This is a genomic window from Streptomyces sp. NPDC007025 (assembly GCF_042869455.1).
Classification (GTDB): Bacteria; Actinomycetota; Actinomycetes; order Streptomycetales; family Streptomycetaceae; genus Streptomyces.
The window spans coordinates 1-115,343 of sequence record NZ_JBIAFT010000010.1; the positions used below are offsets into that span (position 1 = coordinate 1).

A 115,343-nucleotide genomic window follows, 5' to 3' on the forward strand; every position below is an offset into this window, starting at 1 on the left:
CCAGTACCGACCCCGGCTCATCGACGGCTGCCTCGCCGAGACCGGTCTCGCCATCAGCCCCTGACCGGAGGCGACACCACGAGTTCAACCTCAGTGATCACCGGCGTCGAACGCAACCTGCTCATTGAGACCTGTGAGCACGACGCGTTCCACCTGGAACTGCGGGACGACTATTCGGTGCCCGACGAGGACGGACCGTTCGAGAGCTGGCTCCGCGACGAGCCGGTGGACTACGCGTTCATGAAGCCGTGGACGCAGATGGTCAAGCGGCTGACGGGCGAGGGGAAGGTCGTTCGACGCGTCCGCATCGTCTCCCACCCCCACACGCCGTACATCCGGTGGGAGCACCGCACCACTCCCCGCAACCTGGAGGCCGGCGAGGACATCCGCTGGCTCCCCCGTCACACCGTTCCCGACGATCTGGTCTTCCCGTTCGGCGGGAAGGACTGGTGGCTCATGGACGACCGCCTCCTGACGGTGGGACACACCATGGCCGGACGGGTGACGGGACACGAGATCATCGACGGCCCCAAGTGCATCGCTGAGGCCGTCGCGCTCCGCGATGCCCTGTGGTCCCTCGCCATCCCGCACAGCGAGTACCGGCCTTGACATCCATGATGCGGGCCGACGGTGGCCGAGCCGACGACAAGGGCCGCCATCCCGGGCAGGGACGGCGGCCCTCACATCTGTCCTGACGTCACGTCAGAGAATCAACCGGCCGGTGCACACCCGGTGCACAAGAGCCCGGAAATCAGCCGGAACCAATGAGAAACAGAAAGCACTGTTCCCGCAGGCCGCAGCAGATTTCCAGGGCCCCGGCCCAGATAGGCCCGACCCCGCTCCTCAGAGGTCGAAGTACAGCTCGAACTCGTGCGGGTGGGGGCGGAGCTGCATGGGGGCGATCTCGTTGGTGCGCTTGTAGTCGATCCAGGTCTCGATCAGGTCGGCGGTGAAGACGCCGCCGGCCTGGAGGTACTCGTTGTCGGCCTCCAGGGCGTCCAGGACGGCCGGGAGCGAGGTGGGGACCTGGGCGACGTCGGCGTGCTCTTCGGGGGCGAGCTCGTAGAGGTCCTTGTCGATCGGCTCGGCGGGCTCGATCTTGTTCTTGATGCCGTCCAGGCCGGCCAGCATCAGCGCGGAGAAGGCCAGGTACGGGTTGGACGAGGGGTCCGGGGCGCGGAACTCGACGCGCTTGGCCTTGGGGTTGGAGCCGGTGATCGGGATCCGCATCGCGGCCGAGCGGTTGCGCTGCGAGTAGACGAGGTTGACCGGGGCCTCGAAGCCGGGGACCAGGCGGTGGTAGGAGTTCACCGTCGGGTTGGTGAAGGCCAGCAGTGAGGGGGCGTGGCGCAGGATGCCGCCGATGTAGTAGCGGGCGGTGTCCGAGAGGCCCGCGTAGCCCTGCTCGTCGTAGAAGAGGGGGTTGCCGCCCGACCACAGGGACTGGTGGACGTGCATGCCGGAGCCGTTGTCGCCGAAGATCGGCTTGGGCATGAAGGTGGCGGTCTTGCCGTTGCGCCAGGCGGTGTTCTTGACGATGTACTTGAACAGCATCAGGTCGTCGGCCGCGGCCAGCAGCGTGTTGAACTTGTAGTTGATCTCCGCCTGGCCCGCGGTGCCCACCTCGTGGTGCTGGCGCTCGACCTGGAGTCCGGCGCGGGTCAGCTCGAGGGAGATCTCGGCACGGAGGTCGGCGAAGTGGTCGACGGGCGGGGCCGGGAAGTAGCCGCCCTTGTAGCGGACCTTGTAGCCGCGGTTGCCGCCGTCCTCAAGGGCGCCGGTGTTCCAGGCTCCCGCCTCGGAGTCGATCTCGTAGAAGGAGCGGTTCGCGGTGGTCTCGAAGCGGGCGCTGTCGAACACGTAGAACTCCGCCTCCGGGCCGAAGAACGCCGTGTCGGCGATCCCGGAGGAGGCGAGGTACGCCTCGGCCTTCTTGGCCACGTTCCGCGGGTCACGGCTGTACTGCTCGCCGGTGATCGGGTCGTGGATGAAGAAGTTGATGTTGAGGTGCTTCTCGGAGCGGAACGGGTCCAGCCGCGCGGTGGACAGGTCCGGCACCAGCGCCATGTCGGACTCGTGGATGGCCTGGAATCCGCGGATCGAGGAGCCGTCGAACATCAGGCTCTCGGCCGGGTCGAAGGACTCCGCGGGAACGGCGAAGTGCTGCATGACGCCGGGCAGGTCGCAGAAACGGACGTCGATGAATTTGACGTCGTTGTCCGCGATGTACTTCTTGGCCTCGTCGGCGTTCTGGAACATCCATCCTCCTAGTCCCGCCGCGTCGGGACGGGCTTGCTCCGGCTCCGGGTGCGGGCACGAGGGCTCCGCACGCCTGGTGGCCGACATTAGGCAGGGGCCATTTCTCCAGCATGACTCAACTGTTTCGCTGATGTTAACCACCAGCCGGGGCCGGTACCGGTTAACCGTGCGGAGTACGACTGTTACGGTCGGTTTGCGCGGGTCTTGCGAACCGTTTGCCCGGGGAGGAGCCCGGGGAGGCGTTCGACGCCAGATGGTGGGCTCGCGGAGCCGGCCCCTCGGGGGATCCGGGGCGCGGGCACCGGCGGAGATGTACACCGTACGGTGATCATCGTACGGCGTACGAGCTGTCGCCGCCCGCCCGGGACCGTCGCCCCCTCCGGTCGCCCGGGTTCGTCGCCCAGTCCCCCGTTCACCCAGCGGGCCGGTCGCCGGACGGGGCCGGTCCGCGGGGAAGGCGGCGCGATACCGTTGCCGGGTGGACAACAGGGAAGCAATCGGGTCATGGCTGTCCGGACCGCGGGCCGCCGCGGAGGAGATGGGCGCCGATTTCGGCTACCGCGGCAAGCAGCTCGGGCTCCCCGCCGAGGGCCCCGGCTCGATCGCGCCGGTCGGCCGGAGGATCGGTGCGCTCTTCATCGACTGGGCGCTCTCGGCCCTCATCGCGTTCGGGCTGCTCGCGGGACGCCGCCTGGAGGCCACCAACAACTGGACGCTCGTCGTCTTCCTCGTCATGAGCCTGCTGACCGTCGGCACGGTCGGCGCCACCCCCGGGAAGCGGCTGCTGGGGCTGCGTGTGGTCGCGCTGGACGGACTGGAGAGGCTGCCGGTGTGGCGAACTGCGGTACGTACGGTGCTGCTCGGCCTCGCCGTGCCGGCGCTCGTCTGGGACCGCGACAACCGCGGACTGCACGACCGCCTCTCGGGCTCGGTCCAGGTGCGGGCCTGAACCGTTCGCGGCCGTCCCCGCACCGGGCATGAGGACCGCGGGCCCGTCCCCGCGCCGGGCATGAGGACCGCGCGCGCCTCCCCGCGCCCGGCATGAGGATCGCGACACTCCTCGTCTCCTCGTAGCACCGGGCATGAGGAGGGGGCAGGGGGCGGAGCCCCTCTTCGGAGCCCCGCCCCCTGCCGCTGCCTCTTGGCTGCCGCCCCCGTGCGATCGCGCGGAACGCCGCTAGCGGCCCTGCGGGCCCTTGGGGAGCTTCATGCCCTTGGGCATCGGACCCTTCGGGATGGGCATGTTGCTCATGAGGTCGCCGAGCGCACGGAGGCGGTCGTTGATCTGGGTGACCTCGGAGCCCTGGAGCGTGCGGGGCAGCTTCATGATCCTGACCCGGAGCTTCTTCAGCTCGACCTGGCCCTCGTCGTTGCCGACGACGAGAGTGTGGACCGGTACGTCGCCGACGACGCGGCTCATCTTCTTCTTCTCGGACGCCAGCAGGCCGCGCAGCCGGTTCGGGTTGCCCTCGCCGACCAGGACGATGCCCGCCTTGCCGACCGCCCGGTGTACCACGTCCTGGCTGCGGTTCATCGCCACGGCCGGGGTGACCTGCCAGCCGCGGCCGATGTTCTCCAGTACGGCGGCCGCCGCTCCCGGCTGGCCCTCCATCTGTCCGAACGCGGCCCGCTCAGCGCGGCGCCCGAAGATGATCGCGCAGGCCAGCAGGCCCAGCAGCACGCCGACGATCCCCAGGTAGACCGGGTGACCGATCAGAAAGCCGACCGCGAGGAGTACACCGAAGGTGACAAGCCCCACGCCGGCCAGGATCCAACCGATCTTCCGGTCCACGCGCCGGGTCATCTTGTACGTCTGGGCGATCTGCTTGAGCCGCCCAGGATTCTCGGTGTTGTCCTTCCTCGCCATGCGGGGCAGTTTACGTGGCAGCGCGGGCGGGGTGCTGCGCGGCCGGGGCTACCGGGCCCGGCGACCGGGACCGGCCCGGTCGGAGCCCGGACGGGAGGCTCGGTTCACCCCCGGACAGGCCCCGGACAGGCCCGGGGACGGCCGGATGCCGCGGGGCGAACCCGCGGACCATGCCCGCCGGCGCGGACCCGCGGGCCGGGACGGTGGTGGACCCGCGAGGGTCAGCCCCGGGACGTCAGCAGTGCCCGGCGGTCCGAGGCCGCCTCCAGCACGGTCTCCGCCTCGTGCCGGGCCCGGGCCCGGCGGCGGTCCTCCAGGACCGCTGTCCATGCGTTGCGCCGGGCGACGCGCTGCCCGTTGCCGAAGAAAAGGTGTTCCAGACCTTCCAGTGCCCACAGGGTGGTCCGCACTGTCGTCCCCTCCGTCACATCCGTCTGAACCGGGCGCCTCGCACGGCCGTACGGGCCGTGTGTGCGCGGTACGTGGTTTCAGCGTTACGCATTGGTGTTACCAGGCGATGACCGGAGGGTCAAAGTCCACGAAAGCCTGTGCGGCGAAGCTCACGTTGATGAAGCCCGAATTCCGCTTCGCCGCACGGGTCGAGCCGCCCGGATCCGGCCACCCGGGGTCGCTCATGGGCGAGGCCCCGCCCATGAGCGACCGGAGCGGTCCCGGAGGCCGCTCAGGCGGCCGACGTCGTTCCGGCGCGCCGGGCCTCGACCGCCTGCTGGTACAGGCGTCCGGCGCGGTAGGAGGAGCGGACCAGCGGTCCGGACATGACGCCCGCGTACCCGATGGCGTCGGCCTCGTCCTTCAGCTCGACGAACTCCTGCGGCTTGACCCAGCGCTCGACGGGGTGGTGGCGCGGGGAGGGACGCAGGTACTGGGTGATGGTGATCAGCTCGGTACCGGCCTCGTGCAGGTCCCGCAGGGCCTCGCTGATCTCCTCGCGGGTCTCGCCCAGGCCCAGGATCAGGTTGGACTTGACGACCAGCCCGGCCTCGCGGGCGCGGGTGAGGACCTCCAGAGACCGCTCGTAGCGGAAGCCGGGGCGGATGCGCTTGAAGATCCGCGGCACCGTCTCGACGTTGTGCGCCAGCACCTCGGGACGGGAGGAGAAGACCTCGGCCAGCTGGTCGGGTTCGGCGTTGAAGTCGGGGATCAGCAGCTCGACACCGGTGTCGGGCATCATGCCGTGGATCTGGCGCACGGTCTCGGCGTAGAGCCAGGCGCCGCCGTCGTCGAGGTCGTCGCGGGCCACGCCGGTGATCGTCGCGTACCGGAGCTCCATGGTGCGGACCGACTCGGCGACCCGGCGGGGCTCGTCCCGGTCGAGTTCGGCGGGCTTGCCGGTGTCGATCTGGCAGAAGTCGCAGCGGCGGGTGCACTGCTCGCCACCGATCAGGAAGGTCGCCTCGCGGTCCTCCCAGCACTCGAAGATGTTGGGACAGCCCGCCTCCTGGCAGACCGTGTGCAGCCCCTCGCTCTTGACCAGGCTCTGGAGGGCGTTGTACTCGGGGCCCATTTTCGCCCGGGTCTTGATCCACTCGGGCTTGCGCTCGATGGGGGTCTGGCTGTTGCGGACCTCCAGGCGGAGCATCTTGCGACCGTCGGGTGCGACAGCGGACACGTCCGGCTCCCTACGTACTTTCGATTCAGCGGCGGCTCTCAGCCTACGCCTGCGGTTCACTGCTTGCGCACGGGCCGGAGCCCGGGAAATCTCATCGGCCCGCACGCGGGCCGGCCGGTGGACGCGGCCCGGACCCCGAGCGGGCTCAGACCGCCCGGGGCATCGGTGTGGCGGACTCCAGCACCTCGCGCAGGTGCTTCTCCATGAGGGGAAGCACCTCGGCGACCGGGACATTCCTGCCCAGCTCCTGGGAGAGCGAGGAGACGCCCGCGTCGCGGATGCCGCAGGGGACGATCCGGTCGAAACCGGTCGTGTCCGGGTCGCAGTTCAGGGCAAAGCCGTGCATGGTCACGCCCTTGGCGACGCGGATGCCGATCTGTGCCAGCTTCCGGTCCTCGCCCCGCTGGCCCGCGTTGGAGGGGGCGTACTCGGGGCCCATCAGGCGCGGGTCGTAGTCCTCCGGAACCGGCGGCCGGCCGTCCTGGCCGAGCCGCGGATCGAAGTCCAGGGCCAGGCCGGAGGCGGCGGACGGACCGGCGGCCCGGCCGAGGTCCTCGCCCAGGACCCACACGCCGCTGCGGCCCTCCACCCGCGTGGTCTCCAGGCCGAGCTCGGCGCAGGCGCGGATCATGGCCTCCTCGAGGCGGCGCACGTGCGCGACGACGTCGACGGGGCGCGGCAGCTTCAGGATCGGGTAGCCGACCAGCTGCCCGGGGCCGTGCCAGGTGATCTTGCCACCGCGGTCGACGTCCACGACCGGGGTGCCGTCGAGCGGGCGCTCGCTGTCCTCGGTACGCCGTCCGGCCGTGTAGACCGGGGGATGCTCGAGCATCAGGCAGGTGTCGGGCACCTCGTCGGCGAAGCGCGCGGCGTGCACCCGCTTCTGCTCCTGCCAGGCGTCCAGGTAGTCGACGGCGTTCTCGCCGAATCCGAGGTGGACGAAGCGCAGTTCGCCGTCCGCCGGACCCGTCGGCCGGGAGTCTCCCATGCCTTCTCTCCTTCGTAAGCCCGCTGCGCGCACCCGGGGTGGCGGGCTGCTCCACACGCGCGCCCCCCGCCACTCTACGGCCGCCGCGGACCGTCCCCGCAGGTGGTCGCCTACTCACACGTACGGATGAATGCACGACGAAGGAGGCGAACGCCGTACGGGGGGCCGTTACATTCGCGCCGTTCCAGCAGGGCGCCCCGGCGTCTGATCCAAGCCGTGAGGGCAGGAGACCGCATACCTGATGACGATGGAACGACCTGGGGAAACCGTGGCCGACGCGGCACCGTCCTCCCAGCAGCGCATCCCCAACCGCCAGCTCGCCGCCCTGATCGCGGAAGCCGGCTTCTCCAACGCGGGCCTGGCCAGGCGGGTGGACCAGCTCGGCCTCGAACACGGCCTCGACCTGCGCTACGACAAGACATCGGTGACCCGGTGGCTGCGCGGCCAGCAGCCCAGGGGCACCACGCCCGCGCTGATCGCCGAGGTCTTCACCCGGCGCCTGGGGCGGCGGCTGACGGCGCAGGATCTCGGACTCGACGCCTGTGCGCCCGTGTACGCCGGGCTGGAGTTCGCGGCGTCCCCCGCCGAGGCGGTGGACATCGTCAGCGGGCTGTGGCGCAAGGACTCCGGCAGCCACGCCGAGCTGCGCAAGATCGCGTTCACCCCGGCAGGGCTCGTGGTGCCGAGCCGGGACTGGCTGATCGGCCGCGCCGACGAGCGGGTGGCCCGCGGGCCGGAGCCGGAGAGCCCGGGCGGTCCCGGCGGGCCGCCGGGACCGGGCGGCGGCGGTGCCGGCGGCGGCTCGGCGGGCCCTGCCGCGGCCGGGATCGGCGCGTCCGGGGTCGGCGCCGCCCTGGGCGCGTCCCGCGGGCAGGGCTCCGGGCACGGTGCGGGCTCCGGGCACGGGCTCGGCGCCGCGGCTGCCAGGCCGGGCGGCGCGGGTCCCGGTGGCGGGCTGCGGGTTCCGGCCCAGACCCGGGTCGGCGGCGGCATCGGGATGGCGAGCAGAGCGCCGTCGCTGGCGGCGGCCCGGCTGGAACGGGTGGAGCGCGGTCCGGGTCAGCGGGTCTCGGGAGGCGACGTGGCGGCGCTGCGCTCGGTGTGCGAACTCTTCCGGGCCCTGGACCACGCCTACGGCGGCGGGCACGCGCGGCAGGCGCTGGTGCGGTATCTGGAGCACGAGGCGGAGCCGATGCTGCGCGGCGTCTACGGCGAACAGCTCGGCAGACGGCTCTTCGCCGCCGCGGCCGACCTGACCCGGCTGGCGGGCTGGACCTCCTACGACATCGCCGCGCACGGGCTGGCTCAGCGCTACTTCGTGCAGGCGCTGCGCCTGACGCAGGCCGCGGGCGACCGCGCCTTCGGCAGCTATGTGCTGGTGACGATGAGCAGGCAGGCCGTCTATCTGGGGCACGGGCGGGAGGCGGTGCAGCTGGCCCGGGTGGCGCAGCAGGGCGTGGGGACCTCGGTGCCGCCGGTGGTCCAGGCGCTGCTGCACGCGGCCGAGGCGCGCGGGCACGGGGTGCTGGGCGAGGTGCGGGCCTGCACGGCGTCGCTGGCCCGCGCCGAGCGGGCACTGGAGGCGGCCCGGCCGAGCGAGGACGTGCCCGGCTGGGCGCGGTTCTTCGACGAGGCGCAGCTCGCCGACGAGCTCGGGCACTGCCACCGGGATCTGCAGCAGTACCGCGCCGCGGCGCAGCACGCGGAGCGGTCGCTCCAGTTGCGCGGCGCCGGGTTCGCCCGCAGCCGGCTGTTCTGCCGGGTGGTGCTGGCCTCGGCGCGGCTGGGCCTGGGCGAGATCGAGCAGGCGTGCGGGCTGGCCGCCGAGGCCGCGCACCAGGCCGCGGAGATGCGGTCGGTGCGGGCGCACGAGTACGTACGGGACTTCGAGCGGCGGCTGGAGCCCTACCGGGACGCGGCGGCGGTACGGCAGTACCGGGAGAAGGTCTCAGCGATGGTGTGAGGCCCGGAGCCGGAGCGCGGCCGCCACGGGGAGGACGGCGGCCGTCAGGGCGGCGAGGACGCCGAAGGTCGCGGGCAGGCTGAGGGAGAAGGCCTGGGCCACGGCGCCGGTCAGCAGTGCGCCGGCGCCGTAGGCCGAGTCGAAGGTCATGTTCCAGGCGGCGCTGATCGCTGCGTGGCGCTCGGGTCCGGTCCGGTGGAACATCGCCACGAGCGTGTCGTTCTGCAGCGCGCCCATGCCCAGCCCGAAGACGAGGGCCGCCGCCACCGCCGCGACCGTGCCTGCCGCGGCGCCGCCGCCCTCCGGCGCCGCGGGGCCACCCCCGACGACGGCGAACGCCGCTGTCGCCAGCGCGCACAGGGCCGCGCAGGGTGCCATGAAGCGCCCGGTGCCGCCGCGCCGGTCGCTCCACTCCCCCGCGGCCCAGCGGCCGATGGTCAGCGCGGCGGAGAGCGTGAGCAGCGCGGCCGGCGCCGCCTGGGGCGCGAGTGCGAGCGGGAGGAAGGACATCAGGCTGCCCAGCGCGCACACGGACGCCAGCAGCAGCAGAACGGGCGCCGCCAGCAGGCGTACGGGCAGCCCGCGCAGCGGGCCCGGTCCGCTCCGGGTGCCCGGCGCCGTATCGGTAGGGGACGTCGCGGTGCGGGCGCTCCGGGCCTCCGGTACGGAGGTGCCCGCCTCCGCGGTGCCCGGTCCGGCGGTGCGTGCCCGGCGGCGGCCGCGGGAGGGGCCGTGGCCGGCGAGGACCGCGGCGCCGAGCGGAGCACCGAGCGTCCCCAGTGCGGCGGAGACCGCGAAGACCGGGACGAAGCCGAACTCCGCCACCGCCCACACCGCCGCGGGGACCAGCGTCGCGGCCGGGAGCCCCACGGCGACGCCGTACCAGCCCAGCGCCCTGCCGCGCTGGCCCGGGCCGGCCAGGCGGGCGGCGAGTGCGCTGCCCGCGACGGTGACCAGGCCGAAACCCGTCCCGCGGAGAGCCGAGACCGCCACCGTCCACGGGAGTGCCGAGGTGAGCGGGTACCCCAGGCAGGGCAGGCCGATCAGCAGCGCGCCCCCGCCCAGCACCCAGGACGCCGGTATGCGGCGCAGGATGCGGCCGGTGGTGAGCTGCGTCGCCACCGTCGTCGCCATGTGCACGGCAGTCGTCGCACCCGCTCCACCGTGTCCGCTTCCGCCGTGCTCGGCCCACAGCGGGACGATCGAGAGCATCGGGGTGGCGCTGCCGAAGACGGCGAAGGTGGCGGCGAGCAGGAGGAGGAAGTCGCGGCTCGCCAGCCCGGGCGCGGCGGCGCCCCCGGACGCGGCGGACGTCCCGGACGCGGGACCGGACGGGGCTCCGGCTGCGACCGCGGCCGCAGCGGAGCGGCGGTCGGGGGAACTCGGCCGCGTCCGGTGGGGGCGGCGGGAGGGGAGAGTGCTCATGAACGAGTTGTAGAACGCCGGTACTCATCGAGTCCAACGAACGTTCCCGATCAGATGCATCGGCATTGCCGATGCGTGGAGTTAGCCTCGACAGCCATGGAGCTGAAGCATCTGGAGACCTTCCTGGTCGTGGCCCGCCACCTCCACTTCACCCGCGCGGCCAGGGAGTTGGGGTATGTGCAGTCCAGCGTCACGGCACATGTCAAGTCACTGGAGACGGAGTTGGGGGTGGCGCTGTTCGAGCGCCCGGGGCGGCGGGTGGCGCTGACCGAATCGGGCCGGGAGCTGTGCGAGCATGCGCGGGTGCTCCTCGGCCGGGCCGAGCAGGCACGGGACGCCGTACGCGGCGCGGGCGAGGATCCGGACCGGATGCGGGGCACGCTGCGGATGGCGGCGCCGGAGAGTCTGTGCGCGCACCATCTGCCGCCGGTGCTGCGCGCCATGCGCACCCGCTTCCCCCGGCTGCATCTGGCCTTCCGGCCCGCGGGACGCGGTCCCCTGCTGGACGCGCTGGCCGAGGGGACGATCGACGCGGGGTTCCTCCAGGAGGAGGCGGTCACCGCGCCCGGGGTGGTGGCCGAGCGGATGCGGCGCGAGCCCCTCCGGCTGGTGGCCCGGCCGGAGCATCCGCTGGCCGGGAAGCGGCGGGTCGCGACGGAGGAGCTGGCCGGGGAGACGGTACTGCTGCTGGAGCCGGGATGTGTGCAGCGGGTGGTGATGGAGCGCGAACTGAGCCGGGCGGGGCTGTGCCCGCCCACGGTCGAGTTCTTCAGCCTGGAGGCGCTGCGGCGCTGCGCGGCGGCGGGACTGGGAGTGGGGGCCGCGCCGGCCTCCTCGGTGGACGGGGAGATCGCCCGCGGCGAACTGGCCGCCCTGGCCTGGGAGCACCGGCCGGTGCTGGACGTCTTCTTCGTCCGGCATGCCACCCGCTCGGTGCCGCGGGCCGTCCGGGAGCTGGCGGCGCTGGCCCGCGAACTGTGGTCCGGCCCGGAGCCGGCGGCCTGAACGCCGGCTCCGGACACGGGCCCGCGTCCGGACCCGGAACCGGCCGGGAGTCGCCGGGCTCGGACCGGTCCGGGAGGCGGCGCGGCCGGCGGACCACCAGGCGCGCGCCCCGGAACCGGGGCGGGAGCAGCGCCGGGCTCAGGCCCGGTGCACCGGGCGGCAGGGGATCTCCAGGGTGACCATGGTGGGGCCGCCGGGCGGGCTGCTGACGGCCACGATGCCGTCGAAGGGGCCCAGCCGGCGCTCGATTCCGGTGATCCCCGACCCCTTCGAGGCGTCGGCGCCGCCCTGTCCGTCGTCGGTGACGGACATCCGCAGCATGCCGCCCGCTTCGTAGGAGTAGTGGATGTCCAGCCAGATGCGGTCGGCCTGCGCATGCTTGACCGCGTTGGTGAGGACCTCGCTGACCGCGAAGTACGCCGCCGACTCGACCGGTTCGGCGAACCGGCCGGGCAGCTCGATGTCGGTCACGACCGGTACCTGCGTCCGCAGCGCGAGGGCTTCGGCCGCGTCGCCCAGCCCCCGCTCGGCGAGCACCGGCGGGTGGATGCCGCGCACCAGGTCGCGCAGTTCGGTCAGCGCCTCCGCCGAGGAGGCCCGGGCCTGGCCGAGGAGCTGCTTGGCCTTTCCGGGGTCCTGCTCGACGAGCGCCTCGATGGTGCCCAGGCTCATGCCCATGGCGACCAGCCGGGCCTGCGCGCCGTCGTGCAGGTCCCGCTCGATGCGGCGCAGTTCGGCCGCCGAGGTGTCCACCGCGTCGTGCCGCGTCTCGTACAGCTGCTCGACGCGCCGGGACAGCCGGGCGCCGCGGGTGGGGGCCAGCAGTCCACCGGCCAGCCGGAAGTGCGCGGTGATCAGGTGCGGGTTGACGTAGCGGGCCAGCACCAGCAGGGCGCTGCCGAGGACCGCGCACAGCGCCGCGTCGCCGAAGGTGTCCAGGTGGATGAAGCCGTACCAGTAGTCGCCCGCGACGGCCCGCCACACGCCCGCGAACATCACCCAGCCCTCCAGGCCGTAGCCGATCAGTGCGGTCGGCAGCAGGGCGAGGACGAAGCCGGCGACGGCGTCGGTGAACAGCCAGCACAGGTCCCGCCAGGTGGCGGGGTCCTTGAGCATCAGTACGCAGCGCTCGACGTGCCCGGCGAGGCCGTGCGGGCCGGGCGGCAGCGGCCGGTAGGGGCCGGCGATGTCCAGGCCCGCCCATTCCCCGGCGAGCGCCCGGCGCTGGTCGGCGTGCACGCGCACGACGTGCAGGAGCCACGGGGTGCTGGCCGCTCCGATGCCGAGCAGCGTCAGCACCAGCGACACCAGCGTCATCACGAACAGGGCCAGCGAGACGCCGAGGGAGAGTGCCATCAGGACGAGGCCGCGCCCGGCAGCCAGCAGCGCCGCGCCCGTCGGGCCGCCCGCCCGCCTTCCCCGGGGTGCGGCTCCGGGCCGCCCCTCGTCCGGACGCCCCGCCGCCGCCCGGGCCTCGACCGCCCCGCTCATGTCCACCGTCCGACTCCGGTCACCGCTGGTCCCCGCCTTCCTCGCACGTCCCTCAAGCCTCTTACGTCTCGTCCGCCGGTACCCGCCGCCCACGGAGCGGGCCCGGTGCCGGCGTCCTGGCACGGCTCCAGTCTGCGTCGCCGCGGGCCCGCCGGCACGGGCCCGGGCCGCCTTCCCGGGGGTGCACCTAGCACCACCACCGGGGTCTCCTTCCGGCTCCGCGGTACGGGGGCTCGGCGGCTGTGGGCGGCCGCCCGGCGTTCCTAGCGTCGTTCCTGCCCGGCGCGGACAGGTTCGGCGGCCGCTTCGGGGCCCATCGGCGCAGCATCGACGAGACGGGGAGCACCCATGCGCAGAGCGACCACACCCAGCAGCCCTCCGGGAGGTGCCGCCCGGCCGGTCCCACGGGGAGCGGCCGCGCGGCTTGCGGACTGGAGCGTCCGGCACCGCAGATCGGCGGTGATCGGCTGGCTGCTCTTCGTCGTCCTCGCCACCGCGCTGGGCGGGATGGCCGGGCTGACCGAACCGACCGACAGCGAGCAGTCCGTGCGGGACTCGGCACGGGCGACCGCCATCCTGGAGGACGCCGGGATCGACGAGCCGCCGGCCGAGTCGGTGATGGTCACCAGCCCGGACAAGGGCGGATGGCGGGCGGCCGCTGACGAGGTCGCCCGCGCCGTCCGCGCGACCGGTGAGGTCGCGCACGTCCGCGAGCCGGTACCGGCCGCCGACGACCGCGCGGGCCTGATCGGCTTCCGGATGCGGGACGAGACGGACGGCGCCGACGAGGAGCCGATCGACAAGGTGCTCGGCGCCGTGGACCGGGTCCGCGACGCGCACCGCGGCGACGGCGTCGAGATCCGGCAGTACGGCGAGGCCAGCGCCATGAAGTGGCTGAACGGAATCCTGGGCGACGACTTCGCCAAGGCCGAGTGGACGGCCGTCCCGCTGGCCCTGGGCATCCTGCTGGTGGCCTTCGGGGCGCTGGTGGCCGCGCTGCTGCCGGTGGCGCTCGCGCTGACGGCGTTCCTCGCCGCGAACGGCATCCTGGCGCTGCTCTCCGGCGCGCTGCACATCGACGAGACGACCAACTCGGTGATGCTGCTGATGGGCCTCGCGGTCGGGGTCGACTACTGCCTCTTCTACCTGCGGCGGGAACGGGACGAGCGGGCCGCAGGGCGGGATCCGGAAACCGCGCTGCGGATCGCCGCCGCCACCAGCGGCCGTGCCGTGCTGGTGTCGGGCCTGACGGTGATGGTGGCGATGGCGGGCATGTTCTTCTCCGGGCTGCTGTTGTTCAAGGGCTTCGCCGTGGCCACGATCCTGGTCGTCTGCATCGCGATGCTGGGCTCCGTGACGATCCTGCCCGCGCTGCTGTCCTGGCTGGGCGACCGCGTCGAGAAGGGCAAGGTCCCCTTCCTGGGCGGCCGCAAGCGGGAGCGGGCGGCCGGGCGGCGCAGGCCGGCGGGCCGGATCTCCGGTGCGCTGCTGCGCCCGGTGCTGGCGGCCCCGGGGGTGTGCGCGGTGCTCGCCGCCATGGCGATGCTGGCGCTGGCGGCCCCGGCACTGGGGATGAGGACCGAGCAGCTTCCGCTGGACAAGCAGATGCCGAAGGACGCCGGGCTGCGGATCGACGCGGAGAAGATCGGCGAGCGGTTCCCCGGCGGCCCGGCTCCGGCCCGGGTCGTCCTCAAGGCCGACGACGTGGACGCGCCGAGGACCCGCGCGGCACTGGCGGAGTTCACCCGCACGGTCCGCGGCGACAGCGGACACTTCGGACGCGGCGTGGAGACGGCGGTGCACGCCGGGCAGGACGTCGCCGTCATCGACGTCCCGCTGGCGGGCGACGGCACCGACGCGACGTCGCTGGCCGCGCTGAAGGTGCTGCGCGAGCGGATCGTCCCGGACACGCTGGGCCCGGTCGCCGCCGACGGGCAGGTCTACACGGCCGGGGAGCTGGCCGGATCGGAGGACTTCAAGGACCAGTTGAAGGAGGGCATCGTGCCGGTGCTGGTCTTCATCACCACCGTCACGTTCCTGCTGATGCTGGTCTGCTTCCGCTCGGTGCCCGTCGCGCTCGCCTCGATCGTCCTCAACCTGCTGTCGGTGGGCGCCGCCTACGGCGTGATGACGGCGGTCTTCCAGCACGGCTGGGGGGCCTCGCTGTTCGGCACCGAGGCGGTGGGTGCCATCGAGTCGTGGATGCCGCTGTTCGTGCTGGTCGTCCTCTTCGGCCTGTCGATGGACTACCACGTCTTCGTGGTCTCCCGGATCCGCGAGGCCAGGGACCGGGGCATGAGCACCCGCGACGCCATCGGCGACGGGATCCGGGCCACGGCCTCGGCGGTGACCGGTGCCGCGCTCATCATGGTCGCGGTCTTCGCGGTCTTCGCGACGCTGTCGATGCAGGACATGAAGCAGATGGGCGTCGGGCTCTCGGTGGCCGTGCTGCTGGACGCGACCGTCGTGCGGATGGTGCTGCTGCCGGCGGTGCTGATGCTGCTGGGCGAGCGCAGCTGGTATCTGCCGCGCGCGCTGCGCGGGCTGCCGCACCTGGCGCACGGGGACGGCGGGAGCGAGGGGACCGTCGGGCCCGACGGGTTCGACGTCGACGACGGGTTCGGCCGTCAGGCGACCGGCGCGGCCGCGTCCGCCGCACCGCAGGAGGCCTGGGGAGCCGGGCCCGGCGGGCACCCCGGGCGCCGCTCCGGCGAGCGGCCCCCCGAGCGCATCGGGTAGCCGGCCCGGCCCGGCCGGACGGCGGCGCTCCGCGGATCTCCGCGGGGCGCCGCCGCCGCGCTCAGCGTGCCGCGTGCCGGGGCTGGGGCACCGCGTCGCCCGACGGGGCGTCGCCGCGCCCGTAGTGGTGGGTGGTGAACATGTACACCAACCCGGCGGCGACGACCACTCCGCCGCTGAGCAGCACGATGTAGTTGGAGTACCAGGGCTCCTCGGGAGTGCGGGCCCAGCAGATGTTGACGATGGCGAAGATGCCGTAGGCCAGCGCCGCGCCGTTGACCAGCAGGCCCCAGCGGCCGAGGGTGAACTCGCCGGTGGCGCGCCAGCCCTTCAGCCGGGCCCGCAGCGCCGCGAGGACGACCATCTGGAACGAGCCGTAGATGCCGAGGATCGCGAACGACACGATCTTGGTGAGGGCGTTCTCGGAGACCAGCGAGCCGAAGGCGATCAGTCCGGGGATGACGGCGGCCACCAGCAGCGCCACCTCGGGTACGGCCCGCTTGTGCGAGAAGCGCCGCAGCAGCTTGTGGCCGACGACCATCCGGTCGCGGGCGTAGGAGTAGATGAGGCGGCCCGCTGCCGCTTGCAGACTGATGGTGCAGGAGAGGAAGGAGATGAGGACGACGGCCATCACCAGCCGCGCCCCGGCCTCTCCCATGGCGTCGAAGAGGACGTTGACCACCGGGTCGGAGTCCTCGCCGGAGATCACCGCGCCGTAGTCGGTGACGGACAACAGCAGCGAGCCACAGGTGAAGGTGGCCGCGGCGCCGCCGACGTAGATGGTGCGGCGCATCGCCTTGGGGATGACCAGGCCCGGGTGGGCGACCTCCTCGGCGGTGTCGCCGCACGCCTCGAACCCGTAGTACTGGTAGAAGCCGATGATGGCGGCGGCCAGGAAGACCGGCGCGTAGGAGCCGTCGCCCTGGGTGCCGTAGGTGTCGAAGATGACGCCGAGGCCGTGTTCGCGGTGGGTGACCAGCAGATAGACGCCGACGATGAGCGCGCCGACCAACTCGGCGCTGAAGCCGATCAGCGCCGCCAGCGACAGCGCCTTGGTGCCCGCGTAGTTGATGAGCGCGGCGACGACGATGAGGACGACGGTGCAGATCACCGTGTTGTGCACGCTGGCGCCGAAGCCGAACAGGATCGCGATGTAGGGGCCGGCGCCGTAGGCCACACTGGTGATCGTCACCAGCAGCGCCCACATGTAGACCCAGCCGGTCATCCACGCCCAGCGCATCCCCCACAGCCGCCGCGCCCACGGGTAGACGCCGCCCGCGATGGGGAACTGGGCGACGATCTCGCCGAAGACCAGTGACACCAGGAACTGTCCGCAGCCGGCCAGCAGGAACGCCCAGATCATCGGCGGCCCGCCCTCGGCGAGGGCCGAGCCGAAGAGGGTGTAGGTGCTCACCACGGGCGAGAGGTAGGTGAAGCCGAGGGCGAAGTTCGCCCACGGTCCCATCTCCTTGCGGAACTCCGAGCCGGGTGCGCCGTTCCCGCCCGCGGCGGCGGCCTCGGACTGCGGTGCTCCGCCCATCAGCGCTCGCCCCCCTCGGGCTGCGGGCCGGGCCGCCCGGTGATCAGGTCGGCGGCGCGTTCGGCGACCAGCAGCACCGTCACCATGGGGTTGATGCTGGGCATGCTGGGGAAGACCGAGGCGTCGACCACGCGTACCCCTTCCTGGCCGCGCAGCCGCAGCAGCGGGTCGACGACGGCCGTCGGGTCGTCGGCCGCGCCCATCCGGCAGGTACCGGCCGGGTGGTAGACGGTGTGGGCGACCCGCCGCCCGTACTCCGACAGCTCCGCGTCCGAGGTCACGCCGGGTCCGGGCGCGATCTCGCGCTTGAGCCAGTCGCGCAGCGGTGCGGTGTTCGCCACCTCGCGGGCCAGCCGCAGCCCGTCGACGACGGTCCGCTCGTCGTAGCCCTCGGGGTCGGTGAAGTAGCGGAAGTCCAGCGCCGGGTGGGCCGCCGGGTCGGCGCTGCGCAGCCAGAGCCTGCCGACGGAGCGGGCCCGGGGCACGTTCGGCGTCATGCACACCCCGTGCGGAGGGGTGGGGTAGCCGAGGCGTTCGGTGTTGACGGTGAAGGGCACCTGGTAGAAGTGCCACATCAGGTCGGGGCGGGGCTGGGCGGTGTCGCGGCGGACGAACAGCCCGGCGTCGGAGTCCATCGCCGAGTTCGGCGGCAGCGGTTGGTGCGTCTCCCAGACGATCACCGATTCGGGGTGGTCGAGCAGGTTCTCGCCCACCCCCGGCAGGTCGGCACGCACGCGGATGCCGAGCGCGGCCAGCTCGTCGGCGGGGCCGATCCCGGAGAGCAGCAGCAGCCGCGGGGTGTCCACGGCCCCCGCGCACAGCAGCAGCTCCCGCTCGGCGCGGACCGTGCCGGTGGTGCCGTCGGCGTACCGCACCCGCACCCGGGTGAGCCGCCCCGCCTCGTCGGGCTCCAGGCGGTAGGCCCAGGTCCGCAGCTTCAGCGTGAGGTTGGGCCGCTTGTCCATGACCGGGTGGAGGTAGGCGACGGACGCGGAGGAGCGGGTGTTGGTGGCCGGGTCGTAGGCGAGCGAGAAGAATCCGGCGCCGTCCGCGAAGGGGCGGCGGTTGAAGTCCTCGACGACGGGCACGTGCAGCGCCTCGGCGGCAGCGGTCACGAAGTCCCGCGCGATCGGATTGCGGTCCTTCTCGCCGACGGGGACGATGGTGTTCCGCAGCCGTCTGCGGTAGGGCAGCACGGTCATCGGGTCCCACCCCGCACACCCCATCCCCACCCACTCGTCCAGGTCCTGGGGGAAGGGCAGGAAGCTGATCAGCGTGTTGTGCGAGGAGCAGCCGCCCAGCACCTTGGCGCGGGAGTGGACGATGTGCGAGTTCCCGCGCGGCTGTTCGGTGGTGGTGTAGCCGTAGTCGTACTCCGACTCCAGCAGGTTGATCCAGTTGCGCAGCCGCAGCACCCGCTCGTCGCCGACGTCGCTGGGGCCGCCCTCGATGACGCACACCCGGCAGTCCGGGTCCTCGCTCAGCCGGGCCGCCAGCACGGAGCCCGCGGTGCCGCCGCCGACGATGACGTAGTCGTAGCCGTGCTCGCCCGTGTCCTGGCCGTTCTGGTCCGTCGCGTTCATGCCGGTCCTCTTCTCCCCGTCGTGTTCCGCAGCTTCGTCAGCCCTTGAACCAGCCGGAGGGGGCCGGTGAGAGGTTCTGGTAGATGTGCTTGGCCTCCTGGTACTCGCGCAACCCGGTCGGGCCCAGTTCACGGCCGATGCCCGAGCGGCCGAAGCCGCCCCACTCGGCCTGCGGCACATAGGGGTGGAAGTCGTTGATCCAGACCGTGCCGTGCCGCAGCCGGTTGGCCACCCGCTGGGCGCGGCTCGCGTCGCTCGTCCACACCCCGCCGGCCAGCCCGTAGCGGGTGTCGTTGGCCAGTTCCACCGCCTCGTCCTCGGTGCGGAACCGCTCGACGGTGACGACCGGGCCGAACACCTCCTCCTGGACGATGCGCATCGAGCGGTCGCAGTCGGCGTAGACAGTCGGCAGCAGGAAGTAGCCGTCGGCCAGTTCGGGATCGTCGGGCCGCCGCCCGCCGGTGACCAGCCGGGCGCCCTCCTCGCGGGCGATCTCCAGGTAGCGTTCCACCTTCGCGCGGTGCTCCGCGGAACTGAGCGGGCCCGACTCGGTCATCGGCTCCAGGCCGCTGCCCAGCCGGATGGCGCTCGCCCGTGCGCCCAGGGCCGCCACGAACTCGTCGTGGATGTCCTCCTGCACCAGCAGCCGCGACCCGGCCGAGCAGACCTGCCCCGAGTGCAGGAAGGCGGCGTTCAGCGCGTAGTCGACGGCGGCGGCGAAGTCCGCGTCGGCGAACACCACGTTGGGGTTCTTGCCGCCGAGTTCCAGCGCCAGGTTCTTCACCCCGGGCGCGACACTCTCCATGATCTTCCGTCCGGTCGCCAGCCCGCCGGTGAAGGAGACCAGGTCCACCTCGGCATGGGTGGTCATGGCGGCGCCGACCGTCGTACCGGAGCCCAGCACCAGGTTGGCGACCCCGGGCGGCGCCCCGGCCTCCGCGATCAGCCGGATCATGGCGAGGGTGGACAGCGGTGTCGTCTCGCTGGGCTTGAGCACGAAGGTGTTGCCCGCGGCCAGCGCGGGGGCGACCTTCCAGGACGCCTGGAGCAGCGGATAGTTCCACGGCGCGATCAGGGCGCAGACGCCGACCGGCTGGTGCACGACACGGCTGAGCACGTCGGGCCCGGCGTCGACCACGCGGCCGCCGTCCTTGCCGGCCAGTTCCGCGAAGTAGCGGAAGGCGCCCGCCACGTCCTCGATGTCGACCCGGGCCTCGGTGAGGGTCTTGCCGGTGTCGAGGGTCTCGGTGCGGGCGATCTCCTCCTGGTCGCGCAGCAGCAGTTCGTACACCCGGTAGAGCACGTCGGCGCGGACCCGGGTGGGCGCCGCGGACCAGTCGGCCCGCTCGAAGGCGCGCTTGGCGGCGCGTACGGCCAGGTCGACGTCCGTGGCGTCGGCCTCGTCGACGGTGGCGAGCACGGAGGCGTCGAACGGATTGATCACATCCCGGCGCCCGCCCGCGGTGGCCTGCCGCCACTCCCCGTCGATGAACAGCTCCGCCATCGCCCGTCTCCCTCGCTCGCACCCGACCGGCGTCACGATCGCGTCGCGCGGCACCGCTGGCTACGGGACGCACCGGGCGGCGACGCCTCCGCGGCGATAATCGGCACCGATGGGGCAATCCGCGCCGCTCGCGAGCCGCCTGCGCGGCGGGCGGGCGCGGCGTGCGGTGCCGTCGGGTGCGGCGCTCCCGGACCGTCTCCGCGCCGGTCCGCGCCGGTCCTGGGCGGTCCTGGGCGGTCCTGGGCGGTGCGCGGGACGCCGCGGGGCGCACCCCCGTACGCTGCTCGGTATGAAGTTCGGACTGCTGGGCACCGGTCCCTGGGCGGAACGCACGCACGGACCCGCGCTCGCCGCGCACGAGGAAGTGGAACTGGTCGGCGTCTGGGGGCGCCGCGCCGAGCCGGCCCGGGCCCTGGCCGAGCGCCTCGCGACCCGGCCGTTCGAGGACGTGGACGCGCTGTTCGGGGCGTGCGACGCGGTGGCGGTGGCCCTGCCGCCGGACGTGCAGGCACCGCTGGCGCGCCGCGCGGCCGACGCGGGCTGCCATCTGCTGCTCGACAAGCCCGTCGCCACCGCGCCCGAGGGGGCGCGCGGCGTCGCCGAGGCGGTGGAGCGGGCCGGGGTGGGGTGCGTCGTCTTCTTCACGCTGCACTTCAGCGAACCGACCGGCGGCTGGCTGCGCGAGCAGGCGACGCGCGGGGCCGCCGTACCGCCGTCGGCCTCCGGCGCCGGGGACCGGTCACCCGCCGGGAACGGATGGCTGGTCGGGCGCGCCGACTGGCTCTCCCCCGTCTTCGGCGGCGCCGACTCGCCGTACACCGCCTCCCCTTGGCGGCGCGAGAAGGGCGCGCTGTGGGACGTGGGGCCGCACGCCCTGTCCGTGCTGCTGCCGCTGCTGGGACCGGTCGCCGAGGTGACGGCGGCACCCGGCGGTTTCGGCGACACCGTGCACCTCGCCCTGCGGCACGACTCCGGGGCCTCGAGCACCTGCACGCTGAGCCACTCGGTGCCGCCCGCCGCCGCCGGTGTCACGGCCGAGGTGCGGGGCGCCGCGGGCGTGGCGGAGTTGCCCGTACGTGAGGAGGACCCGGCCGCCGCCTTCGGCCGCGCCGTGGACGCCCTGCTGCGGGAGGCCCGCACCGGCGAGGCGCACCTGTGCGGGGCACGCTTCGCCGAGACGATCACCGCGCTGCTGTACTCGGCTCAGCGGCAGTTGCCGACCCGGTGAGCCCGGTCGGCTGCCGGCCCGTCCGGTCCGGCAGCAGCGCGAGGGCGAACGCGCCCAGCAGCAGAGCCGCTGCCACCACGGGTACATAGCGGACACCGGCCGCGCCGATCACGGCTCCGCCGAGGGCCCCGGCCACGCCCGTGCCCAGATAGAGGCCGGAGATGTTCAGCGCCAGCGCCGTCATCCCTGCCTCCGGTCCGGCTGCCGCCAGGACGCTGCCCTGCACCGGCGGGTTGAGGCCCCAGGCGAAGACCGCCCAGCAGCCCACCACCAGGGCGAGCACGGCCGCGCCGGCCCCGCCCGCGAAGGCCGCCACCGCCGCGGCCCCGAGGGTCAGCGCGTGCCCGCCGAGTACCAGGAGCAGCCCGCGGCGGGGTCCCCAGGCGTCCGCGGCCCGGCCCGCGAGCAGCGCCCCGGCGAGCCCCGCCGCACCGACGAGCAGCAGCAGGAGGGACAGCAGCCCGTAGGAGCCGGTGGCGACCTCGGCCGTGTAGCTGCCCAGGTAGGTGTAGAACATCAGTCCGCCGCTCGCGGCGAGGAACGTCACGGCGACCACCCGCAGCACCGCCGCCTGCCGCAGCGGCGCGAGCCGGCGGCGCAGCGGGGCGGGTGCCGCGCCCGGCACGGCCGGTGCCGTGGCCAGTAGGCCGAGGGCAGCGACGGCCCCCACGGCGGCGATCAGCCAGAAGGTGGCCCGCCAGCCGAATGCGCCGCCGAGCCAGGAGCCGACGGGGACGCCGGTGAACAGCGCCGTCGTCATACCGGCGGTGACGTAGCCGAGGTAGCGGCCCTGCGCGCCCGGGGGCGCCCCGGCGGCAGCGGTGGCGAACGCGGCCGCGGTGACGACGGCGGCGCACAGTGCGGCGGCCACCCGGGCCGCCAGCAGCCACCAGTAGCCCGGCGCGAGCGCCGCCGCGACGTTGGCGGCGACGAAGAGGGCGAGCCCGGTCGCCGTCACCGTACGGCGCGCGAAACGCTCGCACAGCACGGCCAGCGTGGGGGCGCCGAGCGCGTAGACGACGGCGAAGACGGTCACCAGCTGACCGGCCGCCGGGACGCCGACGTCCAGGTCGTCGGCGATCCGGGGAAGGAGTCCGGCGATGATGAACTCGTCGGTGGCGGTGGCCACCAGGGTGAGGAAGAGGATGTGCAGCCAGCTCGGCAGCCGGCCGACGGCCGCGGTCGGGATACTCATGCGGCGCACGGTAGGTGGTGACACCGGTGTCACCTGCAAGCCGGAGACGCCGCTCAGGGACGGAGGCCCGGGACGGTCGGCCCGGGACGTGGCCGCGGGGCAGGGCACCCGTCCGGGCGGGGACCGGGTCCCGCGCCCGGACGGCCGGTGGTCAGGCGTCGGGCTTCCGGACGGCACCGCGGCGGAGGAGTTCGGCCAGGGCTGTACCGGGCTCGTCGGCGCGGAGCTGGGCGATCCGCTGCACCAGCCGGGCCCGGTACCGGTCGAGTTCGGCCGCCTGCTCCTCCAGCGCGGCGAGTCGCCGCTCGTACATCTCCAGCGTCTCCGCAGGGCTGGACCGGCAGGTGAGGAACGCCTCGGTCTTCATGTCCAGGCAGGGCGCCACCTGGCGGATGTCCTCGGTGCCGAGGCCCGCGGCGAGCAGTTCCCGCACGTTGCGCACCCGGTTGACCGCACTGTCCTCGTAGGTCCGCCAGCCCCTGGCCGAGCGCCGGGAGGCGAGCAGTCCCTGCTGCTCGTAGTAGCGCAGGGAGCGCTTGCTCACGCCGGTCCGCTCGGCCAGTTCCCCGATCAGCATGGAAGTCGCCATGCCCGGTCCAACGCGGCGGCCGCCCGGGCGCTTCCCGCCTGGCGGCGCGCCCTGCGCCGGGTCACCGGGACCGGGGGCGGCGGGCCGTCAGGACGGTGGCGGACAGTTCGGGGTCGGTGGTGACGGCGGCCTCCAGTCCGGCGTCGGCCAGGATGCGGGCGGCCGCGGCGGCCTGCCGGGAGCTGGTCTCGGTGAGCAGGGTGCCGCCCGGGGCGAGCCAGTCGGGGGCTGCCGCGGCGACCCGCCGCAGCAGGGCCAGGCCGTCGGGTCCGCCGTCCAGTGCGGGCCGCGGTTCGTGGTCGCGGGCCTCGGGCGGCAGGAGGGGTATGTCGGCGGTGGGGACGTAGGGCACGTTGGCCGTCAGCACGTCGATCCGGCCGCGCAGCCGGTCGGGCAGCGCGGCGAACAGGTCGCCCCGGTGGACGTGCCGGCCGGGTACCGGGAGGTTGCGCCGGGCGCACCGTACGGCGGCGGGGTCGAGGTCGGCGGCGTGCAGTTCGCCGCGTCCGCCGAGGGCGGCGAGCAGTGCCGCACCGACGGCGCCCGTGCCGCAGCACAGGTCCACCAGGACGGGGTCGCCCGTGCGGGGCGCGTCGGCGGCGGCGCGCCGCACCAGGAACTCGGTGCGGCGGCGGGGGACGAAGACACCCGGGTCGACGGTGATCCGCAGGCCCGCGAACTCGGCCCAGCCCAGGACGTGTTCGAGGGGGTGTCCGGCGATCCGGCGGGCGGTCATCTCGGCCAGTGCGGCCGCGTCGCGGGCGGTCTCGGACAGCAGTCGTGCCTCGTCCTCGGCGAAGACGCAGCCGGCGGCGCGCAGCCGCCGGGTGAGTTCGGCCCGCGGGGTGGCGTGGTGCATGGAAGCCCTTCCAGTGCTGGAGCGCTCCCGTCGCCCGCGGCGGTCTCCGCTAGCTGGTGCGGGGCCGTCCGCCGGGAGGCGAGAGCGCGTGGTCTGCCGGAGCGGAAATGCCTCTCACCTCCCTCTGTCACCGCGTCGAACATCCGTTGCCGGTCCGCCGCACTTTATCCCGAGGGGCGGGTGGGTGCATCCGTGGGGCCGCGCCGGTGGGGCGGTGGCGGGTCCGCCGGGCGGAGTGCCGGCCCGGGGAGCGCACACACCGGTCCGGGGGAGACCTCGGGGGGGGCGGCACCAACGCCCCATGGACAACGCTGAGTTGAGCGGATGGGATGGGCTCCTCCACCAGCGGGCGGCGGGCGCCGGCCGGTGGTCCGGCGCCCAGACGAACAGGAGAAGAGGACATGCTCATCACAACCAGCAAGCACGCTCCGGGAAGCCGTCCGGACCGGCGCACCCTCCCCGGCGCCGGCAGGGCAGCCCGCACATTGTGCGCCTCCGTGCTCGGGCTGGGCCTGGCGATGGCGGGTACGACCGCGCACGCGGCCCAGGACGCGAGCGGCGGCGACGGCTCCGGGTCCGGCGCGACGATCATCGGCGGCGGGGAGTCGACCGAGGAGTACTCCTTCGCCGTCTCCCTGCAGAAGCAGCGCGGCGACGACCCCGACGGCCACTACTGCGGCGGGACGCTGGTCGCGGCCGACTGGGTGCTGACAGCGGCGCACTGCGTCACCACGACGGACGGGGCGAACGACCCGGAGGCGTACCACGTGCGGGTCGGCTCCCTGGACCGCACCGCCGGCGGTGCGGTGGCCGGGGTGGCGGAGTTCGTCGTGCACCCGGGCTACACGGCGTACGAGGACGAGGGGAGCGCCCACGACCTGGCGCTGGTCAAGCTCTCCTCCGCGGTCTCGAAGAAGCCGGCACCGCTGGCGGCCCGCACCCCCGCCGCCGGGGACACCGTCAAGGCGACCGGCTGGGGCTACACGAAGGCGACCGGCAACGACCCCTCGCAACTGCCCGTCGAGCTCCGCGAGGTCGATCTGCCGGTGCTCGCCCCCGACACGCCGGAGTGCGTCTCCGGAGCGGCGGACGGGGACGCCTGGGGCATCCGGGAGGGGGACTTCTGCACGGGCAACCCGGACGGCGCTGCCGGTACCTGCGGAGGCGACTCGGGCGCGGCGGCGCTGACGCGGGCGCACGGACGCTGGGTGCTGGCCGGTGTCACCAGCCGGGCCGTGGGTGACTGCGGGACGACGCCCGACATCTACCCGAGCGTCGCCGAGCACCGCGACTGGATACACGACATCGTGGGCTGATCCGCGGCGTCGCGTCCGCGCGGAGGGGCCGGCCGTGCCCGGACTCCTGGCACCGCCCACCACGTCTCCGATGCCCCGCGGGGAGGGGCGGCCCGGTAGATTCGGAGCGCCCTGCGGCCATCCGGCCCAACCCGTCGTGTATTTGGAGTTCTCCGTGCGTGTCGTGATCGCCGAAGACCTGTTCCTGCTCCGGGACGGGCTCGTACGGATGCTGGAGGCGTTCGACTTCGAGATCGCCGCGGCGGTGGACAACGGGCCGGAGCTGAGCCGGGCGCTGCGGGAGAAGGAGCCGGACGTCGCGGTGGTGGACGTCCGGCTGCCGCCCTCCTTCAGCGACGAGGGGTTGCAGTGCGCGCTGGAGGCCCGCCGCAGACGGCCGGGGCTCCCGGTGCTGGTGCTCTCGCAGCACGTCGAGCAGTTGTACGCGCGCGAGCTGCTGGCGGACGGCAACGGCGGAGTGGGCTATCTGCTCAAGGACCGGGTGTTCGACGCGGACCAGTTCGTGGACGCCGTCCGCCGGGTCTCCGAGGGCGGTACCGCGATGGATCCGCAGGTCATCCAGCAACTGCTGTCGCGGCGTGCACAGGACGCGCCGCTGGGGAACCTGACGGCGCGGGAGAAGGAGGTGATGGAGCTGATGGCGCAGGGCAGGTCGAACGCGGCCATCGCGGGGCAGCTCTTCGTCACCGAGCGGGCGGTCGCGAAACACACCTCCAACATCTTCGGAAAGCTGGGGCTGCCGCCCTCGGACGACGACAACAGGCGGGTACTCGCCGTGCTCGCCTACCTCGACCGGGGCTGACCGCTTCGTTACCGTGCCTCCCCGTACGTGTCTTTGGTCACATACGGCAGGACATCCGCCACTGGAGGCGCCCCCCATGTACGAGCCGATCAATGAGCGTGAAAGATACGACAATAACTCTCAAGTACGTCATACCGGTACGCACTCCGTGCCCCCCGCCCGCCCGGCACCCGGCAGACGCGCCGTCCTGGGCACCACCGGAGCGCTCGGCGCGGGTCTCGCACTGGGCAGCGGGTATGTCCCCGCCATGGCAGCGGACCGGACCGGCACGCCCCGCGAAGCGTCCCCCACCGACGCCGCGCAGGCGGCGCTGCGGCGGCTGCTCCCCCGGCACGCCGACCAGATCACGCTCCAGCAGATCGGCGGCCCGGAGCGCTTCAAGGTCACCGGCGGCGCAGGCCGGATCCGGGTGGCCGGCACCGGGCCGGTGGCCCTGCTCACCGGCGTGCACTGGTACCTCAAGTACAGCTGCGACGCGCACCTCTCCTGGGCGGGCAGCCGGCTCGACCTCCCCGAAACCCTGCCCGCGCCCCGCGCGCAGCACGCCCGGCGGGCCACGGTGGACAACCGCTTCGCGCTCAACGACACCCACGACGGCTACACAGCGCCCTATGCCGACTGGGCGCACTGGGAGCGGTTCCTGGACGTCCTGGCACTGCACGGCTTCAACGAGGTCCTGGTCACCGCGGGCCAGGAGGCCGTCTACCACCGGATGCTCCAGGACTTCGGCTACAGCGACCGGGAGGCGCGCTCCTGGATCCCGGCGCCCACCCACCAGCCGTGGTGGCTGCTGCAGAACATGGCCGAGTACGGCGGCCCGATCAGCACCGAGCTGCTGGAGCGGCGCACCGCCCTGGGCAAGCGCATCGTGGACCGGATGCGCGAGCTGGGCATGAAGCCCGTGCTGCCCGGCTACTTCGGCACCGTCCCCGGCGACTTCGCCAAGCGCAACAAGGGCGGCCGCACCGTCCCGCAGGGCAAGTGGGCCGGGCTGGACCGGCCGCCGTGGCTGGACCCGCGCACGGCGGTCTTCCGCAAGGTGGCGGCCGCCTTCTACCGCCACCAGAAGGAACTGTTCGGCGACGTCGGCCACTTCAAGATGGACCTGCTGCACGAGGGCGGCGACCCCGGCGACGTACCGGTGCCGCAGGCGGCGCGGGCCGTGGAGAAGGCACTGCACACCGCACGGCCGGGCGCCACCTGGGTGATTCTGGGCTGGCAGGAGAACCCGCGCCGCGACCTGCTCGACGGACTCGCCGCCAAGGACAGCATGCTGATCGTCGACGGCCTCTCCGACCTGGACCGGGTCACCGACCGGGAGAAGGACTGGGGCGGGGTGCCGTACGCGTTCGGCACCATCCCCAACTTCGGCGGGCGCACCACCATGGGTGCCAAGACCCACATGTGGACCGAGCGCTTCACCGCCTGGCGCGACAAGCCGGGCAGCAAGCTGGCCGGCACCTGCTACATGCCCGAGGCCACCCACCGCGACGCGGCGGCACTGGAGCTGTTCGGCGAGCTGGCCTGGCGGCAGGAGGCCGTGGACCGGGGCGGCTGGTTCGACGACTGGGCGAGGATCCGGTACGGCGGCACGGACGGCAAGGCCAAGGAGGCCATGACGGCGCTGCGCGAGACGGCCTACCGGATCAGCAGCAAGGACGGGCGGCCGCACGACAGCATCTTCGCCGCCCGCCCCAGCCTCTCGGCCCGCTCCGGCGCCTACTACGCCACCCACACCCCCGCCTTCGACCTGCCCGCCTTCGACGCCGCGTTCGACGCGCTGCTGGGCGTCGACAAAGCGCTGCGGGACAGCGACGCCTACCGCTACGACCTCACCGACATCGGCCGCCAGGCGCTGGCCAACCGGTCCTGGTCGCTGATCGGGCAGCTCCAGGACGCCTACAAGCGCAAGGACGCGGCCACCTTCAAGAAGCTGGCGGCGCTGTGGCTGAAGCTGATGGAGCTGGCCGACGACATGTCCGGCGGCCACCGGGCGTTCCTGCTGGGCCCCTGGCTGACGGCGGCCCGCGGCTCCGCCGCCTCCGCGCAGGAGCGGGCGGCCCTGGAGCGCACGGCCCGGGTGCTGGTCACCACCTGGGCGGACCGCCCGACGGCGGACGGCGGCCATCTGGCCAACTACGCCAACCGCGACTGGCAGGGCCTGCTCCGGGACTTCCACCTCCCGCAGTGGCGGGCCTACCTCGACGAGGTGCAGGACGCGCTCGACCAGGGGCGCGCGCCGAAGAAGTTCGACTGGTACGCCCGCGAGGAGCCCTGGACCCGGAAGACCGACGAGTACCCCACCAGACCGCTCACCGATCCGTACGCCACCGCCGTCCGGGTACGCGACGTGCTGGCCAAGGCCCCCTACCAGGGCTCGCTGAAGGTCGCCGCCGAGCCGCGCGCGGTGGCGCCGGGCGAGGTGAGCACCGTGCGCGCCGTCTTCCGGAACGAGAACGGGCTGAGCCCCACCGGCGCCGTCGATCTCGGGCTGCGCGGGCTGGACGGCGCCCGGGCGCAGGACCCGACCTCGCACCGGGCCGTCAGTCCGGGCGGTACGGCCACCGTGCGCTGGCGCTTCACCGCGCCCGCCGGACGGCAGACCGAGCCGCTGGAACCGCTGGAGTACACGGTCGAGGCGGAGAACGGCCCGGCCGGCCAGGAGCGGGTCACCCTCGGCCGGGCCGGCCGTATCTACCGCGCGGGCCCGCTACCCGGCGGGGTGCGGACGGCCACGACCAACGAGGCCGTCTTCGGGCACCTGGGCGGGCGCTGGGCGGTCGACGGCGGCGGGGCCGACCTGTGGCGGTCCACCGCCGAGTTCGGCACCGTCTACCGTCCGCAGGCGCTGCGCGACGGCGGCACCGTGACACTGAAGGTCGTCTCCCAGGAGGACAGCGGCCCGTGGGCACGGGCGGGCATCGTGGTCCGCAACAGCCTCGCCGAGCCGGACGGGGCGGGCTTCGTGAACCTGGCGGTGACCCCGGCCCACGGCGTCGTGCTGTCCCACGACAGCGACGGCGACGGCACCCTGGACAGCTACCGGGCCGTCTCCGGTGTCAAGGCCCCGGTACTGCTGCGGATCTCCCGGTCCGGCACCTCCTACAAGGGAGAGTTCTCGACCGACGGCGGGAAGAGGTGGCGTACCGTCTCAACCGTCGAGGTCCCCGGCGCGTCCGCCAGACAGGACGCCGGGCTGTTCATGTCCGCGACCAACGGCGGCAGCGGTGACCGCGCGCTGGTGGAGTTCGCGGACTGGCGGACCGGGTAGCACGGCGCGGACGGGCGGAGAACGGGTGGAGGACGCGGAGACGTGACGGAGGACAGGCCGCGGGCCGCGGTGCAGTCGCACGAGCTGATGCTGGCGCTCGTGAGAGGGCCCGCGCTCGCGGTCGTCACCCTCCCGCTCTCCATCCTGCTGTTCACCCTCTCCCTCGTCTCGATCGTGCTGCTGCCGATCGGGGTGGGCGTCGTGACCACGCCGCCCGTCCAGCAGGCCGTCCGCTGGTACGCCAACCAGCGGCGTCGGCTGGTGCACGCGTGGGCCGGGCTGGAGGTGCCCGAGCCGTACCGGCCCTGGCCGCGGGACCTGCGCAGCGGTGTCGTGGGGCAGGTCGAGCGGTGCATCCTGCTGCTCAAGGACCCGGCCACCTGGCGCGACATGGCGTGGCTGTCCGCCGACCTGACGGCCGGTTTCGTCACCGCGCTGCTGCCGCCGCTGCTGCCGCTCAACCTCCAGCTCACCAAGGGGATGCTGGAACCCACGCGGGAGATGCTGCTGTCCCGGCGGGTGACGGAGCTGTACGAGACGCGGCACGACGCGGTGGACACCTCGGCGGCCGAACTGCGCCGCATCGAGCGGGACCTGCACGACGGCGCACAGGCCCGGCTGGTCGCCATGGGCATGAGCCTGGGCACCATCGAGGCGCTCGTCGAGCGGGACCCGGCCCGCGCCAAGCAGATGATCGCGCAGGCGCGGGAGAACTCCGCCGAGGCACTGACCGAACTGCGCGACCTGGTGCGGGGCATCCACCCCCCGGTGCTCGCCGAACGGGGGCTGCCCGACGCGCTGCGGGCGCTGGCGCTGCGGATGCCGGTACCCGTCGAGGAGGACATCGAGCTCCCGGGCCGGTTCGAGGAACCCCTGGAGTCGGCGGTCTACTTCGCCGTCAGCGAGCTGCTCACCAACGCCGCCAAGCATTCCCGGGCCGCGAAGGTGTGGCTGGACGTGCTGTACGTCGGCGCTCCGGACGGCTCGGCGATCCGGGTGACGGTGACCGACGACGGCCGGGGCGGCGCCTCGCTCGGCTCCGGCTCCGGCTTGCAGGGCGTCCAGCGCCGGCTCGCCCAGTTCGACGGCGTACTGGCGCTGAGCAGCCCGCCCGGCGGCCCCACGATGATCACCCTGGAAGTACCGGCCGTCCACGCGGCCGAGTGAGGTGACCCCCGGACCGGACACCTCGTTCTGTGGGTGTGAGTGAGCGGACCGCGACGCTGGACGTCGAGCAGGCCGAACTCGCCCTCGTGGAGCACTACGGGAGGCTGGTCCGGCTCGCCTACTGCGTACTGGAGGACGGCCCCCGCCGCGCTCCCGCCGCGCACGCGGTGACCTGCGGGGCGCTGCCCCGGCGGTGCACGTCCACGGCGGCGCTTCCCCGCCCGCGGGCGGCGGACGAGGACCCGGTCTATGTGTGGCTGCGGCTGCGGGTGCTCCGCGCGGCGCTGGCCCGGCCGCGGGGCCCGTGGCTGCCGCGCTCCCTCCCCCGCGGCGGGGCCCCGGCCCGTGCCGCGTACGCGCTGCGGCACCTGGAGCGGATGGCCGACCCGGACATCCGGCGACTGCTGCGTGCCGCCCATGTCCGGGACCCGGACGCGGCGCTGGCCGGGGCCCGGGCGGCGGCCTCCGCACCACCGGCGGCCGGCCCCGCGGCCCCGGAGGCGCACGCGGCGGATCCGTCGGACACAGCGACGGACCTGCCGCAGGTGCCGGTCCCGCCGCAGGTGCCGGACTCGCCCGGTGGTCCCGGCGCATCCGCGCCCGCCGCCGGGCCGGGCCGGGAGCCGTGCCCCCTGTGCGGGGGCGGGGACGGGGTCCGGCACGCCCTCGACACGGTGCGGCGGCGCCGACGGCGGCGGCGGTCCGGGGCCGCGGCGCTCGCGGCGCTGGTGTGCTGCGGGCTGCTCGGGGTGCCGGGCGACACCTGGGGGCCGGACGCCGCCGCCCGGCCGCCGCTGGTGCGCGGCTCCGACGCGGAGCACGCCCTGGATCCGAGTGCGCTGGTGCGCGCGCGGGCCGGTTCCTGGCGGCGGGCCTCCCGGACGGACTTCGGGGCCTGGCCGGCGCGTGGTGCGCTCACCCGCGACGAATCGTTGCTGCGTCGGGCGCTGGTCACCTGGGCGCAGCCGCGGGCCGACGTACGGGTCCAAGCCGCGCCCGGCACCCCGAAGGGCCCGCCGCCCGGTCCGCCGCAACTGCTGTACGCGGGGCGGCTGGCGGGGACCGCCGTGGTGCTGCTGTACGACGGGCTGCGGGTGGCCCGGTACACCGAGCCGCTGGACCCGGACGACGGCTCGGCCGCCGCCGAGGACGGGGTCTCGCTGGAGCTGGCCCGCACGGCGGGTGCGGGGACGGCGGAGTCCGGGGCCCTGGTCGTGACCCGGCGCGGCGGCGAGGTGCGGTATCTGACGGCGCCGTGGATCACCCGCGCGGCCCGGGTGGACCTCCTGGACCCGGCGGACGAGGCGGGCCGGACGCTCGCCCGCGGCGCGGACGGGGTGACCGGACCGGTGCCGTTGCCGGTCACCCTGCCGCGGCACTGCGAGAGCTGGCCGGGGCTGGCGCTGCGGGGCAGCCCGGGGGCGGCGCGGCGCCCGCAGCTCTACACGGATCTGGGCGAGTTGGCCCCGGCACGGCTGACCGACGGGGCCGAGCGGGCGCCCGCGACCGGCGCCGCGGCCCGCAGGCGGCTGGCACGTACGGCATGCCACCTCCCGGCGGTGCTGGACCGGGGGGTCAGGGCCGTCAACTCCTGGCAGTTCGCGCGGCAGCGGCTGCCGGACGGGGACGGCGAGGCGGCGTGGGTGTGCACCAGGGCCGCCACCTGGCGGGGGGCCGGGGCCCGGGTGATGACGCAGTTCCAGCCGCCGGCGGGCGGCCCCGGCCGCCCCGGGGCGGTGACCTCCCGGCTGGAGGACAGCCGGGTGTGCGGGCCGCATGCGCGCGCGGTGCTCACGGGACTGCTGTGGCGATCGACCGAGGGCCGCTGGTATGTGCTGGCCGCCGGGGACGAGGACGTCATCCGGCTGCGGGCACGCGGTGAGGGCCTGTCGGGCGGACCGGCGGAGGCCGTGGACAACACCCTGGCGGTGCGCGCCGGGCGGGAGGCGTCGGTCCGGCTCTCGGCGACGCGCCGGAACGGTACCGACCCGACCGCACCACCCGCCCCCGTCGACCCGCCGGACTGACCCGGGACCTGCCCCAGCGATCCGGTTCGGACGGGGGAACCACGGCGTAGCGGCCGGTCGGCGGACGGCGCGGCGGTTCGCGGGCGGAACCGCCGCACCCCCGCGGGCGGCCACGCATCAGCACCTCGCCAGCATGCGCACCACGGAGGGCACGGAGCCGAAGCCGAGGCGGGCCGCCGTCGACCGGCCGGCCACCCTCGCGCCGGGCCGCCGAGCCCGCAAACCGGCCTCACGCGTCCCGGCGGCGGATCACCACCGCGGCCAGCAGCAGCGCACCCAGCGCCCACACCAGCAGGGCCAGTAGTCCGCCGGGGCGTTCCAGGGTGCCGTTGCCGCCCAGCAGCCAGGCTTCGGAGGCGCTGCCCGGCAGCAGGTCGATCACGGTCTCGGCGCCGGGCACCGGATCCAGCGCCACCGGGAGCAGGAACAACAGTGCGAACAGCGCCGTGATCGTGCCCGCCGACCGGCGCACCACCACGGCCAGCCCCAGCGTGAGCATGCCCAGCAGCGCGGCGTGCACCGCGACGGCCAGCAGTTGACCGGCCGTCCCGGTGGCGTCGAACGTGCTGCGGTCCAGGGCCAGTGCGCCGCAGACCGCGCCCAGCAGCGCGCACGCCAGCCCGGCGGCGAAGACCGCCGCGCCCAGGGTGAGCGCCTTGGCGGTCAGCAGCCGGATACGGTCGGGCACGCACAGCAGGGCCGTCGCCGCACCTCCGGTGGCCTGCTCGCCGGTCACCGCCAGCATGGCGAGCGAGGCCAGCACGAGGCAGGTGCCGTTGAGTTCGGCCACCACGGCCGGGTCGCCGGGCGAGGCACCCGGATCGTGGGTGAGCACCCCCGTGGCGGAGGCGACCAGCCCGGTCAGGGTGAGCGCGCCCAGCAGCAGGTACCAGGTCGAGCGCAGGGACACCAACTTGGTCCACTCGGCGGCCACCGCCCACCGCAGGGCGGTACGGCGCCGGACCGTGCGGGCGACCGGTTCCGTGCCGGCGGCGCTCACCGGGCCACCTCCGCTTCCCCGGTGGCGGCCCGCTCCGGGCCGGCCGCGCCGGTCTGCGCGTACTCCACACTGTCCGACGTCAGCCGCAGGTACGCCTCCTCCAGCGACGCCTCCTCCGCGCGCAGTTCGTGCAGCCGGACGTGCGCCCGGTGGGCGAGGTCGCCCACGTGCTCGACCGACGTTCCGCCGACGGCCAGCGCATCCGGACCGGTCCAGTCCACCTCGGCGCCCGCCGCCACGAGCCGGCCGGCCAGCAGCCGCAGCCCGCCGGGCTCGGGTCCCCGCACCCGCACGGTGCCGCGGGTACCGGCGGCGACCACCTCCGCGACGGTCCCGTCGGCCAGCAGCCGGCCCCGGCCGATCACCACCACCCGGTCGGCGGTCAGCTCCAGTTCGCTCATCAGATGGCTGGAGAGGAAGACGGTGCGGCCCTCGTCGGCGAGGGAGCGCAGGAAGGTGCGCACCCAGCGCACCCCGTCCGGGTCCAGTCCGTTGACCGGCTCGTCCAGCAGCAGCACCGCCGGATCGCCGAGCAGCGCGGCGGCGATGCCCAGGCGCTGGGACATGCCCAGTGAGAAGGACCCGGCCCGCTTGTCCGCCACGTCGGCCAGACCGACCGCCTCCAGCACCTCGGGCACCCGGCGGGCGGGGATGCCGTTGCTGCGGGCCATCGCCAGCAGGTGCCGGTGCGCGGTGCGGCGGGGATGCGCCCCACGGGCGTCGAGCAGCGCGCCGACGGTGCGCAGCGGGCGGTCGAGACCGGCGTAGGGCCGGCCCTGGACCAGGGCGCTGCCGGAGGTGGGCCGGTCCAGTCCGGTGATCATGCGCATGGTGGTGGACTTGCCGGCGCCGTTGGGGCCCAGGAAGCCGGTGACCTTGCCGGGCGCCACGTCGAGCGTCAGCTGGTCGACGGCGGTCTTCTCGCCGTATCTCTTGGTGAGTCCGCGCAGTGTGAGCATGCCGGGGACGCTATGCGGCGCCGGGAGCGGGGACAGTGCACGCGGGTCAACGGCATCCCTGCACTTTCGTCGGGGTCCGCGGCCACGGCGCACGGGGTTAGCGTGAGAACCGCACCATGGGTGGCCACGGGCGAGAACGGGGAAGACACCATGATCCGGGTACTGCTGGCGGACGACGAGGCGATGATCCGGGCCGGGGTCCGGGCGATCCTCGCGTCGGCCGGGGACATCGAGGTGGTCGCCGAGGCCGCCGACGGGCGCGAGGCGATCGCGCTGGCCCAGCGGCACCGTCCGCACGTGTGCCTGCTCGACATCCGGATGCCGCACCTGGACGGTCTGCGGGCCGCGGCCGAACTGCGCCGCACTTGCCCGCAGAGCGCGGTGATGATGCTGACCACCTTCAACGAGGAGGAGTACATCGCCACCGCACTCGGCTCCGGTGCCGCCGGGTTCGCGCTCAAGTCGGGCGACCCCGGCGAACTGCTGGCCGGGGTGCGCGCGGTGCACGGCGGAGGCGCCTACCTCTCCCCCACCGTGGCCCGGCACGTGATCACGCAGCTGGCGGGCGGGCGGCTGGGCCGCCGGGCCGAGGCGCGGGCCCGCACCGCGGCGCTGACGCCGCGCGAGCGCGAGGTACTGGGCTTGGTCGGCGCGGGCCTGTCCAACGCCGAGATCGCCGACCGGCTGCATGTGGTGGAGGGCACGGTGAAGACCTACGTCAGCCAGGTCCTCGCCCGCCTGGAGCTGAGGAACCGCGTCCAGATCGCGGTCCTGGCCCACGAGGCGAGCCTGGTGCCGGACGGTACGGGCGACGGCGCGGAGGGCTGAGCCCGGTCTCGACGCGGCTCCGGCCGGCCGGGGCCGGGCGGGTCAGCGGCCTTCGCGGGCCGAGCGGAAGCCGGGGTGCACGCCGGGGGCGAGCCCTTGCTGTTCGGCGACGCGCTGCAGCAGTCCGGTGAGCTGTCGGCGCTGCGCGTCCGAGAGCCCCTCGGTCAACTGTCTCTCGTGTTGGGCTCCCAGCTTCCGCAGTTCGCCCAGCAGTTGTTCACCGCGATCGGTCAAGTGAACCGCGTACAGGCGGCGGTCCGCGGGATTTCTGCGCCGCTCGATGAGGCCGCGCTGCTCCAGTTCGTCGGCGAACGCGACGAATCTGCTCGGCGGCATCCCCAGGTCGTCGGCCAACTCGCGCTGACTGCGGCCGGGGGAGCCGGCCAGCAGCCGGAGCAGTCCGCTCTGCGGCGGAGTCAGGTCGAGCGCCGCGATCCGCTCGGCGAACAGCTTGGCTGCGTGCGAACCGAGTTGGGCCAGCAGGAACGCGGCGCCGACCGGCGGCGCGTCCGGGCGCTCACCCTCATGAGTCATTGCCATACGGACATCATAGCGGCTTGACAATCGTTTCGACATGTAATCATTATCGAATGCATCGACCATCTGGTCGGCCAACGGGAGGAGCACCCATGTCCACGTCCACTCCGGCCGCCGCCGCACCGGCCCCCGAGCACGGCACCGCGTCCGGCCCCGAACCCGGCCGCCACCCGCACGGCGGACCTCCCCTGCTGGCACCCGTACTCGCCTTCGTCGCGCTGACCATCGGCTACGTCGTCGCCAACAGCTCCACCCCGCGCCCCGACGCCGAAGGCCGGAAGGTGCTCGAACACGCACGGGACAGCAGCACCGCCATGGAGGTCGGCTCCCTGCTGCTGCTCGCCTCCGCGGTGCCGCTGGCGCTGCTGGCAGCTCTCGTCCACCGCCGGCTGCGGGCGCTCGGCGTCACCACTCCCGGCCCGACCATCGCCCTGGCCGGCGGGATCCTGGGGGCCGCAGCACTCAGCGGCAGCGCGCTGTTCGGCCAGGCCGTCAGCCGGCTGCCCATGGACGCCGATCCGGCGCTGGCCCGCGCGCTGGCCGACCTGTCGTTCCTGTCCGGCGGCGTCGTCTACACGGTGATGTTCGCCCTGCTCCTCGCGGGCGTCTCGGTGACGGGCCTGCTGAGCGGACTGCTGGGCCGGACGCCGGCCTGGGCCGGCCTGGTGCTGGCCGGGGCGGGAATGCTCTCGCTGCTGTCGCTGGTGGCCGACCCGTTCGCCTTCCTGCTGCCGGTCGTACGCTTCGGCGGGCTGGTGTGGCTGGTGTGCGTCGCGCTCCTGCTGCCCCGCACCCGGCCCGCGCCCCGCCGATGAGCCACCGGCCGCGGCCGCGACGGGTGCCGCACCCCGCGAGGTGCGGCACCTCCGGCGCACCGGTCAGCCGCGGGGCGCGTGCGCCGTCGAGCCCCGGACCACCAGCTCCGGCTGGAAGACGAACTCCGTGTCCGCCATCGGGCTGCCGCCCATCGGCTCCAGCAGCGCGTGCACGGCGGCGTTGGCCATCGCCCGGACCGGCTGGCGGACGGTGGTCAACGGCGGATCGGTGAAGGCGTTGAACTCCGAGTCGTCGTAGCCGACCACCGACACCTCCCCCGGTACCGCCAGCCCCCGCTGCCGCGCGGCCCGTACGGCGCCCAGGGCCATCGGGTCGCTGCCGCACACGATGCCCGTACAGCCCGCGTCCAGCAGCGCCCCGGCCGCCGCGTGTCCACCCTCGACCGTGAAGAGGGTGTGCCGGATCGACGGCTCGGCCCCGCAGCGCTCCATGGCGCGGGTGAACCCGGCCACCTTGCGCCGGGTGGGGACGAACCGCTCCGGGCCGACGGCCAGCCCGATGCGCTCGTGGCCCAGTTGGCGCAGATGCTCGACGGCCATCGCCGCGGCCGCCTCGTCGTCCGGGGAGACGAACGGCGCGCTGATCTCGTCGTTGTACCCGTTGATCAGTACGAACGGCACCCCGCGGGACGCCAGTCGGGCATAGCGGGAAGGGTCGGCCGTCAGGTCGGCGTGCAGCCCGGAGAGGAAGATGATCCCGGAGACGTCCCGCTCCACGAGCTGACCGACCAACTCGTCCTCGGTGGCGCCACCCAGCATCCGGGTCCCGAGCACCGGCGTGAACCCGTACCCGGACAGGGACTGCTCGATGACCTGGGCGAACGCGGGGAAGATCGGATTGGTCAGCTCCGGGATGACCAGCCCCACCAGCCCGGCGCTGCGCTGCCGGGCCCGCGCCGGGCGCTCGTAGCCGAGCACGTCGACGGCGGCCAGCACCCGCTGCCGGGTGGCCGCGGCCACCCCCGGTCTGCCGTTCAGCACCCGGCTGGCGGTGGCCTCGCTGACCTCGGCCTGCACGGCGATGTCGGCCAGCCGCGCGGTGAGCGCCGTGGTCATCGCCCGGCCCACCAGGCGGTCGTGTCACCGGGCAGTACGGTCCTGCCGGACTCCGCCGCGGGCAGCGGACCGCTGGCCAGGAGGAGTGCGCCGGTGCGGAAGTCCAGCGCCACCGGCTCGGTGCCGGTGTTGGCCGCGCACACGAACCCGCCACGGCGGAAGGCCAGCACCCTCTCGGGCGCGGTGAGCCACTCCAGCGGTTCGCCGTCGCCCAGCTCGGGGCGCTCGCGGCGCAGCCGCAGCGCGGTCCGGTACAGCTCCAGGGTGGAGTCCGGGTCGCCGGTCTGCGCCGCGACGGACCACGCGCCCCACTCGGGCGGCTGCGGCAGCCAACTGCTGCCGCCACCGAAGCCGAAGGAAGTGCCGCCGTCCGCGGTCCGCTCCACGGCCCAGGGCAGCGGGACGCGGCACCCGTCGCGGAGGCCGTCCTGCCCGTTGTCCCGGAAGAACGAGGGATCCTGGCGTGCCTCCTCGGGCAGTTCCGCCACCTCCGGGAGGCCCAGTTCCTCGCCCTGGTAGACGTAGGCGGAGCCGGGCAGCGCCAGCATCAGCAGCGAGGCGGCGCGGGCACGGGACTCACCGCCGCCGAGCCGGGTCCGGTGGCGGACCACGTCGTGGTTGGACAGCACCCAGGTGGCGGGAGCGCCCACGGCGCCGAGCGAGGTGAGGGACGCGTCGACGACTTCGCGGAGGGCCGGCGCGTCCCAGTCGGTGCCCAGGTAGTGGAAGTTGAACGCCTGGTGCAGCTCGTCCGCGCGGACGTACAGCGCGGTGCGCTCGGCGCTGGGCGCCCACGCCTCGGCGACGCCGATGCGCTCCCCGGGGTACTCGTCCAGCACCTGCCGCCAGGAGCGGTAGATGTCGTGCACCCCGTCCTGGTCGAAGAACGGCAGCTCGGCGGTGCCCAGCAGGCGGAGCTGCTCGCCGCTGCCCATGTCGGGCAGTCCGGCCGCCTTGACCAGGCCGTGGGCCACATCGACCCGGAAGCCGTCCACGCCCAGGTCCAGCCAGAACCGCAGCACGGAGCGGAACTCGTCGCGGACCGCGGGATGCTCCCAGTTGAAGTCGGGCTGCTCCGGTGCGAACAGGTGCAGATACCACAGTCCCGGCTCGTCCGGCACCCGGCTCCAGGCGGGGCCGCCGAACACCGACTCCCAGTCGTTGGGCGGCAGCTCGCCCCGCTCCCCGCGGCCCGCACGGAAGTGGTAGCGCTCGCGGGCCGCCGGATCGCCCGCCAGCGCGCGGACGAACCACTCGTGCCGATCGGAGGAATGGTTGGGGACGATGTCGATGATGACGCGCAGCCCGAGCGCGTGCGCGTCCCGGATGAGCGCGTCCGCGTCGTGCAGCGTGCCGAACATCGGGTCGATGGCACGGTAGTCGGCGACGTCGTACCCCGCGTCGGCCTGCGGTGAGGCGTAGAAGGGGCTGAGCCAGACGGCGTCCACGCCGAGCGCGGCCAGGTGCGGCAGCCGCTGCCGCACACCGGGCAGATCGCCCATGCCGTCGCCGTCGCCGTCGGCGAACGAGCGCGGATACACCTGGTAGATCACCGCGTCCCGCCACCAGCCGGACGCGCCGGACCGCGCCGAGGAGGCGGCGTCCGGACGCGCGGCCCGGACGCGCGGGTCCACGGCGCCGTCGGCCTGCGGTGCGCTGCTGTGCTGAGTCATGTCGTCCCTGAGGGGTTGGTGGTCCCGCCGCGGTGGTCGACGGGATACGGATCGGGGCTCGCCACGAGGGCGTGGGCCTAGGTCTTCGTGGCGCCGGCCGTCAGGCCGCCGACCAGATGGCGCTGCGCGAAGCCGAAGACCACGGCGGCCGGTACGGCGATGACCACGGCCGCCGCCGTCATGGCGCCCCAGTCGGCGCCGTACCGGTTGACGAAGGTCTGCAGGCCGCCCGCCAGGGTCAGGTTCTCCTCGCCGGTCATGAAGGCCGTCGCGTAGGCGACCTCCGCCCACGCGGTCACGAAGGTGTAGAAGCCGGTGACGGCGATCCCGGGCTTGGCCAGCGGCAGGATCAGCCGCCAGAACGTACCGAACGGGTTGAGTCCGTCGACCCGGCCCGACTCGTCGATGTCGACGGGGATGGTGTCGAAGAACCCCTTCATCATCCATGCGCAGAACGGCACGGCGATCGTCAGATAGGTGATGATCAGCCCCAGCGGCTGGTTGAGCAGGCCCAGCTTCGCCATCGTGTTGTAGAGCGGAACGATCAGCACGGCCATCGGGAACATCTGGGTGATCAGCAGCACCCACATCAGGGGCCGCATCCCGGGGAAGCGGAACCGGCTGAGCGCGTACCCGGTGGTGGCCGCGATGAGCACGCCGACCACCGTGGTGCCGACCACGACGATCAGCGAGTTCCCGAACCAGGTGAGGAAGTGCGTGTCGGCGATGACATGCCGGTAGTTGGTGAAGGTGAAGTCCTTCACCAGAGCCGTGGTGAAGGACTCGCTCTCCGGTTTGAAGGAGGTCACCAGCAGCCACAGCGGCGGGAACAGGGCGCACACCGTGCCCAGCAGCAGGCCCGCGTGCAGTCCGGCGGAGGCGAGCGGGGTCCTCTTCGTCGTTCTCATGGTGGTCACCACGCCTCTCCCTGGCGGCGCAGCGCCCGCCGGTAGACGACCGTGAACAGGGACAGCAACAGCAGGATGAGCACGCCCCAGGCCGCCGACGTGGCGAAGTCGCGCGGACTGTTGACGAACGAGAGCCGGAAGGCATAAGTCACCAGGATCTCCGTCGAGTCCTCGGGCCCGCCCCGGGTCAGCAGGAAGATCACCGGGAACATGTTGAACGTCCAGATGGTGCTGAGCAGGACCACCGTGCTGCTGACCGAGCGCACCCCCGGCAGCGTGATGCTGCGGAACCGCTGCCAGGGACCGGCGCCGTCCATCTCGGCCGCTTCGTACAACTCGCCCGGTATCGCCTGCAGCGCGCCCAGCATCGCGACGATCATGAACGGTACGCCCAGCCACACGTTCACGGCGATGACCGACACCTTGGCCCACACGGGGTCCCCCAGCCAGGGGACACCGTCGATGCCGCCGCCGGAGAGGACCTTGTTGAGCAGCCCGTGCTTCTCGTTGAACAGCATCTTCCAGGCGAAGACCGAGACGAACGCCGGAATGCCCCACGGCACGATCATCGCGACCCGGTAGAAGGAGCGCCCGCGCACCCTGCGGTTCAGCATGACCGCCAGCGTCAGCCCCAGCGTGAACGTGACGCCGACGCACCCGGTGGTCCACAGCACCGTCCAGCCCAGCCGGTCCCAGAAGACGCCGTCCGAGAGGATCGCCCGGTAGTTGTCCAGACCGGTGAACTCATAGGTGGCCGGGATGTGGTTGACACCGATCGTGCGCTCGACGTTCGCCTCGTCGGCGTCGGTGAGCGACAGGTAGACGCCGCGGCCGAGGGGGTACCCGACGATCAGCCCGATCACCAGGACCACCGGGGCCACCATCGTCCAGGCGTACCAGTGCCGCGCCGCCCAGCTTCTGACCTTCCTCATCCGACCTTTCCATTTCCTCGGCCACCCCTTCGCGGGGTGCGACTCCCTTAGCGGGGGGGGCGTCTTCGCGGATCCAGTTGCCCTCCGCAGGGGGCCTTGCTTTGTGGGGGCACGCCCCCTGGCTCCTTCGGCTGTCCCCTTCGCGGGGGGCGTTGCGTTGAGAGGGCACGCCCCCTGGCTCCTTCGGCTGCCGCCGAGAGGTCGTGTCGGGGGGCGCTGCCCCCCAACGGCCCCCCGCTAAGGGGGCTCCGCCCCCTTAGAAACCCCCAGGCACCCAGACTTCTCCCTCCCTTTCCCCTGTCCGGCGGCCGCCGGGGAACCTTCGTGTGCGGGAGCGCTCTTGGGCTGTGACGGACAGCATCCGGACACTTCTGGCAGACAACGGACCAGGACACTGCCCCGGAGCAAGGTCCGTAAGGGATCACATGGGTGCGGCTGGGGGGTCTAGGGGGCGAAGCCCCCGACAACGACCCGGCGAACAACCGGGTGGGGGCACCCCCAGGGGGCCGCGCCCCCGCGAAGGGGGCACCCGGCGCGGGCTAGTGGTAGCCCTTCAGGAGTTTGCGGAACTTGGCGCCGATCCCGTCCGCGGCCGCCGCAGGCGACTTGCCCCCGGCAAGGACCCCGTCGACACCGACCCGAATCGGCTCGAAGAGCGAGTTCCCCTCGGCGATCCAGGGCCGCTGGACGGCCTTCGCAACGGCGGGGCGGAAGAACTCGACCATCTCGTTCTTCTTGACGGCGTCCTTCTCGTACACGGACTTGCGGGTCGGCAGGAGCGACAGCTCCTGGGTGGTGCGGGCCTGCACCTCCGCACTGCTCATGTACTTGGCGAACTCCTGCGCGGCACGCATGTTCTTCGTCCCGGCGTACACGGACAGGTTCCAGCCGCCCTGCGGGGAGCCCTGGGCCTTGCTGCCGGCGGGGACGGGGGCCACACCGAGGTTGTCGTCCTTGTCCCCGTTCGTGAACTCCTTGCCCTCGCGGGCGAGCGCGATGTCCCAGGGGCCGTCGATGATCATGGCGACATCGCCGTCCTGGAACGCTTTGATGCCGTTCTCCTGGCCGTCGCTGGAGTCGGTGACGGCCGCTTTGGAGTCGACGAGGTCCTTCATGGTGGCGAGGGCCCGCACGCCGGGCTCGTCGTCGACGGTGACCTTCTTGTTCTTGGCATCGATCAGGTCGCCGCCCTCGCCGTAGAGGTAGGGGAGGAACCAGTAGGGGTCGTCGCCGCGCAGGTACAGCGCGGTGGCGCCGGTCTTGTCCTTGATCTTCGCGGCGTTCTTCTTCAGTTCGGCGAAGGAGGTGGGCACCTCGACACCAGCCTTCTTCAGCAGCCGCTTGTTGTAGAAGAGTCCGAGCGTGTCGGTGACCTGCGGTACGGCGTAGGTCTTGCCTTCGAAGCGGGTGGAGCCGGCGGCCGTCTCCAGGTAGTCGGAGGCGTTGTCGAGTGCGGGGGTGCCGTCCAGCGGGGCGAGGTAGCCGAGGTTGGCGAAGTCGGCGACCCAGGCGACTTCGGTGCGCATCACATCGGGTGCGCCGGAGTTGCCGCCGGCGGCGTTCTTGAACTTCTGGTTGGCGTCACCGAAGTTGACGTGCACGTACTTGACGTCGACTTTCGGGTGCTTCTTCTCGAAGTCCTCGGCGATCTTCTTGTAGGTCGCCTTCTCCCCGTCGTTCGAGGTGTCCCAGTAGGTGACGGTTCCCTCGATCTTCCCGTCGGCGCCGCTTCGGGCGTCGTCCGAGTCACTGCCGCAAGCCGTTGCCGCAAGTGCCAGCCCCGCTATCAGCGCGGTGGCGCCTATGCCACGCCGCATGTCCGATCCCTCCGCAAGGTGAAAGAGGCGCACGCCCGGGCTTCTGCCGGTATGTGGCGGCGCCCGGCTGCGGAGGAACGTAACAGCGCTGACACCCGGAAGAAAGACCTTGCCGCAATTTTCTGCAAGATACAGAGCAACGGCTTCGCCGACATAACTCCGGGCCCCTGTCCGCGTTGTCACCTCTGACACTGGCTTGCAGCGCTTCGCGAGCCGCGCCGGTCCCGAGCCCGACGGGGAGGACTTGTGACCCAGCACGCCACCACCCGCGCCACCGTCCCCACGCCCGCGGGCCGTCCGCCGCGGTCCGCCCCGGGCTGGTGGCGGGCCTCGGCGACAGCACCATGGAGCGGCTCCCGGCTCCGGCGGGGAGGCCGGGGCACCCGCGGACCAGATGCGCATTCCGGCCAATTCCTGCACCTGGTGGGCAGCGTGATGCGTGGCCGGTAAGGTCCAGTCCTGTGACCGCGCGGCTGGCTGACATCGCAGTACAAGCGGGGGTCAGCGAAGCCACGGTCAGCCGGGTGCTGAACGGCAAGCCGGGCGTGGCCGCGACCACCCGCGAATCCGTGCTGGCCGCGCTCGACGTGCTGGGGTACGAGCGCCCGGTCAAGCTGCGCCGCCGCAGCGAGGGCCTGGTGGGGCTGATCACGCCCGAGTTGGAGAACCCGATATTCCCGGCCTTCGCGCAGGTCATCGCGCAGGGCCTCACCCGGCAGGGCTACACCCCGGTGCTCGCCACCCAGACCCCCGGGGGCTCCACGGAGGACGAGCTGACGGAGATGCTGGTGGACCGGGGCGTCGCCGGGATCATCTTCGTCTCCGGACTGCACGCCGACACCACGGCCGACACCGGCCGGTACGAGCGGCTGCACGGCCAGGGCGTTCCGTTCGTCCTCGTCAACGGCTTCTCCGAGGGGGTGCGGGCACCGTTCGTCTCCCCCGACGACCGGGCCGCAATGCGGCTGGCCGTCACCCATCTGGTCTCGCTCGGCCACGAGCGGATCGGCCTCGCCCTGGGCCCCGAGCGCTTCGTGCCCGTCCAGCGTAAGATCGAGGGTTTCACCCGGACCGTGCGGGAGCACTTCGGGACCGACGGCGGCGATCCCGCCGAGCTCGTCCAGCACTCCCTGTACACCCTGGAGGGCGGGCAGGCCGCCGCCGCCGCGCTGCTGGAGCGGGGCTGCACCGCCGTGGTGTGCGCCAGCGACATGATGGCGCTGGGCGCGATCCGCGCGGCCCGGCAGCGGGGGCTGGCGGTGCCCGGCGACGTCTCGGTCATCGGTTTCGACGACTCCCCGCTCATCGCCTTCACCGATCCGCCGCTCACCACGATCCGGCAGCCGGTCACCGCGATGGGGCAAGCCGCCGTACGGACTCTGCTGGAGGAGATCGGCGGCACCCCGGCGCCGCACAGCGAGTTCGTCTTCCTGCCCGAGCTGGTGGTGCGCGGCTCCACCGCGTCCCGTAGGAGGAGCGGCCCGGCGGCCTCCGCCGAGCGGACGATGGCGGGAGTCCAAGACCCGACCGCAGGATGATCGGCCCCTGCCCCCCGTCTGGCAGACTGTCGGTCTATGGGGGCACCGACCACGAGGACCGAAGACAGCAGCCGGCAGGACTCCACGGAAGCCCCGGCGGAGCAGAGTGCTGCGCGCACCGAAACGGATGCGGCGCAGGCCCCGGCGGGACAGGACACCTCCGCCGATGTCGGCTCCGCAGGGCGTGGGCTGCTGGCGCGGTGGCGTTCGCCCCGGCACCCCCGGCTGTGGTTCGAGATCGTCCTGATCGCGGTCAGTTACTGGACGTACTCGCTGATCCGCAACGCGGTCCCCGAGCAGCGCGCCGAGGCGCTGCACAACGCCGACTGGATCTGGCGGACCGAGCACACCCTCGGTATCGCCGTCGAGCAGTCGATCAACCACGCGATCGGCGGGGTGACCTGGCTGATCGTCTCGATGAACTACTACTACGCCACGCTGCACTTCATCGTGACGATCGGCGTGCTGGTGTGGCTGTACCGGGCGCATCCGGGGCGGTACGCGGCCACCCGGCTGGTGCTCTTCGCGACGACCGGCAGCGCGCTGCTGGGCTACTACCTCTTCCCCCTGGCGCCGCCCCGGTTGATGGCCGGCGGGCACTTCATCGACACCGTGCAGGTGCACCAGACGTGGGGGTCGATGGCGTCGGGGAACCTGGCGCAGATGTCCAACCAGTACGCGGCCATGCCGTCGATGCACATAGGGTGGTCCGTCTGGTGCGGCCTCACCATCGCGATGCTGGCGCGCCCGCTGTGGGGGAAGGTCCTGGGGGTGCTGTACCCGGTGGTGACGCTCACCGTCATCGTGAGCACCGCCAACCATTTCTGGCTCGACGCCGTCGGGGGGCTGCTGTGCCTCGCCCTCGGCTACGGCCTCGCCTGCGCCTGGTACGGCCGGCTGCCCTACCGGCTGCCGCGGCTGGCCGCAGCCCCGGTGTGAGCGGACCCCCGCCGCGCGGCGGGGGCCGTCCCGGGGAAGAGCCTGCCCGCCGGTGCGCGGCGCCGCTTCACTCCGCGTCGTAGAAGAGGCGGTCCACGACGGCGCGGGCCCGCCTGGTGACCCGGCGGTAGTCGTCGAGCATCTCGCCGACGTGCCCCGGCTCGTAGCCGAGGTAGCGGCCGACGGCCCCCAGTTCCCGGGACTCTGAGGGGAAGGTGTCCCCCGGCCGGCCCCGCACCAGCATCACCGCGTTGCGCACCCGCGAAGCGAGCACCCACGCCTCGTCCAGCACCTCGGCGTCGTCGGAGTCGATCAGTCCAGCCTCCCGGGCGGCGGCGAGCGCGACCCGGGTGCGGGTGGTCCGCAGCGCGGGCAGCTCGGCGGCGTGCCGCAACTGGGTCAGCTGCACCGTCCACTCGACGTCGGTCAGTCCGCCGCGGCCCAGCTTGGCGTGGGTCGTCGGGTCCGCGCCGCGCGGCAACCGCTCGCCCTCCATCCGGGCCTTGAGCCGCCGGATCTCCCGCTCGGCGTCCTCGCCAGGGCCGCCCCGCGGATAGCGCAGCGGGTCGATCAGTTCGATGAACCGCTCCCCCAGGCCCGCGTCGCCCGCGACGAACTCGGCCCGCAGCAGCGCCTGGCTCTCCCACACCACGGACCAGCGGTCGTAGTAGGCCGCGTAGGAGCTCAGCGACCGCGCCAGCGCCCCGGACTTGCCCTCGGGGCGCAGATCGGCGTCTATCAGCAGCGGCGGATCGGACGTGGGGAGCTGCAACAGCCGCCGCATCTCGGTGGCGACGGCGAAGGCCGCCTTGCCCGCCTCGTGCTCGCTGACCCCGTCCCGGGGCTCGTGCACGAACAGGACGTCCGCGTCCGAGCCGTAGCCCATCTCGTGGCCGCCGAACCGGCCGACACCGATGACGGCGAACCGGGTGGGCAGCTCGTCGCCCCACTGCTGGCGGACGGCAGCCCGCAGGGCTCCGGCGAGGGTGGCGGCGTTGAGGTCGGTGAGCGCGTCGCCCACCCGGTCCAGGGCCTCGGCGGGCTCCTGCTGGGCGACGTCCTCGGTACCGTACGCGCCGATCAGGTCTCCGGCGGCGGTACGGAACAGCTCCCGGCGCCGCACCCCGCGCGCCGCTGCGACGGCCGCCTCGGCGCCCTCCGCGCGGCCGACGGCGGCCAGCGTCTCCTGGGTGAGCGCGACCCGCGACCGGGGGCGCAGCCCGTGCTCGTCGCCGAGCAGGGCGACCGCCTCGGGTGCGCGCAGCAGCAGGTCGGGCGCGAACCGGCCGGCGGACAGGACGCGGGCGAGGTTCTCGGCGGCGGCCCCCTCGTCGCGCAGCAGCCGCAGGTACCAGGGCGACTTGCCCAGCGCGTCGGAGACCTTGCGGAAGCCGAGGAGCCCGGCGTCCGGGTCGGAGGAGTCGGCGAACCAGCCCAGCAGCACCGGGAGCAGGGTGCGCTGGATGGCGGCCTTGCGGGTGACGCCGGAGGCCAGCGCCTCCAGATGGCGCAGCGCGGCGGCCGGGTCGGCGTAGCCGAGGGCTTCCAGCCGCTGTCGGGCCGCCTGCGGCGAGAGGCGTTCGTGTCCGGCCTCCAGCTGCGCCACGGCGTCCAGCAGCGGCCGGTAGAACAGCTTCTCGTGGAGCCGGCGGACCGCGGCGGCGTGCCGCCGCCAGGCCTTGTGGAGTTCGGTGACCGGCTCGCTGCGGTAGCCCAGCGAGCGGCCGAGGCGCCGCTGGTCGGCCTCCGACTCGGGCATCAGGTGGGTGCGGCGCAGTTGGTGGAGCTGGATGCGGTGCTCCATGGTGCGCAGGAACCGGTAGGCCGCGTCCAGTGCGGCGGCGTCCTGGCGGCCCACGTAGCCGCCCGCGGCCAGCGCGTCGAGCGCCTCCAGCGTGGTGGGGCTGCGCAGCGAGGTGTCGCTGCGGCCGTGCACCAGTTGCAGGAGCTGGACGGCGAACTCGACGTCCCGCAGTCCGCCGGGCCCCAGCTTCAGTTCCCGGTCGAGCTGGGCGGCGGGGATGCTGGCGACCACCCGGCGGCGCATCTGCTGGACGTCGGTGACGAAGTTGTCCCGTTCGGCAGCCTGCCAGACCATCGGGGTGACGGCGTCCACGTACTCGTAGCCGAGCTGCGCGTCGCCCGCCATCGGCCGGGCCTTGAGCAGCGCCTGGAACTCCCAGGTCTTGGCCCAGCGCTGGTAGTAGGCCAGATGGCTGCTGAGGGTGCGGACGAGGGGGCCGTTGCGGCCCTCGGGACGCAGGTTGGCGTCGACCGGCCAGATGGTTCCCTCGCCGGTGGTGTCCGAGCAGATCCGCATCATGTGGGCGGCCAGCCGGGTGGCGGCCTTGAGCGCCCGCTCGCCGTCCTGGGCGGCGTCCGCGCCCCGCCCGCCGGTGGCGCCGCCGGGCGGTTCGGCGACGAAGATGACGTCGACGTCGGAGACGTAGTTGAGTTCGTGCCCGCCCGCCTTGCCCATGGCCACGACCGCCAGCCGACAGGCGGCCGCGTCCTCGGGCGCCGCCGCCTCGGCGAGCGCGAGCGCCCGGCGCAGGGTGGCGGTGGCCAGGTCGGCGAGCTCGGCTGCGGTCTGCGCGACATCGCTGGTGCCGCACACGTCGCGCGCGGCGATCGACAGCAGTGCCCGGCGGTAGGCGACCCGCAGCGCGTCCGGTCCGTCGACGTGCCCCAGCGCCGTCTCGAACTCCGCGATGCCCGGGTTGAGGTCCGCCGACTCGTAGGTGACCAGCGCCTCCCAGTCGTGCGGGTGGGCGGCCAGGTGGTCGCCCAGGGCGTCGGAGGAGCCGAGGACGCCGAGCAGCCGGTCGCGCAGCGGCTTGGCGCGCAGCAGGGTGTCCAGCAGCGGCTGCGCGTCCTTGTCGACGGCCTCCAGCGCCTCGATGAGGCGGACGAGGCCGACGAGCGCGAGGTCCGGGTCGGCGGTGGCGCCGAGCGCGTCCAGGAAGAGCGCGTCGTCGCGGACCGTGGCCAGGGTGGGGGCTTCGAGCAGCCGGGTGGCGGACTCCGGGTCCGTGAAGCCGTGCCGCAGCAGCCGTCCGTACCGGCTTCCCCGGCGCCCCTCTGGTGTCACGCTCACTCCCTGCCGTCCTCTCCCAGCCCCTCCCCGGCCCTCGGCCGGGGGTACCCGCCCTCGCTGCGCGCTCCCGCGGAGGGCGCAGCGGGCGCTCCCGCGCGGGACGTCCTCCCGGCCGCGGCGCGAGCCGCCCCTCCGGTCGCCGCGCGAACCGCCCTCCCCGCGGCCGCGCCGAGCGCTGTCCGCGGCGTTTGGAGCACTCCGGGCCCGGCGCCGCGACCGGTCCCGCGGGCCGGTCGCCTCACAGCACGGGAAGGGATTTGCGCAGCTCGAAGGCGGTGACCTCGCTACGGTACTCCTCCCACTCCTGCTTCTTGTTCCGCAGGAAGAAGTCGAAAACATGCTCACCGAGCGTCTGCGCGACCAGTTCGCTGCGCTCCATCAGGCTGATCGCCTCGCCGAGGTTCTGCGGCAGCGGTTCGATGCCCATGGCGCGCCGTTCCGCGTCCGAGAGCGCCCACACGTCGTCGTCGGCGCCCGCGGGGAGCTCGTACCCCTCCTCGATGCCCTTCAGGCCGGCGGCGAGCAGTACGGCGTAGGCGAGGTAGGGGTTGGCGCCCGAGTCGAGGGAGCGCATCTCGATCCGCGTCGAGCCGGTCTTGCCGGGCTTGTACATCGGGACGCGGACCAGCGCGGAGCGGTTGTTGTGGCCCCAGCAGATGTAGGAGGGGGACTCGCCGCCCTCGCCCGCGGTGCGGTTGGCTCCGCCCCAGATGCGCTTGTAGGAGTTGACCCACTGGTTGGTGACGACGGAGATCTCACCCGCGTGCGTGAGCAGCCCGGCGATGAAGGAGCGGCCCACCTTGGAGAGCTGGTACTCGGCGCCGGACTCGTAGAACGCGTTCCGGTCGCCTTCGAACAGCGACAGGTGGGTGTGCATGCCGGAGCCGGGGTACTCCGAGAACGGCTTGGGCATGAACGTGGCCTGGACGCCCTGTTCGAGGGCGACCTGCTTCATGACGAGGCGGAACGTCATGATGTTGTCGGCGGTGGAGAGCGCGTCGGCGTAGCGCAGGTCGATCTCCTGCTGGCCGGGGGCGCCCTCGTGGTGGGAGAACTCGACGGAGATGCCCATCGACTCCAGCATGGTGATGGCCTGGCGGCGGAAGTCCATGCCGACGTTCTGCGGGGTGTGGTCGAAGTACCCGGAGGAGTCCGCGGGGACGGGGCGGGTGCCGTCCACCGGCTTGTTCTTGAGCAGGTAGAACTCGATCTCCGGGTGGGTGTAGAAGGTGAACCCGAGGTCCGACGCCTTGGCCAGCGCGCGCTTGAGCACGTAGCGCGGGTCGGCGTAGGAGGGGGAGCCGTCCGGCATGAGGATGTCGCAGAACATCCGCGCGGTACCGGGAGCCTCGGCCCGCCACGGCAGTATCTGGAAGGTGCCGGGGTCGGGCTTGGCGATCATGTCGGACTCGTAGACGCGGGCGAACCCCTCGATGGCCGAGCCGTCGAAGCCGATCCCCTCATCGAATGCCTGTTCGAGTTCGGCGGGGGCCACCGCGACCGATTTCAGGAAGCCGAGGACGTCGGTGAACCAGAGTCGGACGAACCGGATGTCGCGCTCCTCCAGAGTGCGGAGGACGAATTCCTGCTGCTTGTCCATGAGCCTATCCTTGCAGGTCGGAGAGGTTCGCTCAGATCCCCCGGCGCACGGGGCCGTCTCAGCATTCCACCACGGGGTTTCCACGGGGTTGCACGCCCCGATCCGATCGTTTCACAGCGGGTGCCGACGAGCACCGCGCACCCGCCCGGGCACACAGCGCGACCGGCCACCGGGGCACCCGAGGCGCGGGCCTGCGGGATCGGTCGGCGGGAATTTCCGGGCACCCGTATGCATTGAGGCGGGCAGAGATAGTTCAATGGTCAACCACTTCAGCCCGCACCCCGGGCACAGCAGCAGCCCACAGTCATACGGAGGACGGCGAGCACCATGACGGCCACCCCCATCCAGTTCGGGATCTTCACCGTCGGCGACGTGACGCCCGACCCCACCACCGGGCGGACGCCGACCGAGCACGAGCGGATCAAGGCGATGCTGGCCATCGCCCTCAAGGCCGAGGAGGTGGGGCTCGACGTCTTCGCCACGGGCGAGCACCACAACCCGCCGTTCGTGCCCTCCTCGCCGACGACCATGCTCGGCTACCTGGCGGCCCGCACCGAGCGGCTGATCCTCTCCACCTCCACCACGCTGATCACCACCAACGACCCGGTGAAGATCGCCGAGGACTTCGCGATGCTCCAGCACCTCGCCGAGGGCCGCGCGGACGTGATGATGGGCCGCGGCAACACCGGCCCCGTCTACCCCTGGTTCGGCCAGGACATCCGGCAGGGCATCCCACTGGCGATCGAGAACTACGCGCTGCTGCGCAAACTGTGGACCGAGGACGTGGTCGACTGGCAGGGGCGCTTCCGCACCCCGCTGCAGGGCTTCACCTCCACCCCGCGCCCGCTGGACGGCGTGCCCCCGTTCGTCTGGCACGGCTCCATCCGCAGCCCGGAGATCGCCGAGCAGGCCGCCTATTACGGCGACGGCTTCTTCGCCAACAACATCTTCTGGCCCAACGAGCACTTCAAACGCCTCATCGGCCTCTACCGCGACCGCTTCGAGCACTACGGCCACGGCACCCGCGAGCAGGCCCTGGTCGGCCTGGGCGGCCAGGTGTTCATGCGGCACAGGTCCCAGGACGCGGTGCGCGAGTTCCGCCCCTACTTCGACAACGCCCCCGTCTACGGACACGGCCCCAGCCTGGAGGAGTTCACCGACCAGACGCCGCTGACCGTCGGCAGCCCGCAGGAGGTCGTCGAGAAGACGCTGACCTTCCGCGAGTCCTTCGGCGACTACCAGCGCCAGCTCTTCCTGATGGACCACGCGGGCCTGCCCCTGAAGACCGTGCTGGAGCAGTTGGACATGCTCGGCGAGGAGGTCGTGCCGGTGCTGCGGAAGGAGATGGCCGCCCGGCGCCCGGCGGGCACCGCCGACGCACCGACCCACGCGGCCCGGGTCGCCGCGGAGCGCTCCGCGCAGGCCGCCGAGCAGGCAGCAGGACAGCAGAACGAGAAGGGAGCCGCCGTATGACGTCCACCGACAGCACGCGGGCGGTCCGGCTGGCTGTCGTCTCCGCCGGGCTGAGCGAGCCCTCCGCCACCCGGCTGCTGGCCGACCGGCTGGCCGAGGCGACGCGGGTCGCGCTGCGCACCGACGCCGACGTGGACACCGATGTGGACGTCGAGGTCACGACGGTCGAACTGCGGGACGTGGCGACGGAGATCGCGCACAACTTCACCACCGGCTTCGCCGGCGGGTCGCTGCGCGAGGCGATCGGGAAGGTGACGGAGGCGGACGGGCTGATCGCCGTCACCCCCGTCTTCTCCGCGTCCTACAGCGGGCTGTTCAAGTCGTTCTTCGACGTCCTGGAGAAGGACGCGCTCGCCGGCAAGCCGGTACTGCTGGGCGCCACCGGCGGCACCCCGCGCCACTCGCTGGTCCTGGAGCACGCCATGCGGCCGCTGTTCAGCTATCTTCGGGCGGTGGCCGTGCCGACGGCCGTGTACGCGGCGACCGACGACTGGGCCGCCCCCGACGACGGCGTCACCCCCTCGCTCCCCCGCCGCATCGCCCGCGCGGGCGGCGAACTGGCGGGCCTGATCGCCCCCCGCGCCACCGCCCGGGACACCTCTCCGGAAGAACCGGACGTGGTGCCGTTCGAGCAGCAGTTGGCCGCGCTGCGGGTCGAGGACTGAGGGCGGCCCCCCCCCGGCCCGTGCGGGCCGGGGAGATCCCGGGCCGGGGAGGTCCTGTCCCTTGAGCGGTCCCCGGTGATTCCGTCGCTCCCGGCGCGGGCCGGGGAGGCCGCCTCATCGCCCGCGGGGGGGTGGCGGGGCGGCGGGCCCGACCTCCCAGTTGAGTTCGCCGCAAGGCGCCGAGCCGGTAAGTCCCCCAGCTCACCATCCGTGACATGCTGTGATGCGGGCATCGTAACCCCGCGTCGGCGGAGCGGATCGAACGCGTGCATCGCGCTGAGCGTCAGCGGGGAGGAACAGGGGCAGTCGGCCAGGGCCGGAGCAGCCGGAGCAGGAGGAATGCGGATCGCTCCTCTCGCCCCGCCCGTTCGAATCCTCCTCGGCAGAGCCCTATCTCACCCGCGTGTGCGGCCACGCTCGGAGTACCCGGTGGAGCGGAGCGGGACAACTCCTGGCCTGGGGGGCCGGAACCGCCGCATTGGGCGGCGCCGTACACATCCACCGTCGGAGACGTCGCGGGGGCGGACCGGCCGCGGAGTCCCGGCAGATTCGGAGCAGTTGAAGCATTCGCCGCCGACGCCGGGGCAGCCGGGTCAGGCTCCCGGCCCGCCACGTGGCGCGCTGGTCGCCAAACCCCGCACGAACGCCCGCCAAGCGGCCGGCGGGAACGACAGCGCCCCGCGCTCGACGGCCTTACTGTCCCGCACCGGAACCACGCCGACGCCGGACACGAGACCCGGCGCCCACTCGACGCAGTTGCCGCCTTGCTGGTCGCTGTAGCTGCTCCTGATCCACTGCGTTCCGCTCATGCTCGTCCCTTATGTCGCTGATGAAGGCCGCTGATTCTCGGGGACTCAACGAACTAGCCCGAAGGTGATCGTAGAGTTCGACAGCGTCGGCAACAGTCTCCGGACCGTCATGCCGACGCCCACCTCCCGGCCCCTCGACGAAGACGCTGGTCGGGCCGCTGGGAACGTCCAACAGGATGAAGGGGGTTCCGATCGCTGCCTCCGTTGCCGAGTACGGCAGGACTTGAACGGTGAGGGACTGGTGCCGTCGAGTCTGATCCAGAAGGTACTTCATCTGGTGGGACATCACCTGGGCCGAGCCAATCCGAGCGCGCAGGCAGGACTCATGGAGAACCACCCAGACGCGGGGTGGGTTTGGCTTCTCCAGCACTTCGCGGCGTCGGAGTCGGCTCGACGCCTTCGCGTCGATGTCCCGCACAGGGATGTTGGGGCGACCGCCGCTCAGGGCGAGACGTGCGTACGCCTCGGTCTGGAGCAGACCCATGATGAAGATGGTGGAGAAGTCGCGGATGGCGGTCGCTTCGCGCTCCGCATCGATGTACGGAGCGAACCACGCCGGGTACTCCCCTTCGATCACGCGCCGCAACTGTCCGACGAACAGATCCCCCGTGCCGAATGTGCGGTCGCACGCCTCGGCGAACTTCAGGGAAGGCATGAACTCGCCCGACTCCACGCGGCTTACATAACTCTGGGTGTAGCCGGTGGCGGAGGCGAACGCCGTCTGGGAGACACGGCGGGCTCGTCTGACGCGGCGGACGTCCTCACCAAGACTCGGCGGAATACTCATCCCCGCCGGCCACTTGCGCGTCCCACCCATGCCGACCTGCCCTTACGTTCCCCAGTACAAGTCCGTTGCCGAGCAACCTCATGAGAAGAGGTGCTCATAACGCACCATCCTAGCCGTTTGCGTGTTGTTCTCAGCACAGAACGTGACCAGCGGACGGCAGGGCAGGCACCATGGAGCGAAGCGAACCCCCCGGCGGCCACCGGGAAGAGGACTCCCCGCAGGAGGAGGCGCGGCCCTGCGAGGACTGCGCCTGGTTCCGCACGATGATCAACCGGGCGGCGGGGGATCCGTTGCCGCGGGCGGATCTGGAGGCGCTCTTCGGCGCGCATCTGCGCCGCAAGCACACACCGGCGGCGTCCGGCGCCGGCCGGCACCTGCGGAGCGTGTGACATGTGGGCGGTCGGCGAGGTGGCGCAGGACCGGAAGAGCGGGAAGACCGGCGAGATCATCCAGGCGACGGGGCCCGCACCGGTCATCTACCGGCTGATGCTGCACGAGGGCACCCCGCCCATCGTCGTCTACCGGTACGGCGACCAGTTGCGGCGCGTGCCGGCCTCCGCGCGTCAGCCGGAGGAACGAACGTTTCCTCCCCCCGCTCCGTCCTCGTCCTGAGCGAGGCCGTCCGGGCCTCGGCGGCCCCGTGCGCCACCGCGCGTCATACCCGAGAGGGACACCGCGGGTGCGCTCCGCGGAGGGACGTGTGTGCGGGGGCGGGATTCCTAGCCTCGGCCGGGCACCCGGTCCCCGCACGGAAGGCCCCCGGTCATGGCGATGCGTACTCCTCTCGCGACGCAGGGCACCCGCGTCCCGTTCGCCCGCCGCATCGGCGCCGCCACGCCGCCCGGGCGCGACCGGGGGGCCGACGCGCTGCGCGCGCTCGCGGTCTGCGGAGTGGTGTGCGGGCACTGGCTGGTGACGGCGCTGGTGTCCGAGGGAGGCGGTCTGCACGGGGCGAGCCCGCTGACGTATCTGCCCGGACTCGTCCCGGCGTCCTGGCTGTTCCAGACGCTGGCGGTGTTCTTTTTGGTGGGCGGCTGGGCGGCGCACAGGGGGTGGGTCGCGGCGCGGGAGCGGGGCGTCGGATACCGGGCGTGGCTGCGGGCGCGGCTGCTGCGGCTCGCGCGGCCGGTGGCTGCGCTGCTGTGCGTGTGGACACTCGCGACGGGACTGCTGCTCGCGTGCGGCACCGACGCGGGGACGGTACGGACGGTGCTGAAGCTCGTCGTCTCCCCGCTGTGGTTCCTCCTGGTGTACGCGGCGCTGACGGCGGCCACGCCGCTGGTGGCCTCTCTGCATCCGCTGTGGCCGTTCGCCGTCGTGCTGCATGTGGACCTGCTGCGGCTGACGCCGGGCGGACCGCAGTGGCTGGGGTGGGTGAATCTGGGTGCGGGCTGGCTGGTGCCGTTCTGCCTGGGGGCGGCCTGGTCGCGCGGGATGCCGCGGGAGCGGCGGGCGGGATGGGCACTGTTGCTGGGCGGGTCCGCAGCCACCGGTCTGCTCGTCGTGGCGGGGGGCTATCCGGCGGCCATGATCGGGGTGCCGGGCGCGGCGCTGTCGAATCTGAACCCGCCGACGCTGGCGGCCGTCACCTTCGGGCTCGCCCAGTGCGGCGGTGCGCTGCTGCTGCACGGGCCGTTGCGGCGCTGGTGTGCACGGCCGCGCGTATGGGCGGCTGTGGCGCTGGTCAATCTGTCCGCGATGACGGTCTTTTTGTGGCACCAGAGCGCGCTGCTGGCGGTCGCCCTGGCCGGTCTGCGGGCGGGCGCGCCGCTGCCTGGACTGCATACCGCGCCCGACGGGTTCGACTGGGTGCTCGCCCGACTGCTGTGGCTGCCGGTGTTCGCGGCGGTGCTGTCGGCCTGCTGGGCCGTCTTCCACCGGTACGAGCGAGGGCGGCGGCCCGGAGGCCCGAGCAGGGTGGTGGCCGCGTGCTCACCGGCCGGTTCGGCGACGGTGGGGCGTGTCTAGGGTGACGGTGATGACGGGGGTGAGGCGATGAGAGACGGATCGCGGGGTCGGGGGAAGGGCGTGCGGAACCTGCCCCGCGCGCTGCGCGAGGACCTGTTCGACTGGGACGGCGCCCCGCGACGGCGGACGGGGGCGGGTGGCGGGAGCGCGGGCGGCGCCGGGCACGTGAGCGGCTGGCTGATCTGGCGGCCGATCGTCGTCCTCGCCACGTCGATGGCCGCCTTGGTCATCGCCATCTTCCACATCAACATGCTCACCGGCGGCCCCTTCCGGGTCTTCGGCGCTGCGGACGCGGTGCTGTTCGGGGGTGCGCAGGCGGCCGCGCTGGTGCTGGCCGTCTTCCGGCCGGTGATGGCCTGGTGGGTGGTGACCGTCACCATGGCGGTCATCGCACTGGCCGCCGGTGCGCCGCCCCCGTATCTGCGGCAGTCCCCGTGGACGGTGCCGGAAGTGGTCTGCCAGGCGGGGGTGCTGCTGCTGCTCGCGCTGCGCAGGCGTCCCCGGGCGGCGCTGGGGGCACTGCTGCTGACGGTGCTGAGCGGTGTGCTGTGCGCCCTGGCCGACGGGCAGTTGCTGGGCCCGCCCGCGATCCGCGACTTCCCCGTGGACGTCCTCGTCCTGACGCTGGCCGTGGTGGTCGGCAGCGCCCTGCACGGCCGCCAGGCAGCGCGCACCGAACTGGTCGTCCAGGAGGAGCGGACCGCCGAGGAGCGCACCCGGCGCACCCTGCTGGAGGAGCGCAACCGCATCGCCCGTGAGCTGCACGACGTGGTCGCCCACCACATGTCCGTCATCTCCATCCAGGCGCAGGCCGCGCCGCATCTGACGGAGAACCCCTCCGAGGAGCTGCGGGAGTCGCTGGCCGGGATCCGGCAGAACGCCGTGGAGGCGCTGGCCGAACTGCGCCGGGTGCTGGGCGTCCTGCGCGCCGAGGACGCGCTCACCGACCGGCACGCGCCGCAGCCCACGCTGGAGCGGTTGCCGGAGCTGGTCGCCAACGTCCGGGCCGCCGGACTCACGGTGACCACGCGGATCAGCGGCGAGCCCTGTCCGCTGCCTCCCGGCATGGAGGTGTCGGTCTACCGCATCGTGCAGGAGGCGCTCAGCAATGTGCTGCGGCACGCGCCGGGGGCCGAGGCGGAGGTGGAGATCGGCTACCGCCCCGCGGAGGTGACCGTGCGGGTGGTCGACGGCGGGCCGGCGCCGGGCAGGACCGCACCGGCCGCAGCCGCTCCGGCCGCGCCCGGTGCGGGTCACGGGTTGCCGGGAATGCGCGAACGGGCCGCGATGCTGGGCGGCACGCTGCGGGCCGGTGCGACGCCGGACGGCGGCTGGCGGGTGGTGGCGGCGCTACCCCTGCCCTCCCCCGCCGGTGCCGCACCGAGCACCGGGAGTGCCCGGCCCACGGACATCACCCGGACCGCCAAAACCACCGGGGACGCCGGAACCATCCGTACCGCCGAGACCGCCGAGGACCCTTCGTGACCACGATCCGTGTACTGCTGGCCGACGACCAGAAGATGGTCCGCCAGGGCTTCACCGTGCTGCTGGACGCGGAGCCGGACATCACCGTGACCGGTCAGGCGGTCGACGGACTGGAGGCGGTGGAGCGCACCGCCGAACTGGCGCCCGACGTCGTGCTGATGGACGTGCGGATGCCGCGGCTGGGCGGCATCGAGGCGACGCGCCGCATCATCGAGGCGCGCAGCGGCGGCGCCGCGGATCCGAAGGTCCTGGTGCTGACCACGTTCGACCTGGACGAGTACGTCTTCGAGGCGCTGCGCGCCGGGGCCTCCGGGTTCCTGCTCAAGGACGCCTCGGCCGCCGAACTCGCCGACGCGGTCCGGGTGGTGGCCCGGGGGGAGGCGCTGCTCGCGCCGAACCTGACCAAACTGCTGATCGAGAAGTTCGCCGGGATGCCGGACGGGCCGGGCGGGGCCCGGCTCAAGGAGCGGGTCGCCGATCTCACCGAGCGCGAGACGGAGGTGCTCGCGCTCGTCGCGCGCGGGCTGTCGAACCTGGAGATCGCCGGAGAGCTGGTGGTCGCCGAGCAGACGGTCAAGACCCATGTGAGCCGCATCCTGGTGAAACTGGGGCTGCGGGACCGCACGCAGGCCGCGGTCTTCGCCTACGAGACGGGACTGGTGCGGCCGGGCCGCCTTTGAGGCGCCCCGCGGCATGCGACCGCGGCCCGGTGTGTGGGGCACCGGGCCGCGGAAGGTGGGGGGTGTGCCGGGTGTCGTCGTCACCCGGCCGTGTTGCGGGGTGTCACTCGACGATGTTCAGCAGCAGGTCGGGCGAGCCCTGCCCCGGGTTGCCGACGACATCCGCGGAGGCGCCGTCGGTCAGCGCCTTGGAGACGGCATCGGGGGTGGCGTCCTTGTGGCCCGAGAGGTAGACCGCCGCAGCGCCCGCGACGTGCGGGGAGGCCATCGAGGTGCCGGAGATGGTGTCGGTGGCGTCGTCGCCGGTGTTCCAGGCTCCGGTGATGTCGACACCGGGTGCGTACAGGTCGAGCGCGTCGCCGTAGTTGGAGAAGCTCGCCTGCGCGTCCTTGTCGTCGGTCGCCCCGACGGTGAGGGCTTCCTCCACCCGGGCGGGAGAGCTGTTCCCGGCGTCCGAGGACTCGTTGCCGGCCGCCACGGCGAAGGTGACGCCCGCCTTGATGGAGTTCCGCACGGCCGTGTCCAGCGCCTCGTCCGCGCCGCCGCCGAGCGACATGTTGGCCACCGAGGGCGACTCGGCGTTCTTGGTGACCCAGTCGATACCGGCCACGACCTGCTCGGTGGTGCCGGAGCCCTGGTCGTCCAGCACCCGGACGGCCACCACGTCGGCCTTCTTCGCCACGCCATGGGCCTCGCCCGCCACGGTGCTGGCGACGTGCGTGCCGTGGCCGTTGCCGTCCGAGGCGTCGTCGTCGCCGTCGACCGCGTCGAAGCCGCTGGTGGCGCGGCCGCCGAAGTCCTTGTGGGTGGTGCGGACGCCGGTGTCGATGATGTAGGCGGTCACGCCTTCGCCCGCGCTGTCCGGGTAGACGTACGTGTCGTCCAGGTTCAGTTCGGGGGTGTCGATGCGGTCCAGACCCCAGGAGGGCGGGTTGGCCTGCTCGCCGGTGACGGTGTGCTTCTGGTTGGCGTAGACCTTGTCCACCGCCGGGTCGGCGGCCAGCTCCGCGGCCTCGCTCGCCGACATCTTCGCGGAGTAGCCGTTGAGGGCCTTGGTGAAGGTCCTGCGGACCTTGCCGCCGTGCTCGGAGATGACCGAACGGCCCTTCGCGGCAGCCGCTGTGGTGCGCACGGCCGACTTCTTCATGGTGACGATGTAGCTGCCCTTGACGGCCTGCGCCGAGTGCGCGCCGAGGACGGTGCCGTGCGCCGGGGCCACGGGGGACGCGTTCGCGGGGAGCGCTGTGACGGTGCCGACGGCTGCCGCGGCCACCGCGGCCGAGATGCCGAGGGCGACTTTCCTGCGCGTCACTGCCATGGGGAGGGTTCCTCCTCGTGTGGGGGGTGCGCATGTGGGGTGCGCGATCGGCACGCTAGAGGCATGGTCACGAGCAGGACAAGGGTTCGATGTGTCGCCCGACCGACGAGCAATTGCCCAACAGACGTTCATACTCGGCGATTCGGGCGCGGCTCGGATGCCCCGGACTGCGGAAGCCAGCCGAGGCTCGCGGCGCGCATCCCGAGTTGGAACCGGGTGGTCGCGCCCAGCCGTTCCATCAGCCCGTGCAGTCGGCGCTGGAAGGTGCGGTAGCTGATGCCGAGTTGCCGGGCCATCACCTGGTCGGTCATGCCGGTGGCCAGCAGGGCCAGCAGCTTGGCCTCCTGCGCGGTGGGGCCGTCCGGGGCTCCGGGGCTGCGGCCCGCGAGGTACTCCGAGATCGGCAGCGCCCGCCCCCACAGCACCTCGAAGAAGTCGCACAACACCTCCAGCAGTCCGGAGGGGTGCACGACGACGCTGCTGGCCAGCTCGTTCGGCGCGGCGCGCAGCGGGATCAGCGCCATGCAGTCGTCGGCGATCAGCATCTTCGTCGGGGTGTCGGCCATCACCCGGGCGTCCTCGCCCAGTTCGGCCGCGGCGCCGATGTCCGTGTCGAACCGGTGGGAGGTGGCGAGCCCGTCGGTGTCGTAGATGACCCGGTAGTTGACGCCGCGCCGGAGCATCTGGGCCTGCACCGGCATCATGCCGGTCTTCGGGTCGAGCCGGTCGGGGTCGCTGTTGGCGTAGGGCGGCCGGTCGATGCCCCGGATCTCGGCGCGCGCACTGCGCTGGAGTTGGTCGACCTGGCGGATCACGGCGGCCCGCCCCGTGACGATCTCCACCAGTTCCAGGGGGTCACGGCCCGCCGCCTGGGCACGGAACCGGGCGGCCAGGTGCTGGATGTGCCGCCGCGTACGATGGATCTCCTCCTCGCGGGCGAGCAGCAGCGACTCGAAGGCGATCTCCGGCGCCACCGGCAGATAGCGCTCGGCGCCTCTGCTGCCCCGGTCCGCGGGGAAGCGCCCCACCAGGTTGAGTCTCTCCAGCGCGGCGAGCGCGGCCCGCACCCGCGCGGCTCCCACTCCCGCCGCTGCCCGCAACTCGCTGACCGTCACGGCGCCGTCCACCAGTGCCTCGTAGACCTGCTGCTGGACGGGGTCGAGATCAAGAGCCTCCAACATGCTGGGCATCCTGTGTGTGGTGGCGAGTTCACGTCAATGACCGAACGCCGCCACCACCGCGTCATATATGCAGGAACCCTGCGAATTCCGGCGCGGGGCACCGACGCATACCCCCTGCGGGCATCCGGCTAGGGTGGCCGCATGCGACCCATGCCGACCGGCGAGCGCGCGCCCCGCGCCCGCGGCATGTGGTGCGGGCGCCTGCTGCTGCTCGCCGCCCTGCTGTCGGGACTCGTCGGCATGCACACCCTCGGACACCCCGCCGCCGGGCCACCGGAGGCGGCGCAGACCGCCGCGCACCTGACCGCCCCCGCGGTCCACAGCGGGAGTGCGGAAGGGGCCCGGGCCGGGGAGGGAACGGCCTCCCCGGCGCACTCGGCGCAGCCGCCCCGCCCCCAGCGCGGCGCCGCGAACACGGCGGCCCCGCACGGGGATTCCACGCCCTCGGAGCCGGGCCACGGAAGCGGACACGGGATAGGAACCGACCCGCTCTCCGTCTGCCTGGCCGTACTGGGCGCATGGACGGCCGCCGCGCTGCCGGGCTCCGCCGTCACCGTCCTGACACCACACGGCACGGACGGACGGGAGCCCTGCCACGCGCGGATACGACGCGCACTGCGTCCCCTGCCGCCGCCGGGCACCTCGTCGAGACTCGCGCGCCTGTCGGTCCTGCGGACCTGAGCGGGCCCGCACACACACCGCACCGCACCGCGGGCGGCCACCGGCCGTCCCCGGGGTGCGGTGTGCGTGCGCCCGTGCCCAACGCTCGACACCACACCACGCGAGGTATGCGCATGCGTTCCCTTCCCACCCGCCGGACCGTTCTGGGCGCCGCCGTCCTGGCCGCCACCGGACTGACCGCCGGCTGCGCCGACCGCGGCCGCCCGGACAGCGCCGACGCCGAGGGCACCGGCGGCCACGTCCGGCCCGACGGCCCCGAGGTCCGGGCCGCCGAGGCCCGGCGCCCGCACGGCCGCACCCACCGGGTGCGGCTCACCGCGACCCGTGCCCGGCTCGCGCTGGGCTCCGGCGTCACCGTCCCCACCTGGGCCTACGGCGACCGGATCCCCGGCCAGGAGGTCCGCGCCACCGCGGGCGGCACCCTGGAACTCACCCTCGCCAACCACCTCCCGGCGGCCACCTCGGTGCACTGGCACGGGCTGGCCCTGCGCAACGACATGGACGGCGTCCCCGGGCTCACCCAGCGGGAGATCCGGCCGGGCGCGGACTTCACCTACCGGTTCGCCGTCCCCCACCCCGGCACCTACTGGTTCCACCCGCACTCCGGCCTGCAACGGGAACGCGGACTGTACGCACCGCTGATCGTCGAGGACCCGAGGGAGCCGCTGCGCTACGACAAGGAGTGGGTGGTCGTCCTGGACGACTGGCTGGACGGCGTGGACGGCGCCACCCCCGAGACCGTCCTGGCCGCACTGCGCCGCGGCATGGAACACGGCGGCGGAGCGGACGGAGGCGACGGAGCCGGAACCGGCGGACACGGCAGCGGGGACACACCCGGCATGCACGGCACTCCGGGCACCGGCAGCCCGGTGCTGGGCGGCGACGCGGGCGACGTGGGCTACCCGCACCACCTGGTCAACGGCCGCACCCGGACGGACCCGGAGACCTGCCGCGCGAAGCCGGGTGACCGCATCCGCATCCGCCTGATCAACGCGGGCGGCGACACCGCGTATCGGGTCGCGCTGGGCGGGCACCGGATGACCGTGACCCACACCGACGGCTACCCCGTCGAGCACACCGCCACCGACGCGCTGCTGCTCGGCATGGGCGAGCGCTACGACGTCCTGGTCACCGCGGGAGACGGGGTCTTCCCCCTCACCGCGCTGGCCGAGGGCAAGCGGGGGACGGCCCGCGCGCTGCTGCGCACCGCGCCGGGTGCCGCGCCTCCGGCTGCGGCCCGCCCCCGGGAGCTGTCCGGCGCCCCGCTGACCGCGGGGAGGCTGACGGCGGCGGACGCGGTCCGGCTCGCCCCCCGCAAGCCGGACCGGACGGTCACCCTGCGACTGACGGGCTCCATGGCGCGGTACGACTGGGGCATCGGCGGCCGGCAGTACGACCCGCGGCGGCGGCACCCCGTGACGGCGGGCGAGCGGGTGCGGCTGCGCTTCGTGAACACGACCGGCATGTGGCACCCGATGCATCTGCACGGCCACACCTTCGCGCTCCCGGACGACGGCCCCCGCAAGGACACCGCGATCGTGCTGCCGGGCAGGACGCTGGAGGTGGACTTCGACGCCGACAACCCGGGCCTGTGGCTGGTGCACTGCCACAACGTCCACCACAGCGGGTCGGGGATGATGACGGTGCTCGGCTACCGCGGGTAGCCACCCGGTGCGGTCTCCGTGCGCACGGCGCGCCGGAGGCCCGGGCGCCGCGGAGGCGGGTCCCGGATGCGTTCCCGGGCCCGCCCCGGGGCCGGCCCGGGACCCGCACCGGGTGGATGCCCCGAGCCATAGCGTCAGCCCGACGATTACACTCGGGTGCGTGGCTCAACTACGTCTCGCCCTGAATCAGATCGACTCCACCGTCGGCGACCTGGAGGGGAATGCCGCCGCGGTCCTCCGCTGGACCCGGCACTCCGTCGAACGGGGCGCCCACCTGGTCGCGTTCCCGGAGATGATGCTGACCGGCTACCCGGTCGAGGACCTGGCGCTGCGCAGGTCGTTCGTGGAGGCGAGCCGCACCACCGTGCGGGAGCTCGCCCGGCGGCTGGCCGACGAGGGGCTCGGCGAGGTGCCGGTCGTCGTCGGCTATCTGGACCGCTGCGCGCAGGCCCGGCCGCACTACGGCCAGCCCGCGGGTGCTCCGCAGAACGCGGCCGCCGTGCTGCACCGGGGCGAGGTCGTGCTGACCTTCGCCAAGCACCACCTGCCGAACTACGGGGTCTTCGACGAGTTCCGGTACTTCGTGCCGGGCGACACCATGCCGGTCCTCCGGGTGCACGGCGTCGATGTCGCGCTCGCCATCTGCGAGGACCTGTGGCAGGAGGGCGGCCGGGTCCCGGCGGCGCGCAGCGCGGGGGCCGGGCTGCTGCTGTCGATCAACGCCTCGCCCTACGAGCGGGACAAGGACGACACCCGGCTGGAGCTGGTGCGCAAGCGGGCGCAGGAGGCGGGCTGCACCACCGCCTATCTCGCGGAGGTCGGCGGCCAGGACGAACTGGTCTTCGACGGCGACTCGATCGTCGTGGCCGCGGACGGCCAGGTGCTGGCGCGGGCACCCCAGTTCGAGGAGCGGTGCGTCGTCCTGGACCTGGAGCTGCCGGCGGCCGCCCCGACCCCGCCGTCGGGCGAGGTGGACGACGGCCTGCGCATCGACCACCGCGTCGTCTCCGCCGAACCGCTGCCCGCCTACCCGCCGGAGGCCGTCGGCAGCGAGGCACCGCGGCTGGCCGACGACGAGGAGATCTACACCGCGCTGGTGGTCGGACTGCGCGCCTACGTGGTCAAGAACGGTTTCAGCTCGGTGCTGATCGGGCTCTCGGGCGGCATCGACTCGGCACTGACGGCCGCGATCGCCTGCGACGCGGTCGGAGCCGAGCAGGTGTACGGCGTCTCGATGCCCTCGCGCTACTCCTCCGGGCACTCCAGGGAGGACGCGGCGGAGCTCGCGGAGCGCACCGGGCTGCACTTCCGCACGGTCGAGATCGAGCCGATGTTCGCGGCCTACATGGACTCGCTGGGCCTCACCGGGCTCGCCGAGGAGAACCTCCAGGCGCGGCTGCGCGGCACGACGCTGATGGCTCTCTCCAACCAGGAGGGCCCCATCGTGCTGGCGCCGGGGAACAAGTCGGAGCTGGCGGTGGGCTATTCGACGCTGTACGGGGACGCGGTGGGCGCCTACGGTCCGATCAAGGACGTCTACAAGACGAACGTGTTCCGCCTCGCGACGTGGCGCAACCGGGCGGCCGAGGAGCGCGGCGACACCCCGCCCATCCCGGAGCGCTCGATCACCAAACCACCCAGTGCCGAGCTGGCGCCCGGGCAGGTGGACAGCGACTCGCTGCCCGACTACGACGTGCTCGACCGCGTCCTGAAGCGCTACGTCGACGGCGACCAGGGTGCCGAGGCCATCATCGCGGCGGGCTTCGACGCGGAGACGGTGACCCGTGTGCTGCGGATGACGGACCGGGCCGAGTACAAGCGCCGGCAGTACCCGCCGGGCACGAAGATCTCTCCCAAGGGCTTCGGCAAGGACCGCCGGCTGCCGATCACCAACCGGTGGCGGGAGGGCTGACGGCCCGCCGGAGCAGCCGCCGGCCGCGGGTGGCCGGCGGCATCCCGTCCCCTCGGCCCCGCCGGGCGCGCGGGGTCCGGGACGGGTGGCCTAGCCGCCGGAGGGGACCTCCACCGGGGCTTCCTGCGCACGGGCGACCACGCGCGAGTCGCCGCGGTCCAGTACGCCCGCCGTGACGGCGATGGCGAGTCCCGTCAGTGCGAGCACGGCGCCGACCAGGGTGGGGGACGTCCAGCCCCAGCCCGCGGCGATGACGACACCGCCGAGCCAGGCGCCGCCCGCGTTGGCCAGGTTGAACGCCGAGTGGTTCGAGGCGGAGGCGATCGTGGGCGCGTGCGAGGCCGCCCGCATCACCAGCATCTGGACCGGCGTGGTGATCAGGAAGCCGACCGCGCCCAGCAGCCCGACCAGCAGCAGCGCCGCCCACTTCACCGGCGCCGCGAAGTGGAAGGCCACCATCAGCAGGGCCATCAGCCCGAGGGCCGCGTACAGGGTGCGGCGCGGCGCACGGTCGGTCAGCGGCCCGGCGATCAGAGTGCCCAGCGTCATACCGATGCCGAACAGCGCCAGCACCCAGGTGACCGACGTCTCGGCGAGTCCGGTGACCTCCGTCATCATCGAGGCGAGGTAGCTGTAGACGGCGAAGACGCCGCCGAAGCCGAAGACGGCGGTCAGCAGTCCCAGGACGACCTGGCGGTTGCCCAGGGCGCGCAGCTCGTGGCGTACGCCGCCCTGGTGCTCCAGCGGCATCCGGGGCACGAGCAGCGCGAGGGCCGTCATGGCGAGCAGCCCGATCAGGGTGACGACCACGAAGGTGGCGCGCCAGCCGAGTTGCTGGCCGAGCGCGGTGCCGCCGGGTACGCCGACGATGTTGGCGACGGTCAGGCCCAGGAACATGGTGGCCACGGCGCGGGCGGCCCGGCCCTCCCGGACGAGCCGGGCCGCGACCACCGCGCCGACGCCGAAGAAGGCGCCGTGCGGCAGCCCCGCCAGCAGCCGCCCGGCCAGCAGGGTGCCGAAGCCGGGGGCGAGCGCCGAGGCGAGGTTGCCGAGGGTGAACAGGCCCATGAGCAGCAGCAGCATCAGCTTGCGCGGCACGCGGGCGCCGACGGCGGTCAGCAGCGGGGCGCCCAGGACGACGCCGAGGGCGTAGGCGGACACCAGGTATCCGGCGGTCGGTACGGAGGTGCCGAGATCGTCGGCGACGTTCGGCAGCAGGCCCATCATCACGAACTCTGTGGTGCCGATACCGAAGGCGCCCACGGCGAGTGCGAGCAGAGCCACAGGCATGCGGGGAGAACCTTTCGAAGCGTGCGGGCCCCGGCCGGGTGCGGGATCGCGCGCCGGGCACCGGGGAGTACCCGTGCCGGGCGGCAGGGCGGCCCGGCACGGGGGATGTGCGGTGTGCAGAAGTATGCGGGGGGGTGAGAGGAGGAGCGGGCAGTGGTCGGAGGCGGCACTGCCCCCTATGTATTGCTCCGCAACAAAGTCTCGCAGCCAGATGTTCCGCGGTGCAAAACGAGCTTGCCGCCGCGGCCGCCGGAGCGGCCCCGGCCGGTTCAGTCCGCCAGGTCGATCTTCGCCGCGATCGGCAGATGGTCGCTGTCCGTCGCCGGGAGCGTCCAGGCCGAGACGGGGTCGGCTCCCTTGAGCATGATCTGGTCGATCCGGGCCATCGGGAAGGAGGCGGGCCAGCTGAACCCGAAGCCGTCCCCCGCGGCGCCCTGCGCGGAGCGCATCTGGGAGGTGATGGGCGCGAGCGCGCGGTCGTTCATGGTGCCGTTGAGATCGCCGAGCAGGAGGACCTTGTCCGCCGGATCGTGCGCGATCGCCTCGCCCAGCGCCTCGGCGCTGCCGTCCCGCTGCCCGGCGGTGAAGCCGGAGCGGAACTGCACCCGCACCGAGGGCAGATGCGCGGCGTAGACGGCGACCTCGCCCTTCGGGGTGCGCACCGTGGCGCGCATCGCGCGCGGCCAGCCCATCTTGATGTCGACGGTCCTGACCCCGGAGAGCGGGTACTTGCTCCAGATCCCGACCGTGCCCGCGAGCTTGTGGTACGGGTGCGTGCGGTCGAGGGCCGACCGGTAGGTGCCGGCCTGCGACGCGGAGACCTCCTGCAGCGCGATGACGTCGGCACCGGAGTCGACCAGCGCCTCGGCGGTGCCCCGGGGGTCGGGGTTGCCGGCGTTGACGTTGTGGGTGACGACGGTCAGATCGCCGGCGGCGCCACCGGTCTTGTCGCTGAAGAGGCCGCCGAACAGGTTCACCCACATCAGTGCGGGCACCAGCAGCGCGACCAGCGCGGTGGCCGAGCGCCGCAGCACGGCCGCGACCAGCAGCACCACGATCAGCAAGCCGCCCCACGGCAGGAACGTCTCCCACAGCGAACCCAGGTTGCCGACCGCGTTGGGCACCTCGGCGTGCAGGAAGAACGCCAGCCCCAGGAGCAGCGCGACCGCCGCGAGGACCAGGCCGCGCCGCCAGGCCCCCGGACCCCACCGCCCCGGGGCGCTGCCCCGCGGCAGCCGGCCGGACCAGCGGGACCACCGTCCCCGCCGCTCGTCGCCGCCCTCGCGGTACGTGGCCTCCGACGTGTACGCGCGCGCCATCCGCCGTCCTCACTTGCCTGTGCTGGTGCTCGATGAACGATAGGCGATAACCGTTTTCATCCAGTCGGACCCCGCGGTCCCACCGTCGCTTCCGCCCCGATTCCGGTTTCCGGAGTCGAGAGGAGGACGAGGCGCGGAGCGCCGGGAGTTCCGGCAGGTCGGGACCGGACCGCGACTGTGACACAACCCGGACACCGGGCGGCGGCAGCCGGTCCGCCCCGGCGCGCCCTCGAGCCGGTCACAGCCCGGCCGCGGCGGCGTCCGGGCCGTTCGCGACGCCGCCCGGCGGTGCCGCCCGTACGCCCCCGGCACCGGGACCGCGGCCGTCGCCGGTCATGATCCGCTTCCGGACGGGGCCCCTACCGGACCGCGGAGGGGCGTGCCAGCATGGACCTGGATCCGGAGACGCCGTTGGGGCGCTTCGAGACGACAACAGGAGTCAATGCCATGCCGCAGACGCTCTACGGGGGCACCCGTAATCGCCGTGTGACCGTGCGCGACCTCGCACTCGCCAAAGAGCGGGGCGAGAAGTGGCCCATGCTCACCGCCTACGACGCGATGACCGCCTCCGTCTTCGACGAGGCCGGTATCCCCGTCGTCCTGGTCGGCGATTCGATGGGCAATTGCCACCTCGGCTACGAGACGACCGTGCCGGTCACCATGGACGAGATGACGATGCTGACGGCCGCGGTGGTGCGGGGCACCAGCCGCGGCCTGATCGTCGCCGACCTGCCGTTCGGCTCGTACCAGGAGGGGGAGGTGCAGGCGCTGCGCAGCGCCACCCGGCTGGTCAAGGAAGCCGGCGCGCAGGCCGTCAAGATCGAGGGCGGGGAGCGCTCGGCCGACCGGATCGGCCTGCTGGCGCGCTCCGGCATCCCCGTGATGGCACACATAGGGCTCACCCCGCAGTCCGTGCACGCCATGGGCTACCGGGTGCAGGGGCGCGGCGAGGAGGCGGCTGCGCAGCTCATGCGGGACGCCAAGGCCGTGCAGGAGGCCGGAGCCTTCGCGCTCGTCCTGGAGATGGTGCCCGCACCGGTCGCCGCCGAGGTGACCCGGGCCCTGCAGATCCCGACGATCGGCATCGGCGCCGGGAGCGAGTGCGACGCGCAGGTTCTGGTGTGGACCGACATGGCGGGCCTCACGCCCGGCAAGCTGCCGCGCTTCGTGAAGCAGTACGCCGCGCTGCGCTCGGTGCTGGGCGACGCGGCCCGCGCGTTCGCCGAGGACGTCACCACCGGTGCCTTCCCGGCCGCGGAACACTCCTACGAGTGAGCCGGGCCGGCGCCGCCGCGCACGCGGGCGCCCGGTGACGGGGGTGCGCAGCGCAGCGGTCCGCCGGTGACGGCGACAGCCCGCCGACAGCGCTTCGAGGTGCTGTCGGTGGGCTGTCGGTCGTTTGTCAGTGGCGGCTGTCATATTGGCCGCATGACGCGAGAGAAGACGACGAACGCGGTCGAGGTCCGCGGGCTGGTCAAACACTTCGGGGAGACGAAGGCGGTCGACGGCATCGACCTCGACGTGCGCGAAGGCACCGTGATGGGTGTGCTGGGCCCCAACGGCGCGGGCAAGACGACGCTCGTCCGGATGCTCTCCACCCTGCTGCAGCCCGACGGGGGCACGGCGAAGGTCGCCGGGTACGACGTGGTGCGCCAGCCCCGCGAGCTGCGCCGCACGATAGGTCTGACCGGCCAGTACGCCTCGGTGGACGAGAAGCTGTCGGGCTGGGAGAACCTGTACATGATCGGGCGGCTGCTCGACCTGTCCCGCTCCCAGTCCCGCGAGCGCGCGGACGAACTGCTGGAGCGGTTCTCCCTGACCGAGGCGGCCCGGCGCCCCGTGATGAAGTACAGCGGCGGTATGCGCCGTCGGCTCGACCTGGCGGCCTCCATGATCGGCCGCCCCAAGGTCCTCTACCTGGACGAGCCCACCACCGGTCTCGACCCCCGTACCCGCAACGAGGTGTGGGACGAGGTCAAGAACATCGTGGCCGACGGCAACACCGTCCTGCTCACCACCCAGTACATGGAGGAGGCGGAGCAGCTCGCCGAGGAGCTGACCGTCATCGACCGCGGCCGGATCATCGCCGAGGGCCGGGTGCCCGAGCTGAAGGCGAAGGTCGGCGGCCGCACCCTGGAGGTCCGCCCGGCGGACCCCGGCGAGTTGCAGCGGATGGTCGGCGCGCTGGCCCAGGCCGGGCTGGACGGGCTGGCGGGCGCCACCGCCGACGAGGCGTCGGGCGTGGTCAGCGTCCCGATCGTCAGCGACGAGCAGCTCACGGCCGTGATCGCGCTGTTGGGCGAGCGCGGCTTCGCACTCGCCGACATCGCCACCCATCTGCCCAGCCTGGACGAGGTGTTCCTCGCCCTCACCGGCCAGAAGGCCACCCATCAGGACGACGACAACGAGCTCGAGGAGGTCGCGGCGTGAGTACCGCCACCGTCAAAGCGCCCCAATCCGGGGACTCCCCGACCGGGTCCGGGACGGGCAGGGGCTCCGCGCCCGAGAAGCCCGGCACGGTGGAGGGCCGGATCGGGCTGCAGGCCAATCTGCGGCACATCGGCGCACTCGTGCGGCGCAACGCCCTGCAGATCAAGCAGGACCCCGAGTCGATGATGGACGCGCTGCTGATGCCCGTCATCTTCACGCTGCTGTTCGTCTACGTCTTCGGCGGGGCCATCGGCGGGGACGGCGCCAGCGGCGACCGGGACCAGTACGTGCAGTATCTGATCCCCGGCATGATGGGCATGATGGGCATGTCCATCGCCATGGCGGTCGGCACGGGCATCAACGAGGACTTCCGGAAGGGCGTGATGGACCGCTTCCGGTCCATGCCGATCGCCCGCTCCTCGGTGCTCATAGCCAAGTCGGTCGTCGAGATCGGCCGCATGCTGGTCGCCGTGACGGTCCTGCTGACCGTGGGCTTCCTGAACGGCTTCGAGATCAACGGCCACTGGCTGGGGATGCTGGCCGCCATCGGGCTGACCGCGCTGTTCGGCGCCTCGCTGCTGTGGATCTTCATCCTGCTGGGTCTGACGATGAACACGGCACAGGCCGTGCAGGGCGTCTCGTTCCTGGTGCTGATGCCGCTCCAGTTCGGTTCCTCGGTCTTCGTGCCGCCCGGCACCATGCCCAGCTGGCTCAAGGCGTTCACCGATGTCAATCCGCTCACCCACCTCGCCGACGCGGCGCGCGGGCTGATGCTCGGCCAGGGCGAGGTCGCCGGCCCGGTGATGTGGACGGTGATCTGGTCGGTGGGGCTGACGGCCGTCACGGCGCCGATCGCCATCACGAAGTTCCGCAAGAAGACCTGACGGTGCCCGGTACCGCGGCCGGCCCTGCCGGAGCGGTTCCGGCCGGCGGCTCCGCTGCCGGACAGAACCGGGCGCCGACCGGTCCCGGGCGCGCGGCGCCCGGGACGGCGGCGCTCCGGTTCAGGCGTCGCGCACCAGGTCGACGGCTTCCGCCAGGGTGAGGCCGGCGCCGGAGCTGTACGCCCGTGCGTACGCTCCTCCTCCGGGCAGCGCTTCCCGCACGGCCGCTTCGGCGGCCTTCCGCGACTCCCGCTCGACGGGGTGCGGGAAGTGCCCCTCCGGCAGTTTCGAGAGGCCGTCGTAGGCCCCGACCAGGCGCCCGCCCTCGGCGCCCCGGCCGAGCAGCGCCAGGGCTCGTGCGGCGGTCAGGAACTGACTCAGCGTCAGGTGCGGGGCGATGGCCTCCGCCACCACCTCGCGGGTCTTGAGGATCGACTCCTGGACGATGGCCAGCGCCTCGTCGCCGTGACCGTCCTCGACATACGTCCAGGCCAGCACACCCTCGATCATCCCCGCGAAGAGCTGTGGGATCCGCTCGGCGAACTGGTCGACCAGCGGGATCAGCAGCGCCCGCGCCGATGCGGTCCGGCCCAGCCGGGTGAGATGGACGGCCCACTGCACGGCCGCGAAGTTGGGGCCTTCGCCGCCCATGTGCTCCGACTCCTCGGTGGCCTCCTCCATCAGCCGCTCGCCCTCGGCGACCTGCGCCGGGTCGCCCAGCTCCACCAGCACCGATCCCAGCCGGGACTTGAGCTGCGGCACCTGGCTGTGGGCGCCGAGCTGGTCGGCCCGTTCGATGGCGTGCCGGCAGTCCTCGGCGGCCCGCGCGAACTCCCCCCGGGCGGTGAGCGCCTCGGCACGGCCCGAGAGCGCCTCGGCCTCCCCCCAGGCGTCCCCGACCCGGCGGAAGATCTCCAGGCTCTCCGCCGCGTCCGCGGTCGACCGGTCCCAGCTCTCGGGGTGGTCGCTGGTGAGTTTGGCGCGGAGTTGGAGGGCGAAGGCCAGCTCCCACTCGTAGCCCAGTTCACGGCAGCCCGCCACGAAGGCGTCGGACAGCTCCGCGAGCTTGCCCACCTCACCGATCATCATCCAGGCGAAGAACCACATGCAGCCCGGGATGCGGCACACCTGCGGCATTCCCGGCGAGTAGACCCGGGTGATGGTGCGCAGCTCCGCCTGCCGCTGCGGGCTCGCCAGCTCCCGCACGCCCTCCTCCGCGTCCGCCAGCACCATCAGCCGCGCCCCGCGCCGGGCCTCCCACAGCTGCTCCTCGCTCATGGGCGGCGGCTTCGCGGTGCACGGCTCGTACAGCGGCGGCGCGGGGCGGGCCTGGTCGGCGAACGGGTCGGGGCCGAGGGCCAGCGCGGCGTCCCCCCATTGGCGCGCGTCGCCGCGGTGGCCGCGCAACTGCCAGAACCAGCTCATGGACAGGATCATGCACAGCGCCTCGTGCTCGTCCCGTGCGGCGACGGCCCGGCGCAGTGCGGCGCGGATGTTGTCGTGCTCGCGCTCCAGCCGGTCCAGCCAGGTGACCTGCTCGGGCCCGCGCAGCAGCGGGTCGGCGCAGCGGGCCAGTTCGCGGTAGACGGCCAGATGGCGGCGCTCGGCGTGGTCCCGTTCGCCCGGCACCGCGTCCAGCTTCTCGGCGGCGTATTCGGCGACGGTCTCCAGCAACCGGTAGCGCATCCCGGCCGCGTCGTCGGGGGCCGCCACCACCAGCGACTTGTCGACAAGGGAACTCAACAGCGCGGCGATGTCCTCGTCCGTCCGCTCGGCCAGGTCCGCGCACACCTCCTCGACCTGCTCCAGCCGGCAGCCGCCCACGAAGACCGACAGCCGCCGCAGCACGTCCCGCTCCGCCGCGTCCAGCAGCTCCCACGACCAGTCGACCACCGCACGCAGCGTCTGCTGACGCGGCAGCACCGTCCGACTGCCGCTGTTGAGCAGCCGGAACCGCTGGTCGAGACGGCGGGCGAGCTGCTCGGGGGCGAGCGAGCGCAGCCGGGCCGCCGCCAGCTCGATGGCCAGCGGCAACCCGTCCAGCCGGCGGCAGATCTCCGCACACGCCTCCGGATCGTCCTCGACCCGGAACCCGGGACGCGCGGAGGCGCCCCGTTCGGCCAGCAGCCGCAGCGCCACCGGGTCCGGCAGCGGCTCGACCGGACGGACGAACTCTCCCGGCACACCGAGCGGTTCGCGGCTGGTGGCCAGCACGGTGACTCCCGGGCACTCCACCAGCAGCCGCTCCACCACTCGCGCCGCCGCCCCGACGAGATGCTCGCAGTTGTCCAGCACCAGCAGCATCCGGCGGGCCGCGCAGCGTTCGGACAGCTGGGCCAGCGGATCTCCCGCCGTCGGGTCGGAGGCCGCCCGCAACCCCTCGGCGGTGGTGCCGGTCAGCAGCGTCTCGCGCCCGCCGAGCGCGGTGAGCACGGCCTCCGCCGTCGCCCCCTGGTCCTCCGGATCGCGTACGGCGGCGAGTTCGGCCACCCACACACCGTCCGCCCACTCCTCGCCGCGCTCCGCGCGGGCCCGCGCCGCCGCCTCCAGCGACAGCCGTGTCTTGCCCGCTCCGCCGGGCCCGGTCAGCGTCACCAGCCGCGCCGCACCCAGTTCCCGGGACAGCGCCTCGATCTCACCGTCCCGGCCGACGAACGAGGTGAGACCGCCCCGCAGATTCCCCGGCACCCGCCGGGACGGCCGTCCCACTGCGGGCTCCACGGAGTGCTCCGGGGCGGCCGCCGGAGGATCCTCGGCCAGCAGGCGGGCGTGCAGTCCACGCAGTTCGGCGCCCGGATCGGTGCCGAGCCGGTCGGCGAGCCGGGCGCGCACCGCCTCGTAGGCGGCCAGCGCCTCGGCGGTACGGCCCGCGTCGCGCAGCGCGCGCAGCAGCACCGCCTGCAGCGGCTCGTCGATCGGGTGCTCGGCGGCCAGCTGCCGTACCGAGGGCAGCACTTCCTCGGCCCGGCCGAGGGCGAGCGCCGCCTCGGCCCGGTGCCGGCGGGCCCCCAGCGCACGGTCGGCGGCGCGGACACCGGCGGCCCCTCCCCCGTCGGGCAGGTCGGTCAGCGCGGGGCCGCGCCACAGGGCGAGGGCGTCGTCCAGGAGGTCGAGGGCCTTGGCCGGGTCGTCGTCCGCGAGCGCGGCGGCCCCCTCGGAGGCCAGCCGCTCGAAGCGGTACAGGTCGATGTCGTCGCGGTCGGCCACCAACCGGTAGCCGCCTTCCCCCGAGCCCACCGCCTCCCGGCCCAGGGACCTGCGCAGCCGTCCGACGAGCGCCTGGAGCGCCGCCGTCTCGTCGGCCGGCGGGTCCTCGTCCTCCCCCCACACCGATGCGGCGAGTTCACCGGAGCGCACCGTGCGGCCCCCCGCGAGGGCGAGCGCGGTCAGCAGAGCGCGCAGCCGCGCTCCCCCGATCGGCACGGCGGTGCCGTCCTGGCGGAGGGCCTGGGTGGTTCCCAGAACGCGATAGAGGTAGCGCACCCTCACATACTGCCATCGGCCGTGCGGCACCCGGTGGGCAGACGGCCGGCGCGGGCCGCTCGTGCGCCGGTGGCGGGGACCGGGAGGGGCGGATTCCGGGGGTGCCGAGGGCCGCGCACCGGAGGGGAAGCGGTCACGGGAGGGCGCCGGAGAGCCGGAGGCGGTTGCCGGAGAGCCGGGTGGGGCGCGCACGGGATCGAGGCGCGGGCCGCCGCGTCGTGCGCGGGCCACCGGACGCCGAACGGGCCGGGAGCACGGTGGAGTCCGTGCGCCCGGCCCGGGGCGTGCCCCGCCGGTCAGGCGCGGCGGCAGTCCTTACCGCGCACCCACCTGGGGGTGTTGGCGTAGCCGGAGCCGCCGTGCCTGCTCACGCAGAGCACCTTGTGGTGGCCGTGCCGCGTCTTGATGGTGAACGGACCGCGGATGTCGCCGCGGCGCGGGGCGTTGATCGCGTGGCACCGGCCGCTGCCGACCGCGGCGTGGTGGTGGTCGCGGTGGTCCCACTCCAGCCGGTCGCAGACGTAGCCGCGCTTGTGGTGGTGACCGCCGTCAGGCCCGTCACCGGCGACCGCCGCCACCGGGGCCATGCCCACCAGCGCGGTCGCCATCGCCGCCACCACGGTCAGGGCCCGTGCGCGGCGGGTTGTTGCCGACTTCCTCATCTGGCTGTCCTTTCCTCTTCCCGTGTCTGCTCCGCCTCTGTCGGCGGGACGTCGGGAGATGTGCACTCGCACCGGTTCAGAACAGCAGGCATCGCGGCTTCTGGCCCGGAATCCTCCGTAACGTCACTCTTTGAGCGAGTCCACACCACCCTGTCGGTGGCATTGGCAGCGCGCGGGTGAGGGAACGGCGCTCGCCGCCTCACGCAGGACGCGCAGCGCCACCCTGACCGCCGGGCGACGCAGCAGCCCGTCGCGGGTGACCGCGAACAACCGGCGGGTGGGCGTGGGCTCCAGGGGGCGCAGCACCACCCCGTCGGGCAGCGGACCCCGCCCCAGCCGGGGCAGCAGGGCGATGCCCAGCCCCGCGGCGACCAAGGCGACCTGGGTCTGGAACTCGGCCACGTAGTAGGCGACATCCGGCTCCTGGCCCGCGGTGCGCAGCGTCGTGTGCAGCCAGTCGTGGCAGAGGGTGCCCGGCGGCTGGCACACCCAGCGCCGGCCGGCCAGGTCCGCCGTCTCCAGGATGTCCAACGCGGCCAGCGGATGCCCGGCCGGCACCAGCACTTCGCAGGTGTCCACGCCCAGCGGAACGCTGCGCACCCCCTCCGGTGCGGGCATCGGGGTGATGTCCCAGTCGTGGGCCAGGGCCAGATCGATCTCACCTCTGGCCACCAGCCCCACCGACAGATGCGGATCGACCTCCGACATCCGCAGGTCCAGTTGCGGGTGGTCGGCGGCGAGTTCGGCCAGCACGCGGGGCATCAGCCCGCGGGCGCCGCTGGGAAAGGCGGCGAGCCGCAGCTGGCCCGCGGGGTGCCCCTTGCGCTGCTCCAGCGCGACCTCGGCCTGTTCGACGAGGCCGAGCACCTCCTCCGCGGTCCGCACCAGCATCAGCGCGTCGTCGGTGAGGGCGATCCCGCGCCCCGCCCGCTCCAGCAGCGCGGTGCCGGTCTCCCGTTCCAGCTTGGCGACCTGCTGGGAGACGGCGGACGGGGTGTAGCCGAGTGCCTGCGCGGCCTTGCCCACCGAACCGTGCAGGTGGACCGCGTGCAGCGCTCGCAGTCTGGACAGGTCGAGCACGTCTCTGCGCCCCTCTCCGGATTCCGTGCCCGCACGGCGGGCACGACGGTCCAGCGGCACGGACGATTCAGTATTGCTGAATCCAACCATGAAGAAGCCTGTGCTGGTACTGAACGGTCCGGCCCGCGACGATCGGAGCATGCGTCTGCGTCCCCTCCACTGCGCCCTCGCCGTCCTCGTCACCGGCGTCTGGGGTGTCAATTTCGTCGTCATCGACGTCGGGCTGCGGCACTTCCCGCCGCTGCTCTTCTCCGCGCTGCGCTTCCTGGTCGCCGCGCTCCCCGCCGTCTTCCTCGTCCGCCGCCCCGGCGTCGCGCTGCGCTGGATCGTCGCCGTCGGGCTGGCCCTGGGGGTGGCGAAATTCGGGCTGCTGTTCATCGGGATGCGCGCCGGGATGCCCGCGGGACTCTCCTCGCTCGTCCTCCAGGTGCAGGCGGTCTTCACCGCCGTCTTCGCCGCCGCATTCCTGCACGAACGACTCGGCCGGGTACGGCTGGCGGGGATGGCGGTGGCGCTGGCCGGGATCGCGGTGGCCGGCGCGGGACAGGGCTCGACCGGCCCGCTGGGCGGCTTCCTCCTGGTCGTCGCGGCGGCCGCGGCCTGGGGCGTGTCCAACGTGCTGACCCGGAAGGCGGCACCCCCGGACGCGCTCTCGTGGATGGTGTGGGTGAGTCTCGTCCCGCCGCTGCCGCTGGCAGTGCTCTCCCTCCTCTTCGAAGGCCCCGCCGCCGACCTCGCGGCGCTGCGCTCCCTCGACCCGGGCGGACTCGGCGCGGTGTGCTTCGTCGCCTGGGCCGCGACCCTCTTCGGCTTCGCCGCCTGGGGGTTCCTGCTGCGGCACTACGACGCCTCGGCCGTGGCACCCTTCTCGCTGCTGGTGCCGGTCTTCGGTATGACCTCGGCAGCGGTGCTGCTGGGCGAGCGCATCACCGCGCCGGACGCCCTGGCCGCCGCGCTGCTGATCGGCGGCGTCACAATGGTGTCCCTGGCAGGGCGGCGCGGCGGACGGGTGGTGGCGGCCGGGGCACGCGGGGCGGCGACGGCGGAGGAACCCCCGGCAGCGTCCTCCGCGACCTCCCGCGCAACGTCCCCCGCAGCGCCCGGAGCAGCGCCGAAGTCCGCCGCGGGGGCGCCGTAGCACTGCTCCGGGGCCGCCGCGGAGCGCGGGGACCGAGCCGGACCCGGCGGCGGCAGGACACACGGGGTGCAGAGCGTCCGATACGGGTCGATGCCCCGTTCCCCGCGCACCAACGGCCGGTGTCGGGCGCGGGGTTCGCGGGGCCCGGCCACTGCGGGTACGGTCTGGCCCCATGACCAGCACCGCCACCCACCCGGACCATCACCGGATCAGTCCGGTCTTCCTCGGGCTCGTCGCGATCATGGCGGTCTCCGGCTGGGCCGTCTGGTCCGGCTGGGCCGAGGTGACGGGCGTCGCCGTGTTCTTCTTCGTCGTCTCCGGGTGGATCATCTCGCTGTGCCTGCACGAGTACGCGCACGCGCGGTCGGCGCTGCGGGCCGGAGACGTGTCCGTGGGGGCGAAGGGATATCTGACGCTCAACCCGCTGCACTACACGCACGCCATGCTCAGCATCGTGCTGCCGGTGCTCTTCGTCGTCCTCGGCGGCATCGGCCTGCCCGGCGGTGCGGTCTACATCGAACGCGGCCGGATCAGGGGCCGCTGGAAGCACAGCCTGATCTCGGCGGCCGGACCGCTGACGAACGCGCTGTTCGCGGCCGTGCTCACGGCACCGTTCTGGCTCGGCGCCATGCACGACGTCCCCGTCACCTTCCGCTGCGCGCTGGCCTTCCTCGCACTGCTCCAGGTGACCGCGGCGCTGCTGAACCTGCTGCCCGTACCGGGGCTCGACGGCTTCGGCGTCCTGGAACCCTGGCTGTCGCCCCGCGCCCGGCAGCAGGCCGAGCCCCTCACCCCGTTCGGGCTGCTGATCGTCTTCGGGTGCCTGTGGATTCCGCAGGTCAACGAGGTCTTCTGGGACTTCGTCGACACCCTGCTGCGGGGTATGGACGTCTCCGAACCGGAGACCTACCTGGGGCTGGAGTACTTCCGCTTCTGGGAGGGCGAACCCCAGAACGTGCTCGTGCCCTGAGCGAGCCGCCTCAGATGTCCTGGCGCTCCGCGGCTCGCGCCGTCCGGCGGTGGTAGTACCAGGCCATGTTCGAGGTCAGGCCCGCCAGCAGTACCCAGACGACACCGAGCCAGCTCCCGTTGGCGAAGGAGACCACGGCCGCGACGACGGCCAGGGCGCAGATGAGGGTCGCGTAGCGGGCGAGGCCCTTGGGGATGCGGCGGGCGGGGGCTGGCATGGCTCGGTCTCCAACGAGGGGTGCGGTGGTGCGCTGCGTACGCACGGATGTGCGCACCCGACATTGTCCCTCACCCCTCCCGGCGGGCGGCGCGGCGCCCGTACAGGACGTCGGCGACGGCCACCACCAGCGCGGCCGCGACGAAGCACACGGCGGTGAGCAGACCGTAGTCCAGTGCGGTCGCCCAGTTGCGGCTGCCGGCCAGCCGGGCGAAGAAGACCGCGCCCACCGCGGCGATCCCGGCGGCCGAACCGATCCGCTGCCCGGTCTGGATCACCCCTCCCGCCGCCCCGCCCTGCGCGACGGGCACCGAGCGCAGGGCCAGCGTCTGGTTCGGGGAGATGACCAGCCCGGAGCCGAGCCCCGCCCACAGCATCGGCCCGGTCAGCGCCCAGCCCACCCCGCTGCTCTGCACCTCGTGCACCGCGAGCGCCGCGCCCGCGAGACCGGTCAGGACCAGACCCAGCCCGACGGCGATCAGCGGACGGCCCACGCGGGTGATGAACCGGCCGCCGATCGCCGACGAGATCGCCGAGCCGACGGCGAAGGGCGTCAGCGTGAGCCCGGCCTGCAACGCGGTGTAGCCCATGCCGTTCTGCAGAAAGAGGGTGAAGATGAAGAAGATCGTGGTGAACCCGGCGAAGTAGACCAGCCCCAGCAGGGCGCCCAGCGAGTACGAGCGGTCCCGGAAGAGCCGCAGGTCCACCAGGGGCTCCCGGCCCCGCCGCTGGTAGACCCGCTCCCACCCAACGAACGCGCAGATCAGCAGCGCGCCGACGGGAACCAGCAGCCACTTGCCCTGGCCCTGCCACTGCCGCTCCTCCACCAGGGGCAGCATCAGCGCGAGCACCCCCGAGCCCAGCAGCGCCACACCGACCGGGTCGAGGCTGTGCCGGTGCCCGGTGTCGCGCTCGGCACAGGCGTGCGGCACCAGCCGCAGCGCGAGCAGGAACGCGACGATGCCGATGGGCAGGTTCACGAAGAAGACCCAGCGCCAGCCTTCCGCCGCGCCGAAGATCTGGATGAGCAGCCCGCCCAGCAGCGGTCCGACGGCGGTGGACAGGCCGATCGTGGAGCCGAGCAGACCGAACGCCTTGCCGCGCTCGGCACCCCGGAAGAGCTGCTGGATCATTCCGGAGATCTGCGGCATCAGCAGCCCGCCGCCCACGCCCTGCACCGCGCGTGACCCCACCAGCCAGCCGGCTCCCTGGGCGAAGCCGCAGGCCATGGAAGCGGCGGTGAACAGGACCAGCCCGCCGAGGAAGGCGGTGCGCCGGCCCAGCGCGTCCCCGACCCGGCCGGCGGGGACGAGGACGAGCCCGAAGGTGAGGGCGTATCCGGAGACGACCCAGGAGAGGGCGGACTGCGAGGCGGCCAGCCCCTTCTCGATCGCGGGCAGTGCGACGTTCACGATGGAGACGTCCAGCAGGGACATGAAGCCGACGATCAGGCACACCGACAGCGCCTTCCAGCGCCGCGGATCCGGCGTGTACGGCTCCTCGTCCGCCGTCGTCCCGGCCCGCCCGGAGGCGGGTTCGGGCTGCTGTGCCATCGCTGCCTCCCCGGCGGGCGCGCCCCGCGCCCCCTCTTCGCCGACCCCATCATGGTCGGGGTGGCGCGGCCGCATGTCCGCGACGCGCCCGGCCCGGGACCTCCGCGTTCCGACGGCCGTCAGTACACGAAAGAGCCAGCGGCGTCGGTACGAGAGGAGGACCGGCGTCAGCCGCGCCGGCCGGCCGGCGGACTCTGCTCGGGAGCCCGGCCACGGGCCTGCTCCGCGAGCCGGGTGGCCAGATCCGCGACCTGGTCGCGGGAGAGCCGGGTGCGGTGCTCGCCGATGCTGAGGACGAGGGCGACATCGCCCTGCCCGGTGACCGGCAGCCGCACCGCGGCGACGTTCCCGCTGGAGGTGAGCAGGGCCTCGCCCCCCTTCGCGCGCTGCGCCCGGCCCGCGTAGGCGAGCAGGTCGTCCATGGGGATGCCCGCGTCGTGCTGGATCTGCGGAAGCAGCACGCTGACGGCGTACCCCTTGGTGACGCCGACCGTGAAGAGGCGCACCTGCTCCTTGCCGAGACGGTAACCGCAGTCCACCAGCGCCCCGTCCGACTGCGCCAGCGGCGAGTCGGCGCCGTCGGGCAGCTCGCCCTCGACGGCACCGTCCTCGACCGCACCGTGCACGCCCGCCGCCCGCGCCGCAGCAGCCATGTCGTAGCGGACAGGGCAGCGGGATCCCGGTTCGGCGGCCATCCGCCGGACGGCGGAGACACTCAGCGGCGCAGACGCGGACCGCTCACTCCGGCCGTCACCGCGGTTGTCACCGCCGTCGGCGTCGCCACCGTCGCCGTCCTCGCCCAGGCCGGAGCAGCTCGCGAGCACGGCGGCGATCACGACGGCGACCGTCAGCCCGCCGCCGGGGATCCGCCACTTGCCCACCCCGCTCCGCTCCTCAGATGTCGGTGAGCCGGACGCCCGCGTGCGCCTTGTAGCGCCGGTTGACGGAAATGAGGTTGGCCACCAGGGACTCCACCTGGTGCGCGTTGCGCAGCCGCCCGGCGAACACCCCGCGCATCCCGGGAATCCGGGCCGCCAGGGCCTGCACGATCTCGCAGTCCGCCCGCACCTCGCCCAGCACCATCACATCGGTCTCGATCTCCTCGACCTCCGGGTCGGAGAGCAGCACGGCGGACAGGTGGTGGAACGCGGCCGTCACCCGCGACTCCGGCAGCAGCGCGGCGGCCTGCTGGGCGGCGCTGCCCTCCTCCGGCACCAGCGCGTAGGCGCCCTTCTTGTCGAACCCGAGCGGGTTGACGCAGTCCACCACGAGCTTGCCGGTCAGCTCCTCGCGCAGCGACTCGATCGTCTTGGCGTGCCCCTCCCACGGGACGGCGACGATGACGATGTCGGACTCCCGGGCGCAGGCGGCGTTGTCCGCGCCGCGCACACCGTGCCCGATCTCGTCGGCGGCCTGCTGCGCCCGCTCGGCGGCCCGCGACCCGATGGTGACGGCCATCCCGCTCCGCGCGAGCCGGTAGGCCAGCCCGCGCCCCTGGTCCCCGGTGCCCCCGAGCACCCCCACCGTCATCCCGGACACATCGGGAAGCTCCCAGGGGTCCTTCTTGGGTGCGGCGGCTTTGGCATCGGACGAGGCAGCAGAAGTCATACGGCGCATCCTGCCATCGCCCGCCGGAGGTTACCCGGCGTCCACCTCGTGAGGGTGATCACGTCGCCCACCCGCGCGCCGGACCTCACTCGGCCGACCCGCTCCCCGCCCGGCAGGACAGCTTCCCCACGACCTCCGCCATGGCGAGCTCCGCCACCTTGCCGAACGCTTCGTGAGCACGGTCCGGATCCTCGCTGAGAGGAGATTCGTCCGCACTGACGTCGATCAGAAACCGGGTGAAGTCCTTGTCCGGATCCCCGTTCGGCCGCCCGCAGTCCACAGCGGCGACAGCCCCGCCGGACCAGGTGGCCACCTCATACGGCCCCTTGTATCTCCGCGGCTTCTCCGGAGTGTTGTGCGCCTTGATCTGCTCATTCGGGGTCGAAGGGGCCACCTCGTCGTTCTGTTTGGCCCAGCCACCGACCACACCGACTTGGGGGAGGCCGTCCACCAGGTAGCGACAGCCTTGCGCCGTCACATGCCTCTCCCCCCACTCGGCGAGAGAATCCTTCTCCAGCTTCTTCCCGGAACCGAAGAGAGCCACATAGTTCTCCTGTCCCAGATCCAGACCGCACAGGCGCTCAGGGACCGCATATTCCCGCTCGGGTTCCCCGGCGCACGAAGCCAATACCAGCACCGAGGCGACAGCGATCAGCAGAGCGCCCCGACGGCGCCCGATACCGGAGACGCCCCTACTGGCTCGGGGGCGCGCTGCCGTGCTGCCCGGCAGAGTGGGAGCCCCTCTGAAAGGCATCCAGCGCTTCCCTGCGCGCACCGTCCTTGACCCCCGCAAGAATATCCCCCTCCAAGCCGACTTCTTTTCCGTACTGCACAGCCCAGTCACGGGCGAAATCTCTCATATTGGTTTGAGAATCTACATATTGATATCTAGTCTCGTCCTCAGTGACGTGCACCTCCCGGGGGATATCTTTCTTGATCAGCTTCATAATCGCCTCGTTCGCATCCGCCTGAGCCCAGCCAACCGGTGTCGACAACTGCGCCGCCGGTCCCTCACTCAAGAAACTGCCAGTACCCAGGCCAATTACCCTGTTCACCCACTTGCTCGCCTTGTCCGCCTTCTCGTTGAATTCCCGGTCATCACCTATTTTATCCTCGAAGAGCGCGTCCGCCTTCGCCTCGCTGAGAATTCCGGAGACATGAGCCGCACCGGCCACCGCATCTCCGGCGAGGTTCTCAGCCGTACCTCTGTCTACTCCCGGCTTCATCTCACCCAGCACATCGCGCAAGTGATCAAGAGAGTACATCTGCTGCGAAGTCTGGATAACGCCGTGGGCGTGGGGATCTCTGCCCAACTTATTCAGAAACCCCTCAAGATCCTCCGCTCCGAAGCGCGCCGTAGCCCCATTCGTCTTGTATTCGTCATCACCGGTCACATTCCGCTGCACATCCGCAGGATAGTCGGCGACAATCTCCCCGAGAGCGCCTCGCATGTCGGCGAGATCGCCGTCCTTGCTGAGGAGATGCTCTTCACCATCCTCCGCAGGCTTACCGAGGACGCGAACAACTTCCTCCATGACCCCGGCATTCGCCTCAGAATGCTTCGGCAAAAAGGTCGGCGATGCAGCATCCGGAAGTCGGCCCGTGGCACCAGCCCTCAATGCCGCCTCCAGTCCGTCTCGAGCGTCCTTGTCGACGACATCCGTGATGTCGTGGGCACCGGTGTCCACGATCTTCCAGTCCCGATCCTTCAGGAGATACTCAAGCCGGTCATTCTTTTCCACCTTCTCATCCGTCAGGTCCGCGTCCGAGGCGGGATCCAGGTAGCCTGCGGCAACATCCGGGTCCTTGGACATGATCTTCAACAGGCCGTCATAGGGGTCGTTCTCGAAGTGCTTGCTTGCCATCTCGGGGGGACCACCGTCGGATCCCTTCTTCCCGAATCCCATGTGATCCCAGATATTGGGATCCTTGTCCTCGGCCGAACGCAGATCATCTCCGAGGTCGTAAAGCATCTGCGGAGAATACCCGTCCCCGTGCTTCATCAGGGTGAGTAGACTCTGGTAGCCGCGGCCGTAAGTGGCAGTCCCACCAATGCCTCCCGGCTCCTTGTTCTCGATCGTCCACTTCTCCGCACCGGCCTTGCGCATCCCCTCGCGCCACTCGTCGTAGAAGTGTCCGTCCTTGCTGTGCAGCCAAGCGGTGTACTTCTTGCCGTACTCGGAGGAACTCAGCTTGATCTTCTTGCCGTTCCCGTCCCTGAACACCGGTACCTTGGTGGCCGTGGCCAAGGTATCGGCCAGTGTCTTCTCCATGCCCAGGTACTGGGAGCGGGCTGGGCTCGTCCCGCCTGCCCGGTAGGCGAGGGCGTTCATCTGGTTCGTGACATCGATCAGACCGCGAGGCCCGAGGGAGTTGAGCATGGTGCGGCTGAACTGCTTGTCGTCAGCGTTCTCGCGCAGCATCACCTGAAGTTCGTGGCGCTCCTGACGGCTCAGCCCACCGCCCTCCTTCGCGGAGTCCAGTCGAGCGGCCAAGTCGGATGCGCGATGGGCCGCGTATTTCTCGACGTCGCCGACAGCCTTCCCATTGAAGCCGCCCGACTCCCCCTTGCCGTCCTTGTCCCGCGCCGCGGCCTTGAGTGCCTTCATATTGTCGTAGTCGACATCGTCGACGTGCTTGACGGCATTCTGAATGCGGTGGTTCCACTTGGTCTCCTCGCCTGCACGGCCAGGATCACGAAGCGCGCTCTGCGCTTCTTCCTCAGTCATTTCGCTGGTGTCGAGATTGCACTTGCCGTACGCGTCGACCTTCATGCCGTCTTTGACAGCCTGGTCGCGGACCTTCTTCAGGTGCTCCCGAGCCTCAGTCAGTCGACTGTGCGAATCGTCCAGCAAATCGGCGATCTTCTTCGCCTGGTGCTTCGCTGCGGAGAGTTCGTGGAGGGTTGTTCTCGACGACTTCCAGAAAGCGTCCGCAGCCTCGCCTGACCACCCCTTTAGCTTGCCGCGCACATGATCACGGTAGTTGTCCCGCAGCGTGCCGCAACGCTTCCCCATCGCACGCCAGTTCTTGGCCGTCTCGCTCAGAGCGGAAAAATTCGCGTTCATGACGTCGTGGTACGTCAGCTCCATGAAAGCCCCACCCTCACAAGTCGTCGAGGCGGCTTCCGCCGTCCGGGGACGCCACGCTGCCGAATCCACGGACGCGGTCGACCTCTTGATTCTGGAAGACGGTCTTCGTCGCGTTGAGGGCGTGCATCTCGCTGCGCAGCCGAGTCGCGGCCTTCTTCGCCGCCTCGTCCCAGCGCTCCAGGCAGAAGTCGAGCCCCTTCCGGGTGTCCCAGCCCCGCAGCACACCAGGCGTGGTGTTGCTGCTTCCGAACACGTCCGTGGACGCCGTCACCGCCTGTCCACCCTCACGGACCACGGCCGGACCCAAGTCCGTCTCGATATAGTGCGCTGCCGCGCGTTTGTCGGCCGGGGTCACGGCCAGGTCGGCACGGCCCGAACCCTCCTGATGGCCCGGTGCTCCGTCAAGTCTCATGCGGGCCGACTCGCTGGTATGCCCCCGCTGCTCCTCGAAGGACAACGTATTCCCCCTTGGTGTTCAGTGCACTCGATCCCCCGTTGACCGTCACTCCGCAACCCCTCCGCGCATGTGCGTACCGTGACGAAACGAGCACCCTACCGGCCTGTTCGGGCGCCAGGTCAACCGCACCGGCGGACGGGCCGGTTCCGCGCCGCACCGGTCCCGGGGCCGCTCATCGGCGCTGGCGGGCTGCCTCGTAAAGGGCTGCCGTTGCCGCGCCGGCGGCGTTGAGGGACGAGGCGGCGCCGTGCATGGGGATGTGGACGGTGCGGTCGCAGCGCTGTCGCCAGGTGGCGCTGAGGCCGGTGGTCTCGTTGCCGACCAGGAGGAGGAGCGGGCCGGTCAGGTCGGCGTCGAAGAGCGGGGTCTCGCCGTGTTCGTCGGTGCCGACGACGGTGACGCCGCGGCCGGAGAGCCAGTCGTCCACCTGGCGCGGGGAGCCGACGCGGACGGCGGGCAGCGAGAAGAGGGAGCCGGTGCTGGCGCGGACGGACTTGGGGTCGTAGACGTCGGCGGCGTGGCCGCTGACGACGAGCCCGTCCGCACCGAAGGCGTCCGCGGCCCGGATGAGGGTTCCGATGTTGCCGGGGCTGGTGGGACGGTCGAAGAGGACGCCGAGGAAGGCCGGGCCGACGGGGATGCGGGACAGGTCGTCCTGCGGCAGTCCGGCGACGGCGACGAGTTCGGCGTCGCCCTCCTCGCGCTCGCTGAGTTCGGCCAGCAGTTCGGGGGCCATGGCGACCCGCTCGCCGGGGGCGGGCGAGTCGAGGAGGTCGTGCGCCCACTTGGACAGCCTGCGGCCCTCGGCGTAGAGCAGGGCGCTGATCGGCCAGTCTGCTTCCACCGCCAGCGAGATCGGACGGACCCCTTGGACCAGAAACTCCCCCGCGCGCTGCCGCTTGGTGCGGTTCGTCAGCAGGGCCTGCCACTGCTGGAAGCGTGCGTTGCGAGTGGTGACCCGGGTACGCCGGTGGACGGTGCGCATCCCGCCGAGAATATCGGGTGCCCGGGCGCCCTCCGGTTCTCGTCGGCCTCTCGTCGGCTCCCGTCGGCGCCGCGCGGATCGCACGCGGCCCCCGGGACACCACTCTCCGGAAACGCCGCACAAGGGGGCAGGGCTGTGCCGTTTCATCGACAGGCAGTGCACCATGTGGAGATCTTGAGACGAGTGGCGCCTCAAGTGGCGGGCAACTGCGGCGGCGTGTTTGTCTTTCTGGGCAGTCGGGCGGAACCAGTGCTACCGGTTCGTGTTCGTCCGGTTTTCCGGATGTGCCCAACGCCCGGTTGATGAGCGCCCTGATCGGCATTTTGCGCCGCCCGGGGCGAGTCCCCCTCATAACCCGAAAGCAATGAAGGGAAGCGCATTCATGCGTCACCAGATCGAGACCGCCGAGCTTGCCGACGCCGAGCTGGACGCCGTCTCCGGCGGCCTGCTGAACGAGACCCTCGGTTCGGTCGGCGGCACCGTCGACGGCGTCGAGGGCCTGGTCGGCAACACCGTCAACGGTGTGAGCACCGACGGCCTGCCGAGCGTCGGCGTCTCCCTCGGCGCTCAGTCCTGACCTCTCGGTCAGGAGACAGGTGTCCTTGACCGACACCTTTCCCGCGTCGTCCCGGAAGTATTCCCAATTCCTCTGACGTGGGGCCATGCATAAGCCCCGGAACCTCGTTCCGGGGCTTATGCGCACGGTCACGTGCCGCTTTCGACATCCCGGTGAACGATCGCGGAAATCGCGTGAAGGAAAGGTAAGGGAAGGTGCCGTGGAGTTCCGCAAGAAGGCGCTTGCCAAGTTGCAGTCGCCCGAAGAACTCGACGTTCCGGTGCGTTTCGCACGGCCGCAGGGCCTGCTCGTCCTCGTCGTCACACTCGTGGTGATGGCGGCGGGCTGCGTGTGGGCCGTCACCGGAACCGTCTCGTCCAAGCTCACCGCGCCCGGCGTCCTGACCCGTGCCGAGGGCAGCTATCTGCTGCAGAGCCCCGTCTCCGGCCAGGTGACCGCCGTGCACGCGGAGGCCGGGCAGCGGGTGGACAAGGGCGCGCCGGTGGTGAGCGTGCACACGGCCCGCGGCGTGCGCGCCGTCCGCGCGGTGGCGCGCGGCCGGGTGACGTCCCTGGCGGCGGAGACGGGCGCGGTGGTGACCACGGGCGCGGACGTGGCGACCGTCGAGCGCGTCAAGGGGCCGGACGATCCGCTGGTGGCGATGGTCTACGTGCCCGCCGACAAGGGCACGACCGTGCGAGTGGGCGCCACGGTCGACCTGACCGTGGGCTCGGTGTCCGCCGACCGGTACGGCCTGCTGCGCGGCACGGTGCGGGCCGTGGGCCGGACTCCGCAGAGCGAGGAGCAGATCAGCGGCTTCCTGGGGGACGAGGAGCTGGCGCGCAGCTTCACCCGCGGGGGCCGCCCGCTGGCTGTCCAGGTGCGGCTGGACCGCTCCGCCTCGACGGCTTCGGGATACGTCTGGTCCCGGGGCGGGGGTCCCGAGTCGGCGCCCGAGTCCGCCACGCCGGTGCGTGGAGCCGTCCACCTCGCGGCGCAGCGGCCCGTCGACTGGCTGCTGCCGTGACCGCTCGTCAACGGGCCCCCGAGCAGGCCCCCGAACCGAACCCGGAGCCGGGCCCGCGGCAGCGCGCGCAGCAGCACCGGCGCAGGCACCGGAGCGGCCCGGCGCCCGCGCTCCGCACCGGACGGTCGTCGGCCGCGCCCAAGGGCAAGCAGCGCAGTGTGCGGACGCCCACCGTGCTCCAGATGGAGGCCGTCGAGTGCGGCGCCGCGGCGCTGGCCATGGTGCTGGGACACCACGGGCGGCACGTGCCGCTGGAGGAACTGCGCATCGCCTGCGGCGTCTCCCGGGACGGCTCCCGGGCCAGCAGCCTGCTGAAGGCCGCACGCGGCTACGGGCTGACGGCCAAGGGGATGCAGATGGAGCCCGCGGCGCTGGCCGAGGTGCGGGCGCCGGCCGTCCTGTTCTGGGAGTTCAACCACTACGTCGTCCTCGACGGGCTCGGCCGCCGCTTCGGCCGCCGCGGAGTGCACATCAACGACCCGGCCCGCGGGCGCAGATTCGTGCCCATGGAGGAGTTCGACTCCTCCTTCACCGGCGTGGTGCTGACCTTCACGCCCGCCGAGGACTTCCGCCGGGGCGGCCGCAGGCCGGGGGTGACGGCCGCGCTGCCCGCGCGGCTGCGCGGCACCTCGGGCGCGATGCTCGCGGCGCTGGTGGCCAGCTTCCTGCTGGTCGTCGTCGGCGCCTCGGTGCCCGCGCTCAGCCGCACCTACATCGACAGCTTCGTCTTCGGCGGGCAGGACTCGCTGCTGAAGGTGCTGTTCACCGCCATGGGCGCCGCCGTCCTGCTGACCGGCGTGCTGACCGCGATCCAGCAGGGCAACCTGCTGCGTGCCCGGCTGATCTCCTCCACGCTCAGCAGCGCCCGGTTCCTGCGGCATCTGCTGCGGCTGCCGGTGACCTTCTTCGCGCAACGCAACCCGGCCGACCTCGTCCAGCGCCTGCAGTCCAACGACACCGTCGCCGAGACGCTGGCCCGGGACCTGGCGGCGGCGGGGGTGGACGCGGTGGTCGTGGTGGGCTACGCGGCGCTGCTGTGGACCTACGACCCGCAGCTGACCCTCGTCGGCGTGGGTGTGGCACTGCTGAACGTGGTGGCGATGCGGGTGGTGGTGCGGATGCGGGCCACCGGGACACAGAAGCTGCGCGCCGAACGGGCCAAGCTGACCAACATCTCCTACAGCGGTCTGCAGCTCATCGAGACGATGAAGGCCACCGGCGGGGAGGACGGCTACTTCCGCCGCTGGGCGGGACGGCACGCCGGCACCCTCGACGTGCAGCAGCGGCTGGGGGTGCCGAGCGCCGCGCTGGCCGTCACCGCGCCCACCCTGGCCACCCTCAACAGCGCCCTGATCCTGCTGATCGGCGGGACGCGGGCGGTGGAGGGAGCCATCACGGCAGGGCTGCTGGTCGCGTTCCAGGCGCTGGTCACCAGCTTCACCGCGCCGCTGACGCGGCTGAACTCGGTTGCGGGCCGCATCCAGGACTTCGCCGCGGACGTCGCCCGGCTCAAGGACGTGGAGACCTTCCCCGCCGATCCGCTCTACACCCGGCGCGAGCCGCCCGCCAGCACCCGGCGGCTGGCCGGGCACGTGACGCTGGAGAACGTCACCTTCGGCTACAACCCGCTGGACAAGCCACTGCTGAGCGGGTTGTCGCTGGCCGTGGGGCCCGGCCGGCAGCTCGCGCTGGTGGGCGGCTCGGGCAGCGGCAAGTCCACCGTCTCCCGCCTGATCGCCGGTCTGTACACCCCGTGGGAGGGCACCATCCGGATCGACGGGCGGCGGCTGGAGGACCTGCCGCGCGGAGCGCTGGCCGCCTCCGTGTCCTTCGTCGACCAGGACGTGTTCCTCTTCGAGGGCACCGTGCGGGACAACGTGGCGCTGTGGGACCCCTCGATCACCGACGACGCGGTGGCGGAGGCGCTGCGGGACGCCGCGCTGCACGAGGATGTGGCGCGCCGCCCCGGCGGCCTGCACAGCCGGGTCGAGCAGGACGGCCGCAACTTCTCCGGCGGCCAGCGGCAGCGGCTGGAGATCGCCCGCGCTCTGGTGCGGCGGCCCAGCATCCTGGTGCTGGACGAGGTCACCAGCGCGCTGGACGCCGAGACCGAGGCCGTCATCATCGACAACCTGCGGCGGCGCGGCTGCGCCTGCGTGCTGATCGCGCACCGGCTGAGCACTGTTCGGGACAGCGACGAGATCGTGGTGCTGGACCGCGGAACCGCGGTGGAGCGGGGACGGCACGAGCAACTGCTGGCCGCGCGGGGCCCGTACGCGCGACTGGTCGAGGAGCACTGAGGCATCCGGTGACGTACGCCCATCCGGCCGGGGACCCGCCGCAGCACCCCGCGGACCCCGCGGTGCACCACGCGCCGCCCGGCACCGGCACGGTGACCGACGTGGTGGTCGCGCACTTCGGGCAGCTCGGCGAGGCAGTGGCGCACACACCCGGCGGCGGACCGGAGTTGGAGGGGCCGCACGTGCTGTGGCTGGTGGCCGGCGGCGCCATGGACGTGTTCGCGGTGGACGCCGCCGGGCAGGGCCACTGGCACTTCCTGGGACGGCTGGCGGCGGGCACCCTGCTGCTCGGCCCCGTCCAGGGGCCGCGGCACACGCTGGTGGGACGCCCGGTGCGCGGCGCCGTGCTGCGCCGGATCCCGCTGCTGGAACTGTTCCCGCAGTATCAGGAGGGGTACGGCCCCGGCGGATACACCGGCCACGGCACCGGCGCGTACCCGGCGTACGGCACCGCCGGTACGGCGGCGTACGGCGACCAGACCGGGCTCGGCCCGCTGGAGGACGCCTTCGTGCGGGGCGTGGGGCGCGGGCTGCGGGCGCTGTTCGAGGCCCCGCTGGACGGCCGCCCCGGACACGAGCGGTCCGGAGCAGGGCAGGGCCCGGCGACCGACGACGACATCCTGTGGATGCCGGTGGCACCGGGCGGTGTGCGGTACGGGACCGCGGGCGAGCTGCTGGTCGACGGGGCGACCTGGCAGCTCATGGTCGACCAGCTCGCCCGGCTGCTGTCCACCCTGGACCGCTGGATCGACCAGCTGGAGCGCGCCCACGAGGACCGCACGGCCGCCGGGATGGAGGCGGGCGAGACGGTACGCGCCGAGGCCGACGAGGCACTGCTCGCCTCGATCGACACCTCCGCACGGAGCGGTCCCGGCGGCGCGGGAGAGCGCACCGAGGACAGCACGCTCGCGGTGTGCCGGGCGGTCGCCGAGGCGGCCGGAGTCACCCTGCGGCCGCCTCCCGAAGGACTCTCGCGGGACGATCGCATGGACCCCGTGGAGCGGCTGGCGCTCACCTCGGGGCTGCGTACCCGCCCGGTGAAGCTGTCCGGCGACTGGTGGAAGGAGAACACCGGCCCGCTGGTGGGCCACCGTGCCGCGAGCGGTGCGCCGGTGGCGCTGCTGTGGCGGCGCGGCCGGTACGAGGCCGTACAGCCGGGCAGCGGCAGCCGCTGGCGGATCGGCTCGTCGAACGCGGGCGCCTTCGCGCCGCGCGCGGTGATGTTCTACCGGCCGCTGCCCGAACAGCCGCTGCCCGCCCGGCGGCTGCTGCGGTTCGCGCTGCACGGCGCCCGCGGCGACCTGCTCACGCTGGTGCTGAGCGGACTCGTCGCGGTCGGCCTCGGTGCGCTGGTGCCGGTGGCCACCGGGCAGGTGCTCGGCGCGTACGTACCGGCCGCGGAGAAGGGCCTCATCGTGCAGGCCGCCCTGGGGCTGGTGGGCACGGCGGTGGTGGCGGCGGCGTTCATGCTGCTGCAGAACACCGCGCTGCTGCGGCTGGAGGGCCGGATCGAGGCGAGTCTGCAACCCGCGGTGTGGGACCGGCTGCTGCGGCTGCCCACGCGGTTCTTCGCCGAGCGCTCCACCGGGGAGCTGGCCAGCGCCGCCATGGGGGTGAGCGCCATCAGACGGGTGCTGTCGGGCATCAGCTCGACCGTCGTGCAGTCCGGCACCCTGGCCGCGGTCAACCTGGTGCTGCTGCTGGCCTACAGCGTGCCGCTCGCCCTCGCGGCGCTCGGGGTGCTGACGGTCGTCGCGGCGATGTTCGCCGCGACCGGGCTGTGGCAGCTGCGCTGGCAGCGCAGGCTGGTCAAGCTCAACAACAAGCTGAACAACCAGGCCTTCCAGACGCTGCGGGGGCTGCCGAAGCTGCGGGTGGCGGCGGCCGAGTCGTTCGCGTACGCGGCCTGGGCCACGGAGTTCGCCCGCAGCAGGGAGCTGCAGCGGCGGGCCGGGCGCATCCGCAATCTGAGCACGGTCGTCAACGCGGTCTATCTGCCGCTGGCGATGCTGCTGCTGTTCGTGCTGCTGGCGGGGCCGGCCCGGGGCACGCTGTCCCCCAGCGGGTTCCTCACCTTCACCACCGCCATGACGCTGCTGCTGACCTCCGTCACGCAGTTGACCAACGCGCTCATCTCGTGTGCCTCCGTACTGCCGATGTACGAGCAGCTCAAGCCGGTGCTGCGGGAACTGCCCGAGGTGCGCGGCGGCAGCGTGCAGCCGGGCACGCTCTCGGGCGCGCTGGAGGTGCGGGACGTGGCGTTCCGCTACGCCGAGGACGGGCCGCCGGTCCTGGACGGCGTCTCCTTCCGGGTGGAGCCCGGGGAGTTCGTGGCGATCGTGGGGGCGAGCGGCTGCGGCAAGTCGACGCTGCTGCGGCTGCTGATCGGCTTCGAGAAGCCGGTCTCGGGCGAGGTGCGCTACGACGGGCAGGACCTCTCCTCGCTGCACCAGGCGGCGGTGCGCCGCCAGTGCGGGGTCGTCCTGCAGAACGCGCAGCCGCACGCGGGCTCCATCCTGGAGTGCATCTGCGGTGCCGAGACCTTCCCGCTGGAGGAGGTGTGGGAGGCAGCGCGCAGGGCGGGGGTCGCCGAGGACATCAAGGCCATGCCGATGGGGCTGCACACCATGCTGTCCGACGGCGGCGGCACCGTCTCCGGCGGGCAGCGGCAGCGCCTGATGATCACTCAGGCGCTGGTGCGGCGCCCGCGGCTGCTCTTCTTCGACGAGGCCACCAGCGCGCTGGACAACGCCACCCAGCGCGTGGTCACCGAGTCCACCCGGGAGCTGCGGGCCACCCGGATCGTCATCGCCCACCGGCTGTCCACGGTGCTGGACGCCGACCGGGTGATCGTCATGTCGGAGGGGCGGGTGGTCCAGCAGGGCGCACCTGCGGAGCTGCTGGCCGACCCGGACGGGCTGTTCCACGAACTGGTGCGCAGGCAGCGGTAGGGAGCCGGCGGTGGCCGGAGGGCGGGCTGCCCGGCGGCTGACGCGTGTGCGGGCGGGCCCGAGCGGGCCATTGACCCGCTTCGTGCGGGGGATCAGGATGCGAATGGCCGCTCCATGCCCCGCCCCGGACCGTCCGACACCCACCAGGAGCCCCATGCCCCGCAGGCCGGTCGCCGCGCTCGCCATGGACGCAGGGACGGCCGAAGCCGTCCTGAAACCCGCCGCCCGGCAGCGGCTCGGCGAACTGACTCAACTCGCCGGGCCGGTGCTGACGGACTTCGGCACGGCCGAGGCCCGCCATGTGCTGTCCACCGTGGAGCTCCTGGTCACCGGCTGGGGCTGCCCGCCGCTGGACGCCGCCGTGCTCGCCCGCGCCCCGGAACTGCGCGCCGTGGTGCACACCGCGGGCAGCGTGCGGGGGCACCTCACCCCGGCGTGCTGGGACCGCGGCATCGAGGTCTCGACCGCGGCGGCCGCGAACGCCGTCCCCGTCGCCGAGTACACACTCGCGATGATCCTGCTGGCGAACAAGCAGGTGCTGCCCGCCGCCCGGGCCTACCGGCAGCGGCGTGCCCGCGGGGAGCTGCTGCTGACCGACCCGCAGTTGGGCAACCACCGCCGTACCGTGGGCATCCTGAGCGCCTCTTTGATCGGCCGCCGCGTCATCGAACTGCTGCGCGCCCACGAGCTGCGGGTGCTCCTGTACGACCCGTACGTCGGCGAGGCCGAGGCGGCGGCGCTCGGCGCGGTCGGCACGGGTCTGGCGGAGCTGTTCGCCGCGTCGGACGTCGTCAGCGTGCACACTCCGCTGCTGCCCGCCACCCGCGGCCTGGTGAGCGCCGAACTGCTCGCACTGCTGCGGGACGGCGGCACTCTGATCAACACCGCGCGCGGTGCGGTCGTCGACCAGGAGGCGCTCACCGCGGAGGTGCGCGGCGGCCGGCTGCGGGCGGTGCTGGACGTCACCGAGCCCGAGGTGCTGCCGCCGGACCACCCGCTGTGGGAGTGCGAGAACGCGCTGATCACCCCGCATCTGGCCGGTTCGCAGGGCAACGAGCTGGACCGGCTGGCGGAGTCGGCGCTCCAGGAGGTACGGCGCTGGTCGGCGGGCGAGGGCTTCGCGCACGCCGTGCCGCCGGACCGCAAGGAGCTGCTGGCCTGACCGGGCCGGGGACAGCGCCCGGGGCGGTTCGCCGACGGCGTCCCGCGGGAGAAATCCGGTTGCCGCCGCCGCTCGGGCGGCGGAAGGATGCCCCCTCGTGCTCCCCGATCTCTCCCCGTGGCGGGAGTCCCGCGACTTCCGCATCCTGTGGACCGCGGGCCTGGTCACCACCTTCGGCAGCTTCCTGACGTTCGTCGCACTGCCCCTCCAGGTCAAGGAGCTGACGGGCTCGGCGACCGCGGTGGGTGCGCTGGGCGCCGTGGAGCTGGTACCGCTGATCGTCTTCGGGCTGTACGGCGGAGCGCTCGCCGACGCGTTCGACCGGCGCACCCTGGTGCTGGGCAGTGAGATCGCGATGGGCGCGGTGGCGCTGGGACTGCTGCTCAACACCCTGCTCCCGCACCCGATGGTGTGGCCGCTGTATGTCGCGGCGGTGCTCAGCAGCGCGCTGAACGGCATCCAGCGGCCCGCGCTGGACGCGCTCCTGCCGCGGATCGTCGCGCACGAACAGCTGAGCGCGGCGGCGGCGCTCAACGCGCTGCGCTGGCAGGTGGGCGGGGTGGCGGGCCCGGCGCTGGCCGGGGTGCTGCTCGCGTACGCGGGGCTGGAGACGGCGTACGCGATCGACCTGGCGAGCTATCTGCTGTCCGTGCTGATGGCGCTGCGGCTGGCCGCCTCGCCGCCGGGGCACGACGCGGAGAAGCCGTCACTGCGCGGGATCGCCGAAGGCGCGCGGTACGCGTGGGGCCGCAAGGACCTGCTGGGCACCTACGCGGTGGACGTGGTGGCGATGCTGTTCGCGTTCCCGCTCGCGCTCTTCCCCTTCCTGGCCGACCAGTTGGACGCGGAGTGGGCGCTGGGCCTGATGTACGCGGCCCTGCCGTTCGGCTCGATGCTGGTGAGCGCGACCAGCGGCTGGTCCTCACGGGTGCACCGGCACGGGCGCGCGGTGCTGCTGGCCGCCGCGGGCTGGGGCGCGGCCATGACGGCCGCCGGGCTGGTGCGCAACGTGTGGCTGGTGCTGTTCTTCCTCGTGCTGTCCGGCGCCTTCGACATGATCAGCGGGATCTTCCGCTCGACGATGTGGAACCAGACCGTCCCGGACGCGCTGCGCGGCCGGCTCGCCGGGATCGAGCTGCTGTCCTTCTCCGCGGGCCCGCAGCTGGGACAGGTCCGCTCGGGCGGGATGGCGTCGCTCACCTCCGTCCGCACGTCCGTGTGGTCGGGCGGGCTGGCCTGCGTCGCGGGCGTGGCGCTGCTGGCCGCCGCCCTGCCGCAGCTGCTGGCCTACGACGCGCGCACCAGCGGGTACGCGCGGGCCGTACGGGAGGCCCGGGAATCCCGGGCGGACGGAGGGGCCCGGGCAGACGGGGGCCGCCCGGAGCTCCCGGAGGACGCGGCTGCCGGGGGCGGGCCGACCGCCGCGGAGCGCCCGGCGGACGGGGCGCCCGGGGCGCGGGCCTGAGGCGCGAGTCCGAGGTGATGCGGGGCCGCCGCCCCGTGGGTCGGCCTTCGTCCGCGTCCGCGGGTCAGCTTTCGTCCTCGTCCCGGCCGCGGCCGCCGTCCTGCCAGCGCGGGTCGTTCTCCCACTCGGAGGTGCGCTCCCGGGCCGTCTCCAGGGCGTGGGCCGCCTCCTCACGGCTGGCGTACGGGCCCATCCGGCTCTTGCCGGGCGACTGCGGCCCCTCCTCGACGGTGCCGGTCTCGATGTTGAAGAACCACTCTCCGGGCTTGCCGACCGTCTTGCGCTTGAACAGAGCCATGGCCACATCGTCCCGCACCCGCGCGCCGGACGCAGCCCCGCCGGGGGCCGGGAGCACACGGCGGCCCGGAGCGGGGTGGACGGCCCGGATTAGACTCGCGGACATGTCTGGCCAGTCACTCCTCGTTCCCGGCACGGTCTCTCCGCCCCGGGCCGTACCCGCCTCGATCCCGCGCCCCGAGTACGTCGGCAAGCCCGCACCCACGCCCTACGACGGGCCCGAGGTGCAGGACGCCGCGACGGTGGAGAAGATGCGCCACGCGGGGCGCATCGCCGCCCGCGCCATGGAAGAGGCGGCCAAGCACATCGCCCCCGGCGTCACCACGGACAAACTGGACGAGGTGGCGCACCAGTACATGATCGACCACGGGGCCTACCCCTCCACGCTGGGCTACCGGAAGTTCCCCAAGTCGCTGTGCACCTCGCTGAACGAGGTGATCTGCCACGGCATCCCCGACTCCACGGTGCTGCGCGACGGCGACATCGTGAACCTCGACGTGACGGCGTTCGTCGGCGGGGTGCACGGCGACAACAACGCCACCTATCTGTGCGGCGACGTGGACGAGGAGTCCCGGCTGCTGGTGGAGCGCACCCGCGAGGCGCTGCACCGGGCGATCAAGGCGGTCAAGCCGGGGCGCCAGCTCAACATCGTGGGCCGCGTCATCGAGTCGTACGCGAAGCGCTTCGGATACGGCGTGGTCCGCGACTTCACCGGGCACGGCATCAACACCTCCTTCCATTCCGGGCTGATCGTGCCGCACTACGACGACCCGCGAGCCACCACGGTGATGCGGCCGGGGATGACCTTCACCATCGAGCCGATGCTGACACTGGGCACCCACGAGTGGGACATGTGGGAGGACGGCTGGACGGTCGTCACCAAGGACCGCAAGCGCACGGCGCAGTTCGAGCACACGCTGGTGGTGACGGAGACGGGCGTGGAGATCCTGACGCTTCCGTAGCGGACGAACGGGGCAGGGGTTTTCCGACAGGGTGTCGGCAACTGCTTGACTTAGGTAAACCTAAGTAGCAGGATCGCACCGTGTCGGAGCCCCGCACGCCCGCTGCCGTCCACCCTTGGAGTCAGCCTTGCCGTCCACCGCATCCCCCTCCCAGGACACCCCGACGGACTTCTCCGCACTCCTCCGCGCCGCCTCACACGAACAGCACTCCGAGGTCCGGACCTCCTCCTTCATGAGCGAGCTGCTCGGCGGCAAGCTCGGCGTCGGTGCCTGGACGCGCTACACCGAGCAGCTCTGGTTCCTCTACGCCGCGCTGGAGGAACCTGCCCGGGCCCTGGCCGAGGACCCGGTCGCCGGCCCCTTCGTGCGCGGCGAGCTGCTGCGGCTGCCCGCGCTGGAGCGGGACCTGACCCATCTGCACGGCGGCTCGGACCACTGGCGCCGGGAGCTCGCCCCGCTGCCGGCCACCGCCGCGTACGCGGCCCGCGTCACCGAGGTCGCCCGCACCTGGCCCGCCGGGTACGTCGCCCACCACTACACCCGCTACCTCGGCGACCTCTCCGGCGGCCAGATCGTCCGCGACACCGCGGAGAAGACCTGGGGCTTCGCCCGCAGGGGCGACGGGGTGCGGTTCTACGTCTTCGACGCCATCGGCAACCCCGCCGCGTTCAAACGCGAATACCGCGCCCTGCTGGACACCCTGCCCTGCGACGACGCGGAGAAGCGCCGCATCGTGGACGAGTGCCGGCACGCCTACGCGCTCAACGCCGCCGTCTTCGAAGAGCTGGGCGAGCGCCTCCCGAACGCCGCGTAGCCCGCCCCGGACCCGGGGCCCGGCCGCCGCCGGGCACCGGGCCGGGCCCGGGGTCCGCACCGCGCCGCCGCGTTCACTTCGCGGTGCAGACCTCCTCCTTCTGCTCCCCGCGGACGAACGCCTCGGCGAAGCGGAGGGTGTTGCGCCGGGTGGTCTCCGCACCCTTCCCGCCCTCGGTGAAGGAGAACCGGAAGGAGAGCGAGTCGGCCCAGTCGGTGCCGCACGGCGCGGACAACTGGATGCGGCGGTCCCCCTGGACGGCCCAGTGCGTGCCGGCGACGCGCACGCTCTTCGCATGCTCCAGGGACTTCAGGGAGACCCGCTTGTCGTCGGCGGTGAGCGGCTTGTCCAGCTCGGTGACCGTGACGTCCACGACGGAGGGTCCGTCGACGACGTTCATCCCGCAGGAGGTCGCGGTCCGGTCGAGCGGCCGCAGGGACCGGTGCAGCTCCTCCCCGTCCGGCAGCAGCGGCTCCACCGCCTCGGACGGCATCCGGACCCCGCAGAACTTCTCCGGCACCGCGTACTCCCGGCCGCCGGAGCATCCGGCGAGCAGAAGCGCGAGCAGAGCGAGGAGTGCCGGAGCCCGCCGGCCGCGTGGGGCTCTCACGGCTTGCCGCGGTGTTCGGAGGAGTTGATGCGGCCGTGATCGGCCGCCCCGCTGATCTTGTTCCACGCTCCGTGATCCTCCGAGTAGCCGTCGCGGCCCTGCGCATGCGCCCAGTCGGAGTTGACGCTGTACCACTCGTTCTTGAGCCCGGTGAGCCGGGACTCCTGGCGCAACGAGACCTGCTTGTTGTCGTCGATGGCCTCGCTCTCGATCCGGGCGTTCTCGTCCTGGACGAGGAGCTTGCTGAGACCGAACGCCGCGTTCGCCACATGGCCACTGCCATAGGGCAGGAACGAAGTGGCGGTGGCGGTGGCCAGATAGCCGCCCGTGCCCTTGGGACCCCAGCCCGCGGCCTTGAGGTCCTCGGCCTTCTGGTCGCCGATCGCCTTGTAGCGGGCATCCTCCAGGAAGCCCACCGTGCGGCCCGAACGGTCGAGGCTGTCCCCGGGGCTCTCCTTCTCCGTGTGGATGTCGTCGACCATCGCAGCGTTCATGGACTCGTTGAGCACCTGGTAGGTGTCCGGGTCTCGGGAGATCTGCTTGCTGACCTCCAGCAGGTCGTCCCGGTCGAGCACCTGCTCCTCCGGTGATCCACCCATCGTCATATGGGTGTCCGTTCCGTGGTTGCCCAGCAGCTTGGCCATGTCGTCGCGGAGTTCCGCGGGCATCTCGTCCTTCTGGCCGGCCAGCCGCTCCAGGGCGTTGTCGAGCACGTTGTCGTGCTCCGCGGTGTGCTCGACGTAGGTGGCCGTCGGGTCGTCCGGGTTCATGCCGCTGCCCGCCGCGAACAGGGCGTCGCCCAGGGCTTCGCGGGAGGGGAGTTTGACCCCGTCGTCGGGGCCCATGCTGTCGGGCTGGTCCTCGTCGAACCACGTCCGGCCGCCCTGGTCCTTGCCCTTGAGGAAATAGTCGGCCTTCTCCAGGTCGTCGAACACCTCGGTGGCGGCGTCGGGGTTGTGGCTGAGCGCCTTCAGCCAGCCCGTCATCGGGTCGGCGCCGGTGGACTTGTCGCCCGGGTCCAGATCGGTGCCCATGCCGACGAGACCCCAGGCGGAGGGCGCGTCCGGCTTGCTCTTCTCGAACTTGTACATCTCGTCGCCGTACCGGTCGAGGAAGCCCTGGTCGAACTTGCCCCTGCCCATCAGGCTGCTCATGATCTGGAAACCGTAGGGCTTGGCCATGATGCCCTCGTGGCCGAACTGCTTGGTGCCCGCGTTGATCACCTCCGTCTCCCAGGCGCGCATTCCGGGGGTGTCCTGACGGGTGGCGTTGCCCAGGGTCATGCTCAGGTTGCCCTGGATGTGGTCGAGCAGTGTGGCCCGCTCCCCCTCGGGGGTGTCGCCGTGGCCGGGGTCGACCAGGTCCCGCCAGAACTGGAGGGTGCCCTCGCCGCCCATCTCGGTCGCGAAGCGGGTGGTGAAGGCGGGGTTGTCGCGCTGGTTCTCCAGTGCGGTGTTGAAGCGCTCCAGCTGGTCGTCCGGCAGTTCCCAGACCTTGACGTCGCCGCCCTTGAGTTTCTTCGCCCAGTAGTCGGCCGCGGCCTTGCCCTGGCGCGCGTCGGCGTCCTTGACGCTGTCCGCGCCCGTGCCGGAGAAGTCGTACTTACGGTTGGCTATGTACCGCAGCTCCTGGGAGACGATGCGGTCGGTCTCGCCCGCGTCCCACAGCACCCGCTGGATCCGCTTCTCGGCCGCACGGATCTGCGCGTCGGTGGGCGGTTCGATCTCCGCGTCGCCGGCGACCGCGGGCGGGGGCACCGAGGCGACGCCGAGGCCCTTGTCGTTGATGTAGATGTTGTCCTTGGCGACATCGTCGACGATCTTCTCCAGATCGCTCTGATGGTCGGTGAAGGCGCTGTGAGCCGTCTTCAGCAGCCCGTGCACGTCCTCCGCCTCCCTGCGCAGCTCGCGGAACTGCACGGCGGTCTTGTGGGCGAACTCGCCCGTCGCCGTGGCGTTCTGCCCCTTCCAGTCCGCGCCGAGCACGGCCGCCAGGAAGTCCTGTGCCGTGGTGCCGGGTGTGCCCTTGGCCGCCGGCCCCTTCCCGCTGCCGTCATGCAGGTCGCGCAGCTTCTCGACCATGGCCTTCCAGTCGGTGACCGCGGTGTGCAGCTTCCCCAGCTTCAGATCGCGCAGTTGCGCGAAGCCCATCTTCTCCGTCTCGGCCACAGCGCCGTCCCCCGTCGGGTGCCTACTTGATCCGGTCGTCCAGCGTCGCGATGGAGGACATCGCTTCCTTGATCTTGTCCTCGTCCTTGTCGTGCTCGGCCCTGGTGTAGTCGAGGTGGTCGGAGAGCTGCCCGCAGGCGTCCTTGAGCGTCTTGAGCTTGGTCTCCCACGCCTCGTTGAGGTCGCCGAGGGCCGCGCCCATGTCCAGGCCCTCGCCGGTCAGCGAGGTCGCGGCCTCGCCCGAGGCCGTCGCCGCGTGCCCGCCGTCGGCGCCGAGCTGCCGGCGCAGGCCGTAGGCCAGGTTGCCGAGCTTGCCCAACTCGTCGTCCTTGACGACGAGGTCCAGGGCACTGCCCGTACCGCACCCCGGATGGTCGGCCGCCGAGTAGCCGTTCAGCCGCATCCTGGTGTCGCCCGCCGCGCGTGCCTTCGCCTCTTCCCATTCGGTGAACGTCACGTCCGCACCCCCGTTCGATCCGTGCGTGGTGAAGGATTCAACGTAGGTGGCCGCCCTGTGCGCAGCAACCCGGGTCGTGCGCCCGGCACACGGAAAAACCTTTGCCGCCGCGGGGGCCTCCCGGCCCACAATGAGGGCCGGGAAGCCCGGCACGGGGGAGCGGGCTTCCCGTCTTCTCGATGAGATCTCATCGCTGTTCTGTTACGGGGGAGTTGAACGACCATGACACATGTGGAGATGCCCGGTGCCCGGGTACCGATCCGGGTGTGGGCGGATCCGGGCACCGTGGAGGACGTCGCGCTGCGGCAGCTCCAGAACGTCGCCACGCTGCCCTGGATCAAGGGCCTGGCGGTGATGCCCGACGTGCACTACGGGAAGGGCGCCACCGTCGGTTCCGTCATCGCGATGCACGGCGCCGTCTGCCCGGCGGCCGTGGGGGTGGACATCGGATGCGGGATGTCGGCGGTGCGCACGTCGCTGACGGCGAACGACCTGCCCGGAGACCTCTCGCGGCTGCGCTCGAAGATCGAGCAGGCCATCCCGGTGGGGCGCGGTATGCACGACGAGCCGGTGGAGCCCGGGCAGGTGCACGGGCTGCCCACCACCGGCTGGGACGACTTCTGGGCGCGCTTCGACGGCGTCGCCGAGGCCGTGCGGTTCCGGCAGGAGCGGGCCACCAAGCAGATGGGCACGCTCGGCGGGGGCAACCACTTCGTGGAGGTGTGCCTGGACACCGAGGACCGGGTGTGGCTGATGCTGCACTCCGGTTCCCGCAACATCGGCAAGGAGCTCGCGGACTTCCACATCGGCCAGGCGCAGCAGCTCCCGCACAACCAGGGCCTGGTCGACCGCGATCTCGCCGTGTTCGTCAAGGACACCCCGCAGATGGCGGCCTACCGGCACGATCTGTTCTGGGCCCAGGAGTACGCCAGGCACAACCGGGCGCTGATGATGGGGCTGCTGCAGGGCGTGCTGCGCAAGGAGTTCAAGAAGGCCAGGCCCGGCTTCGAGCAGACCATCTCGTGCCACCACAACTACGTGTCCGAGGAGCGGTACGACGGGCTGGACCTGCTGGTCACCCGGAAGGGCGCGATCCGTGCGGGCAGCGGCGAGTTCGGGATCATCCCCGGCTCGATGGGCACCGGCTCGTACATCGTCAAGGGCCTCGGCAACGCGGCCTCGTTCAACTCGGCGTCGCACGGCGCGGGGCGGCGTATGAGCCGGAACGCGGCCAAGCGGCGCTTCACCGAGCGGGATCTCGCGGAGCAGACCCGCGGGGTGGAGTGCCGCAAGGACGGCGGTGTCGTGGACGAGATCCCCGGTGCCTACAAGCCGATCGAGCAGGTCATCGACCAGCAGCGCGATCTCGTCGAGGTCGTCGCCAAGCTGCGGCAGGTCGTCTGTGTGAAGGGCTGACCCTCCGGGCGGCGGTCCGCCGCCCGGAGGCGACCCGCGGCGCTTCGGCGGCGGGAGCGGCGAGAGGGCGGCGGCTACTGCCGGTCTCCCGCCACGCACGCGGCCGCCAGGCGGCGCGCATAGGCCGGGTCGAGGCCGCCGGGCCGGAAGAGGATGCGGTACATCATCGGTGCCACGACCTGGTCGAGGACCGTCTCCACGTCGGGCGGCCGGCGCTCCCCGCGGGCGTCGGCCCGCCGGAGGACGACGTCGATCTGCTCGGCCGCGTAGGCCGAGCAGCGGCCCGCGTTGTCCCCTTCCGGGTCGCCGAGCAGCGCGTCGCGGATGTAGGCCCGGCCGGGGGGCGAGGCCATCTCGTCCAGGAACTGCTCGGCCCAGGCGGCCAGATCGGCGGCCAGAGTGCCGTGGTCCGCCGGGTCCGTCTCGGGCCGCAGATGCTCCACGGCGACGTCGGAGAGGAGTTCCCGCAGGTCGCCCCAGCGGCGGTAGACGGTGGAGGGGGTGACCCCGGCACGGGCGGCGATCAGCGGCACGGTCAGCGCGCCGCGGCCCACCTCCGCCTCCAGTGCGTGCACGGCGTCGTGCACCGCCTGCTGGACGCGGGCACTGCGCCCGCCCGGGCGCGCCATCGCTCTGGCCATGGGCGCCATGCTAAAGCACAGTCGTTGCGTGAGTGCCGGCTCCGCCCGGGGCGCGGTCGACCGGGGCGAGGGTGCCGCGCTGCCGGGTCCGCTCGTAGGCGTGCCCGGCGCGCAGGAGCACCGCCTCCTCCAGCGGGCGGCCCATGAGCTGCATCCCGATCGGCAGTCCGGCCCGGTCGTGGCCGACCGGCACGGTCAGCGCGGGTACACCGGTGATGTCGGCGGGAGCGGAGAGCCGTACGTAGCTGTCCGAGACGCTCTCGACGGTGCCGTCGGGCCAGCTGCGGTCCGCCCAGCCCGCTTCGGCCGCGGTGGTGGGGACGGTCGGCGCCGCGACGACGTCGACCGTCTCCAGCATGCTCAGCCAGCCCTGCCGCATGAGGGTGCGGGCCCGCTGGGCGCGCAGATAGTCGGCCGCGGGCAGCAGCGCACCGGCTTCCAGAAGGATCCGCACGTCCGGGGCGTACAGCTCGGGGACGGTGCGCAGCGTCCGCTCGTGGTACGCGGTGGCTTCGGGGACCATCAGGCCCCACTGGACGGCCTGGACGTAGCGGGCCATCGGGATCTCGACGTCGACGAGTCGCGCGCCGAGCTCCTCCAGCCGGCCGATCGCCTGCCGGACGGCCGCCTCGACCTCGGGGTCGACGCGGTCGAAGAAGTAGTTGCCCGGCACCCCGACGCGGAGCCCGGTGAGGTCGTGGCCGGGCCGCGGCGGCGGTCCGGGATCGCGCGGGGCGTTTCCGGTGAGCACGGCCAGGGCCAGGGAGGCGTCCTCGACGGTGCGGGTGAGCGGGCCGACGTGGTCCAGCGACCAGGACAGCGGGGTGACGCCGTGCCGGGGGACGAGGCCGAACGTCGGTTTGAGGCCGACCACGCCGTTCAGCGCGGCGGGCACCCGGATGGATCCGCCGGTGTCGGTGCCCAGCGCGAAGGTCGCCGCCCCCGCGGCCACCGCGACGGCGGACCCGCCGCTCGACCCGCCGGCGACGCGCCGCTGGTCCCAGGCGTTCCGCGTCTGGGGCGTGGTGAGGCCGTAGGCGAACTCGTGGGTGTGGGTCTTGCCGACCAGGGCCGCTCCTGCGGCGGTCACCCGCGCGGCGACCGTGCTGTCGGTGCCGGCCCGGTGCCCGGAGCGCACCCGGGAGCTCGCGGTCGTCGGTTCACCGGCCACGTCGATCAGGTCCTTCAGCCCGACGGGGATGCCCGGCAGGGGGACCGCCTCGGGGTCGGCGGCGAGTCGGTGCCCGGCTTCGCGCGCGGCCCGGCGCGCCCGTTCGGCGGTGACGGTCACATAGGCGCCCAGCCGCGGTTCGGTCGCCGCGATCCGGTCGAGCACCGAGTCCACCAGTTCCAGGGGGGACAGCGCGCGGGCACGGAGCTGCTCCGCGGCGTCGGTGAGGGTGAGTTCATACGGCTGCATGGTGCTCCCCCGTCGCGTGCGTGTCCGAGTGGCCGGCTTCGGGGCGGTAGTCGGCCGCGGGCGGCGTGTCGGCGAAGTCCAGTTCGCGCAGGACGGAGACGACGGCGTGGATGTGCTCGGCGGTGGCCGCCACCTGGGCGTGGCGGTCGCCGGACAGCTGCAGTCCGGTGCGAGCGGCCCAGCGGGCCGCTTCGGGCGGGGTGAGTCCGTCGGTCGGCATCAGCGCTCTCCTCTGGTCGGAGCGGTGCGGCGGGGTACGGCGGCCGGGCCCGGGGGCAGGCCGGCGGCCGGGGTGCGGCACCGACAGTAAAAGCGAATTTTTTGCGTTAGCTGCACCGTAGGAGCTACGGTGCATAAATGCAAACGGTTAGCTTTAGTTCTGCTGAGGTCGCCCCCTCCTGGACCGTGGGCGAGGTCACGGTCCACCGCGTGGACGAGATCCCGCTGCCCGCCCCGACCGGCCGCTGGCTGCTGCCCGACGCCACGGCCGAGGTCGTCGCCCGGCACGACTGGCTGCGGCCCGACTTCGCCGACCGCGACGGCGCGCTGCGCCTGGCCAGCCACAGCTTCGCCTTCTCGGTCGGCGGGCTGCGGGTCCTCGTCGACACCGGCATCGGCAACGGGAAGCCCCGCGCGAACCCGGCCTGGCACGACCTGCGCACCGACTACCCGGAGCGCCTCGAAGCCGCCGGATTCCCGCCCGACTCCGTCGATCTGGTACTCCTGACCCATCTGCACACCGACCACGTCGGCTGGAACACCCGTGCACAGGACGGCGACTGGGTACCCACCTTCCCCAACGCCCGCTATGTCACCTCCCGCACCGAGCGGGAGTTCTGGGCGGGACACCCCATGGACGAGGCACGGACCCAGATGTTCCGCGACTCGGTGCACCCCGTCGAGGAGGCCGGGCAACTCGACCTGGTGGACCTCCCGGAAGCGGGCCTCGACCTCGCCCCCGGTCTGCGGCTGCTCCCCACCCCCGGGCACACCCCCGGCCACTTCGCGGTCCGGCTCGACAGCGCCGGAGAGGCCGCGCTGATCACCGGCGACTGCGTCCACCACCCCGTGCAACTGCCGGAGCCCGGGATCGGGAGCTGCGTGGACATCGACCCCCGGCAGTCCGAGGCCACCCGGCGCACCCTGCTGGCCGCCCTCGCCGACACCGGCACCCTGGTCCTGGGCACCCACTTCCCGCCGCCCACCGCCGGCCGGGTCACCGGCGGGGCCGGCCGCCACCGGCTGACCCCCGTCCCCCCGGACGGGGGTCCGGGGGGCGACTGACCGAGGGCGGGGGCCGGGATCCGGCGCCCGCAGGCCGGGAAACAGCCCGGCGCCTGCGTCAGCCCGCCGCCCGCACCGTCGTGCTGCGCAGCGCGGCCCGCAGCCGGTCGCGCACCTCGACCTGCGCGGCGATCCGGGCCTCCAGGACGGCGAGCCGCTGCTCGGCGATCCGCAGCCCCTCCGGCGAGGGCGGAGCCGTGGCCATGTCGCCGTCGAGGCAGGCGGCGAAGCAGCTGACGTCCTCCACCGTCAGCCCGGCCCGCAGCAGGTGGCGGATGTTGCGGACGCGGACCTCGGCGGACGCGTCGTAGCAGCGGTATCCGTTGGGGGCGCGGCGGGAGGTGAGCAGTCCGGCCTGCTCGTAGTGGCGCAGCGCCCGCGCCGTCGTCCCGGTCCGCCGGGCCAGTTCGCCGATCCGCATGCCAGCGCCACCTCCCGGAGGGAGTAGTACCACAGCGGGTGGCGGCACGGCGCGGCCGGCCGGCGTGCGTTCCCCGGCCGCCTCGGGCAGCCCCCTCACGCCAGCACCGCGCCGCCGTCCACCGGCAGCACGGCACCGGTGACGAACGACGCCTCGGGCGCGGCCAGCCCGACCACGGCCCAGGCCACTTCCTCGGGCCTGCCGACGCGGCCCAGCGGCGTGCGGGCGATCTGCCACGCGCGGATCCGGCGACGCTGCTCGGGGTCGAGCCCCCGGTGTTCGCCGATGGGCGTGTCGACCGCGCCCGGCGCGACGGCCACCACCCGGACACCGCGCGGCGCAAGTTCCACGGCCCAACTACGGGTGAGCAGTTCGAGGGCGGTCTTGGAGGCGGCGTAGAGCGGGTTGCCCGGCCAGGCGCGCTGGCCGACGGAGGTGCTGACGTTGACCACCACACCCTGCCCGGCAGCGGCCTCCAGCGCGGGGAGCGCGGCCTGGGTCAGCAGCACGGGCGCGGTGAGATTGGTGGCGAACTGGGCCTCGATGCCCGCACGGGTGTGGGTGCCCAGGCTCTCGCCGCCGACGATGCCCGCGTTGTTGACGAGGACGTCGAGCCGCCCGGTCAGCTCCAGCGAGGCAGCCACGATCCGGTCGGGCGCGTCCTGCTCGGTGAGGTCGGCCGGGTACGGGGTGATGGCCCCGGCGCCGGGCTCCGCGGCGGTCTCGCGGAGCAGCTCCGGTCGGCGCCCGACGGCCAGTACATGTGCGCCGCGTGCGGCGAAGGCCCGTGCGGTGGCCCGGCCGATTCCGGTGCCGGCGCCGGTGACGACGACGGTGCGGGGCTGCTGCGGGGTGCTCGTGTCGGTGCTCTCGTCCATGCCCGCATCCTCGGACCCTGCCGCCTGCGTCAAGGTCAAGTCCGGTCCGCGACCGGTGCGTCCGGGCGGGAGCTCCGGTGCGGCGTCGGTCTCCGTGCGGCGGGCGCTGCGGACAGCGCTGCCCGGAGGGGATATTCCTCGGCGAATCACCCGCAAAATACGCGCACCGCCTGACAACCCCCTCCACACTCTCCGCACTTCTCATGGTGAAGTGAACACTCGGGCACACAGAGTGCTCATATGACTTAAGGTCTGGGTGGTCGGCGCATCCCCGTACGCCCGGGGAGGTTTCGGTGCGCTGTGGGGGTTCCGCGTACCTGGGGGGGTTCATGCGGCGCGACTCTGCGTTCGTGTCCGAGGTGGGGAGACCGGCCGGGCCGGGAGCCGACAGGGGCGACAGCGACCCGGCCCCGGGGCCGCACGCCGTCCGCGGCGGCCGGGACGGCAACCGCGACGGCAAGCGGAACGGCGAGCGGGACAAGGCCGGCTGGTACGGGCCGGTGGCGCTGGCGGTGGACACCGCGGGGATCGCCCTTCCGGTGGCGCTCTGCTTCCACCGGGCCGGGCTCCCCCACACCGGGATGGCCACCGCGACGGCCACCCTGATGTGGCTGGCGGTGCTGACCGCCCACCGGCGGTACGGGCGCCGCTGGCTCGGCGAGAGCCGCGGAGTGCTGACCGCCCTGCACGACTGGCTGACCCTGCTGGGGCTGCTCGCCGTCGTCCGGGTGCTGACGGGAGAGGACTCGCCACCCGCCGTCGCCCTACTGGCGCTCGCCCCCGCGCCGCTGCTCACCACGGTCTGCCGCGCGCTGACCCACCGCCATCTCACCGGCCAGCGCCGGGAGGCCCACGTCGTGCAGCGGGCACTGGTCGTCGGCGAGGGCAGCGCCGTGGACCGCGTGGTCGAACAGCTCGCCAGCCGCACCGACCATCCGTACGTCGTCATCGGAGCCGTTCCGGTGGGCCCGGACGGCAACCGGAGCGGGGTACCGGAGACCGGGCGGCTGGAGACCGTCCCGCCAGGCCCGGACGACGGCGGTCAGGACGGCACCAGCGTGGTCTCCGCCGCCCGGCAGCACGCAGCCGACACCGTGCTGGTCGCCCCCGGATCGCTGCTCTCCGGCCAGCGGCTGCGCACCCTGACCTGGGCGGTGCAGGACGCGGGACTGCCGTTGATGATCTCCTCGGGGCTGGCCGACGTGGCCCTGCGCCGGGTGCGCCCGTCCACCGCGGCGGGACTGCACCTGCTGCACGTCGACCCGCCGCTGCGGCGCGGCCCGCAACTCGCCCTCAAGTCGGCGCTCGACCGGACGGGAGCCGTCCTGGGGCTGGTGCTCCTCGCGCCGCTGCTGGTGCTGATCATTCTGGCGATACGGCTCGACTCACCGGGCCCCGCGCTCTACCGGCAGACCCGCGCGGGCCACCGCGGCGCGCCCTTCACCATGTGGAAGTTCCGCTCCATGGTCGTGGACGCGGAGCGGCTGCGGCCGCAACTCGCCGCCGCAAACGAGGTGGACGGGCCGCTGTTCAAGGTGCGCGCCGACCCCCGGATCACCCGGGTGGGACGCGTACTGCGCCGCACCTCCCTGGACGAGCTGCCGCAGTTGGTGAACGTGGCGCGCGGCGAGATGTCGCTGGTGGGCCCACGCCCCCCGCTGCCGGACGAGGTGGCGGCCTACGGTTCGACGGCGCTGCGGCGGCTGCTGGTCAAGCCCGGACTGACGGGGCCGTGGCAGGTGAGCGGACGCTCGGACCTGTCCTGGGACGAGAGCCTCGCGCTGGATCTGCGCTACGCGGACAACTGGTCGCTGACCACGGACCTGGACCTGCTGGCCCGCACGGTGCGCGCCGTGGTCGACGGGCGGGGTGCGTACTGAGATGCGGCCACCGGCAGCACAGCGGCGAGGAGCGGCGGCACGGCCGTACACGGGTGCGCCGGCACGTCGGCGGCGGCCGGCGGCCGCGCCGCACGCCGGCACGGACCGGCCGGAGTCCGCACGCCCGGCCGGGTGCGGACAGGAGGCGTCAGGAAGCGGCGGTGCGCAGCCACCACTCGTAGGTGGAGCGGATGCCCTCCCGCAGCGGGATCGACGGGCGGAAGCCGAGCGCGAACAGCCGGGAGACGTCCAGCAGTTTGCGCGGCGTACCGTCCGGGCGGCCGGTGTCCCACTCGACGGCGCCGCCGTAGCCGACCACGTCACGGACCGTCTCGGCGAGCGCGGCGATGGTCAGGTCCGCGCCGCAGCCGACATTGACCGGCATCGCGTCGTCGTACTCCCGCAGCAGCAGCACGCAGGCCCGCGCCAGGTCGTCGACGTGCAGGAACTCCCGGCGCGGCGTGCCGCTCCCCCACAACACCACCCGCTCCGCACCGTCCCGCGCGGCGTCGTGGAAGCGGCGGACGAGGGCGGGCAGCACGTGCGAGGTCTCCAGGTCGAAGTTGTCGCCGGGGCCGTAGAGGTTGGTGGGCATCGCCGAGATGTAGCCGGCCCCGTACTGGCTTCGGTAGGCGCGGATCTGGCTGATACCGGCGATCTTCGCCAGTGCGTACGGCTCGTTCGTCGGCTCCAGGGCGCCGGTGAGCAGGGCCTCTTCGGTGATCGGCTGCGCCGCGTGTTTGGGGTAGATGCAGGACGAGCCCAGGAAGAGCAGCCGCGGCACGCCCGCGGCGTGCGCCCCCGCTATGACGCTGAGCTGGATGCGCAGATTGTCCTCCAGGAAGGGCACGGGCCAGGTGGCGTTCGCCATGATGCCGCCGACCTTGGCCGCTGCCAGCACCACCGCGTCCGGGCGCAGGGCGCGCAATCGGCGCCGGGTGTGCTCCGCGTCCCGCAGGTCGAGCGCCGCGCGGTCGAGGGTGAGCGCCTCGTACCCCTCGGCGGCCAGCCGGCGGACCACGGCGGAGCCCACCAGGCCGCGGTGTCCGGCGACGAACACCCGGGCGCCGGGCGGCAGCAGAGCGTCTGCCGGGGCCGGGGTACGGGCGGGCGTGGCGGGGTGCGGTGTCGGCTCCATGCTGCCGGATTCTGCCAGCCGAGACCCCCATTGCGGGAGGTAGCAGACAACAGACAGAAATCACCCGGTCGATTCCGGCGGAAGCGGCTGCTCCCGTTCCCCCTCGCCCCCTCGTCACCACCACTCACCGCCCCTCACCAGTCAGCACCACCGATCCCACCAGGACGGCAGATGGCCAAGAGCGCACTGATCACCGGCATCACCGGGCAGGACGGGTCGTACCTGACCGAGCTCCTGATCGGAAAGGGCTACACGGTGCACGGCCTGCTGCGCCGCTCCTCGTCCTTCAACACCGGCCGCATCGACCACCTGTACGAGGACCCGCACGACGAGGGCCGCTCGCTGGTGCTGCACCACGCGGACCTCGCCGACGGAGTCGCACTGGTCAACCTGCTGCGCGATCTGCGGCCCGACGAGGTCTACAACCTGGGCGCCCAGTCCCATGTGCGGGTCTCCTTCGACTCCCCGCTCTACACCGGCGACGTCACCGGCATGGGAACCGTCCGGTTGCTGGAGGCGATCCGGGCCAGCGGGATCGACACCCGGATCTACCAGGCATCGTCCTCTGAGATGTTCGGCACGGCGCCGCCCCCGCAGCACGAGGCGACCCCGTTCCACCCGCGCAGCCCCTACGGCTGCGCGAAGGTCTTCAGCTACTGGTCGACGGTCAACTACCGCGAGGCGTACGGCCTGTTCGCGGTGAACGGGATCCTGTTCAACCACGAGTCGCCGCGCCGTGGCGAGACCTTCGTGACCCGCAAGATCACCCGGGCTGTCGCCCGGATCCGGGCCGGACTCCAGCGGCACCTGTACCTGGGGAACCTGGACGCGGTGCGGGACTGGGGATACGCGCCGGAGTACGTCGAGGCGATGTGGCGGATGCTGCAGGCCGACGAGCCCGGCGACTACGTCGTCGCGACCGGAGTCGCCGCCACCGTACGGGAGTTCCTGCACGAGGCGTTCCGGGCGGGCGGTCTGGACTGGCGGGAGCATGTGCGGTTCGATCCGAAGTACCAGCGGCCGTCCGAGGTCGACGCGCTGGTCGGCGACGCGGCCAAAGCGGAGGCCGAACTGGGCTGGAAACCGCGGGTGACGTGGGGGGAGCTGGCGCGGATCATGGTAGAGGCCGACATCTCCGCGCTCGCGGCGGAACTCTCGGGCGAGGCGGTGCGCGTCGACCGCGGCTGACGCCCGCACCCGCGGAACGCCCTGCCGCCGCGCACCGCGGCGGAGCGCACCGGAGCGCAGCAGTGCCGAAACCCGTGGACGAGGCGACGGCGACGCAACGGACGCCCGGCCCAGGCACCAGGCACCAGGCACCAGGCACCAGGCACCAGCGAACAGTGGGGAACAGCAGATGAAACGACGTACGGCCCCGCGCACGGTCACGGCGGCGGCAGCGGTCCTGGCGCTGGCGGCCGCCGCGCTGGTCGGCCCGGCCCTCACCGAGCGCGGCACACCGCAGGCGCACGCGCTCACCCCGCCGGTGGCGATGACGGCCGACGACTTACCGACCTGGCAGACGAACGGCGTCGTGTGGGCGATGGCCCAGTCCGACGGCGTCGTCTTCGCGGGCGGCACCTTCTCCGCCGTCCGGCCACCGGGTGCGGAAGCCGGCACCGACGAGCGGCAGGCCGTCAACTTCGCGGCGTTCGACGCCGCGACCGGCGCCCCCACCGACTGCCGGCTCGACTTCACCGTGGGCAGCGGCACCGCGACGGTCCGGGCGCTGGCCGTCTCACCGGACGGCGGGACCCTCTACGCGGGCGGCAACTTCGCCGCCGTCAACGGCACCTACGTCAGCCGCGTCGCCGCGATCGACATCCCCAGCTGCACGGTGAAGCCGGAGTTCAACGTGTCGGTCTCCGCGACCGTGCACGCGCTGGCCGCCACAGACGACACCGTCTACCTGGGCGGCGCCTTCACCTCGGTGGACGGGCAGAGCCGCAGCAAGTTCGCGGCGCTGAGCGCGGACGGCGAGCTGCGGTCCTGGAAGGCCGACGCGGACGCGACGGGACGCGCCGTCGAGGTCACCCCGGACGGGCACGATGTCGTGCTCGGCGGCGACTTCGCGCGCGTGCGGAACACAGACTCGCACGCACTCGCCGTCGTGGACGCGGACTCGGGCGCGCTCACACACGGCTTCGGACGCTCCTTCGTGCCGCGCAACTCGGTGGTCAAGGGCCTGTACGCGGACGAGACCGGGATCTACACCGCCAACGAGGGCACCGGCGGCGGTGTGTTCGACGGCCGGATCGCGCTGAACCTGGACGACTTCTCGCAGCGCTGGCGGGACACCTGCCTGGGCGCCACGCAGGACGTGACCGTCTACAAGAAGGTGCTCTACAGCAGTTCGCACGCACACGACTGCTCCAGCATGGGCGAGTTCGGCGAACTCCACGAGCGCCAGCACCTGCTCGCCGAGTCGGTGGACGACCCCACCCCGCTGCTGTCCTGGTTCCCGGACACCGACGACGGCCCGCTGAACGTGGAACAGGTGGGGCCGCGTGCCATGGTGGTCTCCTCCCGCGGCGGCACGGACTACATGTGGGTGGGCGGCGCGTTCTCGCGCATCGCCAGCAACGGCAACACACCGCAGCAGGGACTGGTGCGGTTCGCCAACGGGCCCGACACCGGAGCCCCGACCGTCCCCGAGGACGTGAACGCGGCCAACGTCCTCGGCGGTGTGCGGGTTTCCTGGCCGGCCAGTACCGACCTGGACGACCGTACCCTCACCTACCGCGTCTACCGCAACGGCGACTCCGAGCCGGTGGGCACCGTGCGGGCCAACTCCGCGTTCTGGGACCGGCCCACGGTCAGCTTCACCGACACCACCACCGACTCCGGCACGGACTACACCTACCGGGTCACCGCGAGCGACGACGGGGACGCCAACACCAGCTCCCGCTCCGCGGGCGCGAAGGTGCGGACCCCGGGCACGCCCTCGGAGACGACCGTGGAGCGGGAGGCGAGCGCCGACGCCTATGTGAACGGCTCCTCGGTCAACTCCGCCTACGGCACCCATATGCAGCTCGCCGTCCGCGGCTCCGCCCCCTACGAGAGCTACGTACGCTTCGCCGTGCCGTCCGCACCCGACGGGATGGAGCTGGCGAAGGCCCGGCTCACCGTCACCACCAGCGGGGACAGCTACGCGGCCAGCGATGACACCGTCCGGGTCCGCCCCGTCACCGGCAGCTGGACCGAGGCCGGGGTGACCTGGGCCGAGCGGCCCGCGGTCGGCTCGACGGAGCTGGGCTCGCTGGACGGCGCGCCGGAGCGGAGCACGGCCTACGACATTCCGCTCAGCACCGAAGCGGTCGGCGACACGGAGGGCGAGAACCTCGATCTGGCGCTCACCGACACCGGCAGCGACAGCCTGTGGCTGGCGGCGCGCGAGTCCGGGGGCACCGGCCCCAAGCTCACGCTGACTTTCAGGAAGCCGTGAGCGCCCGCAGGGCGGCACCGGCGGCAGCCCTCGTGGCGGCCGTCCTGGTGCTGACGGCCGGCTGCGGCGCGAGCGGCGACGGCGGCGGCGGGGAGGCAGCGCAACGTCCCCGGGCCGAGAAGAGCACGGGGCACGGCGAAGGCCCCACCACCGCGCCGGAGGACGGGCCGCAGTCCGGGGACGGGCAGGAGCGGCGGCCGGAGGACCAGAAGGACACGCAGGACCCGGAAGAACCCCGGGACAAGGACGTGCCGAAGGTCCCGCGCGCCTCGCTCTCCCCGGCCACCGGCTCGTTCACCGAGAAGGAGAAGGAGTATCTGGTCGGCCGGGTGCCGCAGGGGCTGGAGCCCGCCGCGGTGCTGGAGGCCGGGCGCACCGCCTGCGCCCGGCTGCGCAGCACGGCCGAGGCGAGCAGGAAGGACGCGATCAGCGCGCTGAAGTCGGGCGAGATCGACAACGCCGGGCCCGCCGTGCGGCACCTGTGCCCGCAGTTCGAGCCGCTGCTGAAGGCGGCGGGCAGGAGGTGAACCGCCGCGAGCCGCCCCCGGAAGCCACCCGAGAAGTACCGCCCCAGGAAGCTCAGGAAGCTACGGAGAGAGCCCCCGTGCAGAAACTGCCCGTCGTCGTCGCGATACCGACCCGGAACGAGGCCGAGAACATCGCCACCACCGTCCGGTCGGTGATCGACCACTTCGCGCACGTCGTCGTGGTCGACTCGGACAGCACGGACGACACCCGCGCGCTCGCCGCGGCGGAGGGTGCCGAGGTGCTGCCCTACACCTGGGACGGCGGATACCCGAAGAAGAAGCAGTGGTGCCTGGAGCACGTGCACCCGCGGACCGACTGGCTCCTCTTCCTCGACGGCGACGAGACGCCGAGCGCGGAACTGCTGGCCGAGCTGCGGCAGCTCTTCAGTCCGCCGCCCGGGCGCACGCTGCGTCCGGCCGCGTTCGACATCCCGCTCGGCTACTGGTTCGCCGGACGCCGGCTCCGGCACGGCTACACCATCGTCAAGCGGGTGCTGCTGGACCGCACCCGCTGCCGCTTCCCCGAGCCCGACGACCTGGCCGCACCGGGCATGGGCGAACAAGAAGGCCACTACCAGCCGCTGGCCGCCCCGGTGGTCCGGCTGCGCTCCCCCATCGAGCACCGGGACCTCGATCCGGTGCGTACCTGGTTCGAGCGGCACAACCGGTACTCGGACTGGGAGGCGTGGCTGGAGGCACACCCGGTGGTGCGCGAGCAGATCCGGCAGGCCAAGACCCGGCAGGGCCGCCTCTTCCACCGGGCCCCGCTCAAGCCACTGGTGTCCTTCGCCTACGCCTACGGCTGGAAGCGGGGGTTCCTCGACGGCCGGGCCGGGCTGGACTATGCGCTGGCGATGAGCTTCTACCGCTGGCAGATCGGCCTCAAGGCCCGCGAGGCGGCCGCCGGAGGGCCGGGCGCCGTCGGGGAGCCGGGCGCGGTCAGCGCGTCGTCGGCGCCGGACGGGCGCCGGCGGTCCGGTCCCGCACCTGCCCGTACACCTCCCGCAGGGTGTCGACCACCGCGTCGAGGGTGAACCTCTCGCGCGCCAACTGCCAGGCGGCCCGGGACGCGGCGGCACCGGCCTCCTCGTCCAGCAGTTCCAGTACGGCACGGCCGATCCGGGGCCCGTTCTCCGGGTCGTCCGGCGCACTGTCCACCACCCGCCCGGCGCCCGCCGCGGCCACGTCGGGCGCCAGCCCGCTGGTGCGGGTGACGACGACCGGAAGCCCCACCGACAGCGCCTCCAGCACCGAGACGGAGAAGGCGTCCTTGATGGACGGCAGGACATACACCTCGCTCTCGCGCAGCCGCGCGAGCACACCGGCGTGGTCGAGCGCGCCCACGTACTCCAGCGCATGCCCCACCCCCAGCGAGCGGGCGCGCGCCAGCATCTCCCCGGCCAGCGCGCCGGTGTCCGGCCCGGCCAGCACGAACCGCGCCTCGGGGTACTTCGCCAGCACCGTCGGTATCGCCCCGACGAAGTCCTGCGGGCGCTTGCCCTCCTGCACCCGCGCGCAGTACAGGACCGTGGGCGGCCGGCCCGGTGCCCGCCCGGAGCCGCGTGC

General features: G+C 72.9%; 95 protein-coding genes and 1 pseudogene (1 of these 96 running past the window's edge). 45 read left to right on the plus strand and 51 right to left on the minus strand.

Translation table 11 applies throughout. The annotated features are described in order from the left end of the window. Positions 1-93: 93 nt before the first annotated feature. Entirely contained in the window at positions 94-609 is a 516-nt protein-coding gene (locus ACFYMO_RS19955; protein ID WP_366770549.1) for a DUF6879 family protein, read from the plus strand. A 234-nt stretch (positions 610-843) separates the two neighbouring features. Here ACFYMO_RS19955 and glnA read toward each other — a convergent pair whose 3' ends face one another. Continuing rightward, the gene (glnA, locus tag ACFYMO_RS19960) at positions 844-2,259 is read right to left on the minus strand and encodes a type I glutamate--ammonia ligase (RefSeq protein WP_360295256.1); all 1,416 of its coding nucleotides are present in this window, start codon (positions 2,257-2,259) and stop codon (positions 844-846) included. Positions 2,260-2,737: 478 nt separating this feature from the next. On the opposite strand from glnA, the gene ACFYMO_RS19965 reads away from it, so the two are divergent. Further along, positions 2,738-3,208: an RDD family protein gene (locus ACFYMO_RS19965; protein ID WP_366770550.1), complete on the plus strand. Its 471-nt coding sequence runs from the start codon at positions 2,738-2,740 to the stop codon at positions 3,206-3,208. Positions 3,209-3,436: 228 nt separating this feature from the next. Here ACFYMO_RS19965 and ACFYMO_RS19970 read toward each other — a convergent pair whose 3' ends face one another. The 4 genes from ACFYMO_RS19970 to lipB all read right to left on the minus strand — a co-directional run bounded on the left by ACFYMO_RS19970 (position 3,437) and on the right by lipB (position 6,744). Further along, positions 3,437-4,126 (minus strand): DUF4191 domain-containing protein, encoded by a 690-nt coding sequence (locus ACFYMO_RS19970; protein WP_074998397.1) that lies wholly within the window; start codon positions 4,124-4,126, stop codon positions 3,437-3,439. 221 nt (positions 4,127-4,347) lie between these two features. Further along, on the minus strand, positions 4,348-4,536 hold the full coding sequence (locus ACFYMO_RS19975; RefSeq protein WP_019358756.1) for a hypothetical protein: 189 nt from the start codon (positions 4,534-4,536) through the stop codon (positions 4,348-4,350). Between the two features lie 272 nt (positions 4,537-4,808). Continuing rightward, positions 4,809-5,756, minus strand: a complete 948-nt coding sequence (lipA, locus tag ACFYMO_RS19980; RefSeq protein WP_019358757.1) for a lipoyl synthase — start codon at positions 5,754-5,756, stop codon at positions 4,809-4,811. 145 nt (positions 5,757-5,901) lie between these two features. Then, entirely contained in the window at positions 5,902-6,744 is an 843-nt protein-coding gene (gene lipB, locus ACFYMO_RS19985) for a lipoyl(octanoyl) transferase LipB (protein WP_366770551.1), read from the minus strand. 241 nt (positions 6,745-6,985) lie between these two features. Between lipB and ACFYMO_RS19990 the strand changes: the two genes are divergently transcribed. Next, positions 6,986-8,707, plus strand: a complete 1,722-nt coding sequence (locus tag ACFYMO_RS19990) for a regulator (RefSeq protein ID WP_388547772.1) — start codon at positions 6,986-6,988, stop codon at positions 8,705-8,707. Here the strand turns inward: ACFYMO_RS19990 and ACFYMO_RS19995 are convergent. Then, entirely contained in the window at positions 8,693-10,132 is a 1,440-nt protein-coding gene (locus tag ACFYMO_RS19995) for an MFS transporter (protein ID WP_388547775.1), read from the minus strand. The genes ACFYMO_RS19990 and ACFYMO_RS19995 overlap by 15 nt on opposite strands. Before the next feature lie 96 nt (positions 10,133-10,228). Between ACFYMO_RS19995 and ACFYMO_RS20000 the strand changes: the two genes are divergently transcribed. Further along, on the plus strand, positions 10,229-11,137 hold the full coding sequence (locus ACFYMO_RS20000; RefSeq protein ID WP_366770554.1) for a LysR family transcriptional regulator: 909 nt from the start codon (positions 10,229-10,231) through the stop codon (positions 11,135-11,137). Between the two features lie 138 nt (positions 11,138-11,275). Here ACFYMO_RS20000 and ACFYMO_RS20005 read toward each other — a convergent pair whose 3' ends face one another. Beyond that, a complete protein-coding gene (locus tag ACFYMO_RS20005) occupies positions 11,276-12,634 on the minus strand; it encodes a sensor domain-containing protein (RefSeq protein ID WP_366770555.1) in 1,359 nt (452 codons plus the stop codon). Between the two features lie 342 nt (positions 12,635-12,976). Here ACFYMO_RS20005 and ACFYMO_RS20010 point away from each other — a divergent pair, with 342 nt between their 5' ends. After that, positions 12,977-15,367: an MMPL family transporter gene (locus ACFYMO_RS20010; RefSeq protein WP_366770556.1), complete on the plus strand. Its 2,391-nt coding sequence runs from the start codon at positions 12,977-12,979 to the stop codon at positions 15,365-15,367. A 61-nt stretch (positions 15,368-15,428) separates the two neighbouring features. Here ACFYMO_RS20010 and ACFYMO_RS20015 read toward each other — a convergent pair whose 3' ends face one another. The 3 genes from ACFYMO_RS20015 to ACFYMO_RS20025 are packed head-to-tail and all read right to left on the minus strand — an operon-like array spanning position 15,429 to position 19,994. Further along, positions 15,429-16,907 (minus strand): APC family permease, encoded by a 1,479-nt coding sequence (locus tag ACFYMO_RS20015; RefSeq protein ID WP_366770557.1) that lies wholly within the window; start codon positions 16,905-16,907, stop codon positions 15,429-15,431. Continuing rightward, a complete protein-coding gene (locus ACFYMO_RS20020; protein ID WP_388547780.1) occupies positions 16,907-18,490 on the minus strand; it encodes a GMC family oxidoreductase in 1,584 nt (527 codons plus the stop codon). Before ACFYMO_RS20020 ends, ACFYMO_RS20015 begins: the two co-directional genes overlap by 1 nt. Before the next feature lie 37 nt (positions 18,491-18,527). Further along, complete coding sequence (locus ACFYMO_RS20025; protein WP_366770559.1) at positions 18,528-19,994, minus strand: aldehyde dehydrogenase family protein; 1,467 nt, start codon at positions 19,992-19,994, stop codon at positions 18,528-18,530. Between the two features lie 289 nt (positions 19,995-20,283). Between ACFYMO_RS20025 and ACFYMO_RS20030 the strand changes: the two genes are divergently transcribed. Continuing rightward, positions 20,284-21,222, plus strand: coding sequence for a Gfo/Idh/MocA family protein (locus ACFYMO_RS20030; RefSeq protein WP_388547783.1), 939 nt, complete (start codon positions 20,284-20,286; stop codon positions 21,220-21,222). Here ACFYMO_RS20030 and ACFYMO_RS20035 read toward each other — a convergent pair. The 3 genes from ACFYMO_RS20035 to ACFYMO_RS20045 all read right to left on the minus strand — a co-directional run bounded on the left by ACFYMO_RS20035 (position 21,176) and on the right by ACFYMO_RS20045 (position 23,865). Continuing rightward, positions 21,176-22,417, minus strand: a complete 1,242-nt coding sequence (locus ACFYMO_RS20035) for an MFS transporter (protein WP_366770561.1) — start codon at positions 22,415-22,417, stop codon at positions 21,176-21,178. The genes ACFYMO_RS20030 and ACFYMO_RS20035 overlap by 47 nt on opposite strands. Before the next feature lie 151 nt (positions 22,418-22,568). Beyond that, positions 22,569-23,006: a MerR family transcriptional regulator gene (locus ACFYMO_RS20040; protein ID WP_366770562.1), complete on the minus strand. Its 438-nt coding sequence runs from the start codon at positions 23,004-23,006 to the stop codon at positions 22,569-22,571. A gap of 61 nt (positions 23,007-23,067) precedes the next feature. Beyond that, positions 23,068-23,865, minus strand: a complete 798-nt coding sequence (locus ACFYMO_RS20045; RefSeq protein ID WP_366770563.1) for a putative protein N(5)-glutamine methyltransferase — start codon at positions 23,863-23,865, stop codon at positions 23,068-23,070. Between the two features lie 401 nt (positions 23,866-24,266). On the opposite strand from ACFYMO_RS20045, the gene ACFYMO_RS20050 reads away from it, so the two are divergent. From ACFYMO_RS20050 to ACFYMO_RS20070, 5 genes are all read left to right on the plus strand, one after another. Then, complete coding sequence (locus ACFYMO_RS20050) at positions 24,267-25,181, plus strand: serine protease (RefSeq protein WP_366770564.1); 915 nt, start codon at positions 24,267-24,269, stop codon at positions 25,179-25,181. A gap of 154 nt (positions 25,182-25,335) precedes the next feature. Next, the gene (locus tag ACFYMO_RS20055; RefSeq protein ID WP_366770566.1) at positions 25,336-25,983 is read left to right on the plus strand and encodes a response regulator transcription factor; all 648 of its coding nucleotides are present in this window, start codon (positions 25,336-25,338) and stop codon (positions 25,981-25,983) included. Positions 25,984-26,131: 148 nt separating this feature from the next. Continuing rightward, complete coding sequence (locus ACFYMO_RS20060; protein WP_388547788.1) at positions 26,132-29,254, plus strand: alpha-N-acetylglucosaminidase TIM-barrel domain-containing protein; 3,123 nt, start codon at positions 26,132-26,134, stop codon at positions 29,252-29,254. Positions 29,255-29,341: 87 nt separating this feature from the next. Then, positions 29,342-30,421 (plus strand): histidine kinase, encoded by a 1,080-nt coding sequence (locus ACFYMO_RS20065; RefSeq protein WP_366770722.1) that lies wholly within the window; start codon positions 29,342-29,344, stop codon positions 30,419-30,421. A gap of 35 nt (positions 30,422-30,456) precedes the next feature. Then, positions 30,457-32,448, plus strand: a complete 1,992-nt coding sequence (locus tag ACFYMO_RS20070) for a hypothetical protein (RefSeq protein ID WP_388547791.1) — start codon at positions 30,457-30,459, stop codon at positions 32,446-32,448. Positions 32,449-32,677: 229 nt separating this feature from the next. Here ACFYMO_RS20070 and ACFYMO_RS20075 read toward each other — a convergent pair whose 3' ends face one another. Continuing rightward, entirely contained in the window at positions 32,678-33,448 is a 771-nt protein-coding gene (locus tag ACFYMO_RS20075) for an ABC transporter permease (protein ID WP_366770569.1), read from the minus strand. Then, complete coding sequence (locus tag ACFYMO_RS20080; RefSeq protein WP_388547794.1) at positions 33,445-34,407, minus strand: ABC transporter ATP-binding protein; 963 nt, start codon at positions 34,405-34,407, stop codon at positions 33,445-33,447. Before ACFYMO_RS20080 ends, ACFYMO_RS20075 begins: the two co-directional genes overlap by 4 nt. A gap of 150 nt (positions 34,408-34,557) precedes the next feature. On the opposite strand from ACFYMO_RS20080, the gene ACFYMO_RS20085 reads away from it, so the two are divergent. Continuing rightward, a complete protein-coding gene (locus tag ACFYMO_RS20085; protein WP_388548144.1) occupies positions 34,558-35,235 on the plus strand; it encodes a response regulator in 678 nt (225 codons plus the stop codon). A gap of 42 nt (positions 35,236-35,277) precedes the next feature. On the opposite strand, the gene ACFYMO_RS20090 is transcribed toward ACFYMO_RS20085, so the two are convergent. Next, positions 35,278-35,775, minus strand: coding sequence for a MarR family transcriptional regulator (locus tag ACFYMO_RS20090; RefSeq protein ID WP_366770571.1), 498 nt, complete (start codon positions 35,773-35,775; stop codon positions 35,278-35,280). Between the two features lie 89 nt (positions 35,776-35,864). Between ACFYMO_RS20090 and ACFYMO_RS20095 the strand changes: the two genes are divergently transcribed. Continuing rightward, a complete protein-coding gene (locus ACFYMO_RS20095) occupies positions 35,865-36,587 on the plus strand; it encodes a DUF4386 domain-containing protein (RefSeq protein WP_366770572.1) in 723 nt (240 codons plus the stop codon). Between the two features lie 63 nt (positions 36,588-36,650). On the opposite strand, the gene ACFYMO_RS20100 is transcribed toward ACFYMO_RS20095, so the two are convergent. From ACFYMO_RS20100 to ACFYMO_RS20120, 5 genes are all read right to left on the minus strand, one after another. Continuing rightward, the gene (locus tag ACFYMO_RS20100) at positions 36,651-37,664 is read right to left on the minus strand and encodes a LacI family DNA-binding transcriptional regulator (RefSeq protein WP_366770573.1); all 1,014 of its coding nucleotides are present in this window, start codon (positions 37,662-37,664) and stop codon (positions 36,651-36,653) included. After that, the gene (locus ACFYMO_RS20105) at positions 37,661-39,337 is read right to left on the minus strand and encodes a glycoside hydrolase family 13 protein (RefSeq protein ID WP_366770574.1); all 1,677 of its coding nucleotides are present in this window, start codon (positions 39,335-39,337) and stop codon (positions 37,661-37,663) included. Before ACFYMO_RS20105 ends, ACFYMO_RS20100 begins: the two co-directional genes overlap by 4 nt. Positions 39,338-39,414: 77 nt before the next feature. Beyond that, positions 39,415-40,245: a carbohydrate ABC transporter permease gene (locus ACFYMO_RS20110; RefSeq protein WP_366770724.1), complete on the minus strand. Its 831-nt coding sequence runs from the start codon at positions 40,243-40,245 to the stop codon at positions 39,415-39,417. Positions 40,246-40,250: 5 nt separating this feature from the next. Then, on the minus strand, positions 40,251-41,177 hold the full coding sequence (locus ACFYMO_RS20115) for a sugar ABC transporter permease (protein WP_366770575.1): 927 nt from the start codon (positions 41,175-41,177) through the stop codon (positions 40,251-40,253). 539 nt (positions 41,178-41,716) lie between these two features. Next, on the minus strand, positions 41,717-42,994 hold the full coding sequence (locus ACFYMO_RS20120) for an extracellular solute-binding protein (protein ID WP_366770576.1): 1,278 nt from the start codon (positions 42,992-42,994) through the stop codon (positions 41,717-41,719). A 461-nt stretch (positions 42,995-43,455) separates the two neighbouring features. Here ACFYMO_RS20120 and ACFYMO_RS20125 point away from each other — a divergent pair, with 461 nt between their 5' ends. Then, positions 43,456-44,532, plus strand: a complete 1,077-nt coding sequence (locus ACFYMO_RS20125) for a LacI family DNA-binding transcriptional regulator (RefSeq protein WP_366770577.1) — start codon at positions 43,456-43,458, stop codon at positions 44,530-44,532. Positions 44,533-44,568: 36 nt separating this feature from the next. After that, positions 44,569-45,471, plus strand: a complete 903-nt coding sequence (locus tag ACFYMO_RS20130; RefSeq protein ID WP_388547802.1) for a phosphatase PAP2 family protein — start codon at positions 44,569-44,571, stop codon at positions 45,469-45,471. Between the two features lie 67 nt (positions 45,472-45,538). Here ACFYMO_RS20130 and ACFYMO_RS20135 read toward each other — a convergent pair whose 3' ends face one another. Further along, a complete protein-coding gene (locus ACFYMO_RS20135) occupies positions 45,539-48,562 on the minus strand; it encodes a bifunctional [glutamine synthetase] adenylyltransferase/[glutamine synthetase]-adenylyl-L-tyrosine phosphorylase (RefSeq protein WP_388548148.1) in 3,024 nt (1,007 codons plus the stop codon). A 244-nt stretch (positions 48,563-48,806) separates the two neighbouring features. Next, the gene (locus ACFYMO_RS20140; protein WP_019358688.1) at positions 48,807-50,168 is read right to left on the minus strand and encodes a glutamine synthetase family protein; all 1,362 of its coding nucleotides are present in this window, start codon (positions 50,166-50,168) and stop codon (positions 48,807-48,809) included. Between the two features lie 342 nt (positions 50,169-50,510). Between ACFYMO_RS20140 and ACFYMO_RS20145 the strand changes: the two genes are divergently transcribed. Beyond that, on the plus strand, positions 50,511-51,641 hold the full coding sequence (locus ACFYMO_RS20145) for an LLM class flavin-dependent oxidoreductase (RefSeq protein ID WP_388548151.1): 1,131 nt from the start codon (positions 50,511-50,513) through the stop codon (positions 51,639-51,641). Beyond that, positions 51,638-52,306: an FMN reductase gene (locus tag ACFYMO_RS20150; protein WP_366770579.1), complete on the plus strand. Its 669-nt coding sequence runs from the start codon at positions 51,638-51,640 to the stop codon at positions 52,304-52,306. Before ACFYMO_RS20145 ends, ACFYMO_RS20150 begins: the two co-directional genes overlap by 4 nt. Before the next feature lie 593 nt (positions 52,307-52,899). On the opposite strand, the pseudogene ACFYMO_RS20155 reads toward ACFYMO_RS20150, so the two are convergent. Both ACFYMO_RS20155 and ACFYMO_RS20160 read right to left on the minus strand, forming a co-directional pair. Continuing rightward, positions 52,900-53,043: pseudogene (locus ACFYMO_RS20155) on the minus strand (DUF397 domain-containing protein); the annotation flags it as partial. Then, complete coding sequence (locus ACFYMO_RS20160; RefSeq protein WP_388547806.1) at positions 53,000-53,932, minus strand: helix-turn-helix transcriptional regulator; 933 nt, start codon at positions 53,930-53,932, stop codon at positions 53,000-53,002. The gene ACFYMO_RS20160 and the pseudogene ACFYMO_RS20155, both read right to left, overlap by 44 nt. A gap of 140 nt (positions 53,933-54,072) precedes the next feature. Here ACFYMO_RS20160 and ACFYMO_RS20165 point away from each other — a divergent pair, with 140 nt between their 5' ends. From ACFYMO_RS20165 to ACFYMO_RS20185, 5 genes are all read left to right on the plus strand, one after another. Continuing rightward, positions 54,073-54,291, plus strand: coding sequence for a hypothetical protein (locus tag ACFYMO_RS20165; protein WP_366770580.1), 219 nt, complete (start codon positions 54,073-54,075; stop codon positions 54,289-54,291). Between the two features lies 1 nt (position 54,292). Further along, entirely contained in the window at positions 54,293-54,514 is a 222-nt protein-coding gene (locus ACFYMO_RS20170) for a hypothetical protein (protein ID WP_366770581.1), read from the plus strand. 153 nt (positions 54,515-54,667) lie between these two features. Next, on the plus strand, positions 54,668-55,870 hold the full coding sequence (locus tag ACFYMO_RS20175; protein ID WP_388547809.1) for an acyltransferase: 1,203 nt from the start codon (positions 54,668-54,670) through the stop codon (positions 55,868-55,870). A 60-nt stretch (positions 55,871-55,930) separates the two neighbouring features. Then, positions 55,931-57,355 carry a sensor histidine kinase gene (locus ACFYMO_RS20180; protein ID WP_366770583.1) on the plus strand — a complete coding sequence of 475 codons (1,425 nt, stop codon included), beginning with the start codon at positions 55,931-55,933 and terminating at the stop codon, positions 57,353-57,355. Continuing rightward, positions 57,352-58,035, plus strand: a complete 684-nt coding sequence (locus tag ACFYMO_RS20185; protein WP_366770584.1) for a response regulator transcription factor — start codon at positions 57,352-57,354, stop codon at positions 58,033-58,035. Before ACFYMO_RS20180 ends, ACFYMO_RS20185 begins: the two co-directional genes overlap by 4 nt. Before the next feature lie 103 nt (positions 58,036-58,138). Here ACFYMO_RS20185 and ACFYMO_RS20190 read toward each other — a convergent pair whose 3' ends face one another. Both ACFYMO_RS20190 and ACFYMO_RS20195 read right to left on the minus strand, forming a co-directional pair. Further along, entirely contained in the window at positions 58,139-59,353 is a 1,215-nt protein-coding gene (locus tag ACFYMO_RS20190; protein WP_388547813.1) for a S8 family peptidase, read from the minus strand. A gap of 128 nt (positions 59,354-59,481) precedes the next feature. Then, positions 59,482-60,534 carry a helix-turn-helix transcriptional regulator gene (locus ACFYMO_RS20195; RefSeq protein ID WP_366770586.1) on the minus strand — a complete coding sequence of 351 codons (1,053 nt, stop codon included), beginning with the start codon at positions 60,532-60,534 and terminating at the stop codon, positions 59,482-59,484. Between the two features lie 141 nt (positions 60,535-60,675). Between ACFYMO_RS20195 and ACFYMO_RS20200 the strand changes: the two genes are divergently transcribed. The 3 genes from ACFYMO_RS20200 to ACFYMO_RS20210 all read left to right on the plus strand — a co-directional run bounded on the left by ACFYMO_RS20200 (position 60,676) and on the right by ACFYMO_RS20210 (position 64,791). Next, the gene (locus ACFYMO_RS20200) at positions 60,676-61,215 is read left to right on the plus strand and encodes a hypothetical protein (RefSeq protein WP_366770587.1); all 540 of its coding nucleotides are present in this window, start codon (positions 60,676-60,678) and stop codon (positions 61,213-61,215) included. 113 nt (positions 61,216-61,328) lie between these two features. After that, on the plus strand, positions 61,329-62,879 hold the full coding sequence (locus ACFYMO_RS20205) for a multicopper oxidase family protein (protein WP_388547818.1): 1,551 nt from the start codon (positions 61,329-61,331) through the stop codon (positions 62,877-62,879). A 160-nt stretch (positions 62,880-63,039) separates the two neighbouring features. Beyond that, positions 63,040-64,791, plus strand: a complete 1,752-nt coding sequence (locus tag ACFYMO_RS20210; protein ID WP_366770589.1) for an NAD+ synthase — start codon at positions 63,040-63,042, stop codon at positions 64,789-64,791. A 90-nt stretch (positions 64,792-64,881) separates the two neighbouring features. Here the strand turns inward: ACFYMO_RS20210 and ACFYMO_RS20215 are convergent, their stop codons facing one another. After that, a complete protein-coding gene (locus ACFYMO_RS20215; RefSeq protein WP_366770590.1) occupies positions 64,882-66,081 on the minus strand; it encodes an MFS transporter in 1,200 nt (399 codons plus the stop codon). Positions 66,082-66,350: 269 nt separating this feature from the next. Next, complete coding sequence (locus tag ACFYMO_RS20220; RefSeq protein WP_366770591.1) at positions 66,351-67,400, minus strand: endonuclease/exonuclease/phosphatase family protein; 1,050 nt, start codon at positions 67,398-67,400, stop codon at positions 66,351-66,353. A gap of 447 nt (positions 67,401-67,847) precedes the next feature. Here ACFYMO_RS20220 and panB point away from each other — a divergent pair, with 447 nt between their 5' ends. The 3 genes from panB to ACFYMO_RS20235 all read left to right on the plus strand — a co-directional run bounded on the left by panB (position 67,848) and on the right by ACFYMO_RS20235 (position 70,714). Beyond that, positions 67,848-68,675, plus strand: a complete 828-nt coding sequence (gene panB, locus ACFYMO_RS20225; RefSeq protein WP_366770728.1) for a 3-methyl-2-oxobutanoate hydroxymethyltransferase — start codon at positions 67,848-67,850, stop codon at positions 68,673-68,675. Positions 68,676-68,828: 153 nt separating this feature from the next. Continuing rightward, positions 68,829-69,830 (plus strand): ATP-binding cassette domain-containing protein, encoded by a 1,002-nt coding sequence (locus ACFYMO_RS20230; protein ID WP_366770592.1) that lies wholly within the window; start codon positions 68,829-68,831, stop codon positions 69,828-69,830. Further along, on the plus strand, positions 69,827-70,714 hold the full coding sequence (locus tag ACFYMO_RS20235) for an ABC transporter permease (protein WP_388547824.1): 888 nt from the start codon (positions 69,827-69,829) through the stop codon (positions 70,712-70,714). The genes ACFYMO_RS20230 and ACFYMO_RS20235 overlap by 4 nt, the downstream gene beginning before the upstream one ends. A 120-nt stretch (positions 70,715-70,834) precedes the next feature. Here ACFYMO_RS20235 and ACFYMO_RS20240 read toward each other — a convergent pair whose 3' ends face one another. The 3 genes from ACFYMO_RS20240 to ACFYMO_RS20250 form a co-directional block, all read right to left on the minus strand. Next, entirely contained in the window at positions 70,835-74,203 is a 3,369-nt protein-coding gene (locus tag ACFYMO_RS20240; RefSeq protein ID WP_366770593.1) for a BTAD domain-containing putative transcriptional regulator, read from the minus strand. Between the two features lie 290 nt (positions 74,204-74,493). Next, complete coding sequence (locus ACFYMO_RS20245) at positions 74,494-74,859, minus strand: hypothetical protein (protein ID WP_366770594.1); 366 nt, start codon at positions 74,857-74,859, stop codon at positions 74,494-74,496. Positions 74,860-74,982: 123 nt separating this feature from the next. Then, entirely contained in the window at positions 74,983-75,939 is a 957-nt protein-coding gene (locus tag ACFYMO_RS20250) for a LysR family transcriptional regulator (RefSeq protein ID WP_366770595.1), read from the minus strand. Between the two features lie 145 nt (positions 75,940-76,084). Between ACFYMO_RS20250 and ACFYMO_RS20255 the strand changes: the two genes are divergently transcribed. Continuing rightward, entirely contained in the window at positions 76,085-77,077 is a 993-nt protein-coding gene (locus ACFYMO_RS20255; protein WP_366770730.1) for an EamA family transporter, read from the plus strand. Positions 77,078-77,249: 172 nt separating this feature from the next. Further along, the gene (locus ACFYMO_RS20260) at positions 77,250-78,047 is read left to right on the plus strand and encodes a site-2 protease family protein (protein WP_366770596.1); all 798 of its coding nucleotides are present in this window, start codon (positions 77,250-77,252) and stop codon (positions 78,045-78,047) included. A 10-nt stretch (positions 78,048-78,057) separates the two neighbouring features. Here the strand turns inward: ACFYMO_RS20260 and ACFYMO_RS20265 are convergent, their stop codons facing one another. From ACFYMO_RS20265 to ACFYMO_RS20300, 8 genes are all read right to left on the minus strand, one after another. Then, positions 78,058-78,264: a hypothetical protein gene (locus ACFYMO_RS20265; protein ID WP_366770597.1), complete on the minus strand. Its 207-nt coding sequence runs from the start codon at positions 78,262-78,264 to the stop codon at positions 78,058-78,060. A 70-nt stretch (positions 78,265-78,334) separates the two neighbouring features. Beyond that, positions 78,335-79,816, minus strand: coding sequence for an MFS transporter (locus ACFYMO_RS20270; RefSeq protein ID WP_366770598.1), 1,482 nt, complete (start codon positions 79,814-79,816; stop codon positions 78,335-78,337). Between the two features lie 167 nt (positions 79,817-79,983). After that, entirely contained in the window at positions 79,984-80,697 is a 714-nt protein-coding gene (locus ACFYMO_RS20275; RefSeq protein WP_366770599.1) for a hypothetical protein, read from the minus strand. A gap of 13 nt (positions 80,698-80,710) precedes the next feature. Beyond that, positions 80,711-81,424 (minus strand): NADPH-dependent F420 reductase, encoded by a 714-nt coding sequence (npdG, locus tag ACFYMO_RS20280; protein WP_366770600.1) that lies wholly within the window; start codon positions 81,422-81,424, stop codon positions 80,711-80,713. 85 nt (positions 81,425-81,509) lie between these two features. Continuing rightward, entirely contained in the window at positions 81,510-81,968 is a 459-nt protein-coding gene (locus tag ACFYMO_RS20285) for a hypothetical protein (protein WP_366770601.1), read from the minus strand. Between the two features lie 148 nt (positions 81,969-82,116). Then, complete coding sequence (locus tag ACFYMO_RS20290; RefSeq protein WP_388547834.1) at positions 82,117-84,516, minus strand: DUF6571 family protein; 2,400 nt, start codon at positions 84,514-84,516, stop codon at positions 82,117-82,119. Between the two features lie 13 nt (positions 84,517-84,529). After that, the gene (locus ACFYMO_RS20295; protein ID WP_366770603.1) at positions 84,530-84,928 is read right to left on the minus strand and encodes a hypothetical protein; all 399 of its coding nucleotides are present in this window, start codon (positions 84,926-84,928) and stop codon (positions 84,530-84,532) included. A 217-nt stretch (positions 84,929-85,145) separates the two neighbouring features. Continuing rightward, positions 85,146-85,958: a TrmH family RNA methyltransferase gene (locus ACFYMO_RS20300; RefSeq protein WP_366770604.1), complete on the minus strand. Its 813-nt coding sequence runs from the start codon at positions 85,956-85,958 to the stop codon at positions 85,146-85,148. Positions 85,959-86,340: 382 nt separating this feature from the next. On the opposite strand from ACFYMO_RS20300, the gene ACFYMO_RS20305 reads away from it, so the two are divergent. The 6 genes from ACFYMO_RS20305 (at position 86,341) to ACFYMO_RS20330 (ending at position 95,419) form a co-directional block, all read left to right on the plus strand. After that, complete coding sequence (locus ACFYMO_RS20305; RefSeq protein ID WP_074998460.1) at positions 86,341-86,535, plus strand: hypothetical protein; 195 nt, start codon at positions 86,341-86,343, stop codon at positions 86,533-86,535. A gap of 199 nt (positions 86,536-86,734) precedes the next feature. Further along, positions 86,735-87,541 carry a DUF2118 domain-containing protein gene (locus tag ACFYMO_RS20310; RefSeq protein WP_388547839.1) on the plus strand — a complete coding sequence of 269 codons (807 nt, stop codon included), beginning with the start codon at positions 86,735-86,737 and terminating at the stop codon, positions 87,539-87,541. Positions 87,542-87,699: 158 nt separating this feature from the next. Then, a complete protein-coding gene (locus ACFYMO_RS20315) occupies positions 87,700-89,841 on the plus strand; it encodes an NHLP family bacteriocin export ABC transporter peptidase/permease/ATPase subunit (protein ID WP_388548154.1) in 2,142 nt (713 codons plus the stop codon). Positions 89,842-89,849: 8 nt separating this feature from the next. Further along, entirely contained in the window at positions 89,850-92,792 is a 2,943-nt protein-coding gene (locus ACFYMO_RS20320; protein WP_388547842.1) for an NHLP bacteriocin export ABC transporter permease/ATPase subunit, read from the plus strand. 154 nt (positions 92,793-92,946) lie between these two features. Beyond that, positions 92,947-93,954, plus strand: a complete 1,008-nt coding sequence (locus ACFYMO_RS20325; protein WP_366770606.1) for a hydroxyacid dehydrogenase — start codon at positions 92,947-92,949, stop codon at positions 93,952-93,954. Between the two features lie 97 nt (positions 93,955-94,051). Continuing rightward, positions 94,052-95,419: an MFS transporter gene (locus ACFYMO_RS20330; protein WP_366770607.1), complete on the plus strand. Its 1,368-nt coding sequence runs from the start codon at positions 94,052-94,054 to the stop codon at positions 95,417-95,419. 64 nt (positions 95,420-95,483) lie between these two features. Here the strand turns inward: ACFYMO_RS20330 and ACFYMO_RS20335 are convergent, their stop codons facing one another. After that, on the minus strand, positions 95,484-95,717 hold the full coding sequence (locus tag ACFYMO_RS20335; protein ID WP_069991323.1) for a hypothetical protein: 234 nt from the start codon (positions 95,715-95,717) through the stop codon (positions 95,484-95,486). 103 nt (positions 95,718-95,820) lie between these two features. Here ACFYMO_RS20335 and map point away from each other — a divergent pair, with 103 nt between their 5' ends. Both map and ACFYMO_RS20345 read left to right on the plus strand, forming a co-directional pair. After that, on the plus strand, positions 95,821-96,678 hold the full coding sequence (gene map, locus ACFYMO_RS20340) for a type I methionyl aminopeptidase (protein WP_360299174.1): 858 nt from the start codon (positions 95,821-95,823) through the stop codon (positions 96,676-96,678). A 127-nt stretch (positions 96,679-96,805) separates the two neighbouring features. After that, positions 96,806-97,492 carry a biliverdin-producing heme oxygenase gene (locus ACFYMO_RS20345; RefSeq protein WP_366770608.1) on the plus strand — a complete coding sequence of 229 codons (687 nt, stop codon included), beginning with the start codon at positions 96,806-96,808 and terminating at the stop codon, positions 97,490-97,492. Positions 97,493-97,565: 73 nt separating this feature from the next. On the opposite strand, the gene ACFYMO_RS20350 is transcribed toward ACFYMO_RS20345, so the two are convergent. The 3 genes from ACFYMO_RS20350 to ACFYMO_RS20360 are packed head-to-tail and all read right to left on the minus strand — an operon-like array spanning position 97,566 to position 100,727. Continuing rightward, on the minus strand, positions 97,566-98,102 hold the full coding sequence (locus ACFYMO_RS20350) for a hypothetical protein (RefSeq protein WP_366770609.1): 537 nt from the start codon (positions 98,100-98,102) through the stop codon (positions 97,566-97,568). After that, positions 98,099-100,270 carry a hypothetical protein gene (locus ACFYMO_RS20355; RefSeq protein ID WP_366770610.1) on the minus strand — a complete coding sequence of 724 codons (2,172 nt, stop codon included), beginning with the start codon at positions 100,268-100,270 and terminating at the stop codon, positions 98,099-98,101. The genes ACFYMO_RS20350 and ACFYMO_RS20355 overlap by 4 nt, the downstream gene beginning before the upstream one ends. A 22-nt stretch (positions 100,271-100,292) precedes the next feature. After that, positions 100,293-100,727, minus strand: coding sequence for a hypothetical protein (locus ACFYMO_RS20360; RefSeq protein WP_366770611.1), 435 nt, complete (start codon positions 100,725-100,727; stop codon positions 100,293-100,295). Between the two features lie 222 nt (positions 100,728-100,949). On the opposite strand from ACFYMO_RS20360, the gene ACFYMO_RS20365 reads away from it, so the two are divergent. After that, a complete protein-coding gene (locus ACFYMO_RS20365; protein ID WP_388547850.1) occupies positions 100,950-102,143 on the plus strand; it encodes an RtcB family protein in 1,194 nt (397 codons plus the stop codon). Between the two features lie 74 nt (positions 102,144-102,217). Here ACFYMO_RS20365 and ACFYMO_RS20370 read toward each other — a convergent pair whose 3' ends face one another. The 3 genes from ACFYMO_RS20370 to ACFYMO_RS20380 are packed head-to-tail and all read right to left on the minus strand — an operon-like array spanning position 102,218 to position 104,424. Further along, the gene (locus ACFYMO_RS20370) at positions 102,218-102,793 is read right to left on the minus strand and encodes a TetR/AcrR family transcriptional regulator (protein WP_366770613.1); all 576 of its coding nucleotides are present in this window, start codon (positions 102,791-102,793) and stop codon (positions 102,218-102,220) included. A gap of 1 nt (position 102,794) precedes the next feature. After that, positions 102,795-104,204 (minus strand): amidase, encoded by a 1,410-nt coding sequence (locus ACFYMO_RS20375; protein WP_388547854.1) that lies wholly within the window; start codon positions 104,202-104,204, stop codon positions 102,795-102,797. After that, on the minus strand, positions 104,191-104,424 hold the full coding sequence (locus ACFYMO_RS20380) for a hypothetical protein (RefSeq protein ID WP_366770615.1): 234 nt from the start codon (positions 104,422-104,424) through the stop codon (positions 104,191-104,193). Before ACFYMO_RS20380 ends, ACFYMO_RS20375 begins: the two co-directional genes overlap by 14 nt. Positions 104,425-104,561: 137 nt before the next feature. Here ACFYMO_RS20380 and ACFYMO_RS20385 point away from each other — a divergent pair, with 137 nt between their 5' ends. Continuing rightward, the gene (locus ACFYMO_RS20385) at positions 104,562-105,488 is read left to right on the plus strand and encodes an MBL fold metallo-hydrolase (protein WP_366770616.1); all 927 of its coding nucleotides are present in this window, start codon (positions 104,562-104,564) and stop codon (positions 105,486-105,488) included. Between the two features lie 58 nt (positions 105,489-105,546). On the opposite strand, the gene ACFYMO_RS20390 is transcribed toward ACFYMO_RS20385, so the two are convergent. Both ACFYMO_RS20390 and ACFYMO_RS20395 read right to left on the minus strand, forming a co-directional pair. Further along, on the minus strand, positions 105,547-105,909 hold the full coding sequence (locus tag ACFYMO_RS20390) for a MerR family transcriptional regulator (protein ID WP_366770617.1): 363 nt from the start codon (positions 105,907-105,909) through the stop codon (positions 105,547-105,549). Positions 105,910-106,004: 95 nt separating this feature from the next. After that, complete coding sequence (locus ACFYMO_RS20395) at positions 106,005-106,787, minus strand: SDR family oxidoreductase (protein ID WP_366770618.1); 783 nt, start codon at positions 106,785-106,787, stop codon at positions 106,005-106,007. 350 nt (positions 106,788-107,137) lie between these two features. On the opposite strand from ACFYMO_RS20395, the gene ACFYMO_RS20400 reads away from it, so the two are divergent. Next, the gene (locus ACFYMO_RS20400; protein ID WP_366770619.1) at positions 107,138-108,667 is read left to right on the plus strand and encodes a sugar transferase; all 1,530 of its coding nucleotides are present in this window, start codon (positions 107,138-107,140) and stop codon (positions 108,665-108,667) included. Between the two features lie 148 nt (positions 108,668-108,815). Here the strand turns inward: ACFYMO_RS20400 and ACFYMO_RS20405 are convergent, their stop codons facing one another. Next, positions 108,816-109,805, minus strand: a complete 990-nt coding sequence (locus ACFYMO_RS20405) for a GDP-L-fucose synthase family protein (RefSeq protein WP_388547859.1) — start codon at positions 109,803-109,805, stop codon at positions 108,816-108,818. A 171-nt stretch (positions 109,806-109,976) separates the two neighbouring features. Between ACFYMO_RS20405 and gmd the strand changes: the two genes are divergently transcribed. The 4 genes from gmd (at position 109,977) to ACFYMO_RS20425 (ending at position 114,811) form a co-directional block, all read left to right on the plus strand. After that, entirely contained in the window at positions 109,977-110,993 is a 1,017-nt protein-coding gene (gene gmd, locus ACFYMO_RS20410) for a GDP-mannose 4,6-dehydratase (protein WP_366770621.1), read from the plus strand. A gap of 169 nt (positions 110,994-111,162) precedes the next feature. Beyond that, positions 111,163-113,250 carry a DNRLRE domain-containing protein gene (locus ACFYMO_RS20415; RefSeq protein ID WP_388547862.1) on the plus strand — a complete coding sequence of 696 codons (2,088 nt, stop codon included), beginning with the start codon at positions 111,163-111,165 and terminating at the stop codon, positions 113,248-113,250. After that, the gene (locus tag ACFYMO_RS20420) at positions 113,247-113,777 is read left to right on the plus strand and encodes a hypothetical protein (RefSeq protein ID WP_388547865.1); all 531 of its coding nucleotides are present in this window, start codon (positions 113,247-113,249) and stop codon (positions 113,775-113,777) included. Before ACFYMO_RS20415 ends, ACFYMO_RS20420 begins: the two co-directional genes overlap by 4 nt. Before the next feature lie 77 nt (positions 113,778-113,854). Further along, entirely contained in the window at positions 113,855-114,811 is a 957-nt protein-coding gene (locus ACFYMO_RS20425) for a glycosyltransferase family 2 protein (protein ID WP_366770626.1), read from the plus strand. Here ACFYMO_RS20425 and ACFYMO_RS20430 read toward each other — a convergent pair. Beyond that, a protein-coding gene (locus ACFYMO_RS20430; RefSeq protein WP_366770627.1) for a glycosyltransferase crosses the window boundary here: on the minus strand, positions 114,717-115,343 show its 3' portion. It continues 567 nt past the right edge of the window; 627 of the gene's 1,194 nt are visible here — the last part of the coding sequence; the start codon falls outside the window, past its right edge; its stop codon occupies positions 114,717-114,719. The two genes, ACFYMO_RS20425 and ACFYMO_RS20430, sit on opposite strands and share 95 nt — an antisense overlap.

Excerpts from the sequence above, each read along its gene's own strand:
- glnA (WP_360295256.1), bottom strand. The coding sequence starts at position 2,259 with ATGTTCCAGAACGCCGACGAGGCCAAGAAGTACATCGCGGACAACGAC.
- ACFYMO_RS19970 (WP_074998397.1), bottom strand. The coding sequence starts at position 4,126 with ATGGCGAGGAAGGACAACACCGAGAATCCTGGGCGGCTCAAGCAGATC.
- lipB (WP_366770551.1), bottom strand. The coding sequence starts at position 6,744 with ATGGGAGACTCCCGGCCGACGGGTCCGGCGGACGGCGAACTGCGCTTC.
- ACFYMO_RS19990 (WP_388547772.1), top strand. The coding sequence starts at position 6,986 with ATGACGATGGAACGACCTGGGGAAACCGTGGCCGACGCGGCACCGTCC.
- ACFYMO_RS19995 (WP_388547775.1), bottom strand. The coding sequence starts at position 10,132 with ATGAGCACTCTCCCCTCCCGCCGCCCCCACCGGACGCGGCCGAGTTCC.
- ACFYMO_RS20000 (WP_366770554.1), top strand. The coding sequence starts at position 10,229 with ATGGAGCTGAAGCATCTGGAGACCTTCCTGGTCGTGGCCCGCCACCTC.
- ACFYMO_RS20010 (WP_366770556.1), top strand. The coding sequence starts at position 12,977 with ATGCGCAGAGCGACCACACCCAGCAGCCCTCCGGGAGGTGCCGCCCGG.
- ACFYMO_RS20015 (WP_366770557.1), bottom strand. The coding sequence starts at position 16,907 with ATGGGCGGAGCACCGCAGTCCGAGGCCGCCGCCGCGGGCGGGAACGGC.
- ACFYMO_RS20020 (WP_388547780.1), bottom strand. The coding sequence starts at position 18,490 with ATGAACGCGACGGACCAGAACGGCCAGGACACGGGCGAGCACGGCTAC.
- ACFYMO_RS20025 (WP_366770559.1), bottom strand. The coding sequence starts at position 19,994 with ATGGCGGAGCTGTTCATCGACGGGGAGTGGCGGCAGGCCACCGCGGGC.
- ACFYMO_RS20030 (WP_388547783.1), top strand. The coding sequence starts at position 20,284 with ATGAAGTTCGGACTGCTGGGCACCGGTCCCTGGGCGGAACGCACGCAC.
- ACFYMO_RS20035 (WP_366770561.1), bottom strand. The coding sequence starts at position 22,417 with ATGAGTATCCCGACCGCGGCCGTCGGCCGGCTGCCGAGCTGGCTGCAC.
- ACFYMO_RS20040 (WP_366770562.1), bottom strand. The coding sequence starts at position 23,006 with ATGGCGACTTCCATGCTGATCGGGGAACTGGCCGAGCGGACCGGCGTG.
- ACFYMO_RS20045 (WP_366770563.1), bottom strand. The coding sequence starts at position 23,865 with ATGCACCACGCCACCCCGCGGGCCGAACTCACCCGGCGGCTGCGCGCC.
- ACFYMO_RS20050 (WP_366770564.1), top strand. The coding sequence starts at position 24,267 with ATGCTCATCACAACCAGCAAGCACGCTCCGGGAAGCCGTCCGGACCGG.
- ACFYMO_RS20065 (WP_366770722.1), top strand. The coding sequence starts at position 29,342 with ATGCTGGCGCTCGTGAGAGGGCCCGCGCTCGCGGTCGTCACCCTCCCG.
- ACFYMO_RS20080 (WP_388547794.1), bottom strand. The coding sequence starts at position 34,407 with ATGCTCACACTGCGCGGACTCACCAAGAGATACGGCGAGAAGACCGCC.
- ACFYMO_RS20085 (WP_388548144.1), top strand. The coding sequence starts at position 34,558 with ATGATCCGGGTACTGCTGGCGGACGACGAGGCGATGATCCGGGCCGGG.
- ACFYMO_RS20090 (WP_366770571.1), bottom strand. The coding sequence starts at position 35,775 with ATGGCAATGACTCATGAGGGTGAGCGCCCGGACGCGCCGCCGGTCGGC.
- ACFYMO_RS20095 (WP_366770572.1), top strand. The coding sequence starts at position 35,865 with ATGTCCACGTCCACTCCGGCCGCCGCCGCACCGGCCCCCGAGCACGGC.
- ACFYMO_RS20100 (WP_366770573.1), bottom strand. The coding sequence starts at position 37,664 with ATGACCACGGCGCTCACCGCGCGGCTGGCCGACATCGCCGTGCAGGCC.
- ACFYMO_RS20105 (WP_366770574.1), bottom strand. The coding sequence starts at position 39,337 with ATGACTCAGCACAGCAGCGCACCGCAGGCCGACGGCGCCGTGGACCCG.
- ACFYMO_RS20110 (WP_366770724.1), bottom strand. The coding sequence starts at position 40,245 with ATGAGAACGACGAAGAGGACCCCGCTCGCCTCCGCCGGACTGCACGCG.
- ACFYMO_RS20115 (WP_366770575.1), bottom strand. The coding sequence starts at position 41,177 with ATGAGGAAGGTCAGAAGCTGGGCGGCGCGGCACTGGTACGCCTGGACG.
- ACFYMO_RS20120 (WP_366770576.1), bottom strand. The coding sequence starts at position 42,994 with ATGCGGCGTGGCATAGGCGCCACCGCGCTGATAGCGGGGCTGGCACTT.
- ACFYMO_RS20130 (WP_388547802.1), top strand. The coding sequence starts at position 44,569 with ATGGGGGCACCGACCACGAGGACCGAAGACAGCAGCCGGCAGGACTCC.
- ACFYMO_RS20140 (WP_019358688.1), bottom strand. The coding sequence starts at position 50,168 with ATGGACAAGCAGCAGGAATTCGTCCTCCGCACTCTGGAGGAGCGCGAC.
- ACFYMO_RS20150 (WP_366770579.1), top strand. The coding sequence starts at position 51,638 with ATGACGTCCACCGACAGCACGCGGGCGGTCCGGCTGGCTGTCGTCTCC.
- ACFYMO_RS20160 (WP_388547806.1), bottom strand. The coding sequence starts at position 53,932 with ATGGGTGGGACGCGCAAGTGGCCGGCGGGGATGAGTATTCCGCCGAGT.
- ACFYMO_RS20165 (WP_366770580.1), top strand. The coding sequence starts at position 54,073 with ATGGAGCGAAGCGAACCCCCCGGCGGCCACCGGGAAGAGGACTCCCCG.
- ACFYMO_RS20170 (WP_366770581.1), top strand. The coding sequence starts at position 54,293 with ATGTGGGCGGTCGGCGAGGTGGCGCAGGACCGGAAGAGCGGGAAGACC.
- ACFYMO_RS20175 (WP_388547809.1), top strand. The coding sequence starts at position 54,668 with ATGGCGATGCGTACTCCTCTCGCGACGCAGGGCACCCGCGTCCCGTTC.
- ACFYMO_RS20190 (WP_388547813.1), bottom strand. The coding sequence starts at position 59,353 with ATGGCAGTGACGCGCAGGAAAGTCGCCCTCGGCATCTCGGCCGCGGTG.
- ACFYMO_RS20195 (WP_366770586.1), bottom strand. The coding sequence starts at position 60,534 with ATGTTGGAGGCTCTTGATCTCGACCCCGTCCAGCAGCAGGTCTACGAG.
- ACFYMO_RS20200 (WP_366770587.1), top strand. The coding sequence starts at position 60,676 with ATGCGACCCATGCCGACCGGCGAGCGCGCGCCCCGCGCCCGCGGCATG.
- ACFYMO_RS20205 (WP_388547818.1), top strand. The coding sequence starts at position 61,329 with ATGCGTTCCCTTCCCACCCGCCGGACCGTTCTGGGCGCCGCCGTCCTG.
- ACFYMO_RS20215 (WP_366770590.1), bottom strand. The coding sequence starts at position 66,081 with ATGCCTGTGGCTCTGCTCGCACTCGCCGTGGGCGCCTTCGGTATCGGC.
- ACFYMO_RS20220 (WP_366770591.1), bottom strand. The coding sequence starts at position 67,400 with ATGGCGCGCGCGTACACGTCGGAGGCCACGTACCGCGAGGGCGGCGAC.
- panB (WP_366770728.1), top strand. The coding sequence starts at position 67,848 with ATGCCGCAGACGCTCTACGGGGGCACCCGTAATCGCCGTGTGACCGTG.
- ACFYMO_RS20230 (WP_366770592.1), top strand. The coding sequence starts at position 68,829 with ATGACGCGAGAGAAGACGACGAACGCGGTCGAGGTCCGCGGGCTGGTC.
- ACFYMO_RS20245 (WP_366770594.1), bottom strand. The coding sequence starts at position 74,859 with ATGAGGAAGTCGGCAACAACCCGCCGCGCACGGGCCCTGACCGTGGTG.
- ACFYMO_RS20260 (WP_366770596.1), top strand. The coding sequence starts at position 77,250 with ATGACCAGCACCGCCACCCACCCGGACCATCACCGGATCAGTCCGGTC.
- ACFYMO_RS20265 (WP_366770597.1), bottom strand. The coding sequence starts at position 78,264 with ATGCCAGCCCCCGCCCGCCGCATCCCCAAGGGCCTCGCCCGCTACGCG.
- ACFYMO_RS20270 (WP_366770598.1), bottom strand. The coding sequence starts at position 79,816 with ATGGCACAGCAGCCCGAACCCGCCTCCGGGCGGGCCGGGACGACGGCG.
- npdG (WP_366770600.1), bottom strand. The coding sequence starts at position 81,424 with ATGACTTCTGCTGCCTCGTCCGATGCCAAAGCCGCCGCACCCAAGAAG.
- ACFYMO_RS20290 (WP_388547834.1), bottom strand. The coding sequence starts at position 84,516 with ATGGAGCTGACGTACCACGACGTCATGAACGCGAATTTTTCCGCTCTG.
- ACFYMO_RS20295 (WP_366770603.1), bottom strand. The coding sequence starts at position 84,928 with ATGAGACTTGACGGAGCACCGGGCCATCAGGAGGGTTCGGGCCGTGCC.
- ACFYMO_RS20300 (WP_366770604.1), bottom strand. The coding sequence starts at position 85,958 with ATGCGCACCGTCCACCGGCGTACCCGGGTCACCACTCGCAACGCACGC.
- ACFYMO_RS20305 (WP_074998460.1), top strand. The coding sequence starts at position 86,341 with ATGCGTCACCAGATCGAGACCGCCGAGCTTGCCGACGCCGAGCTGGAC.
- ACFYMO_RS20325 (WP_366770606.1), top strand. The coding sequence starts at position 92,947 with ATGCCCCGCAGGCCGGTCGCCGCGCTCGCCATGGACGCAGGGACGGCC.
- ACFYMO_RS20335 (WP_069991323.1), bottom strand. The coding sequence starts at position 95,717 with ATGGCTCTGTTCAAGCGCAAGACGGTCGGCAAGCCCGGAGAGTGGTTC.
- map (WP_360299174.1), top strand. The coding sequence starts at position 95,821 with ATGTCTGGCCAGTCACTCCTCGTTCCCGGCACGGTCTCTCCGCCCCGG.
- ACFYMO_RS20365 (WP_388547850.1), top strand. The coding sequence starts at position 100,950 with ATGACACATGTGGAGATGCCCGGTGCCCGGGTACCGATCCGGGTGTGG.
- ACFYMO_RS20370 (WP_366770613.1), bottom strand. The coding sequence starts at position 102,793 with ATGGCGCCCATGGCCAGAGCGATGGCGCGCCCGGGCGGGCGCAGTGCC.
- ACFYMO_RS20375 (WP_388547854.1), bottom strand. The coding sequence starts at position 104,204 with ATGCAGCCGTATGAACTCACCCTCACCGACGCCGCGGAGCAGCTCCGT.
- ACFYMO_RS20380 (WP_366770615.1), bottom strand. The coding sequence starts at position 104,424 with ATGCCGACCGACGGACTCACCCCGCCCGAAGCGGCCCGCTGGGCCGCT.
- ACFYMO_RS20385 (WP_366770616.1), top strand. The coding sequence starts at position 104,562 with ATGCAAACGGTTAGCTTTAGTTCTGCTGAGGTCGCCCCCTCCTGGACC.
- ACFYMO_RS20390 (WP_366770617.1), bottom strand. The coding sequence starts at position 105,909 with ATGCGGATCGGCGAACTGGCCCGGCGGACCGGGACGACGGCGCGGGCG.
- ACFYMO_RS20395 (WP_366770618.1), bottom strand. The coding sequence starts at position 106,787 with ATGGACGAGAGCACCGACACGAGCACCCCGCAGCAGCCCCGCACCGTC.
- ACFYMO_RS20405 (WP_388547859.1), bottom strand. The coding sequence starts at position 109,805 with ATGGAGCCGACACCGCACCCCGCCACGCCCGCCCGTACCCCGGCCCCG.
- gmd (WP_366770621.1), top strand. The coding sequence starts at position 109,977 with ATGGCCAAGAGCGCACTGATCACCGGCATCACCGGGCAGGACGGGTCG.
- ACFYMO_RS20415 (WP_388547862.1), top strand. The coding sequence starts at position 111,163 with ATGAAACGACGTACGGCCCCGCGCACGGTCACGGCGGCGGCAGCGGTC.